This is a genomic window from Streptomyces sp. NPDC090127 (assembly GCF_044746945.1).
GTDB lineage: Bacteria > Actinomycetota > Actinomycetes > Streptomycetales > Streptomycetaceae > Streptomyces.
In genome coordinates, this window is sequence record NZ_JBIVDE010000006.1 from 114,408 (window position 1) to 229,750 (window position 115,343).

91 protein-coding genes, 4 tRNA genes and 1 pseudogene (1 of these 96 only partly in view) are annotated in these 115,343 nt (G+C 71.6%); 27 read left to right on the forward strand and 69 right to left on the reverse strand.

The window, feature by feature from the left end; translation table 11 throughout:
• Nucleotides 1-1,579: the 5' portion of an AMP-dependent synthetase/ligase gene (locus ACIPPS_RS22580; protein WP_401434926.1), read on the reverse strand. The gene continues 296 nt to the left of window position 1, outside the view; the window shows 1,579 of its 1,875 coding nt (coding positions 1-1,579); it begins with the start codon at nt 1,577-1,579; its stop codon lies beyond the left edge, outside the window.
• A gap of 269 nt (nt 1,580-1,848) precedes the next feature.
• Nucleotides 1,849-3,717, reverse strand: a complete 1,869-nt coding sequence (gene lepA, locus ACIPPS_RS22585) for a translation elongation factor 4 (RefSeq protein ID WP_401434928.1) — start codon at nt 3,715-3,717, stop codon at nt 1,849-1,851.
• A gap of 185 nt (nt 3,718-3,902) precedes the next feature.
• Between lepA and rpsT the strand changes: the two genes are divergently transcribed.
• Entirely contained in the window at nt 3,903-4,169 is a 267-nt protein-coding gene (rpsT, locus tag ACIPPS_RS22590; protein ID WP_401434930.1) for a 30S ribosomal protein S20, read from the forward strand.
• A 201-nt stretch (nt 4,170-4,370) separates the two neighbouring features.
• Here rpsT and holA read toward each other — a convergent pair whose 3' ends face one another.
• Nucleotides 4,371-5,357, reverse strand: coding sequence for a DNA polymerase III subunit delta (holA, locus tag ACIPPS_RS22595; RefSeq protein ID WP_401434932.1), 987 nt, complete (start codon nt 5,355-5,357; stop codon nt 4,371-4,373).
• A 39-nt stretch (nt 5,358-5,396) separates the two neighbouring features.
• On the opposite strand from holA, the gene ACIPPS_RS22600 reads away from it, so the two are divergent.
• On the forward strand, nt 5,397-5,657 hold the full coding sequence (locus ACIPPS_RS22600; RefSeq protein ID WP_401434934.1) for a hypothetical protein: 261 nt from the start codon (nt 5,397-5,399) through the stop codon (nt 5,655-5,657).
• Nucleotides 5,658-5,793: 136 nt separating this feature from the next.
• Here ACIPPS_RS22600 and ACIPPS_RS22605 read toward each other — a convergent pair whose 3' ends face one another.
• Nucleotides 5,794-6,531 carry a dienelactone hydrolase family protein gene (locus ACIPPS_RS22605; RefSeq protein ID WP_401434937.1) on the reverse strand — a complete coding sequence of 246 codons (738 nt, stop codon included), beginning with the start codon at nt 6,529-6,531 and terminating at the stop codon, nt 5,794-5,796.
• A 149-nt stretch (nt 6,532-6,680) separates the two neighbouring features.
• On the reverse strand, nt 6,681-7,490 hold the full coding sequence (locus ACIPPS_RS22610) for an arylamine N-acetyltransferase (RefSeq protein ID WP_401434939.1): 810 nt from the start codon (nt 7,488-7,490) through the stop codon (nt 6,681-6,683).
• Nucleotides 7,491-7,606: 116 nt separating this feature from the next.
• On the opposite strand from ACIPPS_RS22610, the gene ACIPPS_RS22615 reads away from it, so the two are divergent.
• On the forward strand, nt 7,607-8,062 hold the full coding sequence (locus tag ACIPPS_RS22615; RefSeq protein ID WP_401434941.1) for a pyridoxamine 5'-phosphate oxidase family protein: 456 nt from the start codon (nt 7,607-7,609) through the stop codon (nt 8,060-8,062).
• Between the two features lie 138 nt (nt 8,063-8,200).
• Here the strand turns inward: ACIPPS_RS22615 and ACIPPS_RS22620 are convergent, their stop codons facing one another.
• From ACIPPS_RS22620 to leuS, 5 genes are all read right to left on the reverse strand, one after another.
• On the reverse strand, nt 8,201-10,828 hold the full coding sequence (locus ACIPPS_RS22620; protein ID WP_401434943.1) for a ComEC/Rec2 family competence protein: 2,628 nt from the start codon (nt 10,826-10,828) through the stop codon (nt 8,201-8,203).
• A gap of 122 nt (nt 10,829-10,950) precedes the next feature.
• Nucleotides 10,951-11,697, reverse strand: a complete 747-nt coding sequence (locus ACIPPS_RS22625; protein WP_401434945.1) for a helix-hairpin-helix domain-containing protein — start codon at nt 11,695-11,697, stop codon at nt 10,951-10,953.
• A 493-nt stretch (nt 11,698-12,190) separates the two neighbouring features.
• Nucleotides 12,191-13,036 (reverse strand): DegV family protein, encoded by an 846-nt coding sequence (locus tag ACIPPS_RS22630; RefSeq protein ID WP_401434948.1) that lies wholly within the window; start codon nt 13,034-13,036, stop codon nt 12,191-12,193.
• Between the two features lie 59 nt (nt 13,037-13,095).
• On the reverse strand, nt 13,096-13,911 hold the full coding sequence (locus ACIPPS_RS22635) for a hypothetical protein (RefSeq protein ID WP_401434951.1): 816 nt from the start codon (nt 13,909-13,911) through the stop codon (nt 13,096-13,098).
• 267 nt (nt 13,912-14,178) lie between these two features.
• Complete coding sequence (gene leuS / locus ACIPPS_RS22640; protein WP_401434953.1) at nt 14,179-17,073, reverse strand: leucine--tRNA ligase; 2,895 nt, start codon at nt 17,071-17,073, stop codon at nt 14,179-14,181.
• Between the two features lie 498 nt (nt 17,074-17,571).
• On the opposite strand from leuS, the gene ACIPPS_RS22645 reads away from it, so the two are divergent.
• Nucleotides 17,572-18,852 (forward strand): hypothetical protein, encoded by a 1,281-nt coding sequence (locus tag ACIPPS_RS22645; protein WP_401434956.1) that lies wholly within the window; start codon nt 17,572-17,574, stop codon nt 18,850-18,852.
• A complete protein-coding gene (locus tag ACIPPS_RS22650) occupies nt 18,849-20,426 on the forward strand; it encodes an NADH-ubiquinone oxidoreductase-F iron-sulfur binding region domain-containing protein (RefSeq protein ID WP_401434958.1) in 1,578 nt (525 codons plus the stop codon). The genes ACIPPS_RS22645 and ACIPPS_RS22650 overlap by 4 nt, the downstream gene beginning before the upstream one ends.
• An 82-nt stretch (nt 20,427-20,508) precedes the next feature.
• Here ACIPPS_RS22650 and ACIPPS_RS22655 read toward each other — a convergent pair.
• A tRNA-Ala gene (locus tag ACIPPS_RS22655) sits at nt 20,509-20,581 on the reverse strand.
• A 120-nt stretch (nt 20,582-20,701) separates the two neighbouring features.
• Here ACIPPS_RS22655 and ACIPPS_RS22660 point away from each other — a divergent pair.
• Entirely contained in the window at nt 20,702-21,928 is a 1,227-nt protein-coding gene (locus tag ACIPPS_RS22660) for a glycosyltransferase 87 family protein (RefSeq protein WP_401434961.1), read from the forward strand.
• On the opposite strand, the gene ACIPPS_RS22665 is transcribed toward ACIPPS_RS22660, so the two are convergent.
• From ACIPPS_RS22665 to ACIPPS_RS22700, 8 genes are all read right to left on the reverse strand, one after another.
• The gene (locus ACIPPS_RS22665) at nt 21,907-22,140 is read right to left on the reverse strand and encodes a hypothetical protein (protein WP_362411073.1); all 234 of its coding nucleotides are present in this window, start codon (nt 22,138-22,140) and stop codon (nt 21,907-21,909) included. The genes ACIPPS_RS22660 and ACIPPS_RS22665 overlap by 22 nt on opposite strands.
• Before the next feature lie 3 nt (nt 22,141-22,143).
• Entirely contained in the window at nt 22,144-22,287 is a 144-nt protein-coding gene (locus ACIPPS_RS22670; protein WP_401434964.1) for a hypothetical protein, read from the reverse strand.
• 148 nt (nt 22,288-22,435) lie between these two features.
• Nucleotides 22,436-22,508: transfer RNA gene (locus tag ACIPPS_RS22675), tRNA-Ala, on the reverse strand.
• An 85-nt stretch (nt 22,509-22,593) separates the two neighbouring features.
• Complete coding sequence (locus tag ACIPPS_RS22680) at nt 22,594-23,247, reverse strand: histidine phosphatase family protein (protein ID WP_401435801.1); 654 nt, start codon at nt 23,245-23,247, stop codon at nt 22,594-22,596.
• A complete protein-coding gene (rsfS, locus tag ACIPPS_RS22685; RefSeq protein ID WP_401434967.1) occupies nt 23,244-23,684 on the reverse strand; it encodes a ribosome silencing factor in 441 nt (146 codons plus the stop codon). The genes ACIPPS_RS22680 and rsfS overlap by 4 nt, the downstream gene beginning before the upstream one ends.
• Nucleotides 23,685-23,764: 80 nt before the next feature.
• Nucleotides 23,765-25,528: an LCP family protein gene (locus ACIPPS_RS22690; RefSeq protein WP_401434970.1), complete on the reverse strand. Its 1,764-nt coding sequence runs from the start codon at nt 25,526-25,528 to the stop codon at nt 23,765-23,767.
• Between the two features lie 22 nt (nt 25,529-25,550).
• Nucleotides 25,551-26,168: a nicotinate-nucleotide adenylyltransferase gene (gene nadD, locus ACIPPS_RS22695; RefSeq protein ID WP_401434973.1), complete on the reverse strand. Its 618-nt coding sequence runs from the start codon at nt 26,166-26,168 to the stop codon at nt 25,551-25,553.
• Between the two features lie 52 nt (nt 26,169-26,220).
• Nucleotides 26,221-26,382: a hypothetical protein gene (locus ACIPPS_RS22700; protein ID WP_401434976.1), complete on the reverse strand. Its 162-nt coding sequence runs from the start codon at nt 26,380-26,382 to the stop codon at nt 26,221-26,223.
• Between the two features lie 225 nt (nt 26,383-26,607).
• On the opposite strand from ACIPPS_RS22700, the gene ACIPPS_RS22705 reads away from it, so the two are divergent.
• On the forward strand, nt 26,608-27,807 hold the full coding sequence (locus tag ACIPPS_RS22705; RefSeq protein WP_401434978.1) for a M48 family metallopeptidase: 1,200 nt from the start codon (nt 26,608-26,610) through the stop codon (nt 27,805-27,807).
• On the opposite strand, the gene ACIPPS_RS22710 is transcribed toward ACIPPS_RS22705, so the two are convergent.
• From ACIPPS_RS22710 to ACIPPS_RS22745, 8 genes and pseudogenes are all read right to left on the reverse strand, one after another.
• Nucleotides 27,792-28,874, reverse strand: coding sequence for a hypothetical protein (locus ACIPPS_RS22710; protein ID WP_401434981.1), 1,083 nt, complete (start codon nt 28,872-28,874; stop codon nt 27,792-27,794). The two genes, ACIPPS_RS22705 and ACIPPS_RS22710, sit on opposite strands and share 16 nt — an antisense overlap.
• A 267-nt stretch (nt 28,875-29,141) precedes the next feature.
• The gene (locus ACIPPS_RS22715; RefSeq protein WP_401434984.1) at nt 29,142-29,756 is read right to left on the reverse strand and encodes a hypothetical protein; all 615 of its coding nucleotides are present in this window, start codon (nt 29,754-29,756) and stop codon (nt 29,142-29,144) included.
• Nucleotides 29,757-29,868: 112 nt separating this feature from the next.
• Nucleotides 29,869-31,152 (reverse strand): glutamate-5-semialdehyde dehydrogenase, encoded by a 1,284-nt coding sequence (locus tag ACIPPS_RS22720; RefSeq protein ID WP_401434987.1) that lies wholly within the window; start codon nt 31,150-31,152, stop codon nt 29,869-29,871.
• 311 nt (nt 31,153-31,463) lie between these two features.
• Nucleotides 31,464-31,943: a hypothetical protein gene (locus ACIPPS_RS22725; RefSeq protein ID WP_401434989.1), complete on the reverse strand. Its 480-nt coding sequence runs from the start codon at nt 31,941-31,943 to the stop codon at nt 31,464-31,466.
• Between the two features lie 164 nt (nt 31,944-32,107).
• On the reverse strand, nt 32,108-33,235 hold the full coding sequence (gene proB, locus ACIPPS_RS22730) for a glutamate 5-kinase (protein ID WP_401434991.1): 1,128 nt from the start codon (nt 33,233-33,235) through the stop codon (nt 32,108-32,110).
• A 301-nt stretch (nt 33,236-33,536) separates the two neighbouring features.
• A pseudogene (locus ACIPPS_RS22735) lies at nt 33,537-33,953 on the reverse strand (GtrA family protein); the annotation flags it as partial.
• Nucleotides 33,953-34,969 carry a glycosyltransferase family 2 protein gene (locus ACIPPS_RS22740; protein ID WP_401434994.1) on the reverse strand — a complete coding sequence of 339 codons (1,017 nt, stop codon included), beginning with the start codon at nt 34,967-34,969 and terminating at the stop codon, nt 33,953-33,955. The pseudogene ACIPPS_RS22735 and the gene ACIPPS_RS22740, both read right to left, overlap by 1 nt.
• A complete protein-coding gene (locus tag ACIPPS_RS22745; protein ID WP_401434996.1) occupies nt 34,966-37,539 on the reverse strand; it encodes a YfhO family protein in 2,574 nt (857 codons plus the stop codon). The genes ACIPPS_RS22740 and ACIPPS_RS22745 overlap by 4 nt, the downstream gene beginning before the upstream one ends.
• A 382-nt stretch (nt 37,540-37,921) precedes the next feature.
• Between ACIPPS_RS22745 and ACIPPS_RS22750 the strand changes: the two genes are divergently transcribed.
• Both ACIPPS_RS22750 and ACIPPS_RS22755 read left to right on the forward strand, forming a co-directional pair.
• Nucleotides 37,922-40,768 carry a CDP-glycerol glycerophosphotransferase family protein gene (locus ACIPPS_RS22750; RefSeq protein WP_401434999.1) on the forward strand — a complete coding sequence of 949 codons (2,847 nt, stop codon included), beginning with the start codon at nt 37,922-37,924 and terminating at the stop codon, nt 40,766-40,768.
• Nucleotides 40,768-41,964: a glycosyltransferase family 4 protein gene (locus ACIPPS_RS22755; protein ID WP_401435001.1), complete on the forward strand. Its 1,197-nt coding sequence runs from the start codon at nt 40,768-40,770 to the stop codon at nt 41,962-41,964. Before ACIPPS_RS22750 ends, ACIPPS_RS22755 begins: the two co-directional genes overlap by 1 nt.
• Before the next feature lie 90 nt (nt 41,965-42,054).
• Here the strand turns inward: ACIPPS_RS22755 and galE are convergent, their stop codons facing one another.
• From galE to ACIPPS_RS22845, 18 genes are all read right to left on the reverse strand, one after another.
• A complete protein-coding gene (galE, locus tag ACIPPS_RS22760; RefSeq protein ID WP_401435004.1) occupies nt 42,055-43,041 on the reverse strand; it encodes a UDP-glucose 4-epimerase GalE in 987 nt (328 codons plus the stop codon).
• Nucleotides 43,042-43,060: 19 nt separating this feature from the next.
• A complete protein-coding gene (locus ACIPPS_RS22765) occupies nt 43,061-44,686 on the reverse strand; it encodes a glycosyltransferase family 2 protein (protein WP_401435006.1) in 1,626 nt (541 codons plus the stop codon).
• Nucleotides 44,687-44,791: 105 nt separating this feature from the next.
• On the reverse strand, nt 44,792-46,231 hold the full coding sequence (gene obgE / locus ACIPPS_RS22770) for a GTPase ObgE (RefSeq protein ID WP_401435009.1): 1,440 nt from the start codon (nt 46,229-46,231) through the stop codon (nt 44,792-44,794).
• Nucleotides 46,232-46,348: 117 nt separating this feature from the next.
• Complete coding sequence (gene rpmA / locus ACIPPS_RS22775; RefSeq protein ID WP_073914109.1) at nt 46,349-46,603, reverse strand: 50S ribosomal protein L27; 255 nt, start codon at nt 46,601-46,603, stop codon at nt 46,349-46,351.
• Between the two features lie 14 nt (nt 46,604-46,617).
• Entirely contained in the window at nt 46,618-46,938 is a 321-nt protein-coding gene (gene rplU, locus ACIPPS_RS22780; protein ID WP_015033583.1) for a 50S ribosomal protein L21, read from the reverse strand.
• Nucleotides 46,939-47,207: 269 nt separating this feature from the next.
• The gene (locus tag ACIPPS_RS22785) at nt 47,208-50,945 is read right to left on the reverse strand and encodes a ribonuclease E/G (protein ID WP_401435012.1); all 3,738 of its coding nucleotides are present in this window, start codon (nt 50,943-50,945) and stop codon (nt 47,208-47,210) included.
• 234 nt (nt 50,946-51,179) lie between these two features.
• The gene (locus ACIPPS_RS22790) at nt 51,180-51,971 is read right to left on the reverse strand and encodes a TIGR03936 family radical SAM-associated protein (RefSeq protein WP_401435014.1); all 792 of its coding nucleotides are present in this window, start codon (nt 51,969-51,971) and stop codon (nt 51,180-51,182) included.
• Nucleotides 51,972-52,096: 125 nt separating this feature from the next.
• Nucleotides 52,097-53,578, reverse strand: coding sequence for a hypothetical protein (locus ACIPPS_RS22795; protein ID WP_401435017.1), 1,482 nt, complete (start codon nt 53,576-53,578; stop codon nt 52,097-52,099).
• A 70-nt stretch (nt 53,579-53,648) separates the two neighbouring features.
• Nucleotides 53,649-55,577 (reverse strand): TIGR03960 family B12-binding radical SAM protein, encoded by a 1,929-nt coding sequence (locus ACIPPS_RS22800; RefSeq protein WP_401435019.1) that lies wholly within the window; start codon nt 55,575-55,577, stop codon nt 53,649-53,651.
• A gap of 50 nt (nt 55,578-55,627) precedes the next feature.
• A complete protein-coding gene (locus ACIPPS_RS22805; RefSeq protein WP_401435021.1) occupies nt 55,628-57,157 on the reverse strand; it encodes a CHAD domain-containing protein in 1,530 nt (509 codons plus the stop codon).
• 42 nt (nt 57,158-57,199) lie between these two features.
• Nucleotides 57,200-58,396, reverse strand: coding sequence for a rod shape-determining protein RodA (gene rodA / locus ACIPPS_RS22810; protein WP_401435024.1), 1,197 nt, complete (start codon nt 58,394-58,396; stop codon nt 57,200-57,202).
• A 4-nt stretch (nt 58,397-58,400) separates the two neighbouring features.
• Nucleotides 58,401-60,587 carry a penicillin-binding protein 2 gene (mrdA, locus tag ACIPPS_RS22815; protein ID WP_401435026.1) on the reverse strand — a complete coding sequence of 729 codons (2,187 nt, stop codon included), beginning with the start codon at nt 60,585-60,587 and terminating at the stop codon, nt 58,401-58,403.
• Between the two features lie 19 nt (nt 60,588-60,606).
• Nucleotides 60,607-61,272, reverse strand: a complete 666-nt coding sequence (gene mreD, locus ACIPPS_RS22820; protein ID WP_401435028.1) for a rod shape-determining protein MreD — start codon at nt 61,270-61,272, stop codon at nt 60,607-60,609.
• A 3-nt stretch (nt 61,273-61,275) separates the two neighbouring features.
• Complete coding sequence (mreC, locus tag ACIPPS_RS22825; protein WP_401435030.1) at nt 61,276-62,268, reverse strand: rod shape-determining protein MreC; 993 nt, start codon at nt 62,266-62,268, stop codon at nt 61,276-61,278.
• Between the two features lie 124 nt (nt 62,269-62,392).
• The gene (locus ACIPPS_RS22830; protein WP_260226282.1) at nt 62,393-63,412 is read right to left on the reverse strand and encodes a rod shape-determining protein; all 1,020 of its coding nucleotides are present in this window, start codon (nt 63,410-63,412) and stop codon (nt 62,393-62,395) included.
• Nucleotides 63,413-63,744: 332 nt separating this feature from the next.
• A complete protein-coding gene (ndk, locus tag ACIPPS_RS22835; protein WP_401435033.1) occupies nt 63,745-64,158 on the reverse strand; it encodes a nucleoside-diphosphate kinase in 414 nt (137 codons plus the stop codon).
• Between the two features lie 173 nt (nt 64,159-64,331).
• The gene (locus tag ACIPPS_RS22840) at nt 64,332-64,694 is read right to left on the reverse strand and encodes a DUF4233 domain-containing protein (RefSeq protein WP_401435035.1); all 363 of its coding nucleotides are present in this window, start codon (nt 64,692-64,694) and stop codon (nt 64,332-64,334) included.
• 5 nt (nt 64,695-64,699) lie between these two features.
• On the reverse strand, nt 64,700-66,208 hold the full coding sequence (locus ACIPPS_RS22845) for a bifunctional folylpolyglutamate synthase/dihydrofolate synthase (protein WP_401435037.1): 1,509 nt from the start codon (nt 66,206-66,208) through the stop codon (nt 64,700-64,702).
• A 100-nt stretch (nt 66,209-66,308) separates the two neighbouring features.
• Here ACIPPS_RS22845 and ACIPPS_RS22850 point away from each other — a divergent pair, with 100 nt between their 5' ends.
• Entirely contained in the window at nt 66,309-67,328 is a 1,020-nt protein-coding gene (locus tag ACIPPS_RS22850) for a rod shape-determining protein (protein WP_401435039.1), read from the forward strand.
• Between the two features lie 237 nt (nt 67,329-67,565).
• On the opposite strand, the gene ACIPPS_RS22855 is transcribed toward ACIPPS_RS22850, so the two are convergent.
• Both ACIPPS_RS22855 and ACIPPS_RS22860 read right to left on the reverse strand, forming a co-directional pair.
• Nucleotides 67,566-68,708, reverse strand: coding sequence for a sensor histidine kinase (locus ACIPPS_RS22855; protein WP_401435042.1), 1,143 nt, complete (start codon nt 68,706-68,708; stop codon nt 67,566-67,568).
• Nucleotides 68,709-68,874: 166 nt separating this feature from the next.
• A complete protein-coding gene (locus ACIPPS_RS22860) occupies nt 68,875-71,496 on the reverse strand; it encodes a valine--tRNA ligase (RefSeq protein ID WP_401435046.1) in 2,622 nt (873 codons plus the stop codon).
• Nucleotides 71,497-71,634: 138 nt separating this feature from the next.
• On the opposite strand from ACIPPS_RS22860, the gene ACIPPS_RS22865 reads away from it, so the two are divergent.
• Entirely contained in the window at nt 71,635-72,591 is a 957-nt protein-coding gene (locus ACIPPS_RS22865) for a hypothetical protein (RefSeq protein WP_401435048.1), read from the forward strand.
• Nucleotides 72,592-72,689: 98 nt separating this feature from the next.
• Here ACIPPS_RS22865 and clpX read toward each other — a convergent pair whose 3' ends face one another.
• From clpX to ACIPPS_RS22890, 5 genes are all read right to left on the reverse strand, one after another.
• On the reverse strand, nt 72,690-73,973 hold the full coding sequence (gene clpX, locus ACIPPS_RS22870; RefSeq protein ID WP_137989313.1) for an ATP-dependent Clp protease ATP-binding subunit ClpX: 1,284 nt from the start codon (nt 73,971-73,973) through the stop codon (nt 72,690-72,692).
• A gap of 156 nt (nt 73,974-74,129) precedes the next feature.
• Entirely contained in the window at nt 74,130-74,792 is a 663-nt protein-coding gene (locus ACIPPS_RS22875; RefSeq protein ID WP_137994695.1) for an ATP-dependent Clp protease proteolytic subunit, read from the reverse strand.
• A gap of 60 nt (nt 74,793-74,852) precedes the next feature.
• Entirely contained in the window at nt 74,853-75,470 is a 618-nt protein-coding gene (locus tag ACIPPS_RS22880; protein ID WP_401435052.1) for an ATP-dependent Clp protease proteolytic subunit, read from the reverse strand.
• Between the two features lie 244 nt (nt 75,471-75,714).
• Nucleotides 75,715-77,094 (reverse strand): trigger factor, encoded by a 1,380-nt coding sequence (gene tig, locus ACIPPS_RS22885; protein WP_401435054.1) that lies wholly within the window; start codon nt 77,092-77,094, stop codon nt 75,715-75,717.
• 162 nt (nt 77,095-77,256) lie between these two features.
• Nucleotides 77,257-77,333, reverse strand: a tRNA-Pro gene (locus ACIPPS_RS22890).
• 131 nt (nt 77,334-77,464) lie between these two features.
• Between ACIPPS_RS22890 and ACIPPS_RS22895 the strand changes: the two genes are divergently transcribed.
• Both ACIPPS_RS22895 and ACIPPS_RS22900 read left to right on the forward strand, forming a co-directional pair.
• Nucleotides 77,465-77,538 (forward strand) — tRNA-Gly (locus ACIPPS_RS22895).
• Nucleotides 77,539-77,687: 149 nt separating this feature from the next.
• On the forward strand, nt 77,688-78,053 hold the full coding sequence (locus ACIPPS_RS22900; RefSeq protein WP_401435056.1) for an amphi-Trp domain-containing protein: 366 nt from the start codon (nt 77,688-77,690) through the stop codon (nt 78,051-78,053).
• Between the two features lie 107 nt (nt 78,054-78,160).
• Here the strand turns inward: ACIPPS_RS22900 and ACIPPS_RS22905 are convergent, their stop codons facing one another.
• A complete protein-coding gene (locus ACIPPS_RS22905) occupies nt 78,161-78,355 on the reverse strand; it encodes a hypothetical protein (protein ID WP_401435059.1) in 195 nt (64 codons plus the stop codon).
• A gap of 342 nt (nt 78,356-78,697) precedes the next feature.
• On the opposite strand from ACIPPS_RS22905, the gene ACIPPS_RS22910 reads away from it, so the two are divergent.
• Entirely contained in the window at nt 78,698-79,822 is a 1,125-nt protein-coding gene (locus tag ACIPPS_RS22910) for an acyltransferase family protein (RefSeq protein ID WP_401435062.1), read from the forward strand.
• A gap of 10 nt (nt 79,823-79,832) precedes the next feature.
• On the opposite strand, the gene ACIPPS_RS22915 is transcribed toward ACIPPS_RS22910, so the two are convergent.
• The gene (locus ACIPPS_RS22915) at nt 79,833-80,978 is read right to left on the reverse strand and encodes a PP2C family protein-serine/threonine phosphatase (protein ID WP_401435064.1); all 1,146 of its coding nucleotides are present in this window, start codon (nt 80,976-80,978) and stop codon (nt 79,833-79,835) included.
• 107 nt (nt 80,979-81,085) lie between these two features.
• On the opposite strand from ACIPPS_RS22915, the gene ACIPPS_RS22920 reads away from it, so the two are divergent.
• On the forward strand, nt 81,086-82,315 hold the full coding sequence (locus ACIPPS_RS22920) for a GNAT family N-acetyltransferase (RefSeq protein WP_401435066.1): 1,230 nt from the start codon (nt 81,086-81,088) through the stop codon (nt 82,313-82,315).
• Nucleotides 82,316-82,469: 154 nt separating this feature from the next.
• On the opposite strand, the gene ACIPPS_RS22925 is transcribed toward ACIPPS_RS22920, so the two are convergent.
• Together ACIPPS_RS22925 and ACIPPS_RS22930 are read right to left on the reverse strand one after the other, a co-directional pair.
• Nucleotides 82,470-83,279, reverse strand: a complete 810-nt coding sequence (locus tag ACIPPS_RS22925) for an Fpg/Nei family DNA glycosylase (protein ID WP_401435068.1) — start codon at nt 83,277-83,279, stop codon at nt 82,470-82,472.
• Nucleotides 83,279-83,773 (reverse strand): ribose-5-phosphate isomerase, encoded by a 495-nt coding sequence (locus ACIPPS_RS22930; RefSeq protein ID WP_401435070.1) that lies wholly within the window; start codon nt 83,771-83,773, stop codon nt 83,279-83,281. Before ACIPPS_RS22930 ends, ACIPPS_RS22925 begins: the two co-directional genes overlap by 1 nt.
• A 183-nt stretch (nt 83,774-83,956) precedes the next feature.
• On the opposite strand from ACIPPS_RS22930, the gene ACIPPS_RS22935 reads away from it, so the two are divergent.
• On the forward strand, nt 83,957-85,393 hold the full coding sequence (locus ACIPPS_RS22935; protein ID WP_401435073.1) for an amino acid permease: 1,437 nt from the start codon (nt 83,957-83,959) through the stop codon (nt 85,391-85,393).
• A gap of 80 nt (nt 85,394-85,473) precedes the next feature.
• On the opposite strand, the gene ACIPPS_RS22940 is transcribed toward ACIPPS_RS22935, so the two are convergent.
• Nucleotides 85,474-86,076 carry a biotin transporter BioY gene (locus tag ACIPPS_RS22940; RefSeq protein ID WP_401435075.1) on the reverse strand — a complete coding sequence of 201 codons (603 nt, stop codon included), beginning with the start codon at nt 86,074-86,076 and terminating at the stop codon, nt 85,474-85,476.
• Between the two features lie 278 nt (nt 86,077-86,354).
• On the opposite strand from ACIPPS_RS22940, the gene ACIPPS_RS22945 reads away from it, so the two are divergent.
• The 3 genes from ACIPPS_RS22945 to ACIPPS_RS22955 all read left to right on the forward strand — a co-directional run bounded on the left by ACIPPS_RS22945 (nt 86,355) and on the right by ACIPPS_RS22955 (nt 90,104).
• The gene (locus tag ACIPPS_RS22945) at nt 86,355-87,746 is read left to right on the forward strand and encodes an amino acid permease (RefSeq protein WP_401435077.1); all 1,392 of its coding nucleotides are present in this window, start codon (nt 86,355-86,357) and stop codon (nt 87,744-87,746) included.
• Between the two features lie 116 nt (nt 87,747-87,862).
• Nucleotides 87,863-89,281, forward strand: coding sequence for an amino acid permease (locus ACIPPS_RS22950; protein WP_401435079.1), 1,419 nt, complete (start codon nt 87,863-87,865; stop codon nt 89,279-89,281).
• 178 nt (nt 89,282-89,459) lie between these two features.
• Nucleotides 89,460-90,104: a superoxide dismutase gene (locus ACIPPS_RS22955; protein WP_401435082.1), complete on the forward strand. Its 645-nt coding sequence runs from the start codon at nt 89,460-89,462 to the stop codon at nt 90,102-90,104.
• A gap of 135 nt (nt 90,105-90,239) precedes the next feature.
• On the opposite strand, the gene ACIPPS_RS22960 is transcribed toward ACIPPS_RS22955, so the two are convergent.
• On the reverse strand, nt 90,240-90,875 hold the full coding sequence (locus tag ACIPPS_RS22960; protein WP_401435084.1) for a DsbA family protein: 636 nt from the start codon (nt 90,873-90,875) through the stop codon (nt 90,240-90,242).
• 136 nt (nt 90,876-91,011) lie between these two features.
• On the opposite strand from ACIPPS_RS22960, the gene pepN (ACIPPS_RS22965) reads away from it, so the two are divergent.
• Nucleotides 91,012-93,582 (forward strand): aminopeptidase N, encoded by a 2,571-nt coding sequence (gene pepN / locus ACIPPS_RS22965; protein ID WP_401435086.1) that lies wholly within the window; start codon nt 91,012-91,014, stop codon nt 93,580-93,582.
• A gap of 166 nt (nt 93,583-93,748) precedes the next feature.
• Nucleotides 93,749-94,576 (forward strand): hypothetical protein, encoded by an 828-nt coding sequence (locus tag ACIPPS_RS22970; RefSeq protein ID WP_401435089.1) that lies wholly within the window; start codon nt 93,749-93,751, stop codon nt 94,574-94,576.
• A 10-nt stretch (nt 94,577-94,586) separates the two neighbouring features.
• On the opposite strand, the gene ACIPPS_RS22975 is transcribed toward ACIPPS_RS22970, so the two are convergent.
• The 5 genes from ACIPPS_RS22975 to ACIPPS_RS22995 form a co-directional block, all read right to left on the reverse strand.
• Nucleotides 94,587-95,723: a serine hydrolase domain-containing protein gene (locus tag ACIPPS_RS22975; protein ID WP_401435091.1), complete on the reverse strand. Its 1,137-nt coding sequence runs from the start codon at nt 95,721-95,723 to the stop codon at nt 94,587-94,589.
• A gap of 107 nt (nt 95,724-95,830) precedes the next feature.
• The gene (locus ACIPPS_RS22980) at nt 95,831-96,298 is read right to left on the reverse strand and encodes an NUDIX hydrolase (protein ID WP_401435093.1); all 468 of its coding nucleotides are present in this window, start codon (nt 96,296-96,298) and stop codon (nt 95,831-95,833) included.
• 17 nt (nt 96,299-96,315) lie between these two features.
• Nucleotides 96,316-96,795 carry an HPP family protein gene (locus ACIPPS_RS22985; protein WP_401435095.1) on the reverse strand — a complete coding sequence of 160 codons (480 nt, stop codon included), beginning with the start codon at nt 96,793-96,795 and terminating at the stop codon, nt 96,316-96,318.
• Entirely contained in the window at nt 96,792-97,682 is an 891-nt protein-coding gene (locus tag ACIPPS_RS22990) for a pyridoxamine 5'-phosphate oxidase family protein (protein WP_401435098.1), read from the reverse strand. The genes ACIPPS_RS22985 and ACIPPS_RS22990 overlap by 4 nt, the downstream gene beginning before the upstream one ends.
• Nucleotides 97,683-98,006: 324 nt before the next feature.
• The gene (locus ACIPPS_RS22995; RefSeq protein WP_401435101.1) at nt 98,007-98,462 is read right to left on the reverse strand and encodes a VOC family protein; all 456 of its coding nucleotides are present in this window, start codon (nt 98,460-98,462) and stop codon (nt 98,007-98,009) included.
• A 119-nt stretch (nt 98,463-98,581) separates the two neighbouring features.
• Between ACIPPS_RS22995 and ACIPPS_RS23000 the strand changes: the two genes are divergently transcribed.
• From ACIPPS_RS23000 to pepN (ACIPPS_RS23020), 5 genes are all read left to right on the forward strand, one after another.
• Entirely contained in the window at nt 98,582-99,124 is a 543-nt protein-coding gene (locus ACIPPS_RS23000; protein WP_401435103.1) for a CGNR zinc finger domain-containing protein, read from the forward strand.
• Nucleotides 99,125-99,321: 197 nt separating this feature from the next.
• The gene (locus tag ACIPPS_RS23005) at nt 99,322-102,639 is read left to right on the forward strand and encodes a S8 family serine peptidase (protein WP_401435105.1); all 3,318 of its coding nucleotides are present in this window, start codon (nt 99,322-99,324) and stop codon (nt 102,637-102,639) included.
• Between the two features lie 170 nt (nt 102,640-102,809).
• Nucleotides 102,810-103,826: an aspartate-semialdehyde dehydrogenase gene (locus tag ACIPPS_RS23010; protein WP_401435108.1), complete on the forward strand. Its 1,017-nt coding sequence runs from the start codon at nt 102,810-102,812 to the stop codon at nt 103,824-103,826.
• Nucleotides 103,827-104,068: 242 nt separating this feature from the next.
• Entirely contained in the window at nt 104,069-105,388 is a 1,320-nt protein-coding gene (locus ACIPPS_RS23015) for a TerD family protein (RefSeq protein WP_401435109.1), read from the forward strand.
• Nucleotides 105,389-105,440: 52 nt separating this feature from the next.
• Nucleotides 105,441-108,017 carry an aminopeptidase N gene (pepN, locus tag ACIPPS_RS23020; protein WP_401435111.1) on the forward strand — a complete coding sequence of 859 codons (2,577 nt, stop codon included), beginning with the start codon at nt 105,441-105,443 and terminating at the stop codon, nt 108,015-108,017.
• Between the two features lie 130 nt (nt 108,018-108,147).
• Here pepN (ACIPPS_RS23020) and alc read toward each other — a convergent pair whose 3' ends face one another.
• From alc to ACIPPS_RS23040, 4 genes are all read right to left on the reverse strand, one after another.
• The gene (gene alc / locus ACIPPS_RS23025; RefSeq protein WP_401435113.1) at nt 108,148-109,293 is read right to left on the reverse strand and encodes an allantoicase; all 1,146 of its coding nucleotides are present in this window, start codon (nt 109,291-109,293) and stop codon (nt 108,148-108,150) included.
• Nucleotides 109,294-109,378: 85 nt separating this feature from the next.
• Nucleotides 109,379-110,299 carry a LysR family transcriptional regulator gene (locus ACIPPS_RS23030; protein ID WP_401435116.1) on the reverse strand — a complete coding sequence of 307 codons (921 nt, stop codon included), beginning with the start codon at nt 110,297-110,299 and terminating at the stop codon, nt 109,379-109,381.
• Between the two features lie 20 nt (nt 110,300-110,319).
• The gene (locus ACIPPS_RS23035) at nt 110,320-111,243 is read right to left on the reverse strand and encodes a DMT family transporter (protein WP_401435804.1); all 924 of its coding nucleotides are present in this window, start codon (nt 111,241-111,243) and stop codon (nt 110,320-110,322) included.
• A 35-nt stretch (nt 111,244-111,278) separates the two neighbouring features.
• Nucleotides 111,279-112,259, reverse strand: a complete 981-nt coding sequence (locus ACIPPS_RS23040) for an EamA family transporter (RefSeq protein WP_401435119.1) — start codon at nt 112,257-112,259, stop codon at nt 111,279-111,281.
• 108 nt (nt 112,260-112,367) lie between these two features.
• On the opposite strand from ACIPPS_RS23040, the gene ACIPPS_RS23045 reads away from it, so the two are divergent.
• The gene (locus ACIPPS_RS23045) at nt 112,368-112,883 is read left to right on the forward strand and encodes a MarR family winged helix-turn-helix transcriptional regulator (RefSeq protein WP_401435122.1); all 516 of its coding nucleotides are present in this window, start codon (nt 112,368-112,370) and stop codon (nt 112,881-112,883) included.
• A 91-nt stretch (nt 112,884-112,974) separates the two neighbouring features.
• On the opposite strand, the gene ACIPPS_RS23050 is transcribed toward ACIPPS_RS23045, so the two are convergent.
• Entirely contained in the window at nt 112,975-113,202 is a 228-nt protein-coding gene (locus tag ACIPPS_RS23050) for a hypothetical protein (RefSeq protein WP_361966042.1), read from the reverse strand.
• 20 nt (nt 113,203-113,222) lie between these two features.
• Entirely contained in the window at nt 113,223-115,331 is a 2,109-nt protein-coding gene (gene malQ, locus ACIPPS_RS23055; protein WP_401435126.1) for a 4-alpha-glucanotransferase, read from the reverse strand.
• Nucleotides 115,332-115,343 lie beyond the last annotated feature (12 nt).

The following is a 115,343-nucleotide window of genomic DNA, read 5'->3' on the forward strand; positions in this document are numbered from 1 at the left end:
TGAGCGCGGAGCAGTAGTTCCGGTCGGCGCCGAGGACCACGATGTTCGAGACGAACGGGCAGACGGCCTTGAACTGGCCCTCGATCTCGGTCGGCGCGATGTACTTGCCGCCCGAGGTCTTGAACAGGTCCTTCTTGCGATCGGTGATCCGCAGATAGCCGTCGGCGGAGAGCTCACCGATGTCGCCGGTGTGGAACCAGCCGTCCGCCTCCAGGACCTCGGCCGTCTTCTCCGGCAGGCCGTGGTAGCCCTCCATGATGCCGGGGCCGCGCAGCAGGATCTCGCCGTCGTCGGCGATCCGGACCTCGGTGCCGGGCAGCGGCTTGCCGACGGTGCCGGTGCGGTAGGCCTCGCCCGGGTTGACGAAGGAGGCGGCGCTGGACTCCGTCAGGCCGTAGCCCTCCAGGATGTGGATGCCCGCGCCGGAGAAGAAGTAGCCGATCTCGGGCGCCAGCGCGACGGAGCCGGAGACGGCGGCGCGCAGCCGACCGCCGAAGGCCTCGCGGAGCTTCTTGTAGACCAGCGCGTCGGCGACCTTGTGCTTGGTCTCCAGGCCGAAGGGCGCGGAGGCGGTGCCGGTACGGCGGAAGTTGTCCTGGGTGACCTTGGCGTACTCGCGGGCCACGCCGGCCGCCCACTGGAAGATCTTGTACTTGGCCGCGCCGCCCTCGCGCGCCTTGGCGGCGACGCCGTTGTAGACCTTCTCGAAGATCCGGGGCACGGCGGCCATGTAGGTGGGCTGGACCACCGGCAGGTTCACGATGATCTTGTCGATGCGGCCGTCGACGGCGGTGACGTGGCCGACCTCGATCTGGCCGGAGGTGAGCACCTTGCCGAAGACGTGGGCGAGCGGCAGCCAGAGGTACTGCACGTCCTCCCGGGTGACCAGGCCGGTCGCGGCGATGGCCTTGGCCATGTAGGACCAGTTGTCGTGCGGGAGGCGGACGCCCTTGGGCCGGCCGGTGGTGCCGGAGGTGTAGATCAGGGTGGCGAGCTGCTCGCGGGTGATCGCCGCGACGCGCTCCTTGACGGCTTCGGCGTGCTTCTCCAGGTACGCCTTGCCGCGCGCCTCCAGCTCCGCGAGGGAGAGGACCCAGTCGTCGCTCTCGACGCCCGTGGGGTCGATGACGACGACGTGGTGGAGCCCGGGCAGGTCACCGCGGGTCTCGCGGACCTTGGCGAGCTGGTCCGCGTCCTCCGCGATCAGCACCTTGGACTCGGAGTCGGCGAGGATGAACGCCGACTCCTCCGCGTTGGTCTGCGGGTAGACGGTGGTGGTGGCGGCGCCCGCGCACATCACCCCGAGGTCGGCGAGGATCCACTCCACACGGGTGGAGGAGGCCAGGGCGACCCGCTCCTCGGGCTGGACGCCGAGGTCGATCAGACCCGCCGCGATCGAGTAGACCCGTTCGGCGGCCTGCCCCCAGCTGAGCGACTTCCAGTCGTCCGGGCCCTGCCCGTCGGAGGCGGGGACCGGATAGCGGTAGGCCTCCGCGTCGGGAGTCCGCGCCACGCGCTCAAGGAAAAGGTTCGCCACCGAGGGCGGCCGGTTCTCGATCAGGGTCTGTGTGTCGCTCACGACGTCCTCCGGGCGGCGGCGGTGCGTTCTGGCGGTGCGTTCCATACGTTCCTGAGTACGCGCTTCCTGGCGTACTAACTCGCGAGTAACCTTCGAGCCGCGATCAGAGTAAGGCGCCGGGGACCGGCGCGTAAGAGGCTGCGGGCCGCCTCTTCATACCCGGTTGATAACAGAACGAACGGCGAACGGGCCCCCGCACGGACTGTGCGGGGACCCGTTCGATGTAGCTGTCAGCTAAACGGCGGACAGCGACGCGGTGACCGGAGCGACTACTTCTTCGTCTTGCCGCCGGACTCGTCGCTCGACAGAACGGCGATGAAGGCCTCCTGCGGCACCTCCACCGAGCCGACCATCTTCATCCGCTTCTTGCCTTCCTTCTGCTTCTCCAGCAGCTTCCGCTTACGGGAGATGTCACCGCCGTAGCACTTGGCGAGGACGTCCTTGCGGATGGCGCGAATGGTCTCGCGGGCGATGACCCGGGAGCCGATCGCGGCCTGGATCGGCACCTCGAAGGCCTGCCGCGGGATGAGCTCCCGCAGCTTGGCGACGAGCCGCACGCCGTACGCGTACGCGGCGTCCTTGTGCGTGACGGCCGAGAAGGCGTCGACCTTGTCGCCGTGCAGCAGGATGTCGACCTTGACCAGGCTGGAGGCCTGCTCACCGGTGGGCTCGTAGTCGAGGGAGGCGTAGCCACGCGTCTTCGACTTCAGCTGGTCGAAGAAGTCGAAGACGATCTCGGCGAGCGGGAGGGTGTAGCGGATCTCGACCCGGTCCTCGGAGAGGTAGTCCATGCCGAGGAGGGTGCCGCGACGGGTCTGGCAGAGCTCCATGATCGCGCCGATGAACTCGCTGGGGGCGAGGATCGTGGCGCGCACGACGGGCTCGAAGACGTCGTTGATCTTGCCTTCGGGGAACTCGCTCGGGTTGGTGACCGTGTGCTCGGCCCCGTCCTCCATCACCACGCGATAGACCACGTTGGGGGCGGTGGCGATGAGGTCGAGCCCGAACTCACGCTCCAGCCGCTCGCGGATCACGTCGAGGTGCAGCAGGCCGAGGAAGCCGACGCGGAAGCCGAAGCCGAGGGCGGCGGAGGTCTCCGGCTCGTAGACGAGCGCGGCGTCGTTGAGCTGCAGCTTGTCGAGGGCGTCGCGGAGGTCCGGGTACTCCGAGCCGTCCAGCGGGTAGAGGCCCGAGAACACCATCGGCTTGGGGTCCTTGTAGCCGCCGAGCGCCTCGGTCGCGCCCTTGCTCAGGCTGGTGATCGTGTCACCCACCTTGGACTGCCGGACGTCCTTCACACCGGTGATGAGGTAGCCGACCTCGCCGACGCCGAGACCGTCGGACGGCGTCATCTCCGGGGACGAGACGCCGATCTCCAGAAGCTCGTGGGTGGCGCCGGTCGACATCATCTTGATGCGCTCGCGCTTGTTGAGCTGGCCGTCGACGACTCGGACGTACGTCACGACACCGCGGTAGGAGTCGTAGACGGAGTCGAAGATCATCGCGCGGGCGGGCGCGTCGGCGACACCGACGGGGGCCGGCACGCTCGCGACGACGCGGTCGAGCAGCGCCTCGACGCCGAGACCGGTCTTGGCGGAGACCTTGAGCACGTCCTCGGGCTGGCAGCCGATGAGGTTGGCGAGCTCCTCGGAGAACTTCTCCGGCTGCGCGGCGGGCAGGTCGATCTTGTTCAGTACGGGAACGATGGTGAGGTCGTTCTCCATCGCGAGGTACAGGTTCGCGAGGGTCTGCGCCTCGATCCCCTGGGCCGCGTCGACGAGCAGGACCGTGCCCTCGCAGGCGGCCAGGGACCGCGAGACCTCATAGGTGAAGTCGACGTGCCCGGGGGTGTCGATCATGTTGAGGATGTGGGTCTTCCCCTGACCGTCGCCCTCGCTCGGCGCCCAGGGAAGACGCACCGCCTGGGACTTGATCGTGATGCCGCGCTCGCGCTCGATGTCCATCCGGTCGAGGTACTGGGCGCGCATCTGCCGCTGGTCGACCACACCGGTCAGCTGGAGCATCCGGTCGGCGAGTGTGGACTTGCCGTGGTCGATGTGCGCGATGATGCAGAAATTGCGGATCAGCGCCGGGTCGGTACGGCTCGGCTCAGGCACGTGGGTAGGAGTCGCGGGCACGCAGGGTCTCGTCTCGGGGCGATGGTCGGTGGGTACGTAGGCTCCATGGTCCCACGAGTGGGAGGCTCCGCTCGGTTTGGGCGGGGGTATCGGCCCCTGATACCGTGGACAGCTGTGTCACGTACGCCCTCTCAGCGTGGGAGACACACCTCAGAAACAACACCGAACCTGAAAAGGCTCTTTTCGTGGCGAACATCAAGTCCCAGATCAAGCGGAACAAGACGAACGAGAAGGCGCGCCTGCGCAACAAGGCCGTCAAGTCCTCGCTCAAGACCGCGATCCGCAAGGCCCGCGAGGCCGTCGTCGCGGGTGACGTCGAGAAGGCCGTCGTGGCTTCTCGCGCCGCCTCCCGCGCGCTCGACAAGGCTGTCTCGAAGGGCGTCATCCACAAGAACGCCGCCGCCAACAAGAAGTCGGCGCTGGCCACCAAGGTTGCCGCTCTGCAGGGCTGAGCCCCTCTGATGTAGCGCCGGACGGGACTCAGCGGGCCCTCTCTCCCGCTCCCACCCGGCACCCCGGGCTTGTGCGCGACACGCGTTCGCCACGCGTGCACGAGCCCACCAAGCACACGCCGAAGGCCCCGCCCCTTCCTTCCCCAGGAAGCCGGGGCCTTCGCCGTACCCGAACTCGGGGCCCCCACCCCCTGCCGTCCCCTACCGTCGAAGCCTCGCCGCCCTCGCCACCGCGACCACCGCCTTCTCCAGGGCGTACTCCGGGTCGTCCCCCCCGCCCTTCACGCCCGCGTCCGCCTCCGCCACCGCGCGCAGCGCGAGGGAGACGCCGTCCGGGGTCCAGCCACGCATCTGCTGCCGCACGCGGTCGATCTTCCACGGCGGCATCCCCAGCTCCCTCGCCAGATCCGCCGGCCGCCCGCCCCGCGCCGACGACAGCTTGCCGATCGCCCGGACGCCCTGCGCCAGCGCGCTGGTGATCAGGACCGCCGGGACGCCGGTCGAGAGCGACCAGCGCAGGGCCTCCAGCGCCTCCGCCGCCCGCCCCTCCACCGCACGGTCGGCCACGGTGAACGACGACGCCTCCGCCCGCCCCGTGTAGTACCGCCCGACTACCGCCTCGTCGACCGTCCCCTCCACGTCCGACGTCAGCTGCGACACCGCCGACGCCAGCTCCCGCAGATCGCTGCCGATCGAGTCCACCAGTGCCTGGCACGCCTCGGGCGTGGCCGACCGCCCCAGCGCCCGGAACTCCTGCCGCACGAACGTCAGCCGCTCCGCCGGCTTCGTCGTCTTCGGGCAGGCCACCTCCCGCGCGCCCGCCTTCCGCGCCGCGTCCAGGAGGCCCTTCCCCTTCGCTCCGCCCGCGTGGAGCAGCACGAGCGTGATCTCCTCGAAGGGCGCGTCGAGGTACGCCTTGATCTCCTTGATCGTGTCCGCGGACAGGTCCTGCGCGTTCCGCACCACGAGCACCTTGCGCTCGGCGAAGAGCGACGGGCTGGTCAGCTCCGCGAGCGTCCCGGGCTGGAGCTGGTCGGAGGTGAGGTCCCGTACGTCCGTGTCGGAGTCGGCGGCCCGGGCGGCCGCCACCACCTCCTGGACGGCACGGTCGAGGAGCAGGTCCTCCTGGCCCACGGCGAGCGTGACGGGGGCGAGGAGGTCGTCGGTCGAATTCTTCCTGGTGGCCATCGCGAACCAGCATCCCACGCCCCACTGACACCCTCCCCCATGCCCGAGAATGGCGGGGTGAGTGAACGACACGTACTTGTACTGCCCGACCGCGACGCCGCCGAGGAGGTCGCCGAGGAGCTTCCCGCCCGCTTCGGCACAGCGCAGGAACCCCAGCTCGTGCGGGACGCGCTGGCCGGTGAGGACGACGCCGAGGACGCCCAGTGGCTGGTGGTCGTGGAGGACCCGGACGGCCGCCTCGACTCGTCGGCGCTGGACGACCTGGCCGCGGAGTACGAGGGCTGGCTGGAAGCCCCGTAGCGGGCGCCCGTCTCCGCGATCGAGCATCCGCCCGCATGTGGTTCTGCTGCGGGGACTGGGGGGAGGGGACGGCCGGTCCCCGACACGGACCAGGCCCACGGACCAGGCCTGGCGCCACGCTGTGTGCGTGCCTGCCTCATGCCCGTGGATCCTCCGTCACGGGCAGGCACTCGGCGAGCAGGTCGACGACGTCGCGCCAGGCTCGCCGCGCGTGCTGCGGGTGGTAGCCGACGCCGGGAACCGTGGGGTGGTCGACCGGCGGGTGGTGGAAGGCGTGCAAGGCGCCGCCGTAGACCGTGAGGCGCCAGTCGACGCCCGCGGCCTGCATCTCGGCGGTGAACGCGTCCCGTTGTGCGGGCGGCATGATCGGGTCTTCCGACCCGACGCCGGCCCACACCGGGCAGCGAATGCGCGCTGCCTCGCCCGGTCGGCCAGTGGTCGTCGCGTTGACCGTCCCGATCGCGCGCAGGTCGACGCCGTCGCGCCCGAGTTCCAGCGCGACAGCGCCTCCGGTGCCGTAGCCGATGGCGGCGATCCGGTCGGGGTCGGCCCGCGGTTCGGTGCGCAACACGTCGAGCGCCGCATGGCCGATGCCCCGCATCCGGTCGGGATCAGCGAGCAGTGGGAGGCAACGGGCCAGCATCTCCTCGGGGTCGCCCACATAGCGCCCGCCGTGAAGGTCGAAGGCCAGCACCACGTATCCCAGCTCGGCGAGAGCGTCGGCCCGGCGGCGCTCGACGTCGCTGAGCCCCATGCCCTCCGGCCCGAGCAGCACCGCGGGCCGGCGGTCGACACCGGCCGGGAGCGCGAGGTGCCCGATCATCGTCAAACCGTCGGCCGGGTACTCGACCGTACGCGTCGTCATCGTCGTCATGCGACGGGACAGTAGTGATCGTCGAGCCCGGTCCGGCCGGTGTTCTGCCGCCGGCAGAACAGTGCGCGTGTCGGAGCCCTCTCACTCACGCGGTACTTGTCAGACACGACAGACACGGCAGACACGGCAGACACGGCAGACACGGCAGCCTAGGCCTGCCGGTTCGGCGGAACGGGCGGCAGCTCGGCGAGTTCGATGCCGAACAGGTCCCGGTACGCCGCCCTCACCTCCTCGTCCCCGTCGAGCAGCCGCTCGGTGCGCTCACCGTGCGCGTGCGTGACCAGCTTGTGTCCGCTCAGGGTGACCCGGCCCTCGTCAGTGACTCGGGTGCAGACGAGGGAGCGGGGGAAGTGCGAGTCGGGGGAGGTGCGGTGGTACCAGGCGCCCGCCGTGAAGTCGGCGAGGACGCGCGGCCGCGTCTCCAACCGGTACTGCGGCGTGCCGTTCCGCAGGACGTCCAGGTCTCCGCCCTCGGCATCCACGACGCGGAACGTGCCGGCGGGATCGACCTGGTCGCCCCGGTCGTCCAGCGCCAACGGCAGGTGGCTGTGGTCGCCGAACCCGACATCCGCGAGCCACCGGCCCTCGCCTGCCGTGTCCACCACCATCGCCATGTGGTCGTACGGGACGCCCAGTCGGCCGCCGTCGCCGAACACGCGCGCCTGCAGCAGCGTGACACCGAAGCCGAGGGCCCGAAGGAGCGCGGCGAACGTGCCGTTGAGTTCGTAGCAGAACCCGCCCCTGCCCGCCCCGACGACCTTGTCGAGCAGCGGCTTCTCCTCCAGGACGATGTCCTCGCCGAGGTGGATCGACAGGTTCTCGAAGGGGACCGTCTTCAGGTGCCGCAGATGCAGGTCACGCAGGGCGGCCGCGTCGGGGCGGCCCGGGCGCACCGCTCCGATGCGCCGCAGGTACGCGTCGACGGGCACGTCGGGACTCGGCTGGGTGTGAGTGGTCATGACCAGAGTCTCCCGCTCCGCCCCTCCTCTCACCCATGAGCCGTTGGACCTAGACCCGTCGACCGAGGTCCGTCGGCCGAGGCGGCACCCGCTCCGCGCCGACTAGCGTGCGGGCCATGACCGATCATGAACCGCCGCGGCCCCGCGCCCAGCGCAAACAGGACGTCCTCGACCGGCTCGCGCAGGAGGAGGACGCGTGGGTCGCGACCGCCTCCGCGGACGGCGAACCGTCCCTGGTGCCGTTGTGGTTCCTCTGGGACGACGGGACGGTGCTGCTGTGCACGAAGCGGAACAATCCCACGGCCCTCAATCTCACCCCGAAGGGCGAGGTCCGCCTCAGCCTCGGCCACACCCGTGACGTCGTACTGATCGACGGCACGGCCGAGAAGGTGGAGGGCGCCGACCTTCCGACCTCCTCGGCCGACGCCTTCGCGGCCACGTTCTCCTGGGACCCGCGTGACCGGCCCGTCTGGGTCTACCTCAGGATCACCCCCAGGACGGTCAGGGCCTGGCACGAGCAGCACGAACTGGCCGGGCGGGTGCTGATGCGCGACGGCGAGTGGCTGGTCTGACGGTCGGCACGCCCGCGGCGGCCGACGCACCTCGGACGAGGGCACCTCGGCCCGCGCGGCCCCTCCGCGGGTGCTCGCCACCGTCGAGGCGAGCGCGCGAGGGGATGGTGGGCGACGCCCGAAGGGCTGGCGGCCCCTTCACAGGCTCGGTACGGCCACCAGGCCCGGTCCCGCTCCCGTCACCGCGATCGCGCCGTCCCGATCCGTCCGCAGCACCTCCGCTCCTCCGTCCCGCAGCGCCGCGACCGTCGTCGGCGAGGGGTGACCGTACGGGTTGTCCCCCCCGGCCGACACCAGTGCCAGCCGTGGCCGGACCGCCCGTATCAGCCCGGGATCCTGGTAGGCGGAACCGTGGTGGGCGACCTTGAGCACATCCACCGGGCCGAGCGCCGGGTGGGCCCGCAACAGACCCTGCTGGGCGGGTGGTTCGAGGTCTCCCAGGAGCAGGAGGTGCAGCCCCTCGCCGGTCCGCGCGAGCAACGTCACGCTGGCGTCGTTGGGTCCGGCCTCCTCCGGGGCCGTCGCCCCGGCCCGCCCCAGCGGCCACAGCACCTGCCACTCCAGCGATCCGAGCCGTCTCCGCTCCCCCGGCCCCGCCCGGACCACGGGCACCCCCGCTGCCGCTGCCGCGCGCCGCACGAACGCCGCCTGCGCCCGCGGCTCTTCGAGCCCCGTCGTCTGGATGGCCCCGACCGACCGGCCGCGCAGGACCCCCGGCAACCCGGCGACATGGTCCGCGTGGAAGTGCGTCAGCACGAGCAGCGGAACCCGCCGCACCCCGAGATCGTGGAGGCAGCGGTCCACCAGCGCCGGGTCGGGCCCCGCGTCCACGACGACGGCCGTGTCCCCGCCGGCCGCGAGCACGGTCGCATCGCCCTGACCCACCTGGCACATCGCGAGCGACCAGCCCGGCGGCGGCCAGCCGCTGACCAGGCGGGTCAGTGGCGCCGGTCGCACCACGGCGAGGAACAGCACCACCACGCAGCCCGCCGCGATCCTCCGCCGGTACGGCAGCCTCCACACCCCGAGCACCACCAGCCCGAAGAGCCCGGCCAGCAGCAGCCCGCCCCACCAGCCGCCGGGCCACACGGCCTCCGCCCCGGGCAGCGCCGCACCCGCCCGGGCCACACCGGCGATCCACCCGGCGGGCCACGCCGCGACCCCGGCCACCAGCTCGGCCGCCCGCAGCGAGACCGGGGCCAGCGCGAGCGCGGCGAACCCCAGGACCGTCGCCGGGGCCACGGCCACCTCGGCGAGCAGATTGGCGGGGATCGCCACCAGGCTCACCCGCGCCGCGAAGACCGCCACCACGGGCGCGCACACCGCCTGGGCCGCAAGGGCAGCCGCCAGCGCCTCGGCAAGCCTGCCGGGCACCCCACGCCTCCGCAGCGCGTCGCTCCACCGCGGCGCGATCGTCAGGAGCGCCCCGGTGGCCAGGACCGAGAGCAGGAATCCGTAACTCCGCGCCAGCCAGGGGTCGTACAGCACCAGCGCGAGCACCGCGCCGGCCAGCGCCGGAACCAGCGATCTGCGGCGGCCCGTGCCGATGGCGAGCAGGGCGACCGCGCCGCAGGCCGCCGCCCTCAGCACGCTCGGATCCGGTCGGCAGACGAGGACGAAGGCGAGTGTCAGGCCGCCGCCGATCAGCGCGGTGGTCCGCAGCGGAAGCCCGAGCCTGGGGGCGAGCCCGCCCCGTTCCGCTCGCAGCGCCGCTCCCGGCCGCCCGATCAACAGAAGCAGCACGACGGTCAGATTCGAACCGGATACGGCAAGAAGGTGCGTGAGGTCCGTGGCTTCGAAGGCGTCGCTGAGGTCCTGGCCGATCCGCGAGGTGTCTCCGACGACCAGCCCGGGCAGCAACGCCCGTGCGTCCCCGTCAAGGTTCTCGGTCGCCCGGCGCAGCCCCGCCCTCAGCTCCCCGGCCCTGCGCTGCGCACTGCTCGGCGGCCCGGTGATCGACGGCGGTCCGGCCCCTTCGACACGCAGGACGGCCGCGAACCTGTCGCCCGGACGCATCGGCGGAGCGAGCCGTGCGGAGAGCCGGAGCCTGGTCGAGGGCAGCAGCTTCAGCCACTCCCGCTGGCCCTCCCCGGCCGGAACGATCACCAACACCGGTGTCCTGGTGCGATGCACGGCTCCGCCCGCCGCCTCGACCCGGGTCGCCTCACCGTCGAGCACCACGGAGACCGGGGCCGCCCTGTCGCCCCGGATCCGGGGCCGGGTGAGCCGGGGATCGGAGGCGACCGTGACCTCGGCCCCCACCCGGGCGTACTCCTCCGCGAGCCCGGGCACCGGACCCCGCCTCAGGTCCGCCGCGTGGAGCCCGCCCGACGCGGCACCGGCGGCGGCGCACAGCAGCACAGCCGCACCCGCCGTGACCCGAAGCCCCCACCCGGACACCCCAGGCCCAGAGGTCCCCGGTCCGGAGGTCCCCGACCCGGACGCCCCAGGCCCAGCCGCCCCCGACCCGGACGCCCCAGGCCCAGCCGCCCCCGACCCGAACGCCCCCCACCCAGAAACGCCGCGCGCGGACCGCACGCGAACCGCCGTCATCAGGGCCGCCGCCCCCGCCAGGCAGACGAGCACCCCGGCGAACACCCACCACCCGGCGACCCCCACCGCGACCGCCGCCGCTCCCCAGGCCGCCAACGCGGGCGGCACGAGCCGAAGATCGGCAGGCCCCTCGTCGAACAGCCACCCCCGATCCGCCGTCTGCCGCGCCCCAGACACCCCGGACTCCTCGGGCACCCCAGGCTCCTCGGGCACCCCAGGCTCCTCGGGCACCCCGGGCAGCACCCGAGTCACCCTGGCCGCCCCAGGCACGTCAGCCACCTCACGCACCCCCTGCGCACCGGAGACCCCGGCCCCCTCGCTCCCCTGGCGCCCGCTCATGGCCGGACCAGTGGCGCGAGGTCCGCGAACCGGCGTTCTCCGATGCCGTTGACCTCGCGCAGTTCGGCCACCGACCGGAAGCCGCCGTGCTCCGTGCGATGGTCGACGATGTGCTGGGCCAGTACCGGGCCCACCCCGGGGAGGGTGTCGAGCTGCTCCACGGTCGCCGCGGTCAGGCTCAACGGCGCCGCCCGCGTACCCGCCGCGGCTCCACCGCCCGCTCCCCCGCCCGCCCCCGGACCGCCGACCACGGCGGCCGCAGGCGTCACCCCGACGGCCACCTGCTCGCCGTCCAGCAGGATCCGGGCGCGGTTGAGTCCGGTGAGGTCGGTCCCCGACCGGACCCCTCCTGCCGCCCGCAGCGCGTCCGCGACCCGCGACCCGGCCGGCAGCGTCAGCACCCCGGGCCGGCGCACCTTGCCGCTGACGTCGACGACCACACCCGCCGGCGTCGCCCCTGCCGTCGGCGCCGCCGAGGCATCCGGGGACGCCCTCGTCTCTGGCATCGGCGCCGCGTGCACGATCTCCGGCGCCCTCACCGCCTCGGGCCTGCCGGTCCAGAAGTACCGACCGGCGAACCCGGCGGCGACGACGAGGACCACGGCCAGTGCGGCCAGGGTCCGCGGTTCGAGGCCGCACCGGGACTGCACCCACACCGGCAGCCGTTCACCGAGCGCCAGCCGCAGGCGCTCCCACCGGCCGGGCGCAGCCGTCTCCTCCTGGCGGCCGGGTGGCTCGACCACCTCCGACGCTCCCCAGTCCGCCGGATGCCGAGGCGCGCCCGGCCGGGCGGGCCGGGTGGGGAAGAGCGCCTCGCCACGGCGGCGTACGGCCGCGCCGTTGACCGCGACCGCGTGCCTCCCCCGAGCCCGGGCCCGCCCCCGGGCACGCCCGGGAGGCGAGCCCCGCCCGCGGACGCGCATGCGCCCGTCCGATCCGGGCGCGCGACCCGGGCCGCTGGACGCGACCGCTCTCCTCGTCGAGCGAGGAGCGGGCCGAGAAGCGTGCCGAGAAGAGGACGGAGACACGGACGGAGGAACGGACGGACGAGCCGACGGAAGAGCGGCGTCCCGTGCGGAGGAACCGTTTGCGAGATGTGTGTGAAGAGCCATGGAAAGGACGGTAGGCACATCCGTCCGAATCCGCTGAGACGCCTCAATTTCGGTGGAGAGCAGCCCAGTTGTGGAAAAAACCGTCACTCACACGGGTGAAGGGAGCGTCCGGGTGAGGGGAGCGTCAGCGCGGCGACACGACGACGGCGAGAAGTCCGGGGCCCGTGTGCGCCCCGATCACCGCGCCCACCTCGCTGACGTGCAACTCCTCCATACCCGTCACCCGTTCCCGCAGCCGGTCGGCGAGCACGGCGGCCCGCTCGGGCGCGGAGAGGTGGTGCACGGCGATGTCGACGGGCCCGGAGCCCGCCCGCTCCACCGCGATCTCCTCCAGGCGGGCGATCGCCTTCGATGCCGTCCGCACCTTCTCGCGCAGCTCGATCCGCCCCCCGTCGAGCTGGAGCAGCGGTTTCACGGCGAGCGCCGAGCCGAGCAGCGCCTGCGCGGCGCCGATCCGGCCTCCCCGGCGGAGGTAGTCCAGCGTGTCGACGTAGAAGAACGCGGAGGTCCCGGCGGCGCGCTTCTCGGCGGCGGCTACGGCCTCGTCGATCGAGCCGCCGGCGTCCACGACCTCGGCAGCCGCCAGCGCGCAGAAGCCGAGGGCCATCCCCACCATGCGGGTGTCGACCACCCGGACCGGCACCGGAGCGTCCTTGGCCGCCACGACGGCGGCGTCGTACGTGCCCGAGAACTCGCCGGAGAGGTGCAACGAGACGATGCCCGTCGCGCCGGCCTCGGCCGCGGCGCGGTACGTGGCCGCGAAGACGTCGGGGCCCGGCCGTGACGTGGTCACCGGCCGGCGCTTCTGGAGGGCCTGGGCCAGCGAACGGGCCGAGATCTCGGTGCCCTCTTCGAGGGCCCTGTCGCCGATGACGACGGTGAGCGGAACCGCTGTGATGCCGTGCCGCTCCATCGCCTGGGGTGGCAGGTAGGCCGTGGAATCGGTGACGATCGCGACATGCCGGGACATGAGCGGGAGGTTACCCGCAGGGGCGCTCGCGCGGCAGCCCGGCCCCGCGTTCCGCGCCGTCAGTTCATGGTCTCGGGCCGCGGCGCCTTCTCCCACGGATAGGTGGTCAGCCGCGGGTCCCGCGCCGTGATGGCCTGTGGCGCCTGCCGGTCCGGGTTCTCCCCGTCCGGACGCTGCCCGGCCTTCGCGGCGCCGTCCGCGCCGCCGCCTCCCTCGGCCTCGGCCCGCACCTCCGCCTCCGCGGGCCACACCTGCTCCCGCTCGGCGTCGGGCGCCGCGGCACCGGCGTCGGGCCAGGAGAAGTCGCCCGTGGCGGGGTCCGGTGCGGTCGCCCCCGACCAGTGGCGCAGCGCGCCCGCCTCCAGGTCGATCTGGGCGCTCAGCGAGGTCAGGTCGTCCTCCGCGAACTGCCGCGCTCGGTCCCTGGCTGCCCAGCGCAGGGAGTCGGCCGCGTGCGTGATCCGCTCCGTGCGCTCGCGCAGGTCCTGGAGCTGTGCGGCCACCCTCGCCCGGTCCGGCTCGCGCTCCAGTCGCTTGAGGTCGTCGTCCAGCTCCCGGCCGTGGGCGGTCAGCCGCTGGAAGAGGCCGAGGGACTCCTTCAGCGAGGCGTCCTCGCCCACGCCCGCCTGCAGGGCGTCCTGCGTCGCGCGCATCGAGGTGCGCAGGGAGAGGCGCAGCTGGGCCAGTTCACCGGCGACTCCGCCCTGGCCGTAGCTCTTCGCGCGCAGCGTGGTGTCCTCCACGGTGCGCCGGGCCTGGTTGATCGTGCGGTCGACGCCGCGTTTCGCGGCCTTGACCGCCTTCACGGTCGCGTAGACCCCCAGCGCCACGAAGGCGAAGAAGAGCAGCGCCATGATCACAATCGCGGCTTCCATGTCCGCCCCTCCGGCGTGGGTCGAGTTCCCTCGGTTGTCGTTCTTCCACGGTAAACGGAACGGGCAGGCCAGAGGTTCCAGTGGAACCCCCAACCTGCCCGTAGGGGATGCCCCCCATACCGCGCCGCCGAGACGGATCCGCCGCAGAGCAGTCACCGTCCCGCCGCAGACCAGGCGAAGCCCCGCTGCGGACCAGGCAAAGCCCCGCCGCAGACCAGGCGAAGCCCCGCTGCGGACCAGGCACACCCCCGGCGCCGGCCAGGGCTGTCAGGCGACGATGTTGACCAGCTTCGGCGCGCGCACAATCACCTTGCGGATCTGCGCGCCGCCCAGCGCGGCGACCACGTGCTCGTCGCCCAGGGCAAGCGCCTCCAGCTCCGCGTCCGTGATGGCCGGGGAGACCTCCAGGCGGGCCTTGACCTTGCCCTTGATCTGCACGACGCAGGTCACGGTCTCGTCCACGACGTACTCCGGGTCGGCGACCGGGAAGTCCTGGTGGACGACCGACTCGGTGTGGCCCAGCTTGCGCCACAGCTCCTCGGCGATGTGCGGGGCCAGCGGGGCGACCAGCAGCACCAGCCGCTCGGCGACCGAGCGGGCGACCGGGCCGCCCACCTTGGTCAGGTGGTTGTTCAGCTCGGTGACCTTGGCGATGGCGGTGTTGAAGCGCATGGCCGCCATGTCCTGCGAGACACCGTCGATCGCCTTGTGCAGGGCGCGCAGCGTGTCCGCGTCGATGTCGGCTTCCGGGGTGTCGACGACCGTCGCCTCGCCGGTCGACTCGTCGACGATGTTGCGCCACAGCCGCTGCAGCAGCCGGTACTGGCCGACCACCGCGCGCGTGTCCCACGGGCGGGAGACGTCCAGCGGGCCCATCGCCATCTCGTACAGGCGCAGGGTGTCGGCGCCGAACTCGGCGCAGATCTCGTCCGGCGTGACGGCGTTCTTCAGGGACTTGCCCATCTTGCCCAGGACGCGACTGACCTTCTCGCCCTCGTACCAGTAGCCGCCGTCCCGCTCCTCGACCTCGGCCGCCGGCACGGCGATGCCGCGCGCGTCCCGGTAGACGAAGGCCTGGATCATGCCCTGGTTGTACAGCTTGTGGAACGGCTCGGCCGAGGAGACGTGCCCCAGGTCGAAGAGCACCTTGGACCAGAACCGCGCGTACAGCAGGTGCAGTACGGCGTGCTCGGCACCGCCGACGTACAGGTCGACGCCACCGGTGGGCATGCCGTCGCGCGGACCCATCCAGTACTGCTCGATCGCCGGGTCGACCAGCTTCTCGGAGTTGTGCGGGTCCAGGTAGCGCAGCTCGTACCAGCAGGAACCGGCCCAGTTGGGCATGGTGTTGGTCTCGCGGCGGTATTTCTTCGGTCCGTCGCCCAGGTCCAGGGTGACGTTGACCCAGTCCTCGTTGCGGGACAGCGGCGTCTCGGGCTGGGTGTCGGCGTCGTCCGGGTCGAAGGTGCGCGGCGAGTAGTCGTCGACCTCCGGCAGCTCCAGCGGCAGCATCGACTCGGGCAGCGAGTGCGCGATGCCGCCCTCGTCGTAGACGATCGGGAAGGGCTCGCCCCAGTAGCGCTGGCGGCTGAACAGCCAGTCGCGCAGGCGGAAGTTGACGGTGCCCTCGCCGATGCCGCGGTCGGCCAGCCAGGCGGTGATCTTCGCCTTGGCCTCGACGACGCCCAGGCCGTCCAGGGAGATCTCGCCGTTCGCCGAGTTGACCAGCTTCGCCTCGTACGAGGCGAAGGCGTCGTCCCAGGTGGACGGGTCGGTGCCGCGCTCGTCGCTCGGCTGCACGACGCAGCGCATCGGCAGCTCGAAGGCGCGCGCGAAGGCGAAGTCGCGGGTGTCGTGAGCGGGGACGGCCATGATCGCGCCGGTGCCGTACCCCATCAGGACGTAGTCGGCGATGAAGACCGGGACCTGCTCGCCGCTCACCGGGTTGGTCGCGTACGCGCCCGTGAAGACGCCGGTCTTGTCCTTGGCCTCGGCCTGCCGCTCGACGTCCGACTTGGAGGCGGCCTGCTTGCGGTAGGCGGCGACGGCGTCCGCCGGGGTGGCGTGCCCTCCCGTCCAGACCTCGTGCGTACCGGCCGGCCACGCGTCCGGGACGATCTTCTCGACCAGGTCGTGCTCCGGGGCCAGCACCATGTAGGTGGCGCCGAACAGGGTGTCCTGGCGGGTGGTGAAGACCGTGATCGCACCGGAGTCGCCGACCTGGAAGTCGACACGGGCGCCCTCGGAGCGGCCGATCCAGTTGCGCTGCTGCAGCTTGATGGCCTCGGGCCAGTCCAGCGCGTCCAGGTCGTCCAGCAGGCGGTCCGCGTAGGCGGTGATGCGCATGTTCCATTGGCGCAGCTTGGCCTTGAAGACGGGGAAGTTGCCGCGCTCGGAACGGCCGTCGGAGGTGACCTCCTCGTTGGCCAGGACGGTGCCCAGGCCGGGGCACCAGTTGACCGGCGCGTCGGAGGCGTAGGCCAGGCGGTACTCGCCCAGCACGTCGGCGCGCTCGGCGGCGGTCAGCTCGCTCCACGCGCGCGTGGAGCCGGCGGTGTCGCCGACGGCCGGGACCTCACGGGTGCCGTTCTCGAACTGCTCGACCAGCTCCGCGATCGGACGGGCCTTCTTGGCCTCGTCGTCGTACCAGGAGTTGAAGATCTGCAGGAAGATCCACTGCGTCCACTTGTAGTACTCCGGGTCGATCGTGGCGAACGACCGGCGCTTGTCGTGGCCCAGACCCAGCCGGCGCAGCTGGACCTTCATGTTCTCCATGTTGGCCTCGGTGGACACGCGCGGGTGCGTGCCCGTCTGCACGGCGTACTGCTCGGCCGGCAGGCCGAAGGCGTCGAAGCCCAGGGTGTGCAGCACGTTGTGCCCGGTCATGCGCTGGTGACGGGCGAAGACGTCGGTGGCGATGTAGCCCAGCGGGTGCCCGACGTGCAGGCCCGCGCCCGAGGGGTACGGGAACATGTCCATGATGAACTTCTTGGGCCGGGCGGCGATCGCCGCGTCACCCGCCAGGTCACCGCTCGGGTTCGGCGCCTCGTAGGTTCCCTCGGCGTCCCAGAAGTCCTGCCAGCGTGCCTCGATGTCGGCGGCCATGGTCGCCGTATAACGATGCGGGGCCGCCGTCTCGGCAGCCGAATTCATCTCGCTCATGATCCCTGAAGCTCCATCGATCGTCTCTGCCCACTGCCCGCGAACTGCACTGCCACGAAATGAAAAATCCCCTCGCACAGGAGGGGACGCCGCGCCGATTCCGACCGGATCTTTCATCCGTCGGGACTGATCAGCGCGGCTCGCTAAGCAGAAGGCGTACGGCACGCATGGCGTCAGGGTACCGCAGGGCCCCTGCGGGCCGCACCGACGTTCCACCCCGCGAACGGCCGACGCTCGAAGGCGCCCGAGGCGCCCGGGTTACTCCGCGTATCGCCCCTATCCGGGGCAACCCCAAAGTCAGTTCCGCTTCCCGTGCCGCGTAAACGAGCAAACCACCTACCGGTCGGTATGCAGCGACTTAGCATGCCGCAACGGGACCGCTTATCCGCACCATTCGGAGTCGCACCCATGAACCCTCATCGCAAGATCCGCTCGTCCCCCGTCCTGCGAACCGGTTTGAGCCGGCCGGCTCAGCGCGGGATATCGATCGCGGCGCTCGTGATCGTTCCTCTGCTCGTCCTCGGCGGCAGCGACGGATTCCGTGCTGCCCTCGACTTCACCAGCGGCGTGCTGTCCCTGGTGTCGCTCACCGCGTCGATCGGGTGGGGCCTGATAGCGACCGACCGGCTGCTGCTCTCCACCCGGCACCGACTGCTCGCCCAGGGGATCCACCGCGCCACCGCGGTCGCCGCGCTCGGCTTCCTGCTGTTGCACGGCACCGTGAAGGTCGCCCTCGGCCATGTCGAGCCGCTCGGCGCGTTCCTCCCCTTCGGTCTCGGCGTCACCGGGACCTCGGCGCTCATCGGCTTCGGCTCCCTCGCCGGGCTCCTGATGGTCGTCACGGCCGCCACCGGCGCCCTGCGCAGCACCCTGGCGGGCCGGAGCCGCTTCGCCGCCCGCTGGCGGCCGCTGCACATGCTGGCGTACCCGGCCTGGTGCTTCGCCCTGATCCACGGCCTGTACGCGGGACGGCCCGCCGCCACCTGGGTCCTCGTCCTGTACTGCCTGGCGCTGGCCGCGGTCGCGGCGGCCGTCTCCTTGCGGCTGCTGCCCGCCCCCACGCAGCGGGCGCTCGCGGACCGGTTCGCCGGTCTCATGGCCTCCCTGGAAGGCCGCACCAGGCCCCCGGAGCCGGACGGGGGCGACTTCCCCGACAACGGCGAGAGCACGGCGAGCCCGTCCGCCGCACCCGTCCACGACGAACCCACCACCGTCTCCGCCGAGTGGCTCGACCGTCCGTCTCCCGGCGTCCCCGCCGGCTTCGCGGCCGCCTACCGCGCGGTGTCCCGCGCCGCGCCCGAACCCCCCGCGCGCACGCCCGAGCGCCCCACACGCACACCCGCACCCCCGTCGTACGCACCCGAACCCGCTGGGCACGCGCACGCGCACGCTCGGTACGCGGCGGAGCCCCTCCCCCATCCGTCCGAACCCGCTCCGTACGTGCCCGACGGCGTCCCGTACGCGGCCGAGGACGTCACCACCCCGCTCGCCGAGCGCGTCCCCCTGACCGAGGAGATACCCGTCGTCCCCGACCCTCCCGTCCGCCCCGGCTTCTGGCCCGCTCCTTCGCCCGCGATGCCGACGTACGCCACCCCGCCCCCGATGCCGACCTACAACTCGCCACCCTCGACGCCGACCTACAGCTCGCCGCCCTCGACGCCGACCTACGGCTCCCCGCCCTCGATGCCGACGTACGCGGCGCCGCCCCCGGCCCCTCCGTACGCCACCCCGCCGCCCGCGGGTGAGCCCTGGACCGCGCCCTCAGGAGACCGCCCGTGAACGCACCGCTCCCCGACGTCCCCGAGGTCCGGGTGGTCGGCCTGCCCCAGCTCACCCAGGGCTTCGACCTGGTCGAGCGGCTCGGCCTCGACATGCACCTGAAGGTGCACGGGCCGCTCGACCCGATGAGCGGTGACCAGCTGGCCCGGCTCGCGGACGACATGTCCCTCCACGGGCGCGGTGGCGCCGGTTTTCCCTTCGGCCGCAAGCTCCGGGCGGTCGGCGAGGCGGCGATCCGCCGTGGGGTGCGCCCGGTCGTCGTGGTCAACGGCAGTGAGGGCGAGCCCGCCTGCCGCAAGGACACCGTGCTGCTCAACCGCGCCCCGCACCTCATCCTGGACGGCGCGCTGCTCGCGGCGGAGGCACTCGGCGCCCGGACGCTGATCGTGGCCGTGACCCGTAACTCCACGGAGATATCCGTCCGGGCCGCACTCGCCGAGCGGGGCCTCTCCGACCGGCGGGGACAGGCTCTACGCGCGCGTGTCGTCCGCACTCCCGAGCGGATGGTCTCCGGGGAGGCCTCGGCGGTGATCCGCGCGGCGGGCGGTGGCCCCGCCCTGCCGCCCGGCCGGCGGGAGCGCGCGGCGGAGTCGGGGGTGGGGGGCGCGCCGACGCTGCTGTCCAACGCCGAGACCTTCGCCCAGCTGGCGGTGGCGGCGAGGATCGGCCCGCGCCGCTACCGCCACACCGGCCTGGACTCGGAGCCCGGCACGGTCCTGCTGACCCTGTCCGGTGCGGTCGCGCGCCCCATGGTCGTCGAGGTGCCCACCGGGGTCCCGCTGCGGTACGTCCTCCAGCTCGCCGGTGCCCCTCCGCTGCCCCAGGGCGTCCTCACGGGCGGCTACCACGGCAACTGGATCGACGCGGTCTCGGTCGACGAGGCGGTCGTCTCGCGCGCGTCCCTCGCGGCTGTCGGCGGCGCGCTCGGGGCCGGGGCGATCCTGCCGATCGGGCCGGAGACCTGCCCGCTCGGGGAGTCCCTGCGGGTGGCGAACTGGCTGGCGGCGGAGACGGCCGGCCAGTGCGGTCCCTGCCGGCTCGGGCTCCCCGCGGCGGCCGGCGGTCTCTCCGACCTCCTGAACGGGGGCGGCCCGGCCGCCCTGGAGGCGCTGCGGGCGGTCACCCAGGCGGTCAAGGGCCGGGGCGCGTGCAAGCACCCCGACGGTTCGGCCCGCTTCCTCGCCTCGACACTCTCGGCCTTCACGGACGACCTGGCCGCCCATGTCCTCGGCGGCGGCTGCGGCCGCCCGACCGTCGGCGTGCTGCCGCTCCCCGGCCCCGGCCACCTGGACTCGGAGGAGTCGATTCCGAGCGGCGAGAAGCTGGCCGTGGACTGGACGCTCTGCCAGGGCCACGGGCTGTGCGCGGACATCGTGCCGGAGCTGATCAGGATGGGCCCGGACGGCTATCCGGCGCTCGCCGACGCCGCCGTGCCCACCCATCTGCGCGGGCGGGCGCAGCGGGCCGTACGCCGCTGTCCCGCGCTGGCGCTCCGGGTCGAGCAGGCGCCCCAGGAGCGACCGGCGCTGCCGCCCGGCGGGGGCCGTAAGGCACTGGGCAGCGGCCGGGGTTGACGCCCCGGCACGCCAGGGCGCGACGGCCCACCGCACACGAAGAAGCGGACCACCCGATCCGGATGGTCCGCTTCTTTTGCTGTGGAGCTAAGGAGAATTGAACTCCTGACCTCCTGCATGCCATGCAGGCGCTCTACCAACTGAGCTATAGCCCCTTGCTGTCCGCCCCGTTCCGGGTTTCCCCCGCGGCGACAGACAGAACATTAACCGGCCTCCGGGGGAACCACCAAATCGTTTCCCTGGCCGTCCGACCTCGGCGGGTAGGGTCCCCCTCTGTGACCGTGACCGTCCTCGCCCGAACCCGCGCCCGTCAGTGGCCCCTCGCCACCGCCGTGGCGGTCTGTCTCGTGTCCTTCGTCGCCTTCTGGGTGGCGCAGCGGCTCGCCCACGTCAACATGCTCGACGTGATGGTCTACCGGGCCGAGGGGGAGACGGTACGGGCCGGCGGCGACCTCTACGCGATGCGCGCCACCTCGGCGAACCTCGCGATGACCTACCCGCCGTTCGCGGGGCTGCTGTTCGTCCCGCTGACCTTCGTCGACGTCCCGCTGATGCGGACGCTGGCCACGGCCGGGAACCTGCTCCTGGTGGTCGCGCTGGTCCACCTCTCGGTGCGTCTGGTCCGGCCGTCCCTGTCCGCCGAGCGGCTGTGGCGCACCACGCTCTGGGTGGCGGCGGTCGTCGTCTGGTGCGAGCCGGTGTGGACGACGTTGCGGTACGGGCAGATCAACCTGCTGATCGCGGTCGCCGTGCTGTGGGACTTCACACGCCGTGACGGCAGCCGCTGGGCGGGCCTGGGCATCGGTCTGGCGACTGCGGTGAAGCTCACACCCGGGCTCTTCGTCGTCCTGCTGCTGGCCGTCGGGCTGCTCCGGTGGCGCCGCGAGAAGAGCTGGAACGCGTGGCTGCGCACGGCCGCGACGGCGACGGCGGTGTTCCTCGGGGCGACCCTCGCGAGTGCGCTGGCCCTGCCGTACGACTCCCGGCGCTTCTGGACCCACACGCTCTTCGAGACGGGCCGGGTCGGGTTCGCCGAGGAGACCGCCAACCAGTCCCTGCGCGGGGTGCTGGCCCGGCTGCTGCACACCGATGACCCGGGTCTCCTGTGGGCGGTCGTCGCGGCCGTGCTCGGAGGCGCGGCGATGACGCTCGCCGTACGCGCCGCGCTGCGCGGCGACAAGGCCCTGGCCGTCGTCGTCTGCGCGGTCACGGCGCTGATGATCAGCCCGATCTCGTGGTCCCACCACTGGGTGTGGTGCGTGCCGCTGCTGATCCTGCTGGTGGACCGTCGCGACCGGATCCGGCCCGCCTGGACGATCTGGGCGGTGGCGCTGGTCTTCGCCTCGTTCGCGCTCTGGTGGGTACCGCACGACCCGGGCCGTCCCGAACTCGACCAGAACGCCGGACAGATGCTGCTCTCGGCGGTCTATCCGCTGACCATGACGGCGTTGTTCGTGGGCTACGTGCTCACGCGACGGCGTCAGGCCGTGGCGAAGGAGTAGAACCGCTTGAGGGTGCAGTGTTCGTCGAGGAGCCGGCCGTAGATCGGCTCCCCTTCGAGCTCGCGGTAGGTCTCGATCGGGTCGCCTTTTATGATCAGCGCCCGCGCGCACTCCTCGCACCAGTACTGGTATTCGACGTTGACGGGGTCCATGTCCCGGACGATGGGCGTACCGCTGCCGCACCAGTCGCACTTCCGCCTGTGTGCACCCATCACTCAGCTCCAGCTGTGGCCGCAGGACGTGCACACATAGGACACTCCGCCGTTGTCACCGAGCATGGGGGCCATCTGGGCGGAACCGCACGCGGGGCAGTCGATCAGACCTGCGGCATGGGCCTCGGCATCCTCGGCACCGCTCACGGCCAACGCGCACTCCTCCCGCCCGGACCCTCGTTCCCCTCCGGCCGTCCGATTCTGCCATGGCACCGCAAGGGGGTCAGCGGGCTCGGAACGGATAGGGCGAAAACGACGAATCCCGCCCCCTGATGGGGACGGGATTCGGTAACTGTGGAGCTAAGGAGAATTGAACTCCTGACCTCCTGCATGCCATGCAGGCGCTCTACCAACTGAGCTATAGCCCCTCGTGTTCTCCGCGCTCCGCGCTGCGAACAAGAAGAACTTTAGCCTGTGACCTGCCGGAAAGTGAAATCCGGTGCGGCGGACCGCTCAGTCGTCGTCGCCGAGGACCGGTTCGGGCAGCGTGCCGGCGTTGTGCTCCATGAGTCGCCAGCCGCGGGCGCCCTCGCCGAGGACGGACCAGCAGCAGTTGGAGAGTCCGCCGAGGCTCTCCCAGTGGTGCGACTCCAGGCCGAGGAGCCGGCCGATGGTGGTGCGGATGGTGCCGCCGTGGCTCACGACGACGAGCGTGCCGTCCTCCGGCAGCTTGTCGGCGTATTCCAGGACCATCGGGGCCGCCCGGTCGGCGACCTCGGTCTCCAGCTCACCGCCGCCCCGGCGCACGGGCTCGCCGCGCTTCCAGGCGGTGTACTGCTCGCCGAACCGCGCCACGATCTCGTCGTGGGTCAGCCCCTGCCACTCCCCCGCGTACGTCTCGCGCAGGGCGGGGTCGTGCGTGACGAGGTGGCCGGTGATCGCGGACAGCTCGGCCGCGGTGGCCGCCGCCCGCTTCAGGTCGGACGCGATGATCGCGTCCGGCTTGAGCGAGGCGAGCAGCCGGGCGGACCGGCGCGCCTGGGCGACGCCGGTCTCGGTCAGTTCGATGTCCGTGGAGCCCTGGAAGCGGCGCTCCAGGTTCCAGGACGTCTGGCCGTGCCGCCACAGGACGATGCGGCGGCCACTGCCGCCCCTGGTGGTGCTCAGCTCAGCTCACCGTCCGTCTCGTCGCCGGCGCCGGTCAGCGCGGCGTGCTCGGCGGCCTTGCCGCGGGTCTTCAGGGCGTCCTCGGGGAGGGGCAGCTCGGGGCAGTCCTTCCAAAGCCGCTCGAGGGCGTAGAAGACGCGCTCCTCGCTGTGCTGGACGTGGACGACGATGTCGACGTAGTCCAGGAGGATCCAGCGGGCGTCGCGGTCGCCTTCGCGGCGGACCGGCTTGGCGCCGAGCTCCTTGTTGAGCCGCTCCTCGATCTCGTCGACGATCGACTTGACCTGGCGGTCGTTGGGCGCGGAGGCGAGCAGGAATGCGTCGGTGATCGACAGCACATCGCTGACGTCGTACGCGATGATGTCGTGCGCGAGCCGGTCGGCCGCCGCCTGGGCGGCGGCGTTGACGAGCTCGATGGAGCGATCCGTGGCGGTCACAAGCAGGCTTTCGTCGGCGGTCAGAGACACATCAAGGGTCTCACGTACCGCCGACCGCCCCGGATACGATTACGAACGGGTCACTTCTTGCTCCCGGGGATCTTGTAGTCCTGGCCCAGAACGACCGTGACATCGGCGTTTCCGGCGGGCTTGCCCTTCTTGACCGCACCGGCCGGCAGGCCGAGCGTCGTGGCGACCTCGGCGGCGGTCGCCTTCTGGGCGTCGTCGCCGTAGAGGACCTCCGACGTCTCCTGGGTCTCCGCGTCGGCGCCGCCCACGAAGGAGAAGCCTCCGTTGACCAGCACGACCCGGGCGGGCTCGGTGGCGTCCTTGCCGGTGGCGTCACGGACCGAGACCCGGACCGCCGCGCCCTGCTCGGGGGCGCTCACCTTGCCGCCGAGGATGTCCTTGACCACGCTGTCGGCCGCGGTCTCGCTGAGCGAGCCGTCCTGCTCCACCGGGAGCACCGCCGTCTTGTAGGCGCCGCCCTTGGCGTGCTTGGCCAGCCCGGCGAGCGAGGCGCCGAGGTCCTTCTCCGGCAGGGACGGGTCCAGGATCATGACCAGTGTCGCGATGGTGTCCGCATTGGCCTTGGGGTCGTCGGACATCTTCCGCAGGACCCCGTAGAGCACCTGGCCGAAGCGCTGCAGCTGCTTGGCCTCGGCCTCGCCGGGAGCGCGGTAGGTCGCGTAGGCGACGGCCGCGCGACCGTTGAGGGTCTGGTTCTCGCCCTTGGCGACGAGGGGGTCCTCGCCCTTCTTGTCGCTGGGCACGGTGACGTCGGTGGTGATGTCGATGTTGCTGACCAGCTCGACCAGGTTCTCCAGGAACGGGGTGTCCAGGCGCCAGGTTCCGGTGATCTTCGTACCGAGGAGGTTGCCGACGGCCTCGCGGGTGCCGCTGGCGCCGTCGTCCTCGACGGACTTGGCGAGGGTCGTCGCGGAGCCCTCCGCGTTGGACACGGAGAGGCTGTTGGGGAGCAGGACGGTCGTGCCCTGGCCGGTCGTGGAGTTGTCGACGAGGAGGGCGGTGGAGGTGCTGCCGCTCTTGATGTCGTGGAGGTGGACGACGATCGTGTCCCGCTTCTGCGGGCCGGCCACCGCGTTCTGCTTCTGCTCCTCGCCGGACATGCCGGGGAGCTTGCCCGCGGACCAGAGGTAGCCGACCCCGCCGACGGCGGCGAGGGCGAGGACGACGATCAGCGCGACGACCCGGTTGCGCCCGCGCCGCCTGGCCTCCTCGCGCCGCTCGGAGCGGCTCTCGGTGAACTTCAGCCAGTCGATGACGTCTTCGGAGTCCTCGTCGGGCTCCTCGATGAACGAGAACTGCTCGGTGCGGTAGTCGCGGTCCCGGTCACCGCCGCTCTCCGGTGCGGGGCGCTGGCCCGGCACACCGGGCGGCGCGGCCACCGGGGAGGCCGGAGCGGGCGCGGGTGCGGCGGCCGGAGCCGTGTCGCCCTGGACGGCCCACTGCTGGCCGGTGTCGTACGAGGAGTAGCCGTACCCCTGCTGCTGCGGCTGCCCGTACGGGTCGTACTGCGGCTGCTGCTGAGGGGCCTGCTGCTGCTGGAGCTGCTGAGGGGGCTGCTGAGGCTGCTGAGAGGGCTGCTGGTGCTGGACCGGCTGCCCGTAGGCGTCGTAGCCGTACCCCTGCTGCTGGCCCTGCGCCTGGCCCTGTTGCTGGGCGGGCTGCTGGGTGGGCTGCTGCTGGGCGTACGGGTCGTACGCGTCGTACGGCTGTTGCGCCTGCGGTGGGACCTGCTGGTACACCGGTTGTCCGTACGCGTCGTAGCCGATGATCTGCGGCTGCGGGTAGTACGGGTCGTACGGGTTCTGATCGTTCACCGGTGCCCCTCTCCGAGGCTCACTAGCCGCGGTACAACTGGCGCTTGTCGATGTAGCGCACCACACCGTCCGGGACCAAATACCAGACAGGGTCGCCCTTCGCGACCCTCGCCCGGCAGTCGGTGGACGAGATGGCGAGCGCGGGAATCTCGACGAGCGAGACGCCCCCCTTGGGCAGGCCGTCGTCCGTGAGGTCGTGGCCCGGTCGGGTGACGCCGATGAAGTGGGCGAGCGAGAAGAGCTCCTCGGCGTCGCGCCACGTGAGGATCTGCGAGAGCGCGTCGGCGCCTGTGATGAAGAAGAGGTCCGAGTCGCCGTTGAGGGAGCGCAGGTCCCGCAGCGTGTCGATGGTGTACGTCGGCCCGCCCCGGTCCATCTCGATACGGCTGACCGAGAACTGCGGGTTGGACGCCGTGGCGATGACCGTCATCAGATAGCGGTCCTCGGCCGGCGAGACCGCCTTGTCGCTCTTCTGCCACGGCTGCCCGGTCGGCACGAACACCACCTCGTCGAGGTGGAACAGGGCGGCCACCTCACTGGCGGCCACCAGGTGTCCGTGGTGGATCGGGTCGAACGTTCCGCCCATCACGCCGAGTCGGCGCTTGGCGCGGCCGCCAGTAGGCACTTCCTGCTCTCCCATGCGTGCAGAGCCTACTGGCACGGCAGCGGGCGTCTTCGGTCCGGTCTGCGGGTCAGCGGTCGCGGTTGAAGCGGGTGGTGATCCACAGCAGCAGGAGCAGCGCGCCGAGCGCGCCGAAACCGGTGAGGTAAGGGCTGAGGCTGTCGTGGTTGCCGCCGTGCTCGGCGCCCTCGGCGAGCATGACCAGGTTCGCGGCGGTGCTGTGGAGGCTCATCTTCAGCAGGACCTATCGATCGGGGATGGGAGCGAGACTTCGCGCACATCGTATGCGGGCCGTCCGGGCACGCTCACGCCGACTCAGTCGTTGACCGGGCTGTCGTACCCCTCCGTCGTCCCCCATGCCCGAGTTATCCACAGGCTCCGGCGGGCCGGGACCCCAGCACCTAGGCTGGGTCGCGTCAGGGGGACGAGCAAGGTCTCGTACGAACAGGGGGCATCCATGACAGAGAAGTCCGACAACGACCAGGGGAACGTGCCGAGCAGGCAGCGCAGGCGCTTCCCCGGTATCTCCTCACGTGCCTACGAGCACCCGGCGGACCGGTCGGCGCTCGTGGCCCTGCGCAGGCTCACCGGCTTCGACACGGTCTTCAAGGCGCTCAGCGGCCTGCTGCCCGAGCGCAGCCTGCGACTGCTCTTCCTCTCCGACTCCGTGCGGGTGAGTGAGGCCCAGTTCTCCCACCTCAACGACATGCTGAGGGACGCGTGTTACATCCTGGACCTGGAGAAGGTCCCGCCGATGTACGTCACGCAGGACCCGAAGCCGAACGCGATGTGCATCGGCCTGGACGAGCCGATCATCGTGGTCACCACCGGTCTGGTGGAGCTGCTCGACGAGGAGGAGATGAGGGCGGTCGTCGGCCACGAGGTGGGCCACGCCCTCTCCGGGCACTCGGTGTACCGGACGATATTGCTCTTCCTCACCAGCCTGGCGGTCAAGGTCGCCTGGATCCCGCTCGGGAACGTGGCGATCATGGCGATCGTGACGGCGCTGCGGGAGTGGTTCCGCAAGTCCGAGCTGTCGGCGGACCGGGCGGGGCTCCTCGTCGGCCAGGACCTGCACGCCTCGATGCGCGGTCTGATGAAGATCGCCGGCGGCAACCACCTGCACGAGATGAACGTGGACGCGTTCCTCGCCCAGGCCGACGAGTACGAGAAGGGCGGCGACCTGCGCGACTCCGTCCTGAAGATCCTCAACGTGCTCCCGCGCACGCACCCCTTCACCACGGTGCGGGCGGCCGAGCTGAAGAAGTGGTCCGAGACCCGGGACTACCAGCGGATCATGGACGGTCACTACCCGCGGCGCACGGAGGACAAGGACACCTCGGTGACCGACTCCTTCCGGGAGTCGGCCGGGCACTACGCCGAATCGGTGCGCACCAGCAAGGACCCGCTGATGAAGCTGGTCGGCGACATCGCCGGTGGCGCGGGCGACCTGGCGGGTGACCTGGGCGGGAAGCTCCGCAGCAGGTTCGGCGGCGGGGCCCCGCGCGGCGACGGCGGCAAGAACGGCGGGACCGGCGGCGGCACGGGCGGCGGCGGAACGGGCGGCGGCGGAACGGGCGGCGGCAGCGGCGGTGGCGAGAAGGGCGGCCCCGGCGGCGAGGGCGACCGGGACGGCGGGGGTCAGGGCCAGGGCTGAGCGCCCGGGGCGAGGGTCCCGCAGAGCGAGGAGACGCCCGGCCGGCCCGTGGCGTACGGGTCGGTGACGGCCCGGCCGGCATCCGAGGCCGTGGTGCGTTCGCCCGCGAGCAGTGGGCGGAAGGCTCCGGCGGCGTCCGGTCCGCAGGCCTGCGGACCGGCCTGGACGGTGCTGGCGAGCAGCTCGGCGCGGTGCATCCGCAGGTCCTCGCGGTCGAAGCGGAAGTGCAGCGCGCGGTGGACGGTGAAGAGGGACGCGGCCGCCTCGGGCTTGGTGTCGGCGGCCGCCGGGCGCAGCGCGTAGGTGAAGGTGTGGTCCGCGGTGACCTCCAGCATGTCGGCGGCCGTCTCCGCGAAGCGGAGGGTGCCCTGGACGCGGACGGCGGGGTCGGCGAGGGAGACCTCGGCGGGGTCGAAGCGCACCAGCCAGCCGGCCTCGGCGTGGCGGCCGTCGTCGAGCGAGGAATCGACGCTCTGGTCGAACTGCGCGAGCTGGTCGGGGTCGAGCAGCAGGCGGGCGGGGCGGACCGTCACTCCGGCGAGCACGTCGGGCTCCAGGGAGGAGGCCACGAGATAGTCCTTGGCGATGGAGAGGGCCGTCACCACCTGGCTCTCCGAGAAGTGGGTGGTGCGCCCGGTGGCCGGGAGGTTGATGCCGGCGGCGCCGGTGCGGTACGCGGCGGCGGGGCTGTGCTCGAACAGCTGGGCGGGCTGCCCGCCCGGGACCTGGCCCTGCGGGGCGAGCGGGACCATGGTGATCCGCAGCGGTTCGGCCCGCTGGTCGACGGGGGGCTGATAGGGGTTGCGGACGCCGAGATAGATGGCCGTGCCGAAGGCGAGGAGGATCAGCAGCACCAGCAGGACGGCCTGGCGGGAGCCGCTCCTGGGCTCCCGGCCGGGGCGGGAGCGTACGGCCTGGGAGTGCTCGCCCAACCGCTCTTCCGCGGAGAACTCCTGGAGCCGGGCAGCGCGGACGAACGACTCGTCGAAGACGACGGATCGGTACTCGTCCTCACCACCGCCGGGGTCGGGAGCCGGCCCCTCAGGCGGGTCGCCACGCCCTGCCATACCTTCAGAGTAGGTCGGACACGGCTCCGGTAAACGCCGAGAGGTCCGGGACTCGTCCGGAAGGCCTCCGACGCGCGCCGGGACGCACTCCGGGGAGGGCCCCGTCGGGTGTCCGGTCGGGGCCGGGCCGCACACCGGCAGGGACCGCTCGCTGTCCGGTCGGGGCCGGGACGCACGCCCGGACGGCCCCGCCCGGTGCCCGGTCGGGGGTCGGGGCGCACGCGGGCGCAGGGCCCCTCCCGATGTCCGGGCGGGGGCCGCGTGCCCTCAGGGTGTGTGCTGGACGGCGGGGGCGGATGGTGTGGAGTACTCGGCGGAGGCCGAGGGGGCGGTGACCGCCGGAGGGTTTCCGCGCGGCTTGTCGACGCCGGTGGTGGCGCCCGTGGTGGCGGGGGCCGGGATCTGGTCCTGCCGGTTGGCGGACGCGCCTCGGTAGACCGCGCTGAAGGCGAGGGCCACCATGCCGACGCCCATCAGCAGGGCGAGCACCCAGGCGACGGGCCGGTGCCAGCGGGCGCTGCCCCGGTAGGGGCGCAGGGCGCCGCCGTGGGGACCGTAGGGACCGGAGTCGCCGTCGGGGTCGTCCGGGTCGTACGCGCCGCCGTAGCGGCCGAAGGGGTCCGAGGGGTCGTAGCCGTCCTCGTAGGGGTCGTCGTCGCCGGGTCCGCCACCGGCTCTGGCACGGGCGGCCTCCGCCTCGGCGCGCGCCTGTGCGGCCGCCAGGAGGCGTTCCACGGCGGTCGGCTCATGGACCTCGGCGGCCCGTACGAAGTCCTCGTCGAACACCACGGTGGCGAAGTCGTCCTCCGCGCCCCCGCGGTCGTCCGAGTTCTCAGGGTCCCTGCCGTCCTGGAACGGCCTGCCCCCCACGTCGTCCGGCACGTTTTTCAGAGTAGACCGGGGAGGGCGATTTGGGCAGGGAGAGTGCGAACCATCCCTGACCGTCCGGTCCCCCGTGGCCCCGCGGGAGCGGGGCCGAACGGGGGAAACCAGGTCACCTGGTGTGACCGTCGCCGGTGACGATGTACTTCGTCGAGGTCAGTTCGGGCAGGCCCATGGGCCCCCGGGCGTGCAGTTTCTGCGTCGAGATGCCGATCTCGGCGCCGAAGCCGAACTGGCCACCGTCGGTGAAACGGGTGGACGCGTTGACGGCGACCGTCGTCGAGTCGACCAGCTGGGTGAAGCGGCGGGCGGCGGCCTGCGAGGTGGTGACGATCGCCTCGGTGTGACCGGAGGACCAGAGCCGGATGTGCTCGACGGCCTTGTCGAGGGAGTCCACGACGGCGGCGGCGATGTCGTAGGAGAGGTACTCGGTCTCCCAGTCCTCGGGGGTCGCCGGGACGACGGTGGCCTTGGAGCCCTCGGCGTGGGCGAGGACCCGCTCGTCGCCGTGGACGGTGACGCCGGCGTCGGCCAGGGCGGCCAGGGCGCGCGGCAGGAAGGCCTCGGCGATGTCCTGGTGGACCAGGAGCGTCTCGGCGGAGTTGCAGACGCTGGGCCGCTGGGCCTTGGAGTTGACGAGGATGTCGACGGCCATGTCGAGGTCGGTCTGCGCGTCCACGTAGACGTGGCAGTTCCCGGTGCCGGTCTCGATGACGGGGACGGTGGACTCCTCGACGACGGTGCGGATCAGGGAGGCGCCGCCGCGCGGGATGAGGACGTCCACCAGGCCGCGGGCGCGCATCAGCTCCCGTACCGAGTCGCGGGACTCGCCGGGGACGAGCTGGACGGCGTCGGCGGGCAGACCGGCGCCCCCGACGGCGTCACGCAGGACCTTCACCAGGGCGGTGTTGGAGGAGTACGCGGAGGACGAGCCGCGCAGCAGCACGGCGTTGCCGGACTTGAGGCAGAGGGCGGCCGCGTCGACGGTCACGTTGGGACGGGCCTCGTAGATGATGCCGACCACACCGAGGGGGACGCGGACCTGGCGCAGGTCGATCCCGTTGGGCAGGGTCGAGCCGCGGACCACCTCGCCGACGGGGTCCGGCAGGGCGGCCACGTCACGGACGTCGGCGGCGATGGCGCGGACGCGCTCGGGGGTGAGGGTGAGCCGGTCGATGACGGTCTCGCTGGTCCCGGCCTCGCGGGCGCGGGCGATGTCCTCGGCGTTGGCCTCGACGATCTCGGCGGTACGGACCTCGAGAGCGTCCGCGATCGCCAGCAGGGCGTCGTCCTTGGCCGCGCGCGGAAGTGGCGCGATTTCGGCGGCGGCGGCGCGGGCGCTGTAGGCGGCCCGGGCGACCGGGGACAGGTTGTCGAGGGGCGTGAGCGAGGTCATGTCCGCAGGGTACTGGCACCTCTGCGGACATCCCTCACGAATGCCGTTCGCATCCCGCACTCCGAGACGCCCTTCTCACACCCGCGGAGGCAGCGCGTCGGCCGGGACGGGCCCACGCGCCGTCAGTACGGATGCGCGCCCCGCCGGTACGGGTGCACGCGCCGCCGGTACGGCCGCACGCGCCGCCAGTACGGCCGCACGCGCCGCCAGTACGGCCGCACGCACCCCGGGACGGCCGCACGCCCCGCCGGTACGGCCGCACGCACCCCCACGTACGAGTGGTGCACCCGCCGGTACGGGCCCGCGCGCCGTCAGTACGGGTGCACGCCCACCGGGGCGGCCGGCGGCGGGCCGTAGCCCTCGGCGATGCGTAGGTGGTAGGTCTCGCGGTCGATGACCTCGAGACCGACGATCTCCCACGGCGGAAGCTTGGCGCTCTGCCGGTGCTCGCCCCACAGCCGCAGCGCGACCGCCGCGGCATCGTGCAGGTCACGGGCCTCTTCCCAGTAGCGGATCTCCGCGTGATCATTGGCGTAGCGACTGGTCAGCAGGAAGGGATGGTCATGGGCCAGCTGCTCGAGGCCGCGCCTGACCTCCTTCAGCGGGGCCTCGGCGCCCGAGACGCTGAGGGTGATGTGCCAGAGCTTCGAGGCGACCACCGGCCGCTCCTCACCGCGTCCCTGCGCGGTCTCGGTGCCCTGTCCCTCGTCGAAGTCGGCTCCGGCCTCGACACTGGTCAGGGCGCGTTCGGCTGTCCCGCGGGGCGGTGCCCCTGGGCGCGCTCGTCTCACCGGCGGCCTCCTGTTTGATGCGTGTGGTGCTGTACCCGCCCTTGTCTTGTCCCCGAGACAAAGTTGACCAGTCCGAGGCCGCACGTGGGGCGGTTTTGGTAAAGGTCCCTACCGGATGGCCGGTCTTTCAGCCGTTTCTCCACACGCCCGTCGCAAGGGGAGGATCAGGCCCGGACGACCACCAGATCGTCGCGGTGGACGACCTCCCGCTCGTACTCCGGACCGAGCTCCCGGGCGAGCTCGGGCGTGGAGCGGCCGAGCATCCGGGGGATCTCCTTGGCGTCGAAGTTGACGAGCCCGCGGGCGACGGCGCGGCCGTCGGTGTCGCGCAGTTCGACCGGGTCGCCCGCCACGAACTCCCCCTCGACGGCGGCGACTCCGGCGGCGAGCAGCGACTTCTTGCCCTCGACCACGGCCCGTACCGCACCCTCGTCCAGGGTCAGGCTGCCCTGCGGGGTGGAGGCGTGGGCGAGCCAGAGGAGCCGGTCGGCGGAGCGGCGGCCGGTGCGGTGGAAGTACGTGCCGGTGTCGCGGCCCGCGAGGGCGTCGGCGGCGCGGCTGGCGGAGGTGAGGACCACCGGGATGCCGGCGGCCGCGGCGATCCGGGCCGCCTCGACCTTGGTGACCATGCCGCCGGTGCCGACCCCGGCCTTGCCCGCGGAGCCGATCTCGACGTGGGCGATGTCCTGGGGGCCGCCGACCTCGGCGATCCGCGAGGTGCCCGGCCGGGCCGGATCTCCGTCGTAGAGCCCGTCGACGTCGGAGAGCAGGACGAGCAGGTCGGCGCGGACGAGATGGGCGACGAGGGCGGCGAGCCGGTCGTTGTCGCCGAACCGGATCTCGTCGGTGGCGACGGTGTCGTTCTCGTTGACGACCGGCAGGGCGCCCATGGCGAGGAGCTGGTCGAGGGTCCGGTAGGCGTTGCGGTAGTGGGCCCGGCGGCTGGTGTCGTCGGTGGTGAGCAGGACCTGGCCGACGCGGACGCCGTAGCGGGCGAAGGAGGCGGTGTACCGGGCGACGAGGAGTCCCTGGCCGACGCTGGCGGCGGCCTGCTGGCGGGCGAGGTCCTTGGGGCGGCGGGTGAGGCCGAGCGGCGCGAGTCCGGCGGCGATGGCGCCGGAGGAGACGAGCACGACCTCCTTCTCGCCGCCGCTGCGGACCTTGGCGAGGACGTCGACGAGGGCGTCGACCCGGTCGGCGTCGAGGCCGCCGGACGCGGTGGTGAGTGAGGACGAGCCGACCTTGACGACGATCCTGCGGGCTTCCGTCACGAACTGCCTAGCCACTGTCACCTGTACCGCCGCCACCTGTACCGCCGTCACCGGCGCCGTCGCCCCACTCGGATGTCAGGCGGCAATCTACGCGAGCGGGGGCGCCCGGCGCCCGCCCATTCCGCTGAGTGGAACGGAAGGACTCGCGTCGCGGAAGGGGAGGTCAGCGGCTGGGGACGGGGTCCGGACCGACCTCCGTCGGGCCGGTCGGACCGGTCGGACCGGCCGTCCCCACCTGGCCGACCGGACCCGCCTGACCGGCCGCGGCCACCTGACCGGCCGGACCCGTCGGGCCCACCGGACCCGTCGGACCCACCTGACCCGTCGGGCCCACCGGACCTGTCGGGCCGGTCGGCGTCGCCTGCTTGCCGCCCGGCACGAGGATCTTCTTCGACAGCAGATAGGTGAACGGGATCGCGACGACGGCCGCGACCAGCGGCGCGATCCGGTCGTCCATGCCGGCCCAGGTCACCAGGGCGTACAGACCGACGCTCTGCACCAGGTAGTTGGTGACGTTGGTGAGCGGGAAGAGCACGAACTTCTTCCAGCTGGGCCGGGTGCGGTAGGTGAAGTACGTGTTGAGGAAGAACGAGCCGATCATGCTCAGCACGAAGGCGATGGAGTACGCGGCGAAGTACGGCATCCAGGGGTGCAGCAGCAGGTAGCACCCGTAGAACGTGCCGGTGTTGACCCCGCCGACCAGGCCGAACCGGACGATCTGGCCCAGCTGACCGCGCATCACATCTCCCGTTCGGTGGCGACGACGCGGGCGCGGCCGTCCGTGTGACCGGCGGCGTAGGAGGCGCTGCCGACAACCGGTCGGCGCTCCCTGGAGCGGTGTGTCTCCTTGACAAGGAAGTGCGGCCGGCGCTTGGTCTCATAGTAGATGCGGCCAATGTACTCGCCGATCAGGCCCAGCATCATCATCTGGACGCCCCCGAGGCCCACGACGATCGCGACGAGGGTGACGTAACCGGGGGCGCTGACGCCCTGGGTGAGCGCGGCCACCGCGATCCAGATCGTGTACAGCCCGGCGAGGGCGCTGAGCGTGAGTCCGAGCCAGATGGCGATGCGCAGCGGCCGGTTGTTGAAGGAGATCAGCCCGTCCATGCCGTAGTTGAGCAGGGAGCTGAACTTCCACTTCGTCTCGCCCGCCTCCCGTGCGGCGTTCTGGTAGTCGAAGGTGACCGTGTCGAAGCCGATCCAGGAGAAGAGCCCCTTGGAGAAGCGGTTGTACTCGGGCAGCGAGAGCAGCGCGTCCACGGCGGCGCGGGAGAGCATGCGGAAGTCGCCGACGCCGTCGACGAGCTCGACGTCGACCCACTTGTTGACGCCTCGGTAGTAGAGCCTGCTCAGCGCGGAACGGAGCTTCTTGTCCCCCTCGCGGGTGCGCCGGGCGATGATCTGCCCGTGGCCCAGCTCGTGGAGTTCGAGCATCCGCTCGATGAGCTCCGGGGGGTGCTGGAGGTCGGCGTCCATGATCACGACGGCGTCGCCGGTGGCCTCGCGCAGTCCGGCGAGCATCGCGGCCTCCTTGCCGAAGTTCCGGCTGAAGGAGACGTAACGGGTCTCCTTCTCGAACTCCGAGGCGATGGCGCGCAGGCGGAGGAAGGTTCCGTCCTTGCTGCCGTCGTCGACGTAACAGATCTCGTACTCGACGGGCAGGGCGCCCAGCACCTCACGGATGCGGGCGTCGAAGCGGTCGATCACCGCTTCCTCGTTGTAGCAGGGGACAACGACGGACAACTTGATCATGAGCGTTGGCTCCTGGACGGAGTGCGGAAGAAACGCGAACGGATGCGGGTACGGGTACGGAGCAGGGGTACGGCGCCGACGGCGAGCAGCAGCACGGCGGCTGCGCCGCTCGCGGCCAGGCCGAGCCGCAGCCCGGGGGTCCTGTGGGAGCAGGACAGCTGCGCGGAGCCGTCCGCGAGCGGCACGGCTATGAGTCCGCCGAGCGTGCGCGGGGCGCGGGCCGGGCCGCCGTCGACCGAGCAGAGCCAGCCGGGGACGGCGGGGACGGCGAGTACCGCGGTGCCCTCGGCGCCGGGCGCGAAGGTGGCGCGGATGCCGTGGCCGGAGGCCTCGACACGGTCGGGTCCGGTGTGGCGCAGCTGCCGGACGGTCCGGTCGAGCGCGGCCCGGTCGAGGCAGCCCAGGGGGTGCTCGGGGAGGACCGTGCGCTGGGCGGGGCTGACCCGTACCGCTATCCGGCCGTCCGCGGGGACGGTCCCGAGGGAGAGCAGCGGGTCGCTGGTCATCGGGTACGAGCCGGTGGCCTGGACGGTCCTGCCGAGCGCGGTGACCGTGCCGCGCAGCCAGGGCGCGTACCAGAAGGCCTCCGTCCCGGGGGCGCACACGGCGGTGAACGTCGCCGCGCCGTCGCGCTCGGCGTCGCCCCCGACGGCCCATCCCCTGCCGGCCGGCGCGGCCGGGGTCGTCGGTGCGGGCTCGGCCCCGACGCGCGCCATTGTCGGCACCTGGTAGAGCCGATCGCCCAGAACCCGTTCCTGGCGGGCGAAGACGGTGTCGTCGCGGACGGCCGCGCCGTCCAGGGGCGTGCCGGGCGGGCGCAGGGTGACGACGGGCGGGGCGGAGGCGGAGCGCTGGACGAACCCGTCGGGTCCCCGGTCCTTCACGAGGTAACTGCTCACCCCCATGATCGCGCGGCCGACCGGGTCGTTGAAGCTTCGCGTGCCGCGCCCCTCGATGTACCAGCCGGCGCCCAGTCGCTGGAGGGTGTCGGCGGTGGCCTCGGGCAGGTAGCTGCTGTAGTAGCGGCCGCCCTGGCCCGCGAGCAGCATCGGGTCGTTGGCGGCGAAGGAGTGCGGGCCCGGGTCGGTGCGGCTCGCGGGCCAGGCATCCGTCGTCCTGAGCTGCTCGTAGGCGGCGCGCGACTGGGCGTCGTACGTGCGCTTCGGCTTCCACCAGGGCATGGCGTCCCGGATCTGCGTGGTGGACAGGACCCCGTACGAGGCGGAGAGGAGGACGGCTCCGGCCAGGGCGACGGTCAGCCCGCGCCGGACCCGGCGGCTCTCCCGGTAGCGGTGCAGCGCGAGGAGCAGGGCGAGGAGGACCAGCCCACCGGCGGCCAGGATCCACGGCCCGCGTGTCATGTACCGGGTGGTGCTCACGCCGACGAGCAGGGCGAGGACCACGGCCGCGCCGCCGAGCAGCTCCGCGGGTCGGGGACGGCGGGCGAGCGCCAGCCAGGCGACGCAGACGAGCACGGCGGTGAGGGCGAGGGAGGCACGGTAGGGGCTGCCGTTGGGCAGGGCGAGGCCGTGCCAGAGCAGGATGGTGGGCTTCCATATCAGGGAGACGGCGATCAGCGCGGTCAGGCCGAGCCAGGCGGCCCGCTCCTTGACCGGCACCCGGCGGATGAACGGGTAGGTCGCGATCAGGAGCAGGGCGAGCATGCCGACGGAGATGTGCGGGACCCGGCCGGTCAGCCCTCCGGGGATCAGGTGCGCCAGGTAGTCGGCGAGCCCCGGCCGCCCCCGGAACACGGCCTCGGGGGCCGGCTGGGCCAGCCGGCTCGCCGTGAAGCTGACGGTGAGGACGGGCGCGGCGAGCAGGAGGCCGGCGCCGGTCATGGCGGCGGCCCGCCCCAGGACCCGCAGGCGCAGGCCCGCGGGCCGCTCGTCGAGGAGGACCCGGACCAGGAGCACCAGGCCCATCGCGAGGGTGGCCATCGCGGCGGTGTAGAAGTTGCCGGCCCAGCAGACGGTCACGGCCAGGGAGCCGACGACCCAGCGCCGACGGCCGAGACACCAGTCGTAGGCGATGCCCATCAGCGGGAGGGCGACCATGCCCCACATCCACATGGGGTCGGAGAAGCCGTCCGAGATCATCCAGGCGCTCAGGCCGAAGCCGACGGAGAGCAGGGCGCGCAGCCAGGGGCTGCCGTCGTGGATCCGGCCGAGGAAGACGGTCATCAGCCCGGCGGCGAGTCCGGCGCTGAGAAGGGTGACCAGGAACACAGGGAGCTCGACGGCGTCCCGCGGGAAGACCCCGACCAGCCAGGAGAACGGGTTCGTCAGGTACGTGAAGAAGTCGGCGAGGAACGGGGTCCCGTACCCGCTCGACCAGTTGAACAGCAGGTCACCGCTGGTGTCGCCGTGCATCAGGTCCCGCAGGTGCGCGTGGAACGGCACGAACTGGTTGCCGAGGTCGTTGACCGCGCGCGAGCGGCCGCCGAAGGGGTACGTGCCCTGCACGGCCATGGCCAGGCAGTACGCGATCATGGTCAGCGCGGCGGCGAGCCAGGGCGCGGCACGTCTCGCTCTTCGGCGCCCTCGCGGTTCGGGGGCGGTGTTCGTCACATGCCGAGGGGAACCGGTCGCGCCACGGGGAGCGTCCGTCTCGACTGAGGGGTCCAGCACGGGGGCCTGCCATGGGTTTCGAGTACCTGAGCGCCCCCCTGCGCCCCGGACATCCCAGTGGATCAGCATTCGTCCTGTCCGTCACTTTCCTTCGTCTATTTGCGCACAAAGAGGCTATGGCTCTGATGTGCGGACACCTCCTAGACGAGGGCAGGGCCGAAAGGGTTGCCCCTTAAAATCGACGAATCGGATCGAGGGGTGGAACAGTCACCCGGGCGCGGCTCCCCAGGGCGCGAGCGCCTCCAGAACCGTCGGAGAGCCGGAAAGTGAACGCGAGGTACCGTTGAGGCAGCCTGCGAAAGACAAATGGATCGAGGTGCCAGTGCCTGACGTCTCCGTGATCGTCATCGCCTACAACGACGCAGAGCGTCTCCCGACGGCCGTGCGATCGGTGTTGGACCAGACATTGCAGAGCGTCGAAGTCGTGATCGTCGACGACTGCAGCAAGGACCGCACCTTCGAAGTCGCCCAGGAACTGGCAGCCGCGCATCCCGGCCAGGTCCGGGCGTACCAGTTGCCCGAGAACAGTGGCGCAGGCGGCGAGCCCCGCAACGTCGGCATCGGCCACGCGCGGGGCCGCTACGTGATGTTCCTCGACAGCGACGACGTCCTCGAGGTCAACGCCTGCCGGAACATGGTGTCGGCCGCCGAGGAGACCGGGTCCGACATCGTCTCCGGCCTCTGTGTCCGCCTCACCAAGGACACCCGTACCGAGAAGCGCAACGAGTGGTACGCGTGGATCTACTCGACCACGCGCACCCTGGAGTCGGTCACCGAGTTTCCGGACCTGTTCGTCTGGGACACCCTGTCGACGAACAAGTGCTACCGCCGCGACTTCCTCGTCGACAACGAGCTGCGCTTCCCCAAGGGGATGTTCTACGAGGACCTGATGTTCGTCGCCGACGCCTACCTGGCGGCGAAGAAGATCACCCTCATTCCCAACCAGGTCTACTTCTGGCACGTCTACGAGCAGGCCAAGGTCAAGTCGGTCACCAACAGCCGGCACGAGATGGTGAACTACCAGCACCGGCTGGAGATCCACCGTCGCATCGACGCGCTCCTCGACCAGCACGGTCTCGACGAGATGCGGGCGGCCAAGGACGTCAAGTTCCTCAAGCACGACCTCGTCCTTCATCTGCGTGATCTTCCGTTCCGCGACGAGGCCTACCGGCGCGAGTTCGAGGAGCTCTCCCGGCCGTACCTCCAGGGTCTGAACCGCGAGGCGTACGCCAAGGTGGCGAAGATCCAGGCGATCTGCGCCTACCTCCTGGAGAAGGGCGACTGGGAGAACCTGCTCCCCGCGGTCGACACGCTGATCCACCGCGACAAGCTCTCCGCCCCGCTCGCCGAGCGCGACGGCCGCGTCTACTGGTGCGCCGAGCACCTCGACGACGAGTTCGGCCGCGAGGTGCTCGACGTCACGGACATCGGCTACCACCAGAAGCCGATCAACAAGCTGTTCCTGCGCAACGAGCTCACCTCGTACGAGGAGTCGGGCGGCAGGGCGAAGCTCAGCGGCAAGATCACCAACCCGCTGGGGATCGTCAAGCCCGAGGACACCCTCACGGCCGAGGTGGAGTTCCGGGCGCGTCGGCGCAGCCTGCAGACGTTCCTCTTCCCCGTCGCCTCGCTCCGCCTGGACGGCGAGACGATCCACTGGGACGCCGAGGCCGACATCAGCTCCAAGCTGCGGCCGCTCGGCATCATCGACTCCGTCTGGGACGTCCGGGTCATCCTGCACGTGAACGGGGTCCGCACCCAGACCCGCCTCACCGTCGAGCAGGAACACCTGGGCGGCGGGGCGCTCCCCGTCAAGCCGCGGCTGACGCGGCTGGTGGGCGACCGCATAGAGCCCCACCCGACCTCCAGGGGCCATCTCGCCTTCCGTCTCGTCTCCTCCAAGGGCGACAGCGACCGGATCGAGGAGCTGGTCCAGCGCGGTCTGCACGGCAAGCCCGGGCAGATCGCCAAGTCCGGCTACCGCCGCGCCAAGGCGCTGCGTCAGACCCTCACCTCCGGTGAGACCAAGCTGCGGCTCTACCACGAGGTCTACAGCCGGCTCCCCGTGAAGAAGCGCACGGTCGTCTTCGAGAGCCAGCTGGGCAAGCAGTACAGCGACAGCCCGCGCGCGATCTACGAGGAGATGGTCCGCCAGGGCCTCGACTTCCAGGCGGTCTGGTCGTACACGGGCAGCCCCAAGGACTTCCCCAAGGGCGTCGAGCTGGTGCGCCGCTGGTCGCTGCCGTATCTGAAGGCCCTGGCCCGTGCGGAGTTCTGGGTCGACAACCAGAGCTACCCGCTGCGTCTGGCCAAGCGTCCCGAGACGACGTACATCCAGACCTGGCACGGCTCCGCGCTCAAGAAGATGGGCTTCGACCAGCCCAGCCTCAAGGCGCAGACCCGTAAGCAGCAGGAGGCCGAGCGCAGGCACCTCGACCGCTTCGACCACTTCCTGGTGCGTTCCGAGCACGACGTGCGGACGCTGGCCAAGGCCTTCGGGCTGAAGGACAGCACGCTGGTGCGCTCCGGCTACCCGCGCAACGACGCGCTGGTGCAGGCCCGGCAGCGCGAGGAGGAGGCCGGCCGACGGGTGCGCGGGCCGCTCGCCGAGAAGCTCGGCATCGCGGCGGACAAGACCGTGCTGCTGTACGCGCCGACGTTCCGTACGGCGGGCAGGGCCAGCCGGTTCGCGCTCCCCTTCGACGTCGAGCGTTTCGCCGAGGAGTTCGGCGACCGGTACGTCCTGCTGGTGCGCGCGCACTACCTCAACCACGTGGTGCTGCCGCCCAACGTCGAGGGCAAGGTCATCGACGTCTCGTCGGAGCACGACGTGATGCCGCTGATGGAGCTGGCCGACGCGCTGATCACGGACTACTCCTCCGTGATGTTCGACTACGCGCTGCTCGACCGCCCCATGCTCTTCTTCACGTACGACTACGAGACCTACGTCCACGAGGACCGGGGAACCTACTTCGACCTGCTGGAGCACGCGCCCGGCCCGGTCTTCCGGACCGAGGACGAGCTGCTCGACGCCGTGCGGAACCTCGAAGCCGAGGGCCGGGACTTCTGCGAGGCGCGCAAGCGCTTCGTGACCGAGTTCGGCGAGTTCGACCAGGGCGACGCCGCGCGGTCGATCGTCGAGAAGTTCTTCTCCGGGTGGAGGCGTTGATGACCGAGATGACGAGTACGACCATGACCGCCGCGCAGGACGACACCACGACCCGGGACATCATCCTGGTCTCCAACAGTGTCGACGAGCTCGGCGGTATCACCAGCTGGTCGCACCAGATGGCCCGGCTCTTCAGCGAGCGCGGCCACGCCGTCCACGTCGTCGGCATCGTCCCCGCCCCCGAGGGCAGGCGCGCCGACCTCGGCGACGACCTGCCCTACCGGACGACGACGCTGTACGACGCCCATCCTCCGGTCCTCAAGCCGCTGCGCGGCATCAAGGGCAAGCTCGACCTCGTCGAGCGCCGGCGCAGGACCTCGCGCGAGGCGGGCATGCACCGCGAGGCGGCCAAGCTCACGGCGATCTTCCGCGCCGCGCGCCCGGGTTCCGTCCTCATCGTGACGCAGGTCTGGGCCATGGAATGGGTCGCCCTCGCGGACACGGCGGGGCTGCGCGTGGTCGGCATGAGCCACGAGTCCTTCCACACCTGCCGCAACTCCTCCCGCTTCCAGCGGGTCAAGAAGTTCTACGCGGGTGTCGACCGGATGCTCGCCCTGACGCGCGAGGACGCGGACCTGTGGATTCGGCAGCGCTTCGACCACGTCGGGGCCATGCCGAACCCGCTGCCGTTCTTCCCCGAGGAGCCGTCCCCGCGCACGGCCAAGGTCGTCGTCAGCATCGGGCGGCTGCACGAGGAGAAGGGCGTCGACCTGCTGCTCGACGCCTGGTCCGCGGTGGCGCCGAAGCACCCCGACTGGATCCTGCGCGTCTACGGCTCCGGCGAGGAGGAGGCGGCGCTGAAGGCGCAGAGCGACCGGCTGGGGCTGACCTCCCAGGTCGAGTGGATGGGCCGGACCAGTGACGTCCCCGGCGCGCTGCGGGACAGCTCGCTGTTCGCCCTGTCCTCCCGCGGCGAGGGCTTCCCGCTCGCGCTGATGGAGGCCATGGCGACGGCCGTGCCCTGTGTCGCCTTCGATGTCGCCCCGGGCGTCCGCGAGATCATCACGGACGGCGAGAACGGTCTCATCGTGCCCCCCGGCAACACCGGGGAGTTCGCGCGCAGGCTCGACGAGCTGATCTCCGACCAGGAGCTGCGCGACCGGATGGGCGACAAGGCCCGCGTCGACATCCAGCGGTACTCCACGGACGAGATCGTGGCGCGCTGGGAGAACCTCTTCACGCTGCTCGACCGCTAGCGGTCGGCCGGTAGCGACGGAAGAGTCGGTAGAGACGAAAGAAGGGAGGCCCGCCGGTGACCGGCGGGCCTCCCTTCCTCGTACGGTCGGTCAGGCAGAGACGCCCCGGCGGGCGACCCAGCCCGCCCACGCCGAGTCGATCATGTCGCGGACGTCGTGACGGGCCCGCCAGCCCAGCTCGTCGGCGATCCGGTCCGCGGAGGCGACGACCCGCGCCGGGTCGCCGGGGCGGCGCGGGGTGACGACCGGGGCGACGGAGTGACCGGTGATCTCGTTGATCAGGTCGATCATCTCGGTCACGGAGACGCCCTCGCCGCGGCCGATGTTGACCGTCAGATCGCGCGGCTCACCGGCGGCGGCCCACTCGGCGAGCTTGCGCGCGGCGACGAGGTGGGCGTCGGCGAGGTCCTCGACGTGGATGTAGTCGCGGACACAGGTGCCGTCCGGGGTGGCGTAGTCGTCGCCGAAGACCCGCGGGGCCTCACCGGCGTCGAGCCGCTCGAAGACCATCGGGACCAGGTTGAAGACCCCGGTGTCGGCCAGCTGGGGGGTCGCGGCGCCCGCCACGTTGAAGTACCGCAGGCAGGCGGTGGAGATGCCGTGGGCCTTGCCGGCGGCGCGGACGAGCCACTCGCCGGCCAGCTTCGTCTCGCCGTACGGGCTCATCGGCAGGCAGGGCGTCTCCTCGGTGACGAGGTCGACGTCCGGCATGCCGTAGACGGCGGCGGAGGAGGAGAAGAGGAAGTTACGGACGCCGGCGGCGGCCACCGCCTCCAGGAGGACGGTGAGGCCCTGCACGTTCTCGCGGTAGTAGTGCAGGGGCTGCTCGACGGACTCGCCGACCTGCTTCTTCGCGGCGAGGTGGACGACGCCCGTGACACCGTGCTCGGCGATCGCCTTGTCGAGCACCTCGCGGTCCAGGGTCGAACCGACCACCAGTGGCACGCCCTCCGGCACCCGCTCGGCGTAGCCGGTGGACAGGTCGTCGAGGACGACGACCCGCTCCCCCGCCTGCGTCATGGCACGGACCACGTGCGAGCCGATGTAGCCGGCACCACCGGTGATCAGATAAGTCATTACGCCCCAAATCCTTTCGCTATGAACGGCGCGAGAGCCGTCGAAGCCTGGCCCTCACCGCTCCGAGCCCGTCGCGGGCGCCGGGTGCGATCCGCACCGCGAGCGAGCCGTTCGCCGTGGTGTACTGCTGCACCAGCAATACACCGTACCGGCTGCTCGGCAGCACCGATCGCCGCTGGCGTCCCTCCGGCAGCCGGAGCGCCGTCGAGAAGGTGTCCCCGTTCGCGCACGTCACCGTGGTCCGGACGTCCCAGAACTGGATCCCCGCGTTGCCACGGCTGCGGCCGGTCCTGGCGAGGCCGGTGAGGCCGGCCGGGACGCGGGCGGTCCAGCCGCCGTCCACCTCGGTCAGCTCGGCCCGCTCGGTACGGGCCGGCTCGTCGGAGCCCCGGGGAACGAACGCCACCTCGGCGCTGCGCGGGCCCGCCGCGCGGAGCCGGTCGTACAGATCGCGGACCGTCAGGCGCAGCTCGGCGCCCGCGCCGGTGCGCAGGTCGGCGTCGACCACCAGCGGCAGCTCGGCCAGGGGAAGGCTGTCCATGCCGCCCAGTTCCACGCCGGGCAGGTCCTCGGACCAGACGGCGGTGGCTCCGTTGCGGGCGTAGGGCGGGAGGAGCCGGGCGGGGTCGGCGGCGAGCCGGGAGAGCCGCAGCAGGTCCCGGGGCTCCTCGGCGGCCAGCAGGAAGCGGGCCGTCCAGCGGGCGGGCGGGCTCGCGGCGGCGATCTCGCCGTCCTCGAACGCCGCGAGGTGCTCGCGGGTCAGCGCCCACCAGGCCTGGCGGTACTCGGCGCCGCGCAGCCTCAGCTCGCGGGCGTACAGACGCAGGTCGTGTTCGAGGAACTTGGTGCGGCAGGCGGCGGCGAGCTCGGCGCGTCCCGCGTCCCGCAGGGTCTCCACGGCCTGGCGGTGGGCGGCGATCCGGGCCCGCCAGTTGGTGACGTCCTCGCGGGCGAGGGAGATCGACAGCTGGGCGGCGGCGCGGCGCACGTGCCAGACGTAGACGGTGTCGGGGATCACCGCGATGCGCGGCGCGGCGGCCAGCACGCGGGCGGTGAAGAGGAAGTCCTCGTAGACGAAACGGCCGTCGGGGAACCGGATCGCGTGCTCGTTCAGGAAGGAGCGCCGGTAGATCTTGTTGACGCAGAGCGTGTCGTGGACCAGCGGCACGAGGTCGGCCGGGGTCGCCAGGAGGGCGGGCTCCCGGTAGAGGGCGGGCTGCCAGCGCACGTCCCGGCCCTCGGGCAGCTCCCGTCGTACACAGGCGCCGACGGCCACCGGGGTGCGGTGCCGCTCGGCCGCGGTGACCAGGGCGTCGGCGGCGCCCTCGGGCAGGACGTCGTCGCTGTCCAGGAACATCACGTACGGCGCCGTGGCCGCCTGGACGCCGTCGTTGCGGGGGGTGCCGCAGCCGCCGCTGTTCTCGGTGCGGTGCACGACGCGGACCCGGGGGTGGAGCGCGGCCAGCTCGTCCAGGACCTTCCCGGTGGCGTCGCCGGAGGCGTCGTTCACGGCGACGACCTCGGCGACGACGGGACCCTGGGCGAGCGCCGAGCGGACCGCCTCGCCGACCAGCTCCGCGTCGTTGTAGGCGATGACGACGACGCCGAGCATGCCTGCTGTCGTGACTGGGGGGACGCTACTCACACCGAGATCCTACGGGAGCGGCCACCCCTGCCGACCGGCCCCTCCTGGGGCCGGCCAGTGGTCGACGCGCCGGCCGCCACGGGGCGCCCGGCGCGTCGCGCCCCTCTAGAAGGGGTCGAACTCGTCGTACTCGCGCTGCGCGTCGTCGCGCGCCGCGTCGCGGTCGCGGCGGCGCTGGGCGGCCGGTCGCGGGGCTTCGAGGCGGTGGTCCTCGCCACGGCGGCCGAGCATCTCGGCGCCGGCCATCATCGACGGCTCCCAGTCGAAGACGACCGCGTTCTCCTCGGAGCCGATCGCGACACCGTCGCCCGAGCGGGCACCCGCCTTCATCAGCGCGTCCTCGACGCCCAGGCGGTTGAGGCGGTCGGCCAGGTAGCCGACGGCCTCGTCGTTGTTGAAGTCGGTCTGGCGGACCCAGCGCTCCGGCTTCTCGCCGCGCACCCGGTAGACGTCCTCGGCCTCGTCGTACGTGACAGTGAAGCCGGCCTCGTCGACCGCCTTCGGGCGGATGACGATCCGGGTCGACTCCTCCTTCGGCTTGGCCGCGCGCGCGGTGGCGACGATCTCGGCCAGGGCGAAGGACAGCTCCTTCAGACCCGTACGGGCCACGGCGGAGGCCTCGAAGACCTGGTAGCCGCGAGCCTCCAGGTCCGGGCGGATCATGTCCGCCAGGTCCTGGCCGTCCGGGATGTCGATCTTGTTGAGGACGACGATGCGGGGACGGTCCTCAAGACCGCCGTACTGCCGCAGCTCCTCCTCGATGATGTCGAGGTCGGTGACCGGGTCACGGTCGGACTCCAGCGTCGCCGTGTCCAGGACGTGCACCAGGACCGAGCAGCGCTCGACGTGGCGCAGGAACTCCAGGCCCAGGCCACGGCCCTGGCTGGCGCCCGGGATCAGACCCGGCACGTCGGCGATCGTGTAGACCGTCGAACCGGCCGTGACGACGCCCAGGTTCGGGACGAGCGTGGTGAAGGGGTAGTCCGCGATCTTCGGCTTGGCGGCCGACAGGACGGAGATGAGCGAGGACTTGCCGGCGCTCGGGTACCCCACGAGCGCCACGTCGGCGACGGTCTTCAGCTCCAGGACGATGTCCCGCGCCTCGCCCGGCTCGCCCAGCAGCGCGAAGCCCGGGGCCTTGCGGCGGGCGGAGGAGAGCGCCGCGTTGCCGAGGCCACCGCGACCGCCCTGGCCCGCGACGAAGGTGGTGCCCTCGCCGACGAGGTCGGCGAGCACGTTGCCGTCCTTGTCGAGGACGACGGTGCCGTCGGGCACGGTCAGGACGAGGTCCTGGCCGTCCTTGCCGGAGCGGTTGTCACCGGCACCGGGCTGACCGTTGGTCGCCTTGCGGTGCGGGGAGTGGTGGTATTCGAGGAGCGTGGTGATCGCCTGGTCGACGACCAGGATCACATCGCCGCCACGGCCGCCGTTGCCGCCGTCCGGCCCGCCGAGGGGCTTGAACTTCTCCCGGTGTACGGAGGCGCAGCCGTGGCCCCCGTTACCCGCGGCGACATGCAGCTCGACGCGGTCCACGAAGGTGGTCATGGTTCTGTGCCTCCAGTTACAAGGGGTACTACGAGGTGGAATGTCTATCTAGTAACACGCGAAAGGCGGACCCGCTTCCCTGCCGGGAAGTGAGGTCCGCCTCCGCAAAAGAACCGATCAGGCGACCGGAACGATGTTCACGACCTTGCGGCCACGGTGGGTGCCGAACTGCACCGAACCGGCCTGCAGCGCGAACAGCGTGTCGTCGCCGCCACGGCCGACGCCCGAACCGGGGTGGAAGTGGGTGCCACGCTGGCGGATAAGGATCTCACCGGCGCTGACGACCTGACCGCCGAAGCGCTTCACGCCGAGCCGCTGAGCATTGGAATCGCGACCGTTCCGGGTGGACGATGCGCCCTTCTTGTGTGCCATCTCTCCTCAGTCCCTTACTTCGCAGCCGCGGGGATGCCGGTGACCTTGATCGCCGTGTACTGCTGGCGGTGGCCCTGGCGACGGCGGTAGCCGGTCTTGTTCTTGTAGCGAAGGATGTCGATCTTCGCGCCCTTGTGGTGGTCCACGACCTCGGCCGTGACCTTGATACCGGCCAGCACCCACGGGTCGCTGGTCACGGCGTCGCCGTCGACAACGAGCAGCGTAGAGAGCTCTACGGTGTCGCCAACCTTGGCAGTGGAAATCTTGTCAACCTCAACGATGTCGCCGACAGCAACCTTGTGCTGGCGACCACCGCTGCGCACGATGGCGTACACGCGGATCTCTCTCTCACTCGGGAACGGACCCCTGATGCCAGCCGCTCACACGGGCCGGAGCCCGCGGTGATCCGGAAGTGGACGAGTGGCCTCTCCCGGCGGACCGGGAGGAGGGTGCTCAGGGGATAGGCGGGTCATACGACACGCCGACGGTCAAGGTTACGGGCCGGTGCCACAGGGGGTCAAATTCGGGTGACGTCCCCGGGGCCGGTCCGGGCCCGGCCAGCGAGGTGGGACCGTCCCGTACGGAACGGCCCCACCCCACCGGGTCAGTCCTGCGCCGGAGCGGCCGTCTTCTTGGTGGCGGCCTTCTTGGCGGTCGTCTTCTTCGCCGCGGTCTTCTTGGCCGTCGCCGTCGTCTTCTTGGTGGCGGCCTTCTTCGCGGTGGCCTTCTTCGCCGTCTTGCGGGCGGCCGTCTTCTTGGCCGGGGCGGGAGCCTCGCCCTCGACCTCGGCGTCCGGAGCGGAGGCCTCGGGGGCCTCGGCGGGGGCGGCCGCCGGGGAGTCGACCACCAGGACGGCGGCCTCCTCGGCGCCCGACGGGGAACCGGCGGGGGCGGTCACCTTGCGGACGACCCGGCGACGGGCCCTCGGCGGGGCGGCCACGGGGGCCTCCTCGACGACCGGCGCGGGCGCCGGCTCGGGCTCGGCCTCGACGACCGGCTCCGGGGCGGCCACCGGCTCGACGACCGTCTCGATCACCGTCTCCGGCGAGCCGGCCGGGGCCGTCGCCTTGCGGGTGGCACGGCGGCGGGTGCGGGGGGCCGGGGCGGCCTCCTCGACGACCGGCGCCTCGACGACGGGCTCGACGGGCTCGGGCACGACGACCGGCTCGGGCTCCTCGACCACGACCGGGGCCGGGGTCGAGGCGACCGGAGCGGTCGCCTTGCGGGTCGCGCGGCGGCGGCCACGGCCTCGGCCGGCGGCGGCCTCCGCCTCGGCGGCGCTGCTGTACAGCTCCTCGTCGGCGCGGAAGGGCTCCTCCACGGCGATCGGCGCGGCGACCTCCGCGGCCACCTCGGCCTCGGTCTCGACCGTCTCCGTGTCGGAGTCCGTCTCCAGCGCGTCGACGTGCTCGTGCTCGTGGTGCTCGGCGCCGCCGCGGCCACGCTTCTTCGCACGCTTGCCGCTGCCGCCGCCACCGGGGGCGGTCGGCTGCTCCATGTGCACGATCACGCCACGCCCGTTGCAGTGGACGCAGGTCTCGGAGAAGGACTCGAGGAGGCCCTGGCCGACCCGCTTACGGGTCATCTGGACCAGGCCCAGCGAGGTGACCTCGGCCACCTGGTGCTTGGTCCGGTCCCGGCCCAGGCACTCCAGGAGGCGGCGCAGCACCAGGTCGCGGTTGGACTCCAGGACCATGTCGATGAAGTCGATGACGACGATGCCGCCCAGGTCGCGCAGGCGCAGCTGACGGACGATCTCCTCGGCCGCTTCGAGGTTGTTCCTCGTCACGGTCTCTTCGAGGTTGCCGCCCTGACCGGTGAACTTGCCGGTGTTGACGTCGACGACGATCATCGCCTCGGTCTTGTCGATCACCAGCGAGCCACCGCTCGGCAGCCAGACCTTGCGGTCCAGCGCCTTCATCAGCTGCTCGTCGATCCGGTACGTCGCGAAGACGTCGACCTCGCTCGTCCACTTGGACAGGCGGTCGGTCAGGTCCGGGGCGACGTGGTGGACGTAGCCGTGGATGGTCTCCCACGCGTCGTCACCGCTGACGATGACCTTCGTGAAGTCCTCGTTGAAGATGTCGCGGACGACCCGGACGGTCATGTCCGGCTCGCCGTAGAGCAGGGTCGGGGCGTTGCCGCTCTTCGCCTTCTTCTGGATGTCCTCCCACTGCGCCTGGAGCCGCTCGACGTCACGGCGCAGCTCGTCCTCGCTCGCGCCCTCGGCGGCGGTGCGCACGATGACGCCCGCGTCCTCGGGGACGATCTTCTTGAGGATGGTCTTCAGCCGGGCGCGCTCGGTGTCCGGGAGCTTGCGGCTGATACCGGTCATCGAACCCTCGGGGACGTACACGAGGTAGCGGCCCGGCAGGGAGACCTGGCTGGTCAGGCGGGCGCCCTTGTGGCCGATCGGGTCCTTCGTCACCTGGACGAGGACCGACTGGCCGGACTTGAGCGCGGTCTCGATGCGGCGCGGCCCGTGGGCCATGCCGAGCGCCTCGAAGTTGACCTCACCGGCGTACAGGACGGCGTTGCGGCCCTTGCCGATGTCGACGAAGGCGGCCTCCATCGACGGCAGCACGTTCTGGACCTTGCCCAGGTAGACGTTGCCGACGTACGAGGTGGCCTGCTCCTTGTTGACGTAGTGCTCGACGAGCACGTCGTCTTCCAGGACGCCGATCTGGGTGCGCTCGCCGTTCTGGCGGACGACCATGACGCGCTCGACGGCCTCACGGCGGGCCAGGAACTCGGCCTCGGTGATGATCGGGACGCGGCGGCGGCCCTGCTCGCGGCCCTCGCGGCGGCGCTGCTTCTTCGCCTCCAGGCGGGTCGAGCCCTTGATGGACTGGACCTCGTCGGACGGCTCGGCCTTCTCGCGGGCCGGGCGGGGCTCGCGGACCTTGACGACCGTACGGACGCCGTCCTCCTCGCCCGTCTCGCTCTCGCCCCCGGCGTCACCGCTGCGGCGGCGACGGCGACGACGGCGGCGCGAGCTGCTGCTGCCGCCGGACGTACCGCCGCCCTCGTACTCGTCGGACTCGCCCTCGTCCTCGGACTCCTCGTCCTCGGCGCCGGCCTCCTCCGCCTCGTCGCTCTCGTCGGTCTCCTCGGCGTCGGCCTCGGCGAGCTCACCGCGGCGACGGCGACGGCCGCCGCGGCGACGACGGCGGGACGGACGGTCCCCGTACTCGTCGCCCTCCTCGGCCTCCGACTCGGGCTCCTCGGCCTCGACCTCGGGCTCGTCGGCGACGGTGGCGGGCACCGGCTCGACGGCCACGGACTCGGGGGCGGGCTCGCCACGACGGCGGCGGCGACGGCGACCGGCGGGCTCGGGACGCTCGGCGGGCTCGACGGCTGCCACGGTCTCCTCGACCTCGGCCGTCTCCTCCTCCTCGTCCTCCTCCGGCTCCACGGCGCCGGCGACAGCGGCGGCGGCCGCGGTCTCCGGGGTCTGGAACATGGGCTCGGCGAAGACCGGGGCCTGGAAGACGGCGAGGGACGGGCGCGCGGCGCGGCGGCCGCGGGTCTCCTCCTCCGCCTCGGGGGCGGAGACCGGCTCGGAGGTGAACTGCGGCGAGGTGGCGCGGCGGCGGGTACGGCCGCGGGTGGCGGCCTTCTCGGCGGCGGCGACCTCGGGCTCGGCCTCTTCGGCGGTGATCTGCGCGACGGTCTCGCGCGGCAGGCTCTCGCCGGAGGCGGCGACCTCGGGCGTGGCGGCCTTACGGGTGGCACGGCGGCGGGTGCGCGCGGGGGCGGCGGGCTCCTCGGCGGGAGCCTCCTCGACCGCCGGGGCCACGACGACGGGCTCGGCGACCGGCTCGGCGGCAGCGGCGACCGGCTCGGGCGAGGTGGCCTTACGGGTGGCACGGCGGCGCGTACGAGCGGGGGCGGCGGGCTCCTCGGCGGGAGCCTCCTCGACCGCCGGGGCCTCGGCGACCGGCTCGGCGGCGGCGACGACCGGCTCGGGGGACGTGGCCTTACGGGTGGCACGGCGGCGGGCGCGCGGTGCGGGGGCGGGCTCCTCCACCGGAGCCTCCTCGGCTGCTGCGGCGGGGGCCTCGGCGGCCTCGACCGGCTCTGCCACCGGCTCGGGAGCGGTGGCCTTGCGGGTGGCACGGCGGCGCGTACGGGCGGGAGCGGCGGGCTCCTCCACGGGCTCCGGCGCGGCGGCCGTGGTGGTGGCGGGCGTCTCCACGACGACCTCGGCCTCGGTGTCGGTGGCCTCCGCCGCGACCGGCGGACCGGCGGGGCGGGAAGCGGCGCGGCGCCTGCGGCGCGGCGGCAGCTTGTCACCGGGTGCGTTGTTGTTCTCGGGGCTTTCTTCGTGCTGCTCGAGCATGCGGGCGGTTCTCCCGTCACGCCCCCGGGCGCCGCGCCTTGGTCCGGTCCGGCGGCACGATCACGCGGAATGCGCGGTGCCGCCGTCCGGGGCGCGGGCGCCGCACGGGAGCTGATGTCTGGCTCGCCGGTTCCCTACGCGTTGTACGTACGGCCTGGCGAAAGTCTTCTGGTCAGTGCGCGGCCCGACCCAGGTGGCTCCCGAGTGCCAGGGCTGCGCTACGACGACCGCTCCCTACGCGGAACCGGTACCCGGCGCCGTCGCTGAGGCGGTCACGGCGGCCGTGGGTGAAGCGGCCGTGACTGTCTCGCGGTCGGGCGCGAGCGGGTCGGTCACCGTGCCGGACTCCTCGTCGAAGAGCCCCTGCGCCAGCCTGGTCACCGCTGCGGGGACCGGCGGCGCCAGGTCGGCCACAGCTCGGAGACCGGACAGGACGTCGTCGGGTCGCACGGCAGGTGTCACGTGCCGAACAACCAGCCGCAGTATCGCACAGGCATTGTCCAGGGGCCTATCAGCCAAGGAATGTGCCTGTGGACGGTCGGCGACGAGGTCGGCGACCGCGGCGCGGGCGTCGAAGGTACGGATGCCGTTCTTCGTCTTGCGCTGTACTTCCACGGTCTCGGCCGCGAGGAACGCCTCGACGGCCTTCTCCGCGTCCTCGGGGGTGACGCCGTCGAGCCGGAGCTCCCACACGGAGGCGGTGAGCCGGTCGGCGAGTCCCGAGGTACGGGCCTCGACGGCGTCGGTGATGTCGAGGCCGGCGGGGAGCGACTCGTCGAGCAGGGCCCGCAGTGTCTCCGGGTCCCGGGTCTCGGTGAGGGCGATCTCCAGGTACTCGGCCTCGGAGCCCGTACCCGTGGGGGCGGCGTTGGCGTACGACACCTTGGGGTGCGGGGTGAAGCCGGCCGAGTACGCCATGGGCACCTCGGCGCGGCGCAGGGCACGCTCGAAAGCGCGCTGGAAGTCACGGTGGCTGGTGAACCGGAGGCGGCCGCGCTTGGTGTAGCGCAGTCGGATGCGCTGCACCGCCGGTGCGGGCGGCGGGCCTTCGGGCTGTCGCTTGCCCAGTGGTTCTTCTCCTCGGTGCGGGGCGGGCGCGGGCGCCGCGCCGCCCTCGAACAGACGGGTGGCCTCTGGGGGGCCCGACCGGCTCACCCCCGCTTTCGCAGGGAGATCTCGGGTGTGGGCGCCGCGCCGGAGACAGTTGTTGTACTACCCAGAGTACGCGTAGAGGCCACCACCGGTTCCCCAGGCTCCGTCACCCGGGGTCCGCCGACGAGCGCGCGCCACGCGTCGCGGCGGGCCTGGCGCACGGTCGCGCGGGCCGCGGCGAGCGTCTCGCGGGCGGCGCGCCGGGCCGCGGCGACCGCTGTGCGGGCCGGCGTCCAGACCTGGTCGCGGACCCAGTGGCCGAGGGGGGTGCAGAGGCTCCGGTAGACCCAGGTGGTGGGCCGCCCGACGAGATTCCAGGCGATCCGGGCGAGGGCGCGCCCGACGGCCCGGGAGAGGAATCCGGCGACTCGCCAGCAGATCGTGAGCGCGTCGAGGAGCTCCCGCCCGAGGGGGGCGAGGACGCGCTGCCAGAGCCAGCCGAGCGGGACGACGATGCCGTACCGGACGAGGGGCACGAGGACGTACCGCCAGAGGGCGACCCACGGCCACACGAACAGCGCCGCGCCGGCCCACCGCAACCCGCGCCCGAGCCAGGTGAAGGCCCACCCGAGCCCCCGCCCGAGCGCACCGAACCCCACCACCAGCCCCCGCCCGACCCCGGCGAGGACCCACCCGAGCCCCCGCCCGAGCGCACCGAACCCCACCACCAGCCCCCGCCCGACCCCGGCGAGGACCCAGCCGAGCCCCCGGCCGAGCCCGATGAGGAGCCAGGCCAGACCGTGTCCGACGGGGGTGAGGACGTGCCGGTACAGCCAGCTGGCCGACACCGCGATTCCGTACCGGGCGGCCGGGACGAGGACGTGACGCCACAGCCCCCGGACCACGAAGGCGAGCCCCGTGGCGAGCGGGGTCAGGATCCACCGGTACGCCCAGACGGCGGGCACCCCGATGCCGTACCGCGCCACCGGCACGACCACGTACCGCCACAACCCCACCCACGGCCACACGAGCAACGCCATCGCCACCCACCGGCCCCCGACCACCAGGCCGCGGCCCAGCGGGGTCAGGATCCACCGGTACGCCCAGACGGCGGGCACCCCGATGCCGTACCGGGCCACCGGCACGACCACGTACCGCCACAGCCCCACCCACGGCCACACGAGCAACGCCATCGCCACCCACCGGCCCCCGACCACCAGGCCGCGGCCCAGCGGGGTCAGGAGTCGGGTGTACAGCCAGACCGTGGGGGCCACGAGGCCGTGGTGGACGGCCGGGACGAGTGCCTCGCGCCACAGCCAGACCCAGGGGCGTACGAACAGGGCCCGAGCCAGCCAGGCGAGGGCGCGGCCCGTCGGGCGCAGCACGGTCCGGTCGAGCGCGCGGGCGGCGACCACCAGGACGTCCCAGACCATCCGGACGGGAACGACGACCAGCAGCACCACGATCCGCACCGGGATCCTGACGGCGGCGGTCAGGCAGCCCTCGGGTTCCGGCCGGGGCCCCGCTTTCTCCATGCTCATGCCGGGAATGACGCGACGGCCCGGCCGAAGGTTTCCCCTCGCGCCGGGCCGTCGCCGGAGTGTTACGCGGCTAAGTGACGACCGTCAGCGGCAGCAGCTTCTTGCCCGTGGGCCCGATCTGGATCTGCGTGTCCATCTGCGGGCACACGCCGCAGTCGAAGCACGGCGTCCAGCGGCAGTCCTCGACCTCGGTCTCGTCGAGCGCGTCCTGCCAGTCCTCCCAGAGCCACTCCTTGTCCAGACCGGAGTCCAGGTGGTCCCAGGGCAGGACCTCCTCGTAGGTGCGCTCGCGCGTGGTGTACCAGTCGACGTCGACGCCCATCTCCGGCAGCGTCTTGTCGGCGCAGCTCATCCAGCGGTCGTACGAGAAGTGCTCGCGCCAGCCGTCGAAACGGCCGCCGTCCTCGTACACCGCGCGGATGACCGCGCCGATCCGGCGGTCGCCGCGCGAGAGCAGGCCCTCGACGATGCCGGGCTTGCCGTCGTGGTAGCGGAAGCCGATCGAGCGGCCGTACTTCTTGTCGCCGCGGATCTTGTCCCGGAGCTTGCCCAGGCGCGCGTCCGTCTCCTCCGCCGAGAGCTGCGGGGCCCACTGGAAGGGGGTGTGGGGCTTGGGGACGAAGCCGCCGATGGAGACCGTGCAGCGGATGTCGTTCTGGCCGGAGACCTCGCGGCCCTTGGCGATGACGTTGACCGCCATGTCGCCGATCTGGAGGACGTCCTCGTCGGTCTCGGTGGGCAGGCCGCACATGAAGTACAGCTTCACCTGACGCCAGCCGTTGCCGTACGCCGTCGAGACGGTCCGGATCAGGTCCTCCTCCGAGACCATCTTGTTGATGACCTTGCGCATGCGCTCGGAGCCGCCCTCGGGGGCGAAGGTGAGTCCGGACCGGCGGCCGTTGCGGGTGAGCTCGTTGGCCAGGTCGACGTTGAAGGCGTCGACGCGGGTCGACGGCAGCGACAGGCCGATCTTGTCGTCCGTGTAGCGGTCCGCGAGGCCCTTCGCGATGTCACCGATCTCGGTGTGGTCCGCGGAGGAGAGCGAGAGCAGGCCGACCTCCTCGAAGCCGGTCGCCTTGAGACCCTTCTCGACCATCTCGCCGATGCCGGTGATGCTTCGCTCCCGCACGGGGCGCGTGATCATGCCGGCCTGGCAGAAACGGCAGCCGCGGGTGCAGCCGCGGAAGATCTCGACGGACATCCGCTCGTGGACCGTCTCGGCGAGCGGGACGAGCGGCTGCTTGGGGTACGGCCACTCGTCGAGGTCCATGACGGTGTGCTTGGACACGCGCCACGGCACGCCGGAGCGGTTGGGCACGACCCGGGCGATCCGGCCGTCGGGCAGGTACTCGACGTCGTAGAAGCCGGGGATGTAGACCGAGCCGGTCCTGGCGAGCCGGAGGAGGACCTCCTCGCGTCCGCCGGGGCGGCCCTCGGCCTTCCAGCCGCGGATGATCTCGGTCATGTCGAGGACGGCCTGCTCGCCGTCGCCGATGATCGCCGCGTCGATGAAGTCCGCGATCGGCTCGGGGTTGAAGGCGGCGTGGCCGCCGGCGAGCACGATCGGGTGATCGACGGTGCGGTCCTTCGACTCCAGCGGGATGCCCGCCAGGTCGAGGGCGGTGAGCATGTTGGTGTAGCCGAGCTCGGTGGAGAAGCTCAGGCCGAAGACGTCGAAGGCGCCGACGGGCCGGTGGCTGTCGACGGTGAACTGCGGCACGTGGTGCTCGCGCATCAGCTCTTCGAGGTCGGGCCAGACGCTGTACGTCCGCTCGGCCAGGACGCCCTCGCGCTCGTTCAGCACCTCGTAGAGGATCATGACGCCCTGGTTGGGCAGACCGACCTCGTAGGCGTCCGGGTACATCAGCGCCCAGCGGACGTCGGCGGAATCCCACGGCTTGACCGTGGAGTTCAGCTCTCCACCGACGTACTGAATCGGCTTCTGCACGTGCGGGAGCAGAGCTTCGAGCTGCGGGAAGACAGACTCGGCAGCAGACATCTCGAACCTTCGTGAGCTGACGGGGGGCGACTCTCAAGCGTACCCGTTGCTCACGACGTCAGTGGCGCCCTCAGTTCCGGGTCCGATGCCGGGGCCCAGACCCCGGGGAGTTCGCGTTCGCGGTCCGCGCCGTCCGCCTCCTCCTGGCCGTGCAGGAGCCCCCAGGTGAAGGCGGACTCGCCGGCCGCGTGGGCCTGGATCCCGAGCTCGCGCAGGGCGTCGCGGGCGACGACGCTGTCCTGGTGGTCGCCGAGGAGGGACTGGACCGCCTTCACCTTCTTGGCGAACCGCTTGGCGGGCTTGCCGAGGCCCGGCCGGGCGGCCTCGGCGGCGTACCGGGCGCGCTTGGCGGCCTTGCGGGCCTCGTGCGTCGCCAGGTCGCGGTCGTGCCCGGGGCGCAGGGCGAGGGCGTGGTCGACGCGGGTGGCGAGGCGGTCGTAGTCCTTGAGCACGGCGCGGGCGAGGACGCGCTCCGCGTCGTCGTGGGCGGCCTTGCGCAGCGGCGGGTCGGCGAGGAGAGCGTCGAGGGCGGCGAGGAGCGCGAGGTGACGGTCGGAGTCGAGGGCGGTGAGGGCCGTCCGGCGGGCGTCCTCGCTGCGGGCCGTGTCCCAGATCCGCAGGCGGCCGCGGACGGGGCCGAGGAGGAGGGTGTCGGGGATCGCCTCGATGCGGCCCAGCAGGCGTGCGTGGAGGACCTCCTGGTCGCGGGCGTGGCCGAGTTCACCGGCGAGCCACTTGAGCTCGTCGCCGACGGGGTCGGTGACCGTGCGGTCGAGGACCTTGCGGTAGCTCTTGAAGGCGCTGCGCAGGCGCCGGCAGGCGACCCGCATCTGGTGGACGGAGTCGGGCAGGTCGCGCCGGACGGCGGGGTCGAGCGCGACGATCGCCTCGATCTGCTTCCGTACGTAGGCGAGGACCCGTCCGCCGGCGGTGTCCCCGTCGCTCGGCGGACCGTCCGTCGCGTGGGCCGTCTCGGGTGCGGGCTCGCCGGTCTCCGCCAGGGCCTTCGCCACCTTCGACGCGGCCGTGGACGGGCTGATGCCCGCCTTCTTCAGCCGTTTCTCGACCGCGTCGAGGATCTCGGGGTCCGCGTCGTCGGCGACCTCGACCTCGATCTCGGTCCAGGAGGTCTTTGGGCCCTTGGGGAGGCGTTCGGCGTGGACCGTGTCCACGGCGACCTCCGCGAGGAGCCCGCCGTCCGCGTCCACCAGGTGCCGGACGGCACGGGAGGAGCGGAGGCGGACGACCGGGACGATGTCCTCGGTGCGGGTACGGGAGCGGATCAGGGCCGCCAGGGAGGTCGGGAGGGACTTCGAGAGCGGGGCCCTGATCTCGTCGCGGACACCGGCCGCCACCGGGAACTTGAGGTGCCAGCCCTCGTCCCCGCCGCCCGTGCGGCGGCGCAGGGTCACCGAGTCCGCGGCCAGCCGCAGGCCCGGTGTGTCGTAGTAGACGGCGTCCAGTTCGGCGACGCCCCGGTCCTCCACCGAGGCGACGCCGGTCGCTCGGGTCAGGTCCGGCAACTCCGTCCGGGCCGTGGCTTCGTACTTCCGCTCGATCTCTCGCTTCGTCTCCGCCATGCATCGAATCTAGACGGGATGCGGACGAAACGGGAGCCCGCCTCAGGCCGTCATCGGCCGCTGCACCCTGATGGACTGGAGGAGTCCGATCGCCACCCACACCGCGAACATCGACGAGCCGCCGTACGACACGAACGGCAGCGGAAGACCGGCCACCGGCATGATGCCGAGCGCCATCCCGATGTTCTCGAAGGACTGGAAGGCGAACCAGGCGATGATGCCGGCCGCGACGACCGTGCCGTAGAGCTCGGTCGTCTCGCGGGCGATCCGGCAGGCACGCCAGAGGATCACGCCCAGCAGCACGATGATCAGTCCGCCACCGAGGAAGCCGAGCTCCTCACCCGCCACGCTGAAGATGAAGTCGGTCTGCTGTTCGGGTACGAACTGGCCGCTGGTCTGGTGGCCGTTGAACAGCCCCGCGCCGTACAGACCGCCGGAGCCGATCGCGATGCGCGCCTGGTTGGTGTTGTAGCCGACGCCCGCCGGGTCGAGCTCGGGGTTGGCGAAGGCGGCGAAGCGGTTGATCTGGTACTCGTCGAGCAGGCCGAGCGCGGTGACCAGGACCGCGCCGACCACGCCCGCGCCGATCAGGCCGAGGACCCAGCGGTTGGAGGCGCCGGAGGCGAGGAGCACGCCGAGCACGATGACCGCCATGACCATCACCGAGCCGAGGTCCGGCATCAGCATGACGATGGCCATCGGGAGCGCGGCGAGGAGCAGGGCCTTGGCGACGGTCCGGTGGTCGGGGTGCACCTGGTCGCCCGCGTCGACCTTCGCCGCGAGCAGCATCGCCATGCCCAGGATGATCGTGATCTTCACGAACTCGCTGGGCTGGAGCGAGAGGCCGCCGATCACGAGCCAGGCGTGCGCGCCGTTGATGGTGGCGCCGAGCGGGGTGAGGACGGCGAGGATCAGCAGGATCGAGATGCCGTAGAGGATCGGGACGGCGCCGCGCAGGGTGCGGTGGCCGAGCCAGATCGTGCCGATCATCAGGGCGACGCCGATGCCGGTGTTCATCGAGTGCCGGAACAGGAAGGCGTACGGGTCGCCCGCGTTCAGCTCGGTGCGGCCGCGGGTGGCGGACCAGACGAGCAGCGCGCCGACGAAGGACAGGGCGAGCGCGGAGAGCAGGATCGGCCAGTCGAGCCGGCGCACCACCGAGTCGCGGGCGGCGAGCTTCGCCCAGGTGCCGCGCTCGGGGGCGTACCGCGAGACGGAGAAGCCGTGAGGTGCGGTCATCGGTTCAGTCTCCAGTCCTGGCGGGCGGGCCCGCGAGCGGCGGCTGTTCCTGGGCCTTGTCCGGGTCGACGAGCTGCGCCGCGGGGTCGTACGCCTTGACGTCCGGCGCGTCGATGGAGCCGTCCGGCTGGACCTTCGGCAGCGTCGACTGCGGCTTGGGCAGCAGGGCCCGCTTGAGGTCCTGGTTGCCGGAGTCGTCGAGGCCGTAGAGGGCGTCGTAGATGTTGCGCACGGCGGGGCCGGAGGCGCCGGAGCCCGTACCGCCCTGGGCGATCGTCATGACGATGGTGAAGTCGTCGGTGTACGTGGCGAACCAGGAGGTCGTCTGCTTGCCGTAGACCTGCGCGGTGCCCGTCTTGGCGCGCATCGGGATCTTGTCGTTCGGCCAGCCGCCGAACCGCCAGGCGGCGGTGCCGCCGGGCTCGACGACCGAGCGGAGCCCCTTGTCGAGGTTCCGGATCGTCTGGGCGTCGACCGGCAGCTTGCCGTGGGCCTGGGGCTTGATCTCCCGGACGCTCTTGCCGTCGGGGCTGATCACGGCCTTGCCGACGGTGGGGTTGAAGAGCGTGCCGCCGTTGCTGATGGCGGCGTAGGCGGTGGCCATCTGGATCGGGGTGACGAGGACGTCTCCCTGGCCGATGGCGTAGTTGATGCTGTCGTAGGCCTTCAGCTGGTTGCCTTCGAGGCAGCTCTCGTAGGCGATCTGCTCGACGTACGTGCCGCCCTTCTTGCCCTGCTTGCACCAGGAGTCCTTGTTGGCCTCCCAGAACTTCTGCTTCCACTGGCGGTCGGGGATCCGGCCGCTGACCTCGTTCGGCAGGTCGACGCGGGTCTCGGCGCCCAGACCGTAGTCCCGGGCGGTCCGGTAGAACCAGTCGTGGGCGTTCTTGTTGGGCTTGAGCCCGCCGTCGCGCTGCCACTCCTTGTGCCCGAGGGCGTAGAAGACGGTGTTGCAGGAGAACTTGAGCGCGTCGCCCAGGGTGATCGGGCCGTGCCCCTGGGACTCGAAGTTCGCGAAGCTGCGGCCGCCCAGGCTGTACGAGCTGCTGCACATGTACGTGTCGTTGAAGTCGTACCCGGCCCGCACGGCGGCGCTCGCCGAGACCACCTTGAAGATGGAGCCGGCCGGGGCCTGGCCCTGGATGGCCCGGTTGAGCAGCGGGTAGTTGGAATCCTTGCTGGTGAGCTGCGCGTAGTCCTTGCCGGAGATGCCGCCGACCCAGGCGTTGGGGTCGTAGTCGGGCTGGGAGGCCATCGCGACGACCCGGCCGGTCTTCGACTCCATGACGACGACGGCGCCGGAGTCCGCCTCGTACGGGCGGCCGGTGATCTTGTCCGTCTCCTTGCGCACGGTCTGCATCGCCTGGTGGAGCTCGTACTCGGCGACCGCCTGCACCCGGGCGTCGATGCTGGTGACGAGGGTGGAGCCGGGCACGCCGGCCTCGGCCTCGGTCTGGCCCATCACGCGGCCGACCTTGTCCACCTCGTAGGAGGTGACGCCCGCCTTGCCGCGCAGCTCCTTGTCGTAGGTCCGTTCGAGGCCGGAGCGGCCGACCTGGTCGGAGCGCAGATGCGGCGAGTCGGTGTCCTTGGCCTTCTGGATCTCCTCGTCGGTGACCGGCGAGAGGTAGCCGAGCACCTGTGCGGTGCGGGCCTTGCCGGGTGCCGTGTAGCGGCGTACGGCGGTGAGTTCCGCGGTGATCCCGGGGAAGTCCTCGGTGCTCTCCCGGATCCGTAGGGCCTGCTGGGTGGTGGCCTCGTCGGTGATCGGGATCGGCTGGTAGGGGGAACCGTTCCAGCAGGGCTTCGGCGTCTCGGAGTCGCAGAGCCGGACCTTGTCCATGACGTCCTTGGGCGCCATGCCCAGGACGCCCGCGAGACGGGTGAGGACGGCCTTGCCGTCGTCCTTCATCTTCATCAGGTCGGTGCGGGACGCGGAGACCACGAGCCGGGTCTCGTTGTCGGCGAGCGGGACGCCCCGCGCGTCGAGGATGGAGCCGCGCACGGCCGGCTGGACGACCCGCTGGACGTGGTTGCTCTTCGCCTCCTCGGTGTACTCCTTGCCGTTGCGGATCTGGAGGTACCAGAGGCGTCCGCCGAGGGTGAGGAGCAGGGAGAAGACCAGGATCTGGATGATGACGAGCCGGACCTGGACCCTGGGGGTCCGTCCGGTCTCCGGGATGTTGCTCATGCTGCCGGTGCCCCCTCGGTCACAGTCGCTTGACTCCCTTGATGCGGCCCGCGCGGGCCGCTCTGGTGCGCGCGGCCTTGACGCGCAGCCCCCCGCGCTGGGTGCCGATCTGCAGGCCGGTGCCCGAACTGAGCCAGCCGGAGGCGACGTCGGTTCCGGTGGAGGTGTCGGCCGCGAGCGGGTCGTTGTCCGCGCGCCGGGCCAGGGCCATGATCAGCGGCACCGTGAAGGGCGCGAGGAGCAGGTCGTAGACGGCCGCGGTGAACAGCAGGAAGCCGAGGCCGACATGGCGGGCGGCGGTGTCGCCGACGAGGGCGCCGACACCCGCGTACAGCAGGGTGGAACCGATGGACGCGGCGACGACCACGGCCATCGGGCCGCTCGCGGACTTGAGCCGGCCGTTGTCGGGGCGGGCCAGTCCGGCGAGGTAGCCGATGACGCAGAGGACCAGGGCGTAGCGGCCGGCGGCGTGGTCGGCGGGCGGGGCGAGGTCGGCGAGGAGGCCGGCCCCGAAACCGATGAGCGAGCCGCTGACGGGGCCGTACACCAGCGCGAGGCCGAGGACGGTCAGCAGGACGAGGTCGGGTACGGCGCCGGGGAGCTGGAGGCGCGCGAGGACGGAGACCTGGATGACCAGGGCGACGACGACGAGGGCGGTGGAGAGCAGGATCCGGTTGAACTTCACGCGTCATTCCCCCTGCTGCTCGTTCTCGGGCTTCTGCCCCTGGCCCTGTTGCTGGCCCTGCTGCTGACCCTGGTCCTGCTGCCGGCCGTCCGGAGGCGGCGGGGTGACCGTGACGGTGACGGTCGGGGCGGGCTTGGGCTTGGGCGGCAGGACCGCGTCGCGCGGGTTGGTGCGCGGTGCCTGGACGACGACGCCGACGATGTCGAGCTTGGAGAAGCCGACGTACGGCCGGACGTAGATGTTGCGGGTGAGGCCGCCGCCCAGCGGGTCGACACGGACCACCTCGCCGACGGGGACGCCGGGGACGAAGGGCTTGTCGGCCTGCGAGCCGAAGGTGACGAGCCGGTCGCCGGCCTTCACCTTCGCCTTGCCGTTGAGCAGCTGGACGAGGAGCGGTCCGTTGCCCTGGCCGGTGGCGAAGCCGAGTTCGGCCGAGTTCTCCATGCGGGTGCCGACGGTGAAGTCGGGGTCGCTGGCGAGGAGCACGGTCGCGGTGGACGGCCCCACGGTGGTGACGCGGCCGACGAGGCCGGAGCCGTTCAGCACGGTCATGTCCCGTTGGATGCCGTCGTTGGCGCCGGCGTCGATGGTGACGGTCCAGGAGAAGCCCTGGGCCGCTCCTATCGCGATGACCTCGGCGCCCTTGATGCCGTACTGCCCGGCACCGGCCGTCTTGAGCAGGGTGTCGAGCTCGCGCAGACGGCTGCGGTTGCGGTCGTCGCTGCCGAGCTTGGTCTTGAGCGCGGCGTTCTCACGCTCCAGGGCGGCGAGGCGGTCGTGCCGCTCGCCGGAGTCGCGTACCGCCCCTATGGCGTTGCCGATGGGATCGACGGCTGCCGCGACGCCGTTCTCGACCGGTCCGAAGACCGTGGCGGCTGCCTGCCGGGCGCCGTCGACCGGTGACTCCTCGCCGCCGCGGATGTCCACCGTGATCAGTGCGAACGCGATGGCGATCAGCAGCACCAGGAGCAGCCGGCTCTCTCGTGTGTCCCTCACGTGCGGCGGCCGTGCCTTTCCTCTGGGTTCGGTTGTTCGGTGCGGTGTCGTGATATCAACGATCGGCTGCACGGGTGGTCTTGCCACCCGTGCAGCCGAATCGAGGCGAAGAGCTACGCACTTGTTATCGGCGGGGCTGCGAGTCCAGGACCTGCTGGAGCGCCTCGAACTCCTCCACGCACTTGCCGGAGCCCAGCGCCACCGAGTCCAGCGGATCCTCGGCGATGTGGATCGGCATCCCGGTCTCGCGGCGCAGCCGCTCGTCCAGGCCGCGCAGCAGGGCGCCACCACCCGTGAGAACGATGCCGCGGTCCATCACGTCACCGGAGAGCTCGGGCGGGCACTTGTCGAGCGTCGTCTTCACGGCGTCGACGATGGCGTTGACCGGCTCCTCGATGGCCTTGCGGACCTCGGCGGCCGAGATGACCACGGTCTTGGGCAGACCGGAGACGAGGTCACGACCGCGGATCTCGGTGTGCTCGTCCTTGTCGAGGTCGTAGGCCGAGCCGATGGTGATCTTGATCTGCTCGGCGGTCCGCTCACCGAGGAGGAGCGAGTACTCCTTCTTGATGTGCTGGATGATCGCGTTGTCGAGCTCGTCGCCGGCCACCCGGATGGACTGTGCCGTGACGATTCCGCCGAGCGAGATCACGGCGACCTCGGTGGTGCCGCCACCGATGTCGACGACCATGTTGCCCGTGGCCTCGTGGACCGGCAGGCCCGAGCCGATGGCCGCGGCCATGGGCTCCTCGATGATGTGCACCTGTCGGGCGCCGGCCTGGGTCGAGGCCTCGATGACGGCGCGGCGCTCCACTCCGGTGATGCCGGAGGGCACGCAGACGACGACTCGGGGGCGGGCCAGGTAGCGGCGCTTGTGGATCTTGAGGATGAAGTAGCGGAGCATCCGCTCGGTGATCTCGAAGTCGGCGATCACACCGTCCTTCAGGGGCCGTACGGCGACGATGTTGCCGGGCGTACGGCCGATCATCTTCTTGGCCTCGGCGCCGACCGCCAGGATGCCGCCGGTGTTGGTGTTGATCGCGACGACGGACGGCTCGTTCAGAACGATGCCTCGACCCCTGACGTACACCAGCGTGTTGGCGGTCCCGAGGTCGACAGCCATGTCACGGCCGATGAACGACATTGAGTTCCCCTTGTTTCCCATGAGGATGCGTCGGGCCTTCCCAGTCGGAGCGTTGACGGCTTCTCAGGTAGGCGAGGTGGTGGGTGTTCAGGTGCTACGGCGTGGAGTTTTCCATCGTAGTGCCGCCCACACGGATACCGCGCGGTGGTCCACCTCTGTACAGGTGACGACAGGACGGTGCGATGCGTTCCCGCTCGCACCGTTCATATGCCCGGGGGCGACCGAAATTCCTTCGGTCGCCCCAGGTTCGTTGCGGTGGATGGCTGACATCGGGTCAGAACGGGTGATTCTCTGACGAAACCGACTGAGCCGTCAGACCTCGCGGTCGCGGGTCACGCCAGGCCGGGGAAGAAGATCTTCATCTCCCGAATGGCGGACTCCTCGGAGTCCGAGGCGTGGATCAGGTTCTCGCGGACGATGGTGCCGAAGTCGCCGCGGATGGAGCCGGGCGTGGCGGCGATCGGGTCGGTCGGGCCGGCGAGGGTCCGCAGGCCTTCGATGACCCGCTCGCCCTCGACGACCAGGGCGACGACGGGGCCGGACTGCATGAAGCCCATCAGCGGCTCGTAGAAGGGCTTGCCCTTGTGCTCGCCGTAGTGCTGCTCCAGCGTCTCCTGGCTCAGCTCGCGCAGTTCGAGCGCGGAGATGGTCCAGCCGGCCTTGCGCTCGATACGGCCGATGATCTCGCCGATCAGGCCACGGCGGACGGCGTCGGGCTTGAGCAGGACGAGCGTGCGCTGGCTCACGGTGGGGACTCCTTCAAATCCGGTGTGCGGGACTCAGAGGCTACAGGGCCGCGACCGCCGCCGATTACTCAGCGTCAAGCCCTCCCCAACCGGCCTCCGGGCCCGGTCGGCCAGGCCCTCCGCCGGCCGGTCGCCCCGGTCCGACACCGGCCCCCGACCGGGTCACGGACTCCTCAGCCCGCCTCGGGCTCGGGGCCCGCCGCCTCCGCCTGGGCGGCCCAGCGGGCCTTCACCGCGTCGATCTTCGCGCCGTAGTGGCAGGAGGCCCACCACAGGGCGGCGAAGGCCGCACCGAGGAAGAACATCACCGGGACGACGAACCCGCTCGCGATCAGGGCGATCTGCAGCGCCCAGCCCAGCTGGACGCCGCCCGGACGGGTGATCATCCCGCAGAGCAGCACCGACAGCAGCATCGCGACACCGCAGACCCACCAGACCGTGGCCATCGACAGGCTGTCGTCCTTCATGGCGACGAGCCCGGCGAAACCGATCACGAAGAACTCGCCGATCAGCGTCGAGGCACAGAGCGTACGCATCGGATTCAGCGCCTTCCCAGCAGCAGCCGGGCGTCCCCGACGGTGAAGATCGAACCGGTCACCAGCACACCCGCACCACTGAATTCGCCCTCTTCCTCCGCAAGGGTGATCGCGGCCTCGATCGCGTCGTCGAGTCGGGGCTCGACGACCACACGGTCCTCACCGAAGACCTCCACGGCGATCGCCGCGAGCGCGTCGACGTCCGTGGCGCGCGGGTTGGAGTTCGCCGTGACGACGACCTCGGCGAAGATCGGCTCGAACGCTTCGAGCAGGCCCTTGGCGTCCTTGTCGGAGCTGGTGGAGACCACGCCGATGAGCCGGGAGAAGCCGAACGACTCGCTGACGCCGTCGGCCGTGGCCCGGGCGCCGTGCGGATTGTGCGCCGCGTCCAGGATGACCGTCGGCGACTTGCGGACGACCTCCAGGCGCCCCGGGGAGGCCACCGAGGCGAAGGCGCGCCGGATCGTGTCGACGTCCAGGGTGCGGGCGTGCTCCGCGCCGATCCCGAAGAAGGCCTCGACGGCCGCCAGGGCGACCGCCGCGTTGTGCGCCTGGTGCGCGCCGTGCAGCGGCAGGAAGATCTCGCCGTACTCGCCGCCGAGCCCGCGCAGCGTGACGAGCTGGCCGCCGACCGCGACCTCGCGGGAGACGATGCCGAACTCCATGCCCTCGCGGGCGACCGTGGCGTCGACCTCGACGGCCTTCTTCAGCATGACCTGGGCCGCGTCCACCGGCTGCTGGGCGAGGACGACCGTCGCGCCCTGCTTGACGATCCCGGACTTCTCCACCGCGATCTCGCCGGGCGTGCCGCCCAGCCGGTCGGTGTGGTCCAGGTCGATCGGCGTGACGACGGCGACCTGGGCGTCGATCACGTTCGTCGCGTCCCAGGTGCCGCCCATGCCGACCTCGACGACCGCCACGTCCACCGGCGCGTCGGCGAAGGCCGCGTACGCCATCCCGGTGAGGACCTCGAAGAAGGAGAGGCGGTACTCCTCGCGGGAGTCGACCAGCTCCACGTACGGCTTGATGTCCTGGTACGTCTCGATGAACCCCTCGGCGGAGATCGGGGCGCCGTCCAGGCTGATCCGCTCGGTGATCGACTGCACGTGGGGCGAGGTGTACCGCCCGGTGCGCAGCTCGAACGCGGCGAGCAGCGCCTCGATCATCCGGGCCGTCGACGTCTTGCCGTTCGTCCCGGTGATGTGGATGGAGGGGTACGCGCGCTGGGGCTCGCCGAGGACGTCCATGAGCGCCGCGATGCGCGCCACCGAGGGCTCCAGCTTGGTCTCGCCCCAGCGGGTCGACAGCTCGGTCTCGACCTCGCGGAGCGCCTTGTCCACCTCCGGGTCGGCCGGCCGGGCGGGCACGGGGTCACCCTGGGGCGGACCGGACTGCGCGCGCAGCGTACGGCTGCCGGCCTCGATCACCGCCAGGTCGGGGTCTCGGTCGGTCTCGGAGGTGACGATGTCGTCGAACGGGTCGGACTCGCCGGAATGGTCGCGGGGCTCACTCACGGGCCCAGTCTACGGAGGGGTACCGACAGGACCATGGACCCACCCCTTTCGGGACTTTCGGCCCACCGTCCGCCGGGCCGGCCCGGCAAACTTGGCGATCATGGACATAGGGATCGACCTCGGCACCGCCAACACCCTCCTCTACGCCCGCGGCCAGGGCATCGTGCTCAACGAACCGTCGGTGGTGGCGGTCAAGGAGGGATCGAGGTCGGCGCTCGCGGTCGGCACGGAGGCGAAGGAGACGATCGGCCGGACCCCCGGTTCGATCACGGCGATCCGCCCGCTGCGGGACGGGGTGATCAGCGACTACGAGGCCGCCGAGGAGATGATCCGGCACTTCGTCCGCAAGGCCGTGAAGGGCCGCAGGCCGCGCACCCGGATGGTGGTGTGCGTGCCGAGCGGGGTGACGCCGGTGGAGCGGCGGGCGATCGTGCACGCCTCGCGCTCGGCGGGCGCCCGCGCGGTCCATCTTATCGAGGAGCCGATGGCGGCGGCGATCGGGGCGGGGCTGCCGGTCTCGGACCCGCGCGGCTCGATGGTCGTGGACATCGGCGGCGGTACGACGGAGGTGGCGGTGATCTCGCTCGGCGGCATCGTCACGGCGCGGTCGATCCGGGTGGGCGGCGACCGGCTGGACGCGGCGATCACCGACCACGTACGCAAGGAGCACGCGCTGCTGATCGGCGAGCGCACGGCGGAGGACGTGAAGGTGGCGATCGGCTCGGCCTGGCCGGTGCCGGGCGAGGAGGAGCGGGAGCGGGCGACGTTCACGGTACGGGGCCGGCAGAGGGTCAGCGGGCTGCCGAGGACGCTGGGGCTGACGGTGCCGGAGGTACGGGCGGCCCTGGACGAGCCGGTGGAGGCGATCATCGCGGCGGTGCGCACGACGCTGGAGGAGTGCCCGCCGGAGCTCTCGGGCGACGTGATGGAGCACGGCATCGTCCTCACGGGCGGCGGCGCGCTGCTGCCGGCCCTGGACCTGCGGCTGGCCTCGGCGACCGGCATCCCGGTCTTCGTCGCGGACGACCCGCTGGACTGCGTGGTCCTCGGCTCGGGCCGCTGCGTGGAGGACTTCGACAGCCTGGAGCGGCTGCTCGGACGGGCGGAGAAGGGCCGCTGAGCCGGGCCCGGACGCGCGGAGAACCGCCGCTGAGCCGGGCCCGGACGCGCGGAGAACCGCCGCTGAGCCCGGCCCGGACGCGCGGAGAGCGGCCGCTGAGCCCGGCCCGGACGCGCGGAGAACCGCCGCTGAGCCCGGCCCGGACGCGCGGAGAACCGCCGCTGAGCCCGGCCCGGACGCGCGGAGAACCGCCGCTGAGCCCGGCCCCCGCGAGCCCGGCCTGATCGGCAGCGCGCCCTAGGGACGGTCGAGGCCCGTCGGGAGGAGGGCCGTGACCGTGTACGTGTCGCCGTCCGGGCCGGCCGACAGGCTGCCGCCCATGCTGTCGACCCGCTCCCGCATGGAGAACAGCCCGGTGCCCGTCGAGACCGGGACGCGGTCCGGCGGGGTCACGGGGAGCGGGTTGCGGACCTCGACGCGCAGATCCCGGCCGGTCAGCGAGATCGTCACGGTCACCGTCAGCCCCGGTGCGTGCTTGGCCGCGTTGGTCAGACACTCCTGGACGACCCGATGGACGGCCGTCTGGCGCAGCGGGGAGAGCGCCTTCGCCTCCTCGGCGACCACGAGGTCGACCGGGCTGCCCATCCGCTCGCTCTCCTCCGCGAGCGCGACAAGCCCGTCGAGACCCCGCGCCTCCGCGCCCCCGTCGGCGCGCCGCACGATCGTCTCGTTCAGCATGTGGTGGGCCCGCCGGGCGGTGTCCGCGAGCTCCTCGAAGTCCTTCTGGTGCGCGTCGCCCCTGGCCCGTACGGCGAGGACCTCGGAGCGCACGGCGAGCACGGTCAGCTCGCGGCCCACCAGGTCGTGGACGTCCCGGCCGACCGAGATCCGCTCCTCCTGGACGGCCTGGCGCGCGGCCGCCTCGGCGCGGTGGGACTCCAGGGCGCGCACCAGGTCCTGGCGGTACGCGGCGATGCCGACACCGGCCGCGAGGACACCGATGGGCACGACGAGGCTGAGGAACTCGCTCACCGTCTCCCCGTGCCGGGCCGGCCATCCGGGCAGCTGGAAGAGCGCGTACGCCACGGCCACGTAGAGCACGGTGGCGACGACGGCGACCCTACGACCCCGGAACCGGCCCAGCGAGTAGAGCGCGAACTGGATCATCGTCAGCTCGTGCAGCCACCCCATGAGCGCGAGGGCCACCAGGTACGGGAACCACGGCAGCCTGCGCCGCAGGGCGAGGGTCGAGGCGCCGGCGGCGAGGACCAGGGACGCGGTGATCCCGGTCAGCGAGTTGTCCGCGCGCGCCAGGCCCGGCACGTCCAGGGACATCAGCGCGAAGGCGCTCAGCGCGGTGACGACGTCGAGGGCACGCGGCGATCCCGCCCACCGGTCCACGCGGCGGCGCAGCGCGGGGAAGGCGGGGCGGAGGGACATGCCCTCCATCATCCAAGGTCTTTGGACCCGGGCGGACTGACTTTGGTCATGAATGGTGTGATGTCACGCACCACGGACAAATGCGATGTACATGCCACCCGGGCAGCGGAAGGGGCCCGGAACCGTGAACCGGTTCCGGGCCCCTCCCCCGAGCTCGCGCGGGCGGTCAGGCCTGCGGCAGCCGCTCCAGCTGCGCCTGGATCCGGGCGATGTCCTCGTCCGCCTTGGCCAGCCGCGTACGGATCTTGTCCACGACGTTGTCGGGGGCCTTGGCGAGGAACGCCTCGTTGCCGAGCTTCCCGTTCGCCTGCGCCTTCTCCTTCTCGGCGGCGGCCAGGTCCTTGGCGAGCCGCTTGCGCTCCGCCGCCACGTCGATCGTGCCGGACAGGTCGAGCGCGACGGTGGCACCGGCGACCGGCAGGGAGGCGGTGGCGGCGAAGCCCTCGCCCTCCGGCTGGAGGCGCAGGAGCTGCCGGATGGCCGCCTCGTGCGGGGCGAGCGCGGTGCCGACGAGGTCCAGGCGGGCCGGGACCTTCTGACCGGGCTGGAGCCCCTGGTCCGACCGGAACCGGCGGACCTCGGTGACGACCTGCTGGACCAGCTCGATCTCCTTCTCGGCGGCCTCGTCACGGAAGCCGGAGTCGGTGGGCCAGTCGGCGATGACGAGCGACTCGCCGTCGGTCAGGGTGGTCCACAGGGCGTCCGTGACGAACGGGACGACCGGGTGAAGCAGTCGCAGCGTGACGTCGAGGACCTCGCCGAGGACGCGGCCGGAGACCTTCGCCTGCTCGCCGCCGGCGAAGAACGTCGTCTTCGACAGCTCGACGTACCAGTCGAAGACCTCGTCCCACGCGAAGTGGTACAGCGCGTCGGCGAGCTTCGCGAACTGGTAGTCGTCGTAGTACGCGTCCACCTGCGCGACGGTCTTGTTGAGCCGGGCCAGGATCCAGCGGTCGGTGGCCGACATCTCCGAGGCGTCCGGCAGCGGGCCCTCGACCGTCGCACCGTTCATCAGCGCGAAGCGCGTGGCGTTCCAGATCTTGTTGGCGAAGTTGCGGGATGCCTTGACCCAGTCCTCGCCGATCGGGACGTCCGCGCCCGGGTTGGCGCCGTTGGCCAGGGTGAAGCGGACGGCGTCGGAGCCGTACGCGTCCATCCAGTCCAGCGGGTCGACCGCGTTGGGGTTGGACTTCGACATCTTCTTGCCGAACTCGTCGCGGACGAGGCCGGTCAGGGCGATGGTGTGGAACGGCGCGACGCCGTCCATCGCGTAGAGACCGAACATCATCATCCGGGCGACCCAGAAGAAGATGATGTCGTGGCCGGTCAGCAGGACGTCGGTCGCGTAGAACTTCTTCAGGTCCGGGGTCTTCTCCGGCCAGCCGAGGGTGGAGAAGGGCCACAGGCCCGAAGAGAACCAGGTGTCGAGGACATCCGAGTCCTGGGTCCAGCCCTCACCCGTCGGCGGCTGCTCGTCGGGTCCGACACAGACGACCTCGCCGTCCGGGCCATACCAGATCGGGATGCGGTGGCCCCACCACAGCTGGCGCGAGATGCACCAGTCGTGCATGTTGTCGACCCAGTCGAAGTACCGCTTCTCCATCTCCTGCGGGTGGATCTTGACCCGGCCGTCGCGGACGGCGTCACCGGCCGCCTGGGCGAGCGGGCCGACCTTGACCCACCACTGCAGCGAGAGCCGCGGCTCGACCGTGGTCTTGCAGCGGGAGCAGTGGCCGACGGAGTGCATGTACGGGCGCTTCTCGGCGACGATCCTGCCCTGCTCGCGCAGCGCGCCGACGATCGTCGAGCGAGCCTCGAAACGGTCGAGGCCGAGGAAGGGCCCATGGACGGTGATGACACCGTGCTCGTCCATGACCGTCAGCGAGGGCAGCCCGTGACGCTGGCCGATGGCGAAGTCGTTCGGGTCGTGCGCCGGGGTCACCTTGACGGCGCCGGTGCCGAACTCAGGGTCGACGTGGGTGTCCGCGACAACCGGGATGGTGCGGTCGGTCAGCGGCAGCTTGATCTGCCGACCGATGAGATGGGCGTACCGCTCGTCGTCCGGGTGGACGGCGACGGCGGTGTCGCCCAGCATCGTCTCGGCCCGCGTGGTGGCGACGACCAGGCTGTCCTCGCCGTCGCCGTAGCGGATCGAGACCAGCTCACCGGCGTCGTCCTGGTACTCCACCTCGATGTCGGAGATGGCCGTCAGGCAGCGCGGGCACCAGTTGATGATGCGCTCGGCGCGGTAGATCAGCTCGTCGTCGTAGAGCTTCTTGAAGATCGTCTGAACGGCCTTGGACAGACCCTCGTCCATGGTGAACCGCTCACGGGACCAGTCGACACCGTCGCCGAGGCGGCGCATCTGGCCGAGGATCCTGCCGCCGTACTCGTCCTTCCACTGCCAGACCCGCTCGGTGAATTCCTCGCGGCCCAGGTCGTGGCGGGACTTGCCCTCCTCGGCGAGCTGCTGCTCGACCTTGTTCTGGGTGGCGATGCCGGCGTGGTCCATACCGGGCAGCCACAGGGACTCATAGCCCTGCATGCGCTTGCGGCGGGTCAGGGCGTCCATGAGGGTGTGCTGGAAGGCATGCCCCAGGTGGAGCGACCCCGTGACGTTCGGCGGCGGGATGACGATGGTGAACGGCGGCTTCTCGCTCTTCGCGTCGGCCTCGAAGTAACCCCGCTCTACCCAGCGCTCGTACAGCTTCCCCTCTACTTCGGCCGGCGCGTACTGGGTCGGCAGTTCGGGGTTGGCTGCTGGCTGCTGCTGAGTGTTCTCGGTCACGGGGTCAGTTTAGGGGTGCGACAGGGCTGTCCCGAAACCCGATAGTTCCGTAACGGTGTGCCCCCCGCCGCCCTCGTGGGGCAAGGCTTCCGACAGGATGTTCGCTACGCATAAACATCCTGTGAGGGGAACCTGTCCATGAGCTACAACCAGCCGGGCCCGTACGGCGGTCAGCCTCAGCAGCCCGGGCCGTACGGCCAGCCGGGCCCGTACGGCCAGCAGCCGGGCCCCTACGGCCAGCAGCCGCAGGCTCCGCAGCCCGGTTACGGCTACCCCCAGCAGGCGCCCCAGGGCGTGCCGCCGCAGCAGCAGCCCGGTCAGTACGGCTACCCGCAGCAGCAGGGCCCGTACGGCCAGCCTCCCCAGCAGCCCCCGTACGGCCAGCAGCCCGGCGGCTACATGCCGCCCCCGCCGCCCGCCCCGAAGAAGAAGACGGGGTTGATCGTCGGCGCCTCGGTCGTGGCGCTAGCGCTGGTCGCCGGTGGCGTGTGGTTCTTCACGCAGGGCGGTGGCGGCTCGTCGGTCGCGAACGACGGCCCGCACAAGCTGATCACGCCCGCCACCGTTCTGACCGAGTACAAGAAGGACGCCGCGAGCAACGACGGCGCCGGCAAGGACTCCCTGGCGGAGGCCGAGAAGAACGGCGTGAAGAACGCCAAGGAGGTCAACGCCTCCTACAAGGTCGAGGACAAGGCCAACCCGCTCGGCGGCAAGCTGATCTCCTTCAGCGGTCTCTACGGCGAGATCGACGACCCCGAGAAGGTCGTCGACAGCGTCTTCGCCTCCATCAAGGCGGAGGCCGAGAAGGACAAGGGCAAGGGCGACGAGCCGCAACTGGCGGGCAGCCCGCAGGCGTACGAGCCGGCGGACCTCGACGGCGCGGTCCTCAAGTGCCAGCAGGCCAAGGCGGAGGCCAACGCCTCGGAGGGCACCCCTGCCTTCTCGATGACGATGTGCGTCTGGGCCGACCACAGCACGGTGGGCTTCGTACTGCCGGTCGAGATGGCCTCCATGCTCTCGGGCAAGGCGAGCTCCGCCGAGGACGCCGCCGCCATCACCGCCAAGCTCCGCAAGGAAGTTCGCGTCAAGCTCTGACCCGACGCACACGGAGAGGGGCGCCCCCGCCGGGGGCGCCCCTCTTCTCGTGCGACTTGCGCGACTGTTGCGACTTGTGCGACTCGTGCGCGAGCGCGCTACGCGCTCTTCTCGTGCCGTCCGTCGTTCTTCACGATCCGCGGCACCAGCGTCGGGTTCACGTTGTTGTGGACGACGTCCGCCGTGATGACCACGCGGGCCACGTCCTTGCGGGACGGGACCTCGTACATCACCGACATGAGGACCTCTTCCATGATGGCCCGCAGGCCACGCGCGCCCGTGCCGCGCAGGATCGCCTGGTCGGCGATGGCCTCCAGGGCCGGGCGGTCGAAGTCCAGCTCCACGCCGTCGAGTTCGAAGAGGCGCTGGTACTGCTTGACCAGCGCGTTGCGCGGCTCGACGAGGATCTTGAGCAGGGCCTCGCGGTCGAGGTTGTGGACCGAGGTGATCACGGGGAGGCGGCCGATGAACTCCGGGATCATCCCGAACTTCACCAGGTCCTCCGGCATGACCTCCTGGAACTGATCGCTCGCCTCGATCTCGCGCTTGGAGCGGATCGTCGCCCCGAAGCCGATGCCCTTGGCGCCCGCCCGCGACTCGATGATCTTCTCCAGGCCGGCGAAGGCGCCGCCCACGATGAAGAGCACGTTCGTCGTGTCGATCTGGATGAACTCCTGGTGCGGGTGCTTCCGGCCGCCCTGCGGCGGGACGGAGGCCGTCGTGCCTTCCAGGATCTTCAGCAGGGCCTGCTGGACGCCCTCGCCCGAGACATCGCGCGTGATCGACGGGTTTTCGCTCTTACGGGCGACCTTGTCGATCTCGTCGATGTAGATGATCCCGGTCTCGGCCTTCTTGACGTCGTAGTCGGCCGCCTGGATCAGCTTGAGCAGGATGTTCTCGACGTCCTCGCCGACATAGCCGGCCTCCGTCAGCGCCGTCGCGTCGGCGATGGCGAACGGGACGTTGAGCATCCGGGCCAGCGTCTGCGCGAGGAGCGTCTTGCCGGAGCCCGTGGGTCCCAGCAGCAGGATGTTGGACTTCGCCAGCTCGATGGCGTCGTCACGGCCCGCGCCGCCGCCGTTCTCGCCGGCCTGGACGCGCTTGTAGTGGTTGTACACCGCGACCGAGAGGGCCTTCTTCGCGGGCTCCTGCCCCACGACGTACCCCTCGAGGAACTCGTAGATCTCGCGGGGCTTCGGGAGTTCCTCCCACCGCACCTCGCTCGTCTCCGCGAGTTCTTCCTCGATGATCTCGTTGCAGAGGTCGATGCACTCATCGCAGATGTACACACCGGGTCCCGCGATGAGCTTCTTCACCTGCTTCTGGCTCTTTCCGCAGAACGAGCACTTGAGCAGATCGCCGCCATCACCGATGCGTGCCACGAGGTGCTTCCCCTTCGCCTGGGAGCGCCTGGTTCAGCGACTCCTGGTGCCTCATATTCGACGGTACCTTGCCGGGCCCCCCGTTCGGGCCCCCCTTGGCACGGTTCACATGGTCGTGATTCGGCCACGCGGACCGTGCCAGGGGAAGGTCGAGCGTCAGGCTGCCGCGGCGGCCGTGCTCTTGCGGGTCGAGACGATCTGGTCGACCAGGCCGTACGCGAGGGCGTCCTCGGCCGTCAGGATCTTGTCGCGCTCGATGTCGTCGCGGATCTTCTCGATCGGCGTGGAGGAGTGCTTGGCCAGCATCTCCTCCAGCTGGGTGCGCATGCGCAGGATCTCGTTGGCCGCGATCTCCAGGTCGGAGAGCTGCTCACGGCCGGTGCCGCCGGACGGCTGGTGGATCAGCACGCGGGCGTTCGGCAGGGCCATCCGCTTGCCGGGCGTACCGGCGGCGAGCAGCACGGCCGCGGCGGAGGCCGCCTGGCCCATGCAGACCGTCTGGATGTCCGGCTTCACGAACTGCATCGTGTCGTAGATGGCCGTCAGCGCGGTGAAGGAGCCACCGGGGCTGTTGATGTAGATCGAGATGTCGCGGTCCGGGTCCATCGACTCCAGGCACAGCAGCTGCGCCATGACGTCGTTGGCGGAGGCGTCGTCGATCTGCACGCCGAGGAAGATCACGCGCTCCTCGAAGAGCTTCGCGTACGGGTCGTACTCGCGGATGCCCTGCGAGGTGCGCTCGACGAAGCGCGGGACCACGTAGCGGTTGTCCATCGGCGCGCCCGTGTAGAGGCCGCTCGGGGAGAGGTTGTTCTGCATCTGGTTGTTCACCGTCCTGGTGGCGTTCGGTGGGCTGGGTTCGTCAGCGGGCTGCCGGGCTCAGGCGCCCGTGCCGCCGCCGCCGGGAACGCCCGCGGCGTGGGTGATGATGTCGTCGATGAGGCCGTACTGCTTGGCCTCGTCCGCCGTGAACCAGCGGTCGCGGTCGCCGTCGCGGATGATCGCCTCGACGGTCTGGCCGGAGTGGTGCGCGGTGATCTCGGCCATCCGCTTCTTCGTGCGAAGGAGGTACTCGGCCTGGATCTTGATGTCCGAGGCGGTACCGCCGATGCCGGCGGAGCCCTGGTGCATCAGGACGTCGGTGTTCGGCAGCGCGAAGCGCTTGCCCGCGGCGCCGCCGGTCAGCAGGAACTGACCCATGGAGGCCGCCATGCCCATACCGATGGTGACGACGTCGTTCGGGATGTACTGCATGGTGTCGTAGATGGCCATGCCGGCCGTCACCGAGCCACCGGGGCTGTTGATGTAGAGGTAGATGTCCTTCTCGGGGTCTGCGGCGAGGAGAAGCATCTGCGCGGTGATCTTGTTGGCGATCTCGTCGTCGACCTGCTGGCCGAGGAAGATGATCCGCTCGCCGAGCAGCCGGTTGTAGACATGGTCGCCGAGGCCACCACCGATGGACGGCTCACCCGCGGCGTAAGGCTTCAGATTCGTCACGTATCCACCTGCTCGTCTCCGACGGCCCTGCTCCGGCCGTCTCAGCGTCTCGTTCAGAGGGCAGTGCCCTCGTATTCATGGACCCTAACGCGCAGGTAGGACAACGCCATCCCGGTTCCCGAACTGTTCGCTGGGAGCGCAAGGTTACTGGGGGCTCACAGGGCCCGCATACGGCCACGGGCCCGGCGCACAGCAGTGCGTCCGGGCCCGTGGACCAGGGGTTCGGCGCGCGGCCTGGGCCCCGTTACTTGTCTTCGTCGGTCTCGACGTCGCCGGTGACGGCCTCGACCGTCTCGGTGGCGGCCTCGTCCTCGTCGTCCTCGAGGTCGACGGTCTCACCGTTGGTGTCGACGACCTTGGCGGCCTCGACGACGACCGCGAGGGCCTTGCCGCGGGCGACCTCGCCGACGAGCATCGGCACCTGGCCACCCTCGACGACGGCCTGGGCGAACTGGTCGGGGGACATGCCGGAGGAGGCGGCGCGGCGCATGAGGTGCTCGGTGAGCTCCTCCTGGCTGACGTTCAGCTTCTCCTTGTTGACGAGCTCATCGAGGATGAACTGCGTCTTGATGCCCTTCTCGGCCTGCTCCTTGGTCTCGGCCAGGAACTCCTCCTCGGTCTTGCCCTGGATCTCCAGGTACTTCGCGAGGTCGAGGCCCATCTGGCCGAGCTGGTGGTGCTCCAGGTTGTGCTTGCGGGTGTTGATCTCGTCCTCGAGGAGCTTCTCGGGGATCGGGACCTCAGCCAGCTTCAGCAGCTCGTCGAGGACGCGCTCCTGGGCCTGGGTGGCCTGGTCGAACTGCTTCATGTTCTCGAGGCGCTTGCGGCTGTCGGCCTTGAGCTCGTCGAGGGTGTCGAACTCCGACGCGAGCTGCGCGAAGTCGTCGTCCAGCTCGGGGAGCTCGCGGGCGGCGACGGCGGCGACCTTGACGGTGACCTCCGCGTCCTTGCCCTCGGCGGAGCCGCCCTTCAGCTGCGAGGTGAAGGTGGCCTCGCCGCCGGCCTCCAGGCCGGTGACGGCCTCGTCGATGCCGTCGAGGAGCTCGCCGGAACCGATGGTGTACGAGACGCCCTGGGCGACACCGTCGGGGAGGACCTCGCCGTCGACCTTGGCCTCGAGGTCGATGGTGAGGACGTCACCGTCGGCGGCGGCGCGCTCGACCGGGTTGGTGGAGGCGAAGCGCTCGCGCAGCTGCTCCACGGACTTCTCGACGTCCTCGTCGGTGACCTCGACCGCGTCGACGGTGACCTCGATGCCGGAGTAGTCCGGGATCTCGATCGTCGGGCGGATGTCGACCTCGGCGGTGAAGGCCAGCAGCTCGCCGTCCTTCAGCTCGGTGATGTCGACCTCGGGCTGACCCAGCGGGTTGACCTCGGCCTCGTTGACCGCCTCGGTGTAGAACTTCGGGAGGGCGTCGTTGACGGCCTCCTCCAGCACCGCACCACGGCCGAACCGCTGGTCGATCACACGAGCCGGGATCTTGCCCTTGCGGAAGCCCTTGACCGTGACCTGCTGGTTGATCTTCTTGTACGCCGCGTCGAGGCTGTCCTTGAGCTCCTCGAAGGGCACCTCGACAGTGAGCCGAACCCGGGTCGGGTTCAGGGTCTCCACGGCGCTCTTCACGGTTCGGTCTCCTTGGTGGCTGATTCTTGGATTCTGCCGATGCCGCTTGGTCAGCGGTTCCGGCCGATCGGCCCGGTCAGAGAGACACACGGGCACGCAGCTTGCATAGTAACCGCAAGCGGGATGAGGCCCACAACGCGATCTTGTGTTCCGTGATCTTGGTGGTCGGGGTGGCGGGATTTGAACCCACGGCCTTCCGCTCCCAAAGCGGACGCGCTACCAAGCTGCGCCACACCCCGTCGGTGCGACACGTAGGGTACATGCACGGAGACAGTGCGACGCCCCCTCTTCATGGGGCGTGCGGGGACACCCCGGGACCCGCTACGATGCTGTCCGTGCCGCGGCCCTCGTGACCTGCGGCGCGTCGTCTGCGGGCGTAGCTCAATGGTAGAGCCCTAGTCTTCCAAACTAGCTACGCGGGTTCGATTCCCGTCGCCCGCTCCATGTGGCTCAGGGCCAGGTCGGAGGTTCATCCTCCGGTCTGGCCCTTTGTCGTTCCCGGACGGCGCCTCTCCCGATGCCGGAGTCGGCGTGCCGCCGCAGAATGGGACTGGCCGTGTTTCTCCCTTTGTTCTGCCGCATCGGAGGCAGCCGTGAAGGACCTGAAGTTCGAGCAGAAGCGGTCGCTGTCCCGGATCGAGGCGGCGGACCAGCTGACGGCGCTGGCGGACGCGCTGCGCGAGGGCGGCGAGGTGGAGCTGGAGATCGGCTCCGGGATCCTGAGTCTGCGGATCCCCGACGACCTCCGCGGCGAGGTGGAGTTCGAGGTCGGGGACGGCGAGATCGAGCTGGAGATCGAACTCAGCTGGCCGACGGGCAGGCGCCGGAAGGCTCCCGCCGCGGAGTCGGCGAGCGCGGAGAAGCCAGCGCGGAACGGGAAGGCCACGCCCGCCAAGCGCGCACGGAGCGGCGCCGGCGGGGGCGGGCGGACGAAGCGGGCCGCCACGAAGACGGCCTGAGCGGGCGCGGGCGGGTCGGCGCGCCGACGGCGGGCCGGGGCCAGGCGGCGCGAGTCGGCGTCGGCGGGTCGGCGTCGGCGGGTCGGCGTCGGCGGTGGTCGCGGGCGTCAGAACTTGATGGAGCTCACCGTCTGCGTTATCGAGTCCAGGAAGCGCTGGATGTCGTCCGCCATCCCCGTGGAAGCGAGGAAGAAGCCGAAGAGCACCGCGACGACGGCCGGCCCGGCCTTCATCTTCCCGCCGCGGATCAGCACCACCAGGATGATCGCCAACAGCAGCACCACGGATAGCGAAATGGCCACAACTGATCACACCCTCGGTCGGTCCCACCTTGCCGCCGGGGAGCGCGCGTCGCACCGCACCCCCCGCTGCGTCCATCGTGCCATCAACCTCCTTGCCCTCGCTGCGTGGTGACGAACCGTCGCGGGCAAGATCACGCCTGATGAACAGGGTCGCGGCCGCTCCTGGTGGGCCGCGCGGGACCAAGAGAGAGATAGAGCACACCCGTACAACCGTGCCCCTATTGCCCCGATTGATCGCACATCAGTGCAAGATCAAGGGTTCACTTTCGATGCAATGAGCCGCATATATCCCTTATATGCAGGAGGGTTTGGCCACAGGATCTGCACAGTTAAGGTCCGGGGATGTCCTCCGCTACGCAGTACAGCGCCAGAACTCCGCTCCGCGGGGGCGCGGTTGTGGGGCCGGCCCCCACGGCGCAGGAGCAGGGCGTCGCGGCCCCCCGCAGGTCCACCCCTCGCGATCCCTACTTCGACAACGCGAAGTACCTCGCGATCCTGCTGGTCGTCCTCGGGCATGTCTGGCCGACGGTCATGGAGGGCAGCCGGGCCACCCGGGGCCTGTACATGTTCCTGTACACGTTTCACATGCCGGTCTTCATCCTCATATCCGGCTACCTCTCCCGTAGCTACCGGGGACGCCCCGACCAGCTCAAGCGGCTGCTCACCGGCGTCGCGGTGCCGTACGTCGTCTTCGAGGTCGGGTACACGCTCTTCACGCGGTGGGGCACCGGCAGCTTCCGGCCGTTCAGCCTCCTGCACCCCACGTACCTGATGTGGTTCCTGATAGCCCTGTTCATCTGGCGTCTGACCACTCCCTTCTGGGGCGTGGTGCGGTGGCCGGTGGCGACCTCCCTCGCGATCGCCGGGCTCGCCTCGATCACGCCCGCCATCGGCGGCGCCCTGGACCTGACCCGCGTGCTCCAGCTGCTGCCGTACTTCGTGATGGGGCTGTGCATGAAGCCGGAGTACTTCGCGTTCCTGCGGCGGCGCCCCGTGCGGATCGCTTCCGCGGCCGTGTTCGCCGTGGCGCTGCCGCTCTACTACTGGCTGGCCCCCACCCTCTACCTGAACTGGTTCTACCGCTCCAGGAGCGTGCAGGAGCTGGGCGCGGAAGTGGGACGCGGTCTGTTCCTGATCGCCGTCCTCTTCCTCTGCACGCTGGTGCTGACGGCCGCCTTCCTCTCCCTGGTCCCCGGCACCAGGCGCTGGTTCACGGTGCTCGGCGCGGGCACCATCTGCGGCTACGTACTGCACGGCTTCCTGATCCGGGGCGCCACCTACCTCGACCTTTTCGAGCACTACCCCTGGCTCGGCACACCCGGGGGGCGGGTGGCCGTGAGCGTCACCGCCCTCGTCGCGATCACGCTGCTGTGCACCCCGCCGGTGCGCAGGCTGCTGAGGTGGGTGACGGAGCCCGACATGGCATGGGCCTTCCGCAAGGAGACGACGAAGGCCAAGCCGGTCTGACGACGCGGGCTCAGGCCTTGCGGCTGATGAGGAGGAGTGCGCGGTCGTCGTTGACGTCCTTGGCGCAGGCCTCGATCAGGTGCCAGGCCGCGCCCTCGAAACCGGAGGCGACGTAGCGGTCGGCCTCGCCGGTGAGCCGGTCGATGCCCTCGGCGATGTCCCGTTCGGCGGACTCGACCAGGCCGTCGGTGAAGAGCATCAGGACGTCCCCGGGCTGGAGCGAGCCCTTGACCGGGTGGAACTCGGCGCCGTCGTAGACGCCGAGGAGCGGGCCCTCGCCGGTCTTCTCCTCCCAGCGTCCGGTGCCCGCGTGCAGCTGGAGCGCGGGCAGGTGTCCGGCGGAGAGCAGCTCGTAGTCCCCGGACTCCAGGTCGAGAACCAGGTGGATGGAGGTGGCGAAGCCCTCGTCCCAGTCCTGGCGGAGCAGGTAGCCGTTGGCGGCCGGCAGGAAGGCGTGCGGCGGCAGCGAGCCGAGCAGCCCGCCGAACGCTCCGGAGAGCAGCAGGGCGCGCGACCCGGCGTCCATGCCCTTGCCGGAGACGTCCGTCAGGAGGACCTCCAGGGTCCGGCCGCCGTGGGTGCGGGCCGCGACGACGAAGTCGCCGGAGAAGGACTGACCGCCGGCCGGTCGGAGCGCCATCTCGCGGTGCCAGCCCTGCGGGAGGCGGGGCAGGGCGCTCTGGGCCCTGATCCGTTCGCGCAGGTCGAAGAGCATGGTGCCGCCGCGCCGCCACGGCACGCCGACGCGCGCCCGGAACTGGGCGATCAGGAGCCCGAAGAACCCGCAGGCCGCGACCACGAGGACCGTACCGGGTGTGACCCGGGCGGGGCCCTGGGTGTACGGGCCGAGCACGAGGGACTCGACGATCAGGGCGCCCGCGGCGGCCGCGTACAGGCCGAGCAGGCTCGCCGGGCGCAGCAGGAGCCCCCCGGCGACGATCGGCAGGACGAGGGTGGTGGGTGAGCACCACACCGGATCGGCGAGGGTGGCGACGGTGATCGCCGGGATGGTGAGCAGCAGGGCGCCGAAGGCGACCCAGTCGGATCCCTCGCCGCGGAAGTAGTCGACGCCGGATCTGCGCAGCGCGACGCGGGCCCGGTGTGCGCTCCTGCGCATCCGGGCCGGGTACGAATCGACACCCACGCGATTTCCCATTGGCCTGGACCCTATCCACCCGGTCGGACCTCGTGCAGGGGGACCCCTGAGACATTGCGCGCGAAATCGGGTCGCCCCGGGCCTCCCCGCGCTGGTATCGATGGCATATGACGACTGAGCTGCGCGTACTCGAACGGGCCGAGTGGGACGAGTGGTACGGGATGCTGGAGCTCGCCTTCGGCGGGGTGGCGGAGGCGCCCGAGGAGCGCAGGCTCTGGCACGAGCTGACCGAGTACGACCGTTCGATGGGCGTCTGGGACGGCGAGCAGTGCGTGGGTACGGCGGGGGCGTTCTCGTTCCGGCTCTCCGTCCCCGGCGGGACGCTCGTGCCGGCGGCGGGCGTCACGATGGTGGGGGTGGCCCCGACGCACCGTCGGCGCGGGATCCTGACCTCGATGATGCGGCGCCAGCTCGACGACGTACGGGCGGGGGGAGAGTCGCTCGCCGTGTTGACGGCCTCGGAGCCGACGATCTACGGCCGGTTCGGCTACGGCGTCGCCACGTACACGACGCGGGCGACGATCGACACCCACCGGGTCCGGCTGAGCGTGCCGGAGGGCACGGACGACGTGACGCTGCGCCAGGCCGACCTGACGAAGTCCGCGGAGGCGTGCGAGGCGCTGTACGCGCGCCGGGTGGCGGCCAGGCCGGGGATGCTCGCCCGGCAGCCCGGCTGGGAGAAGGTGCCGCTGCTCGACCCCGCGAGCGAGCGGGGCGGCGCCTCGCCGCGGCTCTGCGTGCTCGCGGAGCGGGACGGGGAGGTCGTCGGGTACGCGCGGTACGCGATCAAGGGGGACTGGTCGTTCGCCGGGGCCGACGGGAGCGTCCTGGTGAAGGATCTGGAGGCGCTGGATCCGGCGGCGGAGGCGGCGCTGTGGCGGTTCCTCTGCTCGATCGACCTGACGTCGACGGTCCTGGTCCAGAGCCGGCCGGTGGACGACGCGTGGCAGCACCTGGTGTCGGACGTGCGGCGGTGCGAGCCGAAGCTGCGGGACGCGCTGCATCTGCGGCTCGTGGAGGTGGGGACGGCGCTGGAGGCGCGGACCTACCAGACGCCGGTGGACGTGGTGCTGGAGGTCTCGGACGCGTTCTGTCCGTGGAACGAGGGGCGGTGGCGGCTGACCGGGGACACGAAGGGGGCGGTCTGCGTCCGGACCGAGGACCCGGCCGATCTCGCGCTGTCCGTACGGGAGTTGGGCGCGGCGTACCTGGGCGGGAACTCGCTCGTCTCGCTGGCCGCGGCCGGGCGGGTGCGGGAGCTTCGGGGCGGGGCGCTGGTGGAGGCGTCGGTCGCCTTCGGGTCGCCCGTGGCGCCGTGGCTGCCGCACGGGTTCTAGCGGGCCCCGCCGCCTCGGGACCCGCCGCCTCGGGACCCGTCACGTCGAGCCCCGCCGCCTCGGGACCCGCCGCCCTGCGCCCCGCCGCCTCGGGCCCCGCCGCCTCGGGACAAGGGCGCCGGGGCAGGCGGGCCGGGGGCACGGCCCGGGCGCGTCAGCGCTGTTGGCAGCCCGGGCACCAGAAGAGGTTGCGGGCGGCGAGGTCGGCGGTGCGGATCTCGCCGCCACAGATGTGGCAGGCCTGGAGGGCTCGGCGGTAGACGTAGACCTCGCCGCCGTGGTCGTCGACGCGCGGCGGGCGGCCCATGGCCTCGGGGGTGTGCTCGGGGCGGACGGTGTCGATGCGGTTGTTCCGGACGCCCTCGCGCATCAGGGCGACCAGGTCCGTCCACATCGCGGCCCACTCCTCGCGCGTGATGTCCTTGCCCGCGCGGTACGGGTCGATGCCGTGGCGGAAGAGGACCTCGGCCCGGTAGACGTTCCCGACGCCCGCGATGACCTTCTGGTCCATCAGGAGCGCGGCGATCGTGGTCCTCGACCGGGAGATCCGGTGCCAGGCCTTCCGCGGGTCGTCGCCCTCGCGCAGCGGGTCCGGGCCGAGGCGGTCGTGTATCGCCCGCTTCTCGGCGTCGGTGATCAGGGCGCACGTGGTGGGGCCGCGCAGGTCGACGTACGACTCCGGGTTCGCGAGCCGCAGCCGTACGGTCTCGGTGGGCGGCGGCGCGGGCGCGTCGCCGAAGTTCACCTTGCCGAAGAGGCCCAGGTGGATGTGGACCCACTCCTCCCCGGGGAAGCCGAGGAAGAGGTGCTTGCCGTGGGCCTCGGTGGACTCCAGGACCGCGCCGTCGAGCAGCGCCGCCGAGTCCGTGAACTTGCCCTGCGGGCTGGTCACCCGCACGGACCGGCCGCCGAACCGTTCCCGGTGGTCGGCGGCCAGTCGGTGGATCGTGTGCCCCTCGGGCATCAGGCCGTGGGCTCCTGCGGGTGGTGGGCCGGGATCGCGGGGAGCTCGCCGGTGGTCTCGTACGCGGCGAGCATCTCGATCCGGCGGGTGTGACGCTCCTCACCGGAGTACGGGGTGCTCAGGAAGATCTCGACGAACTTCGTCGCCTCTTCCTGGGTGTGCATCCGGCCGCCGATGGAGACGACGTTGGCGTCGTTGTGCTCGCGGCCGAGGGCGGCGGTCTGCTCGCTCCAGGCGAGGGCGGCGCGCACCCCCTTCACCTTGTTCGCGGCGATCTGCTCGCCGTTGCCGGAGCCGCCGATGACGATGCCCAGGCTGTCGGGGTCCGCGGCCGTCTTCTCGGCGGCGCGCAGGCAGAACGGCGGGTAGTCGTCCTGGGCGTCGTAGATGTGGGGACCGCAGTCGACGGGCTCGTGGCCATGGGCCTTCAGCCACTCGACGAGGTGGTTCTTGAGTTCGAAGCCGGCATGGTCGGAGCCGAGGTACACGCGCATGGTCCGAGTGTGGCACGCGAGGGGCGGGGTAGCGGTCATCGGGGTCGGGCCCTTGGTCCGGATCGGTCTGGACCTTCGGCCCTTACGCAACGATCCGGAGTCGACCCTTCCGATCACCCGGGAGTCCGGTGTTCAATGCTCGGGCTCGCGACCCGAGCGCCCCCCACACGTAAGGAAGCGTTCATGAACACGCAGCCGACCCTTGCGAAGGAAGGCGAGAACACCGGCACCACCGGTGATTCGCAGCCCTCCGACGGACTCAAGGCCGGTCTGAAGAACCGCCATCTCTCGATGATCGCCATCGGTGGCGTCATCGGCGCCGGCCTCTTCGTCGGCTCAGGCTCCGGCATCGCCGCGGCCGGTCCCGCCATCCTTCTCTCCTACGCGCTCGTCGGCACGATGGTCGTCTTCGTGATGCGGATGCTCGGCGAGATGGCGGCTGCCCGGCCGACCTCCGGCTCGTTCTCCGCCTACGCCGACCAGGCGCTCGGCCGCTGGGCCGGCTTCACCATCGGCTGGCTGTACTGGTTCTTCTGGGTCGTGGTGCTCGCCGTCGAGGCGACCGCGGGTGCCGTGATCCTGGAGAGCTGGATCCCGGCCGTGCCGCAGTGGGCGTGGGCGCTCATCGTGATGGTGGTGCTCACCGCGACCAACCTGGCCTCGGTCTCCTCGTACGGCGAGTTCGAGTTCTGGTTCGCCGGGATCAAGGTCGTCGCGATCGCCGCCTTCGTGATCGTCGGTCTGCTCGCCGTCTTCGGCGTGCTGCCGGGCTCGGACAACCCGGGCGCGGGCTTCGCGCACCTCTCCGACGCCGGGGGCTTCCTCCCGATGGGCGCGGGCGCGATCCTCACCGGTGTGCTGATGGTCGTCTTCTCCTTCATGGGCAGCGAGATCGTCACCCTGGCCGCCGGTGAGTCCGAGGACCCGCAGCGGGCCGTCACCAAGGCCACCAACAGCGTGATCTGGCGGATCGGCGTCTTCTACCTGGGCTCGATCTTCGTGGTCCTGACCCTGCTGCCGTGGAACGACAAGTCGATCGTGGAGAAGGGCTCGTACGTCGCCGCCCTGGACTCCATCGGCATCCCGCACGCCGGCCAGGTCATGAACGTGATCGTCCTGACGGCCGTGCTGTCCTGCCTGAACTCCGGCCTCTACACCGCCTCCCGGATGGCCTTCTCGCTCGGTCAGCGCGGCGACGCGCCGAAGGCGTTCGCGAAGACCAACAAGCGGGGCGTGCCGACGGCCGCGATCCTCTCCTCGGTCGTCTTCGGCTTCGTCGCGGTCTTCTTCAACTACCAGTGGCCCGACACCGTCTTCGCGTTCCTGCTGAACTCGTCCGGCGCCGTCGCGCTCTTCGTCTGGCTGGTCATCTGTGTGACCCAGCTGCGGATGCGCGGGATCATCCTGCGCGAGACGCCCGAGAAGCTCGTCGTGCGGATGTGGCTCTTCCCGTACCTGACCTGGGCGACCATCGCGATGATCGTCTTCGTCCTCGGCTACATGATCTACGACGGCGGCAGCGCCCGGGAGCAGGTCGTGCTCTCCCTGCTCGTGGCCGCGCTGGTGCTGGTGATCGCACTGGTCAAGGACCGGCTGACGAAGCAGACCGACCGGGTCTGATCGCATCGCGGACATGACGAAGGGCCCGCCGCTCCGGTCGGAGCGGCGGGCCCTTCGTCGTGCCGGGTCCCGTACGGGGATCAGCCCTTGCGGCCGAGGAACTTCCAGGCGGTCGGCAGCGCGCCCATCGCGAGCGCGGCCTTGAGCGCGTCGCCGATCAGGAACGGGGTGAGTCCGGCGGCGACCGCCTGCGGGAGCGTCATGCCGGTGGCGAAGGCCAGGTAGGGCACGCCGACCGCGTAGATGACGGCGGAGCCGAGCACCATCGTGCCCGCCGTGCGGAGCACGGAGCGGTCGGCGCCGCGGCGCGCGAGGGCGCCGACGACGGTGGCGGCGAGCAGCATGCCGAGGATGTAGCCGAAGGACGGCATCGCGTAGCCGGAGGCGGCCTCGGCGAACCACGGCACGCCCGCCATGCCCACGACCGCGTACAGCGCCAGGGAGAGGAAGCCGCGGCGGGCACCGAGCGCCGTGCCGACGAGCAGGGCCGCGAAGGTCTGGCCGGAGACCGGGACCGGCGAGCCGGGGACCGGGACGGCGATCTGCGCGGCGAACCCGGTGAGCGCGGCGCCGCCCACCACGAGGGCGATGTCCCGGGCGCGGGAGGACGGCAGCAGGTCGGCGAGGACCTTCCCCGAGCGGAGGGAGCCGAGGGGACGGACGGGGGCGGCGGCGGTGCTCATCGGTACTCCGCGGGGGTGAGGGAGGTCAGGACGGATCGACCGTAGTCGAGGAGTGAACGGTCGATCACCGTCAGCCGCCCACAAAGGGGAGGCTGGACCGTTCGTGGAGATCGCACAAAGGACGGGATCCATGCCTGGCGCCACGTGACGCTTCTCACGGCGAAGAGCTGGACCAAGGGCCATTTTGCGCCGAAGGGCGATCAGCGGAGAGACTGTGGGCTCTCCATAAACGTTCTCCCCAGACGCTTCCGCACCGTTCCCGAAGGCACGAGCCCCCCATGCACGACGCACCTCCTGCCGCTCCCTCCCCCCTGGCGCCCGAACCGGAGCCGCTCTCGCACGGACTGAAGCAGCGTCACCTGACGATGCTGGGGCTCGGCGGGGTGATCGGCGCCGGGCTCTTCGTCGGCTCGGGCGCGGGCATCGCGGTGGCGGGGCCGGGCATCGTCCTCTCGTATCTGATCGCGGGCACGCTCGCGATGCTGGTCATGCGGATGCTCGGCGAGATGTCGGCGGCGATGCCGGCCTCCGGCGCCTTCTCCGTCCACGCGGAGCGGGCGCTCGGCCGCTGGGCGGGCTTCTCGGTGGGCTGGCTGTACTGGTTCCTGCTGGTCGTCGTCCTCGCCGTGGAGGCGACGGGCGCGGCGCAGATCGCGCACGGCTGGGTGCCGGGGGTCCCGCAGTGGGGCTGGGTGCTGATCTTCATGATCGTGTTCACCGCGAGCAACCTGGCGGCGGTGAAGAACTTCGGCGAGTTCGAGTTCTGGTTCGCCGCCCTGAAGGTCGGCGCGATCGTGCTCTTCCTGGTCCTGGGGACGCTGGCGATCCTCGGCTGGCTGCCCGACACCGACCCGGTGGGGGCCGCCAACCTGACCGGCCAGGGCGGCTTCCTGCCCCACGGCTGGGGCGGGGTGGTCTCCGGTGTCCTCGCCGTCGTCTTCGCCTTCGGCGGCCTGGAGGTCGTCACCATCGCGGCCGCCGAGTCGGACGACCCGGCGCGCAACGTGGCCCGGGCGGTGCGCAGCGCGGTGTGGCGCATCCTCCTCTTCTACGTCGGTTCGATGCTGGTCATCGTGACCCTGCTGCCCTGGACCTCGATGCGGCCCGGCCGGTCGCCGTACGTCGCCGTGCTCGACTCGATCGGCGTCCCGGCGGCCGGCCAGATCATGAACATCGTGGTCTTCGTGGCGCTGCTCTCCGCGCTCAACGCCAACCTGTACGGCTCCTCGCGGATGATCTTCTCGCTCGCCGAGCGCGGCGAGGCGCCCCAGGGGCTGCTGCGGGTCTCGGGCGGGGTGCCGCGCCGGGCGGTGCTCGCATCGGTGGCCTTCGGCTTCGTCTCCGTCCTGCTCAATCTGAAGTGGCCGGATTCCGTCTTCCTCTACATGCTCAACGCGGTCGGCGCGGTACTCCTCTTCGTCTGGGGTCTGATCGCCGTCTCGCAGCTGCGGCTGCGCCGCCGGATCGAGCGTGAGGCGCCACAGAAGCTGACCTTGCGGATGTGGGGCTTCCCCTGGCTGACCTGGACGGCGCTGGCCGCGATGGCGGCGGTCCTGGTGCTGATGCTGACCGACGACGGCGCGCGGCCGCAGGTGCTGTGGTCGGGCGCGGCCACCGGGGCCGTCCTCCTGGTGGCGTGGGTGCGGGACGCGCGCACGAAGCGGAGGTAGATCTTCACCTTGTGTGAAGCTGGTGCCCGTATAGCGGACATCTGTTCCCTGTAAGCGGTGCTCCCGCCCAGACTGTGGGCCGTTCCCCCGTCTCAGCCAATGAACAGGGCTGCCCCATGTCACGGACCACCGCGCCCGAGCCCGTCGACCGCAAGGACGACCAGGCGCTCCCCGCCCAGGGCCTCACCCACGGCCTCAAGCAGCGCCATCTCTCGATGATCGCCCTCGGCGGCGTGATCGGCGCCGGCCTCTTCGTCGGCTCCGGCGCCGGTATCGCCGCCGCCGGTCCCTCGATCGTGGTCGCGTACGCCATCTCCGGCCTGCTCGTCATGCTCGTGATGCGCATGCTCGGCGAGATGTCGGCGGCCAACCCGGCCTCCGGCTCCTTCTCCGTCCACGCCGAGCGCGCCATCGGCCCCTGGGCCGGCTTCACGGCGGGCTGGGCCTTCTGGTTCCTGCTCTGTGTGGCCGTCGGCCTGGAGGGCATCGGCGCGGCGAAGATCATGACGGGCTGGTTCCCGGGCTCTCCGGAGTGGGCCTGGGTCGCCCTCTTCATGCTGGTCTTCTGCGGCACCAACCTGGCGGCCGTGAAGAACTTCGGCGAGTTCGAGTTCTGGTTCGCCGCCCTGAAGGTCGGCGCGATCGTCCTCTTCCTCGGCATCGGCGTGCTCGCCATCGTCGGCGTGCTGCCCGGTACGGACGCCCCGGGCGCCGCGAACCTCACCGGCGAGGGCGGCTTCTTCCCGAACGGCTCCGAGGGGTTGATCGTCGGACTGCTCGCCTCGGTGTTCGCGTACGGCGGTCTGGAGACGGTCACCATCGCCGCCGCCGAGTCCGAGCACCCCGTGCGGGGCGTCGCCAAGGCGGTCCGTACGGCGATGTGGCGCATCGCGCTCTTCTACATCGGCTCGATGGCCGTCATCGTGACCCTGGTCCCGTGGGGCGACAAGGCGGTGGTCGAGAAGGGCCCGTACGTCGCCACCCTCGACCACCTGGGCATCCCGGCGGCCGGCCAGATCATGAACGTTGTCGTCCTGATCGCGCTGCTGTCGGCCATGAACGCCAACATCTACGGCGCCTCCCGCATGGCCACCTCGCTGGTCGCCCGCGGCCAGGGCCCGAAGGCGCTGGGCCGGACGTTCGGCGGCGTGCCGCGGCCCGCCGTCCTCGTCTCCTCGGTCTTCGGCTTCCTCTGCGTGCTGCTGAGCTACTGGCGGCCCGACGACATCTTCATCTGGCTCCTGAACACCATCGGCGCGATCATCCTCGTCGTCTGGTTCTTCATCGCCGTCTCGCAGCTGCTGCTGCGCCGCCGCACCGAGCGCGAGGCGCCCGAGAAGCTGGTCGTGAAGATGTGGGCCTTCCCCGTGCTGACCTGGGTGGCGCTGGCCGGCATGGCGGCGATCTTCTTCCTGATGGCCCGTGAGGAGGGCACCCGGGTCCAGCTGTACTGGACGGGCGGCCTCACCGCGCTGCTCGCGGCGGTCGGCTTCGCGCTCCAGAAGAGGCGCGGGCCGGTGGCCGAGGACGCCTGACCCTCACCCGTACGTACGCGAACCCCCGGACCGTTCCGACGGCCCGGGGGTTCGTCGTTTCCCACACGCTCCGCCACGAGACCTAGGGCCAAGGGCTGATCAACTCGGGAGCCTCCTGCTGTTAGCCTGCACTTGCATACAGGTTGCAATAACTCAGCAGCGGCGAGAGGCTCGGCATATGGCGATCTACACCCTTCCGGAACTGCCGTACGACTACGCGGCGCTGGAGCCGGTGATCAATCCGCAGATCATCGAGCTGCACCACGACAAGCACCACGCCGCGTACGTCAAGGGCGCGAACGACACGCTCGAGCAGTTGGAAGAGGCCCGCGAGAAGGACCAGTGGGGCTCGATCAACGGCCTGGAGAAGAACCTGGCGTTCCACCTCTCCGGCCACATCCTGCACAGCATCTACTGGAACAACATGGACAGCCCGAAGGGCGGCGGCGGCGGCGAGCCGCTCGCGGCCGACGGCGTGGGCGACCTCGCGGACGCCATCACCGAGTCCTTCGGCTCCTTCGCCAAGTTCAAGGCCCAGCTGACCAAGGCCTCCGCGACCACCCAGGGCTCCGGCTGGGGCGTCCTCGCGTACGAGCCGATCAGCGGCCGGCTGATCGTCGAGCAGGTCTACGACCACCAGGGCAACGTCGGCCAGGGCTCCGTCCCGGTCCTCGTCTTCGACGCCTGGGAGCACGCCTTCTACCTGCAGTACAAGAACCAGAAGGTGGACTTCATCGAGGCGATGTGGCAGGTCGTCAACTGGCAGGACGTGAACAAGCGCTACCAGGCGGCCAAGGCCTCCGTCCCGCTGATCTCCTTCTGATCCCGCCGGGAGATCGGCCCCGCTCGTCCTGCTCGTGATCGTCTTCTCAACCTTCACTCGCAGGCGGATGAGAGAAGAACCCCCGTGATGACGTGAGTCACGGGGGTTCTTCCATGGGCCGCTGGGGCCCGGAGGTCACTCGAAGCTCGGCGCCGCCGTGCGCGTGCGCTTGATCTCGTAGAAGCCGGGCGTCGCGGCCACCAGCAGGGTGCCGTCCCACAGCCGGGCCGCCGCGTCGCCGCGCGGGGTCGGTGTGACGACCGGGCCGAAGAAGGCGACCTCGTCGCCGTCCGCGCCCGGGACCGCGATGACGGGCGTGCCGACGTCCTGGCCGACCTTGTCGATGCCTTCCTTGTGGGAGGCGCGCAGCTCGGTGTCGTAGGTGTCCTTGTCGGCGTAGTCCGCGAGCTCGGCCGGCAGGCCGACGTCCGCCAGGGCGGCGGTGATCGCCTCGCGCGTCGGGCCTTCGCCGTCGTTGTGGAAGCGGGTGCCGAGCGCGGTGTAGAGCTTGCCGACGACCTCGTCGCCGTGCAGCTGCTGGGCGGCGACCACGACGCGGACCGGGCCCCAGGCCTTGGTCTCCAGCATGTCGCGGTACTCGGCCGGCAGCTCGTCCAGCTTGTCCTCGTTGAGGACGGCCAGACTCATCACCTTCCACCGGACGTCGACCGGGCGGACCTTCTCCACCTCCAGCATCCAGCGGGAGGTCATCCAGGCCCACGGGCACAGCGGGTCGAACCAGAAGTCGGCGGTGGTCCTGCTCTGGGACATGTCACTCCTCATGGATGGATACCTTTGCGCCGCAAGGAGCAACGCCACGCCTCGTCCGGGGCATTCCCCGCGTGCCGCGTGTCAGCCGCACATGGGAGGATCGGTGCTGTTTCGAACGAGCCACGAAGGAGTGACCGTGCCCGGTGAGAACCTGTCCCGTGACGAGGCCCGCGAGCGGGCCGAGCTGCTGTCCGTCGACGGGTACGAGGTCGCCCTGGACCTGCGCTCGGCGGTCGGCGAGGCCGGTGGGACCGGCGAGGAGATCCGCACCTTCCGGTCCGTGACGACGATCCGCTTCCGTCGTACGGGCCCGGGCACGGCGACCTTCGTGGACCTGATCGCCCCCGCCGTCACGTCGGTCGAGCTGAACGGCCGCGCGCTCGACCCGGCGGCCGTCTTCGACGGGGCGCGGATCGCGCTCGACGGCCTGGCCGACGACAACGTCCTGGTGGTCGACGCCCAGTGCGCGTACAGCCGGACCGGCGAGGGCATGCACCGCTTCGTCGACCCGGAGGACGGCGAGGTCTACCTCTACACGCAGTACGAGCCGGCCGACGCCCGCCGGGTGTACGCCACCTTCGAGCAGCCCGACCTGAAGGCCCCGCACCTCTTCTCGGTGGCCGCGCCCGAGGGCTGGACGGTGTGGAGCAACGGCGCCGGGGAGCGGGACGCCGAGGGTGTGTGGCGGTTCGCCGAGACGGCGCCGATCTCGACGTACATCACGTGTGTCGTCGCCGGGCCGTACCACTACGTCACGGACACCTACACGCGCACGCTGGCCGACGGGACCGAGCTGGAGATCCCGCTCGGCGCGATGTGCCGCAAGGGGCTCGCCAAGCACTTCGACGCGGACGACGTCTTCCTCATCACCAAGCAGGGCTTCGACTTCTTCCACGACAACTTCGACTACCCGTACCCCTTCGGCAAGTACGACCAGGCCTTCGTCCCCGAGTACAACCTCGGCGCGATGGAGAACCCGGGCATGGTGACGTTCCGCGAGGAGTACATCTACCGGGGCAAGGTCACGCAGGCCGCGTACGAGCGCCGGGCCAACGTCATCCTGCACGAGATGGCCCACATGTGGTTCGGCGACCTGGTCACCATGGTGTGGTGGGACGACCTGTGGCTGAAGGAGTCCTTCGCGGACTTCATGGGCTCCTTCTCGCTGGCCGAGGCGACCCGCTTCACCCACAGCTGGGTGACCTTCGCCAACAGCCGGAAGTCCTGGGCGTACCGCGCCGACCAGCTGCCGTCCACCCACCCGATCACGGCCGACATCCGTGACCTGGAGGACGCCAAGCTGAACTTCGACGGCATCACGTACGCCAAGGGCGCGTCGGTCCTGAAGCAGCTGGTGGCGTACGCGGGGCGGGACGCGTTCCTGGAGGGCGCGCGCCGGTACTTCAAGCGGCACGCGTACGGGAACACCCGGCTGACCGACCTCCTGTCGGTCCTGGAGGAGACCTCCGGGCGCGACATGAAGGCCTGGTCGCGCTCCTGGCTCCAGACCTCCGGCGTCAACACCCTGGCGCCCGAGGTGACGTACGACGCGCGGGGGCGGATCACCGAGCTCGCCGTCGTCCAGGGCGGCGACGAGCCGCGCCCGCACCGGGTGGCCGTCGGTCTCTACCGGCTGTCCGCGGACGGCGAGCTCGTCCGGTACGCGCGGGCCGAGGCGGACGTCGTCGGCGCGCGGACGGTCGTCGCCGAGCTCGCGGGGTCCGACCGGCCGGACCTGGTCCTCGTCAACGACGACGACCTGACGTACTGCAAGGTCCGTTTCGACGAGGGCTCGCTCGCGACGCTGCGGGCGCACCTGGGCGACATCACGGACCCGCTGGCGCGGGCGCTGTGCTGGTCGGCGCTGTGGAACCTGACGCGGGACGGGCTCATGCCGGCCCGGGACTTCGTCGCGGTCGCGCTGGCCTTCGCGGGCCGCGAGACGGAGATCGGTGTGCTCCAGATGGTGCACGCCTGGGCGCGGTCGGCGGTCACGCACTACGCGGCGCCGGCGTGGCGCGCGGAGGGCGGGCGGCTGCTCGCCGAGGGCGGGCTGCGTGAGCTGCGGCTGGCCGAGCCGGGCAGCGAGCACCAGCTGACCTGGGCGCGGTTCTTCGCGGCGACGGCCGGGGCGGAGGCGGACTTCCAGCTCCTCGAGGGGCTGCTCGACGGGACGGCGAAGATCGACGGCCTGGATGTCGACCAGGAGCTGCGCTGGGCGTTCCTGGAGCCGCTGGCCGCGTACGGCCGGGCGGACGAGGTCCGGATCGGCGAGGAGCTGGCCCGCGACGACACGGCGACCGGCAAGCGGCACCAGGTCCGCTGCCTGGCCTCCCGGCCGTCGGCGGCGGTCAAGGCGCAGGCCTGGGCACAGGTCGTCGAGTCGGACACGCTGTCGAACGCGCTGGTGGAGGCGACGATCGGGGGCTTCGTCCAGCCGTCGCAGCGGGAGTTGATCGCGCCGTACGCGGAGAAGTACTTCGCGGCGATCGAGCGGCTGTGGGCGGACCGTTCGATCCAGATCGGGATGGACGTCGTCCGGGGCCTGTTCCCGGGCCTTCAGGACGACGAGTCGACGCTGACGGCGACGGACGCGTGGCTGGCGGCCCACGAGAGCGCGGCGCCGGCGCTGCGCCGCCTGGTCCTGGAGTCCCGCGACGACCTGGCCCGCGCGCTGCGGGCGCAGAGGTGCGACGCGGGGGCGTAGGCGAGGAGCCCGTCACGGGCACCGGCGGTGCCGGTGTCCGCGACGGGGGTCGGGAGCATCCCTCATCGGCAGTCGAACGTGCGTACTTTAGGGCGAGGTTGTCCCGGTTTGGCGACGCGCTTGTAACAGCGGTTAGTGAGGGGGCGGGGAGCGGAAGACCCCCGGCATGAACCAGAACACCCCCATCACCCCCCGGCCCCTCCCCCTCACCGCCGACCGGCTGCGGGCCGCGCTGCTCCACACCCGGGACTCCGAGGCGATGATCACCGGGCTCGCCGCGCTCGCTCTGCACCGCTTCTCCTCCGCCCCCGCGCTGCCCGCCCTGGACCGGATCGACGTCCTGGTGCCGCGCACCCGCCGGCCGCGCTCCACCGGCGGGGTCCGGGTGGTGCGGGCGCAGGACATGCCCGAGCCGCTGGACCTCTCCGGGATCCCCGTCGCGCCGGTCGCCCGGGCCCTCGCCGACGCGGTCTCCGGGCTGACCGACGCCGGCATGGTGCGCCGGCTGCTCACCGAGGCCGTGCGCGGTGGGCACTGCGAACCCGGCATGGTGGTACGGGAGTTGAACCGAGCCCGGCTGCTCGACCGCCCGCACGTCGTCGACGCCGTCGACTCGCTGCTCGCCGAGGGCCGGAGCATCGCCGAGGAGCGGCTCTACCAGATGGTGCGGGAGTTCGCCCTGCCGGACCCGCTGTGGAACGTGGACCTGCGGCTGCCCGGCGGACCGCACCTCGGCGGCCTGGACGCCTACTGGCCCGACCAGGCCGTGGCCCTGGAGCTGGACACCCGGGCGCCCCGGCAGGACGACGACGCGCTGTGGTCGGAGTACACCCGTAAGCGCGAGCACCTGGAGCGGCTCGGCATCACGGTCGTCCACGTCACCCCGCGCAAGCTGCGCGAGGCGATGGACCAGCAGGCCACCGTGGTCCGTACGGCCCTGATGGCCGCGAAGGACCGGCAGCCCGCCGCGTACGTCGTCGTCCTGCCGCGGTGAGCCGCGGGTGTCAGCTGCCGCAGAACTCGGCCTCGACCACCCGCTGACTGTCTCCCGCCCAGTCGGCGTTGAAGTTCAGGGCGAGCGAGTGCTCGCCGTCGCGGGTGGTGTGGGCCTCCGAGGAGGAGCCGTGGATGCCCCCGCCGTGGCCCCAGACCTCCTTGCCGCAGCTCAGCTTCTGCTGCTGGAGCCCCAGGCCGTAGGAGAACTCCGGGTGCTCCGCACTGATCGGCACGGTCCGCGTCATCTCCCGCAGTTCGCCCTTCGGCAGCAGCTTCCCCTTGAACAGGGCCCGGTAGAACGTCTGCAGATCGTTGGAGTCGGAGATCATCTCGCCCGCCGCGTGGGCGAGGGACGGGTTCAGCTCGGTGACGTCGTGGATCGTCGTCGCGTCCGGGTCGATCGAGAGCTTCGAGTACGCCCGTGAACTCGGCTGCGGCAGCGTCGTCCTCGTCCCCGGCACGCTGGTGGCCCGCAGCTTCAGCGGCTTGACGATCCGCCGCTCGACCTCCTTGCCGTAGGGGCGGCCGGTCACCTTCTCGATCACCATCCCGGCCAGGACGTAGTTGGTGTTGGAGTACGACCAGGCGGTCCCGGGGGCGAAGTCCGGCTCGTGGGTCATGGCGACGGCGACGAGCTGCTCCGGGGTCCAGGTGTCGTACCGGTTCTCCAGGAACTCCGGGCCGAAGACCTTCTGCTGGAACCCCGGGTCGGAGGTGACGTCGTAGATCCCGCTGGTGTGGTTGAGGAGCTGGCGCACGGTGGTCTTCCGGCCGTCGTGGCCGTGGCCGCGGACCACGCCCGGCAGCCACTTCTCGACCGGGTCGTCGAGGTCGAGGCGGTGCTCGGCCTGGAGCTGGAGCAGGACGGTGGCGACGAAGGTCTTGGTGATCGAGCCGACCCGGTAGCGGTCCTGGCCGCCACGCTCGCCGGCGGTCCCGGTCCAGCCGGTGCGGCCGGAGCGGGCCTGCGCGACGGCTCCGGGCACCCCTTCCGCGACCGCCGCGTCGAGGGCCTGCTGGGTGGCGGTGTGACCGGGCTTCTTCGACGTCGTCGCGGCGACGGCGGGTGCGGCGAGCGCTCCGGCCGTGAGGGCCACCACGGCGGTGGCGGCGAGGGCGGTGCGTGCTGCGCGTACGGATGTCATGCGGGTTCCCCTGTTCGCGTGCGGTTTCCACGGGTGTACCGCGGTCGCGGGAGGGGACCCGGGGGCGGGGCGGGGGGTTGAGCGGGGCTGCTCCGGTTGAGCGAGTTTCAGCCGTTCGCGGGATCGGTGAGCCGGGAGCGTCCGACGGGAGGGCGTTCGCGCCACAACTGGATGCCGATGTCGACGAGTTCGACGCGGGGGAGGTCGGGGACGGTGGCGATCGGATGCCAGGCGGCGAGGTCGGTGGAGCCGCCGGTCTCGGGGCGCAGGGAGCCGCCGGTGATCCGGGACGCGTAGAGGATGCGCAGGCCCTGGAAGTCGCCGGGAGCGGCGGGTCTGCGGAGCCAGGCGCGGCGGACGGAGTCGATGCCGAGCAGCGCGACCGGCTCGGTCAGATAGCCCGTCTCCTCCTCCACCTCGCGGACGACGGTGTCGACCGGCTCCTCGCCGTGGTCCATCCCGCCGCCGGGCAGCGTCCACCGCTTGACTCCGGTGCGGTCCACCCAGCGGGCGAGGAGGATCTCGTCGTCACGGACACACACGGCGTAGGCCGCCACCCTCAACTCCTTCTTCATGGAGTGAGGTTAGAACGTCAGAGCCAGTAGGTGGGGTACGTCCGCCCGGTCACGCGGGCGCCCGCGAGGCCGACGGCGACGAGCAGGGCGCTGGCGAGGGCGAGCAGTGCGAGGAAGGTGAGGAACGGCGGATTCTGGAGGGTGACGATCACGGCCGTGGCGGCGGCGGGCGAGTGCGGGGTGCGGGCCGCCATCATGACGCCGAGCGCGAGGCCACCGGCGAGCGCGGCGCCCCAGAGGGACGGGCCGGTGACCAGGAGCACGCCGAAACCGGTGAGCGCGGAGAGGAGTTGGCCGCCGACGACCGAGCGGGGCTGGGCGAGCGGCAGGTCGGGGGCGCCCGCCACCAGCGCCATGCTGGCCGCCAGGGGCGGGATCAGCAGGGGCTGGTGGAGGACGGTGCCCAGGGCGACCAGGGCGAGCAGGGCGGTGACGCTGACGGCGGTCGCCAGGGCCACGGCCCTCGGCTGCGGGCGGGCGGGGGCGGTGGTCGTCATGCGGGGTCCTCGGGGGACGCGGGATCTCCGGACGGGCGGAGGGGTGGGTTCGCCGGGGAGAACTCGGGGTCCGACCACCGCAGGGGGCTCGCGGACGGGGACTCGACGACCCGCTCGATCCGCAGCCGGGTGGTGCGGCTGCCGTCCTCGGCGTACGTCGTCGCCGCCGCGCCGGAGAGCTGGAGCGTGGTGCCGGTGCGCCAGTCGGGGAAGAGCAGGCCCGCGCGGTCGTCCGCCTCCAGATTGCCGAGGGTCAGGAACATCGCGTTGCCGGGGTAGTCCCGCCAGCTCAGTTCCGTGGGCGACGCGACCTCGACGAAGCCGGGGAGGCCGCCGCGGTGGCTCGCGTCCAGGCCGTCGGGGGCGGCGGTCGCGATGAAGAAGGTGTCGGCGGCCCGGACGAACCCCTGCTGGGCGGGGGTGAGCGCGGCGCCGTGGAGCGGGGCGCCGGGCGGGGTGGTGTGGTCGGGGGCGTACAGCTCCCGCTTCTGGATGTACTTCGGGCAGTTGGAGAAGACCTGCTCCGCCTCGACGGTGAAGCCGCGGGCGCTGGGGCGGGCGACGCCGTTGAGGCGCATACGGCGCCGGGTGCGCGGGTCGAGCGCGATCGTCCCGACCGGGGCGGGGCCGGGGGCGGGCGGCGGGGCCGCCACGGAGATCGTGTGCGGGCCGGTCGCCCGGGCGAAGCCGGGGGCGCCGGTCAGGAGCGTGCTCCAGAGCCGGCCGTCCCCGTCCGCCGCGGCGAGCACCAGCATGGGCTGGAGCTCAAGGAAGGCCGCGGCGACGGGCCGGATGCCGGCGGAGATGGAGCGCCCGATGTGGGCGGCGGCCTCCCGGACGCCGACGCGGTCCTGGACGGCGCGGGAGCCTGCGTTGTAGGCGTCCATGACGTGGGCGACCTTTCGTGGACGGGGGCGGGGGCGGGGGCCGGGGGCCGGGGGCGGGACGGGGACGGGCGCCGGGGGCCGGGGGCGGGGGCCGGGGGCCGTCCCTCGGGTGGGGTTCGGCCTCGGCCCTCGGGTGGGGTTCGGCCCCGGCCCTCGGGTGGGGTTCGGCCCCGGCCCTCGGGTGGGGTTCGGCCTCGGCCCTCGGGTGGGGTTCGGCCCCGGCCCTCGGTGGGGTGCGTGTTCCGGCCCTCGGTGGGGTTCGGCCCCGGCCCTCGGTGGGGGTGCGTGTCCGGCCCTGCCCCGGGTGGGGCGTGGGCCGGTTGGTTAGAAGAAGCCGCAGGTCGGGGCCCCCTCGGTGGGGGCGTGGGCATCCTCCCCGCCGTTCGGGGCGAAGATCTCCAGGCGGGTGCCGTCAGGGTCGTGGAAGAAGATTCCGCCCGAGGCGCCGCCCTCGGAGTGCGGGACCACGCCCTCGTAGGCGAAGTCCGCCCCGCGCGCCTTCAGCGCCTCCTCCGCCGCCTTGACCCGCTCGCTCGACTCGGCCTCCCACGCGAGGTGGTGCAGGCCCGCGCGGCCGGAGTCGTACGCGCCCTCCGCCTGCTGCCAGAGCGTGAGGACGAGCTGTCCGCCCTGGCCCAGGAAGGCGTACCGCCGCCCCTCCTCCTTGCCCTCGCCGAGCACCTCGAAGCCCAGCACGTCTCCGTAGAACCCGAGCGAGCGCTCCAGGTCCGTGACGTTCAGCCCCACGTGGTTGGTCTTCAGCGTTCCGATCGCCGACATGGCGATTCCCCTCTCCTCGGCCGAGCGCTAACCTGTGAACGTCACGTTAGTGGTTAGAACAAGGTCGCGCAACCAGTCACGTAACCTTGAGGGGTTAGTTCCTCCAGGAGGTGCCCGTCATGACCGTGTCCGACCCCCGGCCCCTGGTCGGCGAGCCCGTCTCCCTCGACCTGCTGAACACCCGCTGGATGGCGGACGGTGTACGCCAGGACCTGCTCACCGACACCGAGGGCCTGGCCGTCTGGCTCGCCGCCAACGGGCTCGACACGCGCTTCACCGCCGACGCGGCCACCCTCCGGCACACGCTCACCGCCCGCGACGCCCTCGCCGGGCTCGTCGAGCGGCCCGGCGACCCCGACGCCGTCACCCGGGTCGACGCCGTGCTCGACCACGGCCGCATCCGGGCCACCCTCACCCCCGAGGGCCCGGGCGAGGCGCCCGAGTTCGCCGACCCCGCCTGGGGCCCCGGCTGGACCGCCGCCCGCGACCACCTCGACCTGCTGCGCAGCGCACCGGACCGCATCCGGTCCTGCGCCCACGAGGCGTGCATCCTGCACTTCTTCGACACCTCACGGAACGGCACCCGGCGCTGGTGCTCGATGGCGATCTGCGGCAACCGGGCCAAGGCCTCGCGCCACTACGCCCGTACAAAGGACAACTAACCAGCGGTAAGCGGGGGTCGGCTCGTCACGTTTCGCACGGTTACGTCCTCCGTGGCGGATCACGCGAGGTGGCGGATGTGCGCCACGGCGCCATCCCGCCCACTCCAACTCTCTACAAACCCCTGTCACTTGCGAAAGGCTGAGCGGTCATCCGGTACCGGAATCCGGACCCTCTTCTTTCACAAACAGGGATGTAAATGACCACCCCCGAAACTCAGAGCTCCATATCCGGGCGCTCGACCCCCGGGCACAGACGCGCCGCCCGGATCGCCGCCGCCGCGGGCCTCGTGACCGCGCTCATCGCGGCCGGCGCCGCGCCGGTCCTGGCCGCCGACGACCCGGCGACCACTCCCCCGGTCAAGTCCTCCGACTCCGCCGACAAGCTCGGCCCGACCGACGCCCAGCGGCTCACCGAGGCCGAGGCGACCGGCGAGAAGAACGTCACGATCCTCGTGGCCACCGCCCCCGGCGCCACCGAGCAGGTCGCGGGCCAGCTCGACGCCGTCCAGGGCGCCTCCGTCGGCCGGCAGGACGACAAGCTCGGCTACGTCCGCGCCACGATCCCGACCGCCAAGGCGGAGGCCGCCATCAAGGCGGCCACCACGCTCTCCACGGTCCAGTCGATCGACCTCCAGGCGGAGATCCAGCTCGACGACCCGACCCCGGACGCCGGCACCGCCGGCGCCGTCGAGGGCACCACGGTCAGCCGGACGTACCCGGCGCCGGGCAAGAACACCCCGGCGAAGAACCCGTACAACCCGTCCCACGAGACGGGTGCCGTCGACTTCGTCGAGGACAACCCCCGCGCCGACGGCCGGGGCGTGACCATCGGCATCCTCGACTCCGGCGTGGACCTCGGTCACCCGGCGCTGCAGAAGACCACCACCGGCGAGCGCAAGATCGTCGACTGGGTCACCTCCACCGACCCGCTGACCGAGCAGGACGGCACCTGGCGCGCCCAGATCACTCCCGTCGCGGGCCCGGTCTTCACCGCCTCCTCGCAGTCCTGGAAGGCGCCCGCGGGCACCTACCAGTTCAGCCGCTTCAACGAGGCCATCACGGCCGGCGGCGACCCGGCCGGTGACATCAACCGCGACGGCGACACGACCGACCTCTTCGGCATGCTGTACGACCCGGCCGCCGGGACCGTCCGCGTCGACACCGACCAGAACAACGACTTCACGGACAACGCGCCGATGAAGCCGTACAAGAACGGGTACCAGGTCGGCTACTTCGGTACCGACAACCCGGCCACCGAGGTCGTCGAGAAGACGCCGTTCGTCGTCGAGATCCGCAAGGACGTCGCGATGGACCCGCTCGGCGGGACCTGGGTCGGCAAGAAGGCCGACTTCGTCAACATCGGCGTCGTCGAGTCCTCCCACGGCACGCACGTCGCCGGCATCACCGCCGCCCACAGCCTCTTCGGCGGCAAGATGAACGGCGCGGCGCCCGGCGCGAAGATCGTCTCCTCGCGCGCGTGCACCTGGACCGGCGGCTGCACCAACACCGCCCTCACCGAGGGCATGACGGACCTCGTCGTCAACCGCGGCGTCGACATCGTCAACATGTCGATCGGCGGCCTGCCCGCGCAGAACGACGGCGACAACGTCCGCGCCCGTCTCTACACGCGACTGATCGACCAGTACGGCGTGCAGCTGATCATCTCGGCCGGCAACTCCGGCCCGGGCATCAACACGATCGGCGACCCCGGCCTGGCCGACAAGGTCGTCTCGGTCGGCGCGGCGATCTCCCGGTCGACCTGGGCCGCCAACTACGGCTCGGACGTCACCAAGTCGTACGCGATGTTCCCCTTCTCCTCGCGCGGCCCGCGTGAGGACGGCGGCTTCACCCCGACCATCACCGGTCCGGGTTCGGCCGTGAACACCATCCCGACCTGGCAGGCCGGCGCCGGCGTCGCCGAGTCCGGCTACGCGCTGCCCGCCGGTTACGGGATGCTCAACGGCACCTCGATGTCCTCCCCGCAGGTCGCGGGCGCGAGCGCGCTGCTGCTCTCGGCCGCGAAGCAGAAGCGGATCGAGCTCGACCCGCTGACCCTGCGCACCGCGCTCACCTCGACCGCCGAGCGGATCCCCGGTGTCGCGGCGCACGAGCAGGGCTCGGGCCGGATCGACATCACCGAGGCCTGGGAGTCGATCAAGGACGGCGCCACGGCGCACGACTACAAGGTCGAGGCCCCGGTCGACACCGCGATCTTCCCGGCCCCGCACACCGGCACCGGTGTGTACGACCGTGAGGGCGGCCTCAAGGTCGGCCAGAAGAAGGTCTACGACGTCACCATCACGCGCACGAACGGCCCGAACCGGCCGATCGAGCACGAGCTGGACCTGAAGTACAACGACGGCACCTTCCGGATCCTCGGCGACGACGACGTCGACCTGCCGCTGAACAAGCCGGTCACCGTCAAGATCCAGGCGAAGCCCACCACCACCGGTGTGCACAGCGTGATCCTGGAGGCCGACGACGACCGCACCGAGGGCGTCGACAAGCAGATCCTGGCCACCTCGGTCGTCGCGTCCGACCTGGTCGCGCCCGGCTTCGGCCTCTCCGCCCAGGGCTCCGTCCAGCGCAACAGTCACAAGTCCTACTTCGTGACCGTGCCGGAGGGCGCCAAGACCCTCGAGGTCGCCCTCGGCGGTCTGAAGGAGAAGAGCCAGACCCGGTTCATCTCGATCCACCCGTACGGCGTGGCCTTCGAGTCCACCGCGTCCAACGTCTGCTACCCGCACTACAACCCGGGCAACGGCTGCCGCGCGGACCTGCGTTCGTACGCCAACCCGACGCCGGGCGTCTGGGAGATCGAGGTCGAGGCGCGTCGCACCTCACCCGACCTGGACAACCCGTACAAGCTGGACGTCTCGGTGCTCGGCGCCGCGTTCGACCCGGCCGTCCAGACCGTTCCCGAGGCGAAGGTCGGCACCCCGGCCGCCGTCGAGTGGACCGTCACCAACGAGTTCGCCGGCATCGAGGGCAAGCTGAAGGGCGGCCCGCTGGGCTCGGCCAAGGTCGAGACGCCGACGATCCAGCACCACGAGCAGCAGATCAAGACCGTCACCGTCGGTGAGGGTGTCGAGCGGCTCGACGTGGCGATCGGCAACACCTCGGACAAGGCCGCCGACCTCGACCTGACGGTCCTGCTCGACGGCGTGCAGGTGGGCCAGGCCGCCGACGGCGACTCGGAGGAGGCCGTCTCGCTGGTCAAGCCGGCCGCCGGTACCTACACGATCGTGATCGACGGCTACTCGGTGCAGGCCGCGGGCGGCACGACCTTCGACTACAAGGACGTGTACTACTCGGCCGCGCTCGGCAGCGTCCAGGTCGACTCGGCCAAGAGCTACCCGCTGGCCAGCGGCGCGAGCGCCACGGTCGGCGCCCAGGTGCTGGTCGCCGGTGCCGCGCCCGAGGGCCGGCAGTTCTTCGGCGAGGTCCAGCTGGTGAACGCGCGCGGCACGGTCGCGGGCGCGGGCAGCGTCGTGATCGGCAAGGTCACTCCGTAACACCGCAGTACGTGACACGCACCACGCGTGAGGGGCGGGCGCCGGGAACGGCGCCCGCCCCTTCCCGTATCGCTCCCGTCCCGAACCTCGGACAATGGATTGGACAAGCCGGGCCAGGACATACGCATCATGGACCGCAGCAGCCTGCACAAACGTACGGAGGAACCCCCGTGAAGGTCGGAATCGTCGGAGCCACCGGTCAGGTCGGCACAGTCATGCGCGGCATCCTGGCCGAGCGGAAGTTCCCTGTCGACGAGCTGCGGCTCTTCGCCTCCGCCCGCTCCGCCGGCACCGTCGTCGACGGGGTCACGGTCGAGGACGCCTCCACGGCCGACTACACCGGTCTCGACATCGTCCTGTTCTCCGCCGGTGGCGCGACCTCCAAGGCCCTCGCCGAGAAGGTCGCCTCGCAGGGCGCGGTCGTGATCGACAACTCCTCCGCGTGGCGCCGCGACCCCGAGGTCCCGCTGGTGGTCTCCGAGGTCAACCCGCACGCGATCAAGGACCGCCCCAAGGGCATCATCGCCAACCCGAACTGCACCACGATGGCCGCCATGCCGGTCCTCAAGCCGCTCCACCAGGAGGCCGGCCTCACCGCGCTGATCGCCACGACCTACCAGGCCGTCTCCGGCTCGGGCGTCGCGGGCGTCGCCGAGCTGCGCACGCAGGCGTGCGCCGTCGCCGAGAACGCCGACCAGCTGGCGTTCGACGGCGAGGCCGTGGAGTTCCCCGAGCCGGCCGTCTACAAGCGCCCCATCGCCTTCAACGTCGTCCCGCTGGCCGGCTCGATCGTCGACGACGGCACCTTCGAGACCGACGAGGAGCAGAAGCTCCGCAACGAGTCCCGCAAGATCCTGGAGATCCCCGGCCTGAAGGTCTCCGGCACCTGCGTGCGCGTCCCGGTCTTCTCCGGCCACTCGCTCCAGGTCAACGTCCGCTTCGAGCGTCCCATCAGCGTCGAGCGCGCGTACGAGCTGCTCAAGGACGCCGAGGGCGTCGAGCTCTCCGAGATCCCGACTCCGCTCCAGGCCGCCGGCAAGGACGTGTCGTACGTGGGCCGCATCCGCGTGGACGAGACCGTGGACAACGGCCTGGCGCTCTTCCTGTCCAACGACAACCTGCGCAAGGGCGCCGCGCTGAACGCGGTGCAGATCGCGGAGCTGGTCGCGGCGGAGCTGCGGGGCTGAGAACCGCTGTCGTACGGGGAGGGGCGGCCGTCCGGGAGGGCGACCGCCCCTTTCGGCGTCCCACGCCGGACGGTCACGCGCCACGCGGGCACGCGGGCACCCGGGCACGCGGGCAACCGGGCCCGCGCCGGACGGTCGCTGTCGGGCGGTCGCTGTCGGGCGGTCGCCGTCGGGCGGTCACCGTCGGGGCGGAATTCGGACAACGCGTTCGAAGCCGGGCCTCCGGGTGACAGGATCCGAGCATGACCCAGCTGCCCAAGGGCGCCAGCCTTCCGGTGCCCACCCAGGTTCTCCAGGTCGCCGTGGCCTGGCAGACCGTTCCCGGCGCGCCCGACGTGGACGTCTCCGCGCTGCTGCTCGACGGCGGCGGGCGGGTGCGCGGGGACGGGGACCTCGTCTTCTACAACCAGGTCGAGCACCCCTCCGGCGCGGTACGGCACCTGGGGAAGTCGGCGCCGGGCGCGCCGGGCAGCGCGGCGGCGGACTGGCTGTGGCTCGACCTCGCGCGCGTGGAGCCCGCGATCGACCGGGTCGTGGTCGCCGCCTCCGCCGACGGCGGGCCGTTCGGCCGGGTGCCCGCGCTCGACGTCCGGGTCACGGACCTGGCGGGCGGGCCCGTCGCGTACTTCGCCATCGGGAACGCGACGAGCGAGACGGCGTTCGTCTTCGGCGAGTTCTACCGGCGCGAGGGCGGCTGGCGGTTCCGCGCGGTGGGGCAGGGGTACGCCTCCGGGCTCGCCGGGCTCGCGACGGACTTCGGCATCGTGGTCGAGCCCCCGCCCGCCCCCATCCCGGGCCCGGGCTACGTCCCCCCGCCCGCCCCGGCCCCGGGCCACGTCCCCCCACCGCGGCCGGCCCCCACCCAGGCGTACGCCCCCGCCGCCCAGCAGGCGCGCGGCCCGGGCCCCGCCGGGACGTACGGCCCCTTCGCGCCGCCGGTCGACGACCAGGCCCCGGTGTACGCGCCGCCCGCCGCGTCCTCGTACCCCGGCGTCGACGCCTTCTCCTCGTCCTTCCGGCCCTCCGCCCACCAGGGGCGCGGCAAGGAGACCGTGCACTGCGACCCGGCCCTCCCGCCGGGCTGGGCGCTCCTGGAGATCGAGTCGTACCACTCGATCTCCACCACCATCGAGTCCTGCGACGCCTACGGCCGCGCCGAGGACTATCTGCTCACCGCCTACGAGGACGACGTCCGGGCCCGTACCGTCGCCGTCGTCCCGCGCGACCGGCCGCTGAGCCTGCGGGTCGAGGCGGACACCCCCTGGACCCTGCGGGTCCTCCCGCTCAGCCACGCCCGCCGCTTCGACAGCCACATCGAGGGCCTCGCCCACGACCTCGTCGTCTACGACGGGCCGCCGGCCGTCCTCGACTTCTTCCACCACGGCGAGTCGAACTTCACCGTCCACCAGCACACCCCGCCACGCGAACCCGCCTACGACGTGGAGGACCAGGACCTGCTCGTCAACGAGATCGGCGAGGTCCGCGTCAGCGCGCCCGTGCCCGGCCCGGGACTGCTGCGGATCAGCGGGGACGGGCCGTGGAAATGTGCGGTGCGGCGCTGAGCCGGTGCGTGGAAGGATGACCCAAACGTCACGAAACCGAGGAGTTGACCGGGTGCCTGGCACAAACCTGACCCGTGAAGAGGCGCAGCAGCGGGCGAAGCTGCTGACCGTGGACGCGTACGAGGTCGAACTCGACCTCTCCGGTGCGCAGGAGGGCGGCACCTACCGGTCCGTCACCACCGTCCGCTTCGATTCCGCCGAGGCGAACGCGGAGACCTTCGTCGACCTCGTCGCCCCCGCCGTGCACGAGGTCGTGCTCAACGGGCACGCGCTCGAGGTGGCCGCGGTCTTCCGGGACTCACGGATCGCGCTGCGCCATCTGCACGAGGGCCGGAACGAGCTGCGCGTCGTCGCGGACTGCGCGTACACGAACACCGGTGAGGGCCTGCACCGCTTCGTCGACCCGGTCGACGACCAGGCGTATCTGTACACCCAGTTCGAGGTGCCGGACGCCCGTCGGGTCTTCGCCTCCTTCGAGCAGCCGGACCTGAAGGCGACCTTCCAGTTCACCGTGAAGGCGCCGAGCGGCTGGACGGTGATCTCCAACTCGCCGACGCCGGAGCCCAAGGACGACATGTGGGTCTTCGAGCCCACCCCGCGGATCTCCACGTACATCACGGCGCTGATCGCCGGGCCGTACCACGCGGTGCACTCGACCTACGAGAAGGACGGCCAGACCGTCCCGCTCGGCATCTACTGCCGGCCGTCGCTCGCCGAGTACCTCGACGCGGACCACATCTTCGACGTCACGCGCCAGGGCTTCGACTGGTTCCAGGAGAAGTTCGCGTACGACTACCCGTTCGCCAAGTACGACCAGCTCTTCGTGCCGGAGTTCAACGCGGGCGCGATGGAGAACGCGGGCGCGGTCACCATCCGCGACCAGTACGTCTTCCGCTCGAAGGTGACGGACGCGGCGTACGAGCGCCGGGCCGAGACGATCCTGCACGAGCTCGCGCACATGTGGTTCGGCGACCTGGTCACCATGGAGTGGTGGAACGACCTGTGGCTGAACGAGTCGTTCGCGACCTTCACCTCGGTCGCCTGCCAGGCCGCCGTGCCGGGCACCCGCTGGCCGAACGCCTGGACCACCTTCGCCAACGCGGAGAAGACCTGGGCGTACCGCCAGGACCAGCTGCCGTCCACGCACCCGATCATGGCCGAGATCAACGATCTCGAGGACGTGCTGGTCAACTTCGACGGCATCACCTACGCCAAGGGCGCCTCGGTGCTCAAGCAGCTGGTGGCGTACGTCGGTCAGGACGAGTTCTTCAAGGGCGTCCAGGCGTACTTCAAGGCGCACGCCTTCGGCAACACCCGGCTGTCCGACCTGCTCGGCGCGCTGGAGGAGACCTCCGGCCGTGACCTGAAGGCCTGGTCGAAGCTGTGGCTGGAATCGGCCGGCATCAACATCCTGCGCCCGGAGATCGAGACCGACGAGAACGGGGTCCTCACCTCCTTCGCGGTCCGGCAGGAGGCCCCGGCGCTGCCGGTGGGCGCCAAGGGCGCGTCGACGCTGCGTCCGCACCGGATCGCGATCGGCTTCTACGACCTGGACGCGACGGGCAGGCTGGTCCGCACCGACCGTCTGGAGCTGGACATCGAGGCGGCCGAGCTGACGGCCGTACCGGAGCTGACGGGCAAGCGGCGCCCCGCGGTCGTGCTGCTCAACGACGACGACCTGTCGTACGCCAAGGTCCGGCTCGACGAGGAGTCGCTGAAGAACGTCACGGCGCACCTCGGTGACTTCGCCGAGTCGCTGCCGCGCGCGCTGTGCTGGGCCTCGGCCTGGGACATGACGCGGGACGGCGAGCTGGCGACGCGCGACTACCTGGACCTGGTCCTCTCCGGCATCTCCAAGGAGAGCGACATCGGGATGGTGCAGTCGCTCCAGGGCCAGGTGAAGGCGGCCCTGGAGCTGTACGCGGCGCCGGAGTGGCGTGAGGCGGGGCTGACCCGCTGGACCGACGCGACGCTGGCGCACCTGCGCGCGGCCGAGCCGGCGAGCGACCACCAGCTGGCGTGGGCGCGGGCGTTCGCCGCCACGGCCCGTACGCCGCAGCAGCTGGACCTGCTCGCGGCCCTGCTGGAGGGCGGCGAGTCGATCGAGGGCCTGGCCGTCGACACCGAGCTGCGCTGGGCGTTCGTGCACCGGCTCGCGGCGACCGGCGTCTTCGACGAGTCGGAGATCGCGGCGGAGCTGGAGCGGGACCGTACGGCGGCGGGCGAGCGGCACGCGGCGACCGCGCGGGCGGCGCGTCCGACCGAGGCGGCCAAGGCCGAGGCGTGGGCGTCGGTGGTGGAGTCCGACAAGCTGGCGAACGCGGTGCAGGAGGCGGTGATCGGTGGCTTCGTGCAGACCGACCAGCGTGAGCTGCTCGCTCCGTACACGGCGAAGTACTTCGCCTCGATCAAGGGCGTCTCGGAGACCCGTAGCCACGAGATGATCCAGCAGATCGTGGTCGGCCTGTACCCGACGCTCCAGGTCTCGCAGGAGACCCTGGACGCCACGGACGCCTGGATCACGGAGAACCAGCCGGCTCCGGCGCTGCGGCGTCTGGTGACGGAGTGCCGTGCGGGGGTCGAGCGCGCCCTGAAGGCACAGGCCGCGGACGCGGCATCGGCCGCGTAGCGAGGCGGATCCGGCGGAAGGACGAAGGGGCACCCTCCCCCACGGAGGTGCCCCTTCGTCCGTTCGAGTCCGCTCGGCGGGCGGGCGTCGTGCGCGGCCGCCCGCCGGGCGGAGATCTTCGGTCGGGCGCTCAGCCGCCGAGCGCCGTGTAGCGGGCGCGGAGGTCGGCCGCGCCCTGCTCCGTCAGCGCGCCGTGCAGGCGCATCCGGGCGACGCCGCCGTCGGGGAAGGCGTCGAGGCGGACGTGGGTGACGACGGCCTGCGCGGGGAGCTTGAAGCGGTGCAGGGTGTCGGGCTGGAGCTTGGTCCGGGGGATGATCTCGAACCACTCCGCGCTTCCCGAGGGGTCGCCGTTGCAGCCCTGGAGCGCGATCCAGCCGGCCGAGTTGCCCTTGAGGTAGGCGGTGTCGATCTCGACGGCGCGTACGGCGCCCTGGGCGGCGAGCCGGAAGCGGACCCAGTCGTTGGTGTCCCGGACCCGGCGGCGGCGGTTCTCCCAGCCGTCGTCCATCTTGCGGGAGGTGCCGGGCAGGATGATCTGGGTCGGCGAGGAGTAGAACTTGTCCGACGCGTCCTCGTACACGCCTCCGTTGAGGACGGAGACCAGGTCGAGGGTGCCGAGCAGCTCCAGCCACTCGGGGTCAGGGACGACCTCGCCGTGGACGCGCAGCCGCGCGATGCCGCCGTCGGGGTGCTGGCAGACCCGTACGTGGGTGAAGCGGCGCTCGGCGTCGATCTCGAAGCCGTTGGCGGCGTGGCCGCGCACGGGGGTGGGCGGGACGAGCTCCTCCCACTTCACGTCGTCGGCGAGCAGCTGCTCGGGGCTGGGCGACCCCTCGACGGCGGTGGCCTGGATCGAGACGCGCTGCGGGTAGTTGCCGCGGAAGTGGGCGGTGTCGACGATGATGCCGCGGATCACGCCGGGGGCGCCGAGGCGGACGATCGCCCAGTCGTGGTCCTCCGGGGCGGGGAAGACGTTCTCGGCGTCGGCCCCGCGGCGGCGGCGGGTCTCCCAGCCGTCCATGATCTTGCCCTTGTGGCCGAAGTGCTCCGGGTCGAAGACGGCGCGCTCGCGGACGAGGAGGTTCTCGCGCTCGGCGAAGAACTCGTCGTTGGCGGCGACGACACCGGCGCCGAGACGACGGTCGGCCAGGTCGACCAGCTCGGTGAAGGAGAAGTCACCGGTGCGGTAGTCGGCGTACGGGTCGCCACCGCCGTAGGGCGCGGCGTCGTTGGCGTGCGGGTCGGCGTTCACGGCGTTCTCGTCGAAGCTCATGGATCGACTGTGCGCCCGGGGAGCGTTCCAGGTCCATCGAATGTTTTCGACAGGTACTTTCAGCCGAACTGAATAATGGGGCGGCTCACTGCACCGTCTCGCGCTGGACGGCGGCCTGCCGGAGCGCGGTGAGCACGCGGGCGACGGCGGGGCCCTCCTCGGCGCCGCGCCGGACGGCCGCCACGACATGGCGGCGCGGCTGGTCGGCGGAGAGGACCCGCATGACGACCCCGCGCTCGCCGCGCCGTTCCGCGGAGGCCATCCGGGGCACGAGGGCGACGCCCATCCCGGCCTCGACCATGGCGAGGATGGTGGTCCAGCCGGCGGCGCTGTGGGCCTGTTCGGGGACGAACCCGGCGGCCTCGCAGGCGGCGGTGGTGATCTCGGACCAGGGTCCGGAGCCGCCGAAGATCCACGGTTCGGCGGAGAGGTCGGCGAGCCGCAGGCCGGGCGCGTCGGCGAGCGGGTGCCCGGCGGGCAGGGCGACGTCGAGCGGGTCGGCGAGGAGCGGGACGCGGCTGAACTTGGGGTCGCGCGCGGAGGGGGCGTGGGCGGCCAGCGAGAGCGCAAGGTCGACGTCGCCGGTGGAGAGGAGTTCGTACGCCTCCGCCGCCTCGGCCTCGCGGATCCTGACGTCGAGTCCGGGGTGGGCGGTACGGAGCTGCTGCACGGCGGGGACGACGAGGGCGGGCACGGCCGTGGAGAAGGCCGCCACCCGCACCTGGCCGGCCTCGCCGCGCAGATACCCGTCCAGCTCGGCGTCGGCCCGCTCCAACTGGGCGAAGACGACTTCGGCGTGGCGCAGCACGAGATGCGCGGCGTCGGTGAGCCGCACCCGCCGCCCCTGTGCCTCCAGGAGCTGCACACCGAGCTGCTTGGCGAGGTTGGTGAGCTGCTGGGAGACGGCCGAGGGGGTCATGAGCAACGCCTCCGCGGTCGCGGTGACGGTCCCGCGCTCACGGAGGGTGCGAAGAATGTGCAGCTTCTTGATGTCCCACTCGCTCATGGGGCGCAACCTACCGGGGGTCACCTCCCCCGGGCGCCGGCCAGGGCCACGCCGCCCAGGATGAGCACCATGCAGGCGCCGCCGAGGAGGCCCAGTTCCTCGCCGAGCAGGGCGTAGGAGAGCAGGGCCACGCAGACCGGCTGGAGGTAGTAGACGACTCCGGCGCGGGCCGCGCCGATCAGGGCGATGGCCTTGTTCCAGGCGAAGAAGGCGACGGCGGAGGAGAGGACGCCGACGTAGACCAGGGGGCCGACCGTGCCCGTCGTGGGCTCGAAGCCGCCCTGGGCGGCGAGGCTGACGCCGTAGGCCGGCAGGAGCATCAGGGCGCCGAGGACGAAGGTGGTGAAGAGGAAGGCCAGGCCGCCCAGTTCGGCCGGGCGGCGCTTGAGCAGGGCGCTGTACGAGGCGAAGCTGACCGCCGCCGCCAGCATCCAGAGGTCGCCCGCCGTGAGCCGGGTGGGCAGGGCCCCCTCGCCGACCAGGAGCAGCACGCCGACGCAGGCGATCAGCATGCCGGCCACCCGGCGGGCGCCGAGCCGGGCGCCGCCGAGGCGTTCGTACACCGCCATGAGGACCGGGGAGGCGGCCATGATCATGCCCATGTTGCCGGCGGAGGTGGTGAGTCCGGCCTGGTTGACCAGGGTGTTGTAGACGGTGACGCCGAGCAGCGCGGCGAGGGTGACGAAGCCGAGGTGACGGCGGATCAGCGCGCGCTGCCGCCAGGTCTCGCGGATCGCGAAGGGGGCGACGGCGAGGATCGCGACGATCCAGCGCCAGAAGGCGGCCTGGACCGGCGGAACGGAGTCGTGCAGGGCGCGGGAGGTGACGAAGCTGCCGGACCAGACGACCGTGGCGACCAGTGCGAGGAGCAGCCCCACGCCGGAGCCCCGCGCGAGGAGGCGCGGGGCGGCGGAGCCGAGCCGGGTGGTGCGGACGTGGTCCAGGAGTGCCACGGTGGTCCCTTCTGTCGGTGTGGCCTCTACCGTCGCACCGAGAAAACCTCCAGGTCCATCGAAACTTTCTGAGTCTTCTGTTCAGTTGAACTGAAAGGTGCGCGAGGGGTCTGGGGTGCGGGAGAGGCCTGGGGTGCGCGAGGGGTCTGGGGTGCGCGGGGGGCCAGCTGGCCGAACAGGGTGGCCCCGAAGGCGATCGCCATGCCGACGAGCTGCACCGGACCGAGTGCCTGACCGAGCGCCACCCAGCCGACGACCGCCGCGGTGAGCGGCGACAGCGGGCCGAGGAGGGTCACCGAGGAGGCGCTCAGCCGCTCGATCCCCCGGAACCAGAGGAAGTACGAGATCGCGGTGTTGCCGAGGGCGAGGTAGGCGTAGCCGAGCAGGTTGGTGGAGTCCAGCGCCGGCGGGGCGCCCTCGACCAGGGCGGCGATCGGCAGGATGACCAGGCCGCCGGCGGTGAGCTGCCAGCCGGTGAGCGCCAGCGCGCCCACCCCTTCGGGGCGGCCCCAGCGCTTGGTGAGGACGACGCCGGCGGACATCGAGAGCGCCGACAGGAGCCCGGCGAGCACGCCGACCGGATCGAGTCCCGCGCCCGCCTTCAGGACGACGAGGCTGACACCGAGGGCGGCGACGACGGCGGTGAGCAGGGAGCGCACGGTCGGTCGGTCACCGAGGAGGAGCGCGGCCAGACCGACCACGAAGAGCGGGCCGACGGAGCCGACGACCGCCGCGACCCCGCCGGGCAGCCGGTAGGCGGCGAGGAAGAGGAGCGGGAAGAAGGCACCGATGTTGAGCGCTCCGAGGACCGCCGCCTTCCACCACCAGGCGCCCCGCGGCAGCTTGCGGGTGAGGGCGAGCAGCAGGAGTCCGGCGGGCAGCGCGCGCATCAACCCGGTGAAGAGCGGCCGGTCGGGCGGCAGGAACTCGGTGGTGACGAAGTAGGTGGAGCCCCAGGAGATCGGTGCGAGTGCGGTCAGGGCGACGACGGCGGCCTTACGGGACATGACGGATCCCCCCTCCGCCCGGAGCGACGGCCCCGAGCTGCTTGTTGGTAAGTAGCTTAGCAATAAGCTACTTACTGGCAAGAGGCTTTCCCGTGAGATACTTTTGTCATGGAGACCACCGCAGCCCCGACGCACGACGCCGTCGACGCCATCGCCGACCAGTGGGCGGTCGTCCGCCCCGACCTGGACACGCTCCCGATGGCCGTCTTCGGGCGGATCTACCGGCTGGCGGCGGCCATGCGCGGCCGCGTGGACACGGCGTACTCCCCCTACGGGGGCATGTCGCTCGGGGAGTTCGACGTCCTCGCCACCCTGCGCCGCTCGGGTGAGCCCTACACCCTCTCGCCGCGCGAACTCACCGCGACGCTGATGATCACCACGGGCGGGATGACGGGCCGGCTGGACAAGCTGGAGAAGGCGGGCCTGCTCAGCCGCAGCCCCGACCCGAAGGACCGGCGCGCGCTGCGGGTCACGCTCAGCGAGCTCGGCAGGGAACTGGTCGACCAGGCCGTCGGCGCCGGTCTCGCACAGCAGCGGGAAGCGCTGGAGAGCGCGCTCACGCCCGAGGAGGCGGAGCAGCTGGCGGGCCTGCTGCGCAAGCTCCTCGCGACGACGGTGGTGTGAACGGGCCCCGCCGCCCGGTCCCCGGGCACACGCGAGGGCGCCGCACCGGTACCTGCGTACCGGTGCGGCGCCCTCGTGGAGCGATGGAGCCTCAGGCCTTCTTGGACTTGTCGAGCACCATCACGAGACCGGCGATCACCAGGAACAGCACGATCGGCGCGGCCACGAACAGACCGAGGGTCTCGACGACACTCAGCTTGGGGGCCGGGTCGTCACCGTCGTCGCGGGTCAGCGCGAGCGCGGGAGACGACATGAGCAGCATCATCAGCGTCGTACCGGCCGCGACAGCACCGGCGCGCAGGGCGTTCTTCTTGTCCACGGTGCAAACGTAGCGAACACCTAAACGGGCCGCGCGTCCGGGGGTGCCGTACGGGACCCTCCGTGCGCCCCGGCGGGGGATCCCGCGAGCGGCGCGAGGACGGCGAGCAGCCGGTGCGCCCGGGGCGAGGCGGCCAGCTCCTCCAGGGCCATCGGCTGGCCCTCCGGGCCGGCCACCGGCAGCCGCCAGTTGGGGTACTGGTCCCAGGTCCCGGGCAGGTTCTGCGGGCGCCGGTCCCCCACCGCGTCCGGCAGCCACACCCCGACCATCGTGGCCGGCGTCCGCAGCAGGAACCGGTGCACGGCCCGCACCTCCGCCTCCTCGTCGCCCGGGCCCTCCGGCAGCAGCCCGAGCCGCTCCAGGTACGTCAGCCAGTCGCCGACCTCCGCCGCGTCCAGGGCCCGTTCCTGCCCCAGGTCGCCGGTGAGCAGCCCGAGCCGGTGGCGCAGGGCCACGTGGTCGCCGGAGAGCCGGGCGGCGGTGGAGGGCAGGTCGTGCGTGGTGGCCGTCGCCACGCAGTCGGTGCGCCACTCCTCGGGGGCCAGCGGCCGGCCCGTGCCCGCCCAGTCCCGCTCGAACCAGAGCACGGACGTGCCGAGCACCCCGCGCCGCCCGAGCCGCTCGCGGACGCCCGGCTCGACCGTGCCGAGGTCCTCGCCGATGACGAGCGCACCGGCCCGGTGGGCCTCCAGGGCCAGGACCGCGAGCATCGCCTCGGCGTCGTAACGGACATATGTGCCCTGGGTGGGTTCGCCGCCCTCGGGGACCCACCAGAGCCGGAACAGGCCCATCACGTGGTCGATCCGCAGCGCGCCCGCGTGCCGCAGCAGCTCCCGCAGGAGGCCGCGGTACGGGGCGTAGCCGGAGGCGGCCAGGGCGTCCGGGCGCCAGGGCGGCAGGCCCCAGTCCTGGCCGCGCGCGTTGAAGGCGTCGGGCGGGGCGCCGACCGACATGCCCACGGCGAACGCGTCCTGCTGCGCCCAGGCGTCGGAGCCGTCGGGATGGACGCCGACCGCGAGGTCGTGGACGATCCCGACCGCCATCCCGGCCTCCCGGGCGGCCGTGCTCGCGGCGGCCAGCTGCTGGTCCGTCAGCCAGGCCAGCCGGCAGTGGAAGTCCACCCGGGCCGTCAACTCCGCGTCGGCGCGGACGGCCGCGGCGGCCGAGCGCGGATCACGCAGCTCCGCGGGCCAGGACCGCCAGTGGTGGCCGTGCCGCTCGGCGAGGGCACAGTAGGTGGCGTGGTCCTCCAGGGCGCGGCCGCGCTCGGCGAGGAAGTCGCGGTACGCGGCGCGGCGGCCGGGACCGAGTTCGACCGTCGCCACCAGCTCAAGGGCGCGCCGCTTGAGCTCCCACACCGCGTCCCGGTCGATCAACGCGCCCTTGCGCAGCACCCGTTCGCGCAGCTCGGCGGCGTCCGCGCCGATCGCCTCCAGCTCGTCGCGGTACCGGGCGTCCACGAAGTCGTACTCCGGGACGTCCTCGATCCGCAGATGGACGGGGTCGGGGAAGCGACGGGAGGACGGGCGGTACGGGGAGGGGTCGGTGGGCGCCCCGGGCACGGCCGCGTGCAGCGGGTTGACCTGGACGAACCCGGCGCCGTGGGTCCGGCCCGCCCAGGTGGCGAGTTCGCGCAGGTCGCCGAGGTCGCCCATGCCCCAGGAGCGGCCGGAGAGCACCGAGTACAGCTGGGCGAGCAGCCCGAAGGCCCGCCGCTCGGGCCGGGGCACGCGCGCGGGGGCGACGATCAGCGTGCCCGCGTCGGCGCGCCCGTCCGGAGCGAGCGCCTCGACCCGGTGGACGCCGAGCGGCAGCCCGTCCAGGTCGGCCCAGTCGGCCGTCTCGCCCGACTCGGTGGTCACCCGGAGCCGGGTGCCGGGAGGGAGGCCCTCCGGCAGCTCCGCGGGGCCGTCCTGCCGGCGCACCAGGGTGGGGGGCAGCAGCCGGGCATCCTCGGCGACGCGCGCCGCTTCCAGGGCGGCGGCGACCGCCTCCGGGGTACCGGCGTCGACGTCGAGGGCGGCGAGGACGGCCACGACGGTGGCGTCGGGCACCTGGACGGTGACCCCCGCGGAGGGCTCGTACGCGGTGGCGACACCGTGGAGGGCGGCGAGGCGGGCCAGGGTCACTTCACACTCCAG

What these genes read in the sequence shown, in the direction of transcription:
- ACIPPS_RS22920 (WP_401435066.1), top strand. Translation starts at nt 81,086, where the DNA reads ATGACGACTGAGCTGCGCGTACTCGAACGGGCCGAGTGGGACGAGTGG.
- ACIPPS_RS22710 (WP_401434981.1), bottom strand. Translation starts at nt 28,874, where the DNA reads ATGGCAGGGCGTGGCGACCCGCCTGAGGGGCCGGCTCCCGACCCCGGC.
- galE (WP_401435004.1), bottom strand. Translation starts at nt 43,041, where the DNA reads ATGACTTATCTGATCACCGGTGGTGCCGGCTACATCGGCTCGCACGTG.
- ACIPPS_RS22980 (WP_401435093.1), bottom strand. Translation starts at nt 96,298, where the DNA reads ATGAAGAAGGAGTTGAGGGTGGCGGCCTACGCCGTGTGTGTCCGTGAC.
- ACIPPS_RS22740 (WP_401434994.1), bottom strand. Translation starts at nt 34,969, where the DNA reads ATGATCAAGTTGTCCGTCGTTGTCCCCTGCTACAACGAGGAAGCGGTG.
- obgE (WP_401435009.1), bottom strand. Translation starts at nt 46,231, where the DNA reads ATGACCACCTTCGTGGACCGCGTCGAGCTGCATGTCGCCGCGGGTAAC.
- ACIPPS_RS22975 (WP_401435091.1), bottom strand. Translation starts at nt 95,723, where the DNA reads ATGACATCCGTACGCGCAGCACGCACCGCCCTCGCCGCCACCGCCGTG.
- ACIPPS_RS22955 (WP_401435082.1), top strand. Translation starts at nt 89,460, where the DNA reads ATGGCGATCTACACCCTTCCGGAACTGCCGTACGACTACGCGGCGCTG.
- ACIPPS_RS22610 (WP_401434939.1), bottom strand. Translation starts at nt 7,490, where the DNA reads ATGACCACTCACACCCAGCCGAGTCCCGACGTGCCCGTCGACGCGTAC.
- ACIPPS_RS22605 (WP_401434937.1), bottom strand. Translation starts at nt 6,531, where the DNA reads ATGACGACGATGACGACGCGTACGGTCGAGTACCCGGCCGACGGTTTG.
- ACIPPS_RS22840 (WP_401435035.1), bottom strand. Translation starts at nt 64,694, where the DNA reads ATGCGTACGCTCTGTGCCTCGACGCTGATCGGCGAGTTCTTCGTGATC.
- ACIPPS_RS22945 (WP_401435077.1), top strand. Translation starts at nt 86,355, where the DNA reads ATGCACGACGCACCTCCTGCCGCTCCCTCCCCCCTGGCGCCCGAACCG.
- ACIPPS_RS23030 (WP_401435116.1), bottom strand. Translation starts at nt 110,299, where the DNA reads ATGAGCGAGTGGGACATCAAGAAGCTGCACATTCTTCGCACCCTCCGT.
- alc (WP_401435113.1), bottom strand. Translation starts at nt 109,293, where the DNA reads ATGAGCTTCGACGAGAACGCCGTGAACGCCGACCCGCACGCCAACGAC.
- ACIPPS_RS23015 (WP_401435109.1), top strand. Translation starts at nt 104,069, where the DNA reads ATGACCCAGCTGCCCAAGGGCGCCAGCCTTCCGGTGCCCACCCAGGTT.
- ACIPPS_RS22960 (WP_401435084.1), bottom strand. Translation starts at nt 90,875, where the DNA reads ATGTCCCAGAGCAGGACCACCGCCGACTTCTGGTTCGACCCGCTGTGC.
- rpmA (WP_073914109.1), bottom strand. Translation starts at nt 46,603, where the DNA reads ATGGCACACAAGAAGGGCGCATCGTCCACCCGGAACGGTCGCGATTCC.
- ACIPPS_RS22855 (WP_401435042.1), bottom strand. Translation starts at nt 68,708, where the DNA reads ATGTCCCTCCGCCCCGCCTTCCCCGCGCTGCGCCGCCGCGTGGACCGG.
- ACIPPS_RS22615 (WP_401434941.1), top strand. Translation starts at nt 7,607, where the DNA reads ATGACCGATCATGAACCGCCGCGGCCCCGCGCCCAGCGCAAACAGGAC.
- ACIPPS_RS22755 (WP_401435001.1), top strand. Translation starts at nt 40,768, where the DNA reads ATGACCGAGATGACGAGTACGACCATGACCGCCGCGCAGGACGACACC.
- ACIPPS_RS22910 (WP_401435062.1), top strand. Translation starts at nt 78,698, where the DNA reads ATGTCCTCCGCTACGCAGTACAGCGCCAGAACTCCGCTCCGCGGGGGC.
- ACIPPS_RS22970 (WP_401435089.1), top strand. Translation starts at nt 93,749, where the DNA reads ATGAACCAGAACACCCCCATCACCCCCCGGCCCCTCCCCCTCACCGCC.
- ACIPPS_RS22795 (WP_401435017.1), bottom strand. Translation starts at nt 53,578, where the DNA reads ATGAGCATGGAGAAAGCGGGGCCCCGGCCGGAACCCGAGGGCTGCCTG.
- ACIPPS_RS22995 (WP_401435101.1), bottom strand. Translation starts at nt 98,462, where the DNA reads ATGTCGGCGATCGGAACGCTGAAGACCAACCACGTGGGGCTGAACGTC.
- ACIPPS_RS22935 (WP_401435073.1), top strand. Translation starts at nt 83,957, where the DNA reads ATGAACACGCAGCCGACCCTTGCGAAGGAAGGCGAGAACACCGGCACC.
- holA (WP_401434932.1), bottom strand. Translation starts at nt 5,357, where the DNA reads ATGGCCACCAGGAAGAATTCGACCGACGACCTCCTCGCCCCCGTCACG.
- ACIPPS_RS22875 (WP_137994695.1), bottom strand. Translation starts at nt 74,792, where the DNA reads ATGCAGAACAACCTCTCCCCGAGCGGCCTCTACACGGGCGCGCCGATG.
- ACIPPS_RS22665 (WP_362411073.1), bottom strand. Translation starts at nt 22,140, where the DNA reads ATGGGTGCACACAGGCGGAAGTGCGACTGGTGCGGCAGCGGTACGCCC.
- leuS (WP_401434953.1), bottom strand. Translation starts at nt 17,073, where the DNA reads ATGAGCGAGATGAATTCGGCTGCCGAGACGGCGGCCCCGCATCGTTAT.
- ACIPPS_RS22940 (WP_401435075.1), bottom strand. Translation starts at nt 86,076, where the DNA reads ATGAGCACCGCCGCCGCCCCCGTCCGTCCCCTCGGCTCCCTCCGCTCG.
- ACIPPS_RS22805 (WP_401435021.1), bottom strand. Translation starts at nt 57,157, where the DNA reads ATGGCGGAGACGAAGCGAGAGATCGAGCGGAAGTACGAAGCCACGGCC.
- ACIPPS_RS22925 (WP_401435068.1), bottom strand. Translation starts at nt 83,279, where the DNA reads ATGCCCGAGGGGCACACGATCCACCGACTGGCCGCCGACCACCGGGAA.
- ACIPPS_RS22865 (WP_401435048.1), top strand. Translation starts at nt 71,635, where the DNA reads ATGAGCTACAACCAGCCGGGCCCGTACGGCGGTCAGCCTCAGCAGCCC.
- ACIPPS_RS22600 (WP_401434934.1), top strand. Translation starts at nt 5,397, where the DNA reads ATGCCCGAGAATGGCGGGGTGAGTGAACGACACGTACTTGTACTGCCC.
- ACIPPS_RS22915 (WP_401435064.1), bottom strand. Translation starts at nt 80,978, where the DNA reads ATGGGAAATCGCGTGGGTGTCGATTCGTACCCGGCCCGGATGCGCAGG.
- ACIPPS_RS22630 (WP_401434948.1), bottom strand. Translation starts at nt 13,036, where the DNA reads ATGTCCCGGCATGTCGCGATCGTCACCGATTCCACGGCCTACCTGCCA.
- ACIPPS_RS23000 (WP_401435103.1), top strand. Translation starts at nt 98,582, where the DNA reads ATGACCGTGTCCGACCCCCGGCCCCTGGTCGGCGAGCCCGTCTCCCTC.
- ACIPPS_RS22850 (WP_401435039.1), top strand. Translation starts at nt 66,309, where the DNA reads ATGGACATAGGGATCGACCTCGGCACCGCCAACACCCTCCTCTACGCC.
- ACIPPS_RS23005 (WP_401435105.1), top strand. Translation starts at nt 99,322, where the DNA reads ATGACCACCCCCGAAACTCAGAGCTCCATATCCGGGCGCTCGACCCCC.
- ACIPPS_RS22990 (WP_401435098.1), bottom strand. Translation starts at nt 97,682, where the DNA reads ATGGACGCCTACAACGCAGGCTCCCGCGCCGTCCAGGACCGCGTCGGC.
- ACIPPS_RS23045 (WP_401435122.1), top strand. Translation starts at nt 112,368, where the DNA reads ATGGAGACCACCGCAGCCCCGACGCACGACGCCGTCGACGCCATCGCC.
- ACIPPS_RS22985 (WP_401435095.1), bottom strand. Translation starts at nt 96,795, where the DNA reads ATGACGACCACCGCCCCCGCCCGCCCGCAGCCGAGGGCCGTGGCCCTG.
- ACIPPS_RS22705 (WP_401434978.1), top strand. Translation starts at nt 26,608, where the DNA reads ATGACAGAGAAGTCCGACAACGACCAGGGGAACGTGCCGAGCAGGCAG.
- nadD (WP_401434973.1), bottom strand. Translation starts at nt 26,168, where the DNA reads ATGGGAGAGCAGGAAGTGCCTACTGGCGGCCGCGCCAAGCGCCGACTC.
- ACIPPS_RS22830 (WP_260226282.1), bottom strand. Translation starts at nt 63,412, where the DNA reads ATGTCGTTCATCGGCCGTGACATGGCTGTCGACCTCGGGACCGCCAAC.
- ACIPPS_RS22800 (WP_401435019.1), bottom strand. Translation starts at nt 55,577, where the DNA reads ATGTCTGCTGCCGAGTCTGTCTTCCCGCAGCTCGAAGCTCTGCTCCCG.
- ACIPPS_RS22950 (WP_401435079.1), top strand. Translation starts at nt 87,863, where the DNA reads ATGTCACGGACCACCGCGCCCGAGCCCGTCGACCGCAAGGACGACCAG.
- ACIPPS_RS22930 (WP_401435070.1), bottom strand. Translation starts at nt 83,773, where the DNA reads ATGCGCGTGTACCTCGGCTCCGACCATGCCGGCTTCGAACTCAAGAAC.
- ACIPPS_RS22700 (WP_401434976.1), bottom strand. Translation starts at nt 26,382, where the DNA reads ATGAGCCTCCACAGCACCGCCGCGAACCTGGTCATGCTCGCCGAGGGC.
- mrdA (WP_401435026.1), bottom strand. Translation starts at nt 60,587, where the DNA reads ATGAGCAACATCCCGGAGACCGGACGGACCCCCAGGGTCCAGGTCCGG.
- ACIPPS_RS22785 (WP_401435012.1), bottom strand. Translation starts at nt 50,945, where the DNA reads ATGCTCGAGCAGCACGAAGAAAGCCCCGAGAACAACAACGCACCCGGT.
- ACIPPS_RS23040 (WP_401435119.1), bottom strand. Translation starts at nt 112,259, where the DNA reads ATGTCCCGTAAGGCCGCCGTCGTCGCCCTGACCGCACTCGCACCGATC.
- ACIPPS_RS22635 (WP_401434951.1), bottom strand. Translation starts at nt 13,911, where the DNA reads ATGGAAGCCGCGATTGTGATCATGGCGCTGCTCTTCTTCGCCTTCGTG.
- ACIPPS_RS22720 (WP_401434987.1), bottom strand. Translation starts at nt 31,152, where the DNA reads ATGACCTCGCTCACGCCCCTCGACAACCTGTCCCCGGTCGCCCGGGCC.
- rodA (WP_401435024.1), bottom strand. Translation starts at nt 58,396, where the DNA reads ATGACCGCACCTCACGGCTTCTCCGTCTCGCGGTACGCCCCCGAGCGC.